Origin of the sequence: Burkholderia sp. KJ006 (assembly GCF_000262695.1) — a bacterium.
Lineage (GTDB): Bacteria > Pseudomonadota > Gammaproteobacteria > Burkholderiales > Burkholderiaceae > Burkholderia > Burkholderia vietnamiensis.
The window spans coordinates 172338-286817 of sequence record NC_017920.1; the positions used below are offsets into that span (position 1 = coordinate 172338).

Below are 114480 nucleotides of genomic sequence, written 5' to 3' on the forward strand. Positions count from 1 at the left end.
GTCGGTCTCGTAGATCACCGGCTTCTCATGCTTGAAGATCGTGTACAGGTCGTTGCCGGTCAGTATGCCGGGCGTCAGCCGGTGCAGCAGGATGGCGTCGGCCGTTGCTAGCGCGCTGCTGTCGATCTGGCCGTCCCGGATGCCCGGGACGAGTTCCCATTCGTCGCTCAGCAGACCGAACGGCAGCGTGAGGCGAATTCGCGACGACGCGCATGCGTCCGGATCGATCGAATACACGATCAGGCGCTTGCGGCGCGGTGCGGCGTCCGCGGTCGCGGCGACCGGCGCCAGCGTCCGGTTCTCCGCCAGCAGTCGCGCGTACAGCGCACCGTGGCGCGAGGCGTTGCGGCCGATGTCGTGCTGCGCGCGGATCTCATCCTGCGCGGCCGCGGCGAGTTGCGCGCGGGTTTGCGGATGCTCGATCAGGTGCGCGATCGCGTCGACCCACGCGTCGGCGGTGTCGGCGACGAGCCAGCCCGTGCGGCCGTGGACGACCGAGCAGCCTTCCGCCGGCGTGGCGACGAGCACCGTGGCCGCGCCGACCGCCGAGCATTCGAGCCATGCGCGCGGCGGCGCATCGCCGCGCAACGTGACCGGCGCCGCGACCAGCGCGATGTCGAGGTCCGCGCGCTTCAGCGCGTCGGCGTAGCTCTCGTAAGCGGCAGGCTCTGCGATCAGCGTGACGTCCGGTTCGCGGTCCCAGCCGGCCGGCAGCGCCGCGCCGACGAACGACACCCGGAGCTTCCCCGGAAACCGGCGGCGGAGCTCGGCCAGCGCGAGGCGGACCTGCTCGAGACGCGCGCCGTCGAGACCGGTGCCGGAAACCGCGAGGTTCACGTGGTCGCGCACGCCGGGCGCCGCGCGGTGCAGACGCTCGAGATCGACGCCGGTCGGCAGCACGTGGACCGATGCGTTGACATGACGGTACTGCCGCACCAGCGCTTCCGACGGCGCGACGAGCGCATGCGCGCGCTGCACGGCGCTGCGGATGCCCGCCTTGCGGCGCGCGTTGTCGGCCGCGCCGGGGATGTCGGCGAGCAGCGTGTCGAGCGGCGCGTCGATCTCGAGGACGACCGGCTTGCCGAGCGAGAACAGGTGTTCCAGCGTGGCGGGGGACAGCAGGCCGGGCGTGTCGCCCTGCAGCACGATCAGGTCCGCGCGCTGCAGCGCGTCGGGATCGATGCCGGCTGGCGTGACGGGGAAAGTCAGCGCCCATTCGCGGTCCAGCCGCGCGAACGGCTGCGCGAAGCGCAGGCTGGTGTGCGCGTGGTCGGCCGGTTCGGCGGTGACGACCGCGATGCACGAGCGCGGCGCGGACGCCGGCTGTCCCTGGGCGGCGGCGCCCGTCGCGACGGCCTGCGCATCCAGCTTGTCCGCGTGGGCCTGGGTCCGTTCGACGAAGTTCTGCAACTGCTGCCAGAAGGTCTCCTCTTCCTTCAGGTAGACGCTGCGCGCTTCATGAACGGTGGCCTTCGCGTGAGCGATCTCGTGTTCGTCGAGCCCCCACGCGATGCCCTTGCCGTCCATCACCCACCGGGTCGGCTCCGACAGCGACGCGTCATTCATGATGCACACGACCGGGCAGCCGCACAGCAGCGCCTCGAACACGGCGGTCGACCATTCGTACATGTACACGCACTCGACCTGTCGGAACAGCGCCGCGAGTTCGTGCGCCGACCGTTCCGGCACGCGGGTCGAGATTTCGATCGACTCGGCGGTGACCGGATGCAGCGTGCCGCCGCGCCGCAGGTGGCGATTGATGAAGACGGCCGTGCCGTTGCGGCGGGCGTCGTCGACACCGTCGCTGTTGAAGATGCGCGTGTCGACCAGCGGCATGCGCAGCAGGTCCGCCTTCCATCCGTCGGGCACCAGCGACGGCCCGAACGTGAAGATGAGGTCGTCCGGCTGCAGGGCGATCGGTTCACCGTTGATGCGGCCGGGCTCGGCCAGCAGGTAGCGCACGACGCAGCGCGCGTTGAACGGATTGCCGGTGACGACGTCCGGGTAGACGACGATCGGGCTGCGATTCGCGCGGGCGTGCGCCTGCACGATGTCGTTGGTCAGCGGCGGCGTGCGCAGGTCGGGATGCACGACCGGCGTGCAGACGTACGCTTCGTGGCCGAGCAGGTTCAGCGTGTGGCACAGGTAGTGCATTGCGCGGATCCCGCCGGAGGTTTGCCGGAAATTCGGCGCGAGTATGTAGTACGGGCGGTCGAGTCGCGTAAAGATGCGCGAACCGCTGTGCGCCAAGCCAGGTTTGTGAGTCGTCATCGTTATCGGGTGCGGTAGAAATCGAAGACCACGTCGAGAATGCGATCCTGTTCGGCTTCGGTCATGTCGTGGTACAGCGGCAGCCGGACGAGCCGGTCGGCGACGAGGTCCGTCACCGCCATGCCGGACCCGCAGCGCCCGTAGCGCTGGCCGGCCGGCGAACTGTGCAGCGGCACGTAGTGGAACACCGCGTTCACGCCCACCGTGCGGATCTGCTCCAGCAGCTCGGTGCGTTCGGCGAGGTCGCGTGCGAGGAAATAGAACATGTGGCCGTTGCCGCGCTCGGCGAGCGAAATCGCGGGCAGCTCGATCAGCCCGTCCGCATGCAGCGGCTGCAGCGCGTCCTGGTAGCGCTGCACGGTCGCGCGCCGCTGCGCGGTGATCACGTCCGCGTGCTCGAACTGTGCGTACAGGAACGCCGCGATCAGCTCGCCCGGCAGGAACGACGAGCCGACGTCGACCCATGTGTACTTGTCCACCTGCCCGCGGAAGAACTGACTGCGGTTGGTGCCCTTCTCGCGGATGATCTCCGCGCGCTCGACGAGGCGCGGGTCGTTGACCAGCAGCGCGCCGCCTTCGCCCGAGATCACATTCTTGGTTTCGTGGAAGCTGAGGCACGCGAGGTGGCCGAGGCTGCCGAGCGGCTTGCCGTTCCAGGTCGACTGCAGCGCCTGAGCGGCGTCCTCGATCACCCACAGGTCGTGGTCCGCCGCGAGCTGCCCGATCACGTCCATGTCGCATGCGACGCCCGCGTAGTGCACCGGCACGATCGCGCGCGTGCGCTTGGTGATCGCGGCGGCGATCTGCGTCTCGTCAAGGTTCAGCGTGTCGCGGCGGATGTCGACGAACACCGGCGTCGCGCCGCGCAGCACGAACGCATTGGCGGTCGACACGAACGTGTAGGACGGCATGATCACTTCGTCGCCGGGCTGCACGTCGGCGAGAATCGCGGCCATCTCGAGCGCGGCCGTGCACGAGTGCGTGAGCAGCGCGCGCTGGCAGCCGATGCGCGCTTCCAGCCAGCGGTGGCAGAGCTTCGTGAACGCCTGGTCGCCGGCGAGGCCGCCCTGCTCGACCGCTTTCGCGATGTAGTAGAGCTCCTTGCCGACCACGAACGGACGGCCGAACGGAATGCTGTCGAGATTGGGTGGGCCGAACATGGTCAGGCTCCGCGGTAAGGTGGGGACGTTCGGCCGCGCGGCTCGCGCGCGGCGCCGCTCAGATGTCCTTGCGGACGAGAATCGTGAATTCGTACAGGCCGTAGTCGTGCAGCAGCGCGACGTGGCGCGAATAGCGGCGCTTGCAGCGATCGAACAGCGCACACGGATCTGCGTAGTACAGGAGATCCGGGCGCATGAACGGCGGATCGGAATACGACGTCAGGCAGTTGAACGCGAAGCCCAAGCGGCTCGTCGCGTGCAGCGTGTCGAGCGTCGCGTGGATGTAGTCGAGCCACGCGTCGTCGCCGTGACCGCGCCTGACGTTGAAGATGCCGGATGCGATCCCGTAGTCCGACGCAGCCTGCGGCACCGCGCCGACATGAAACGCGACGTTCGCGTCGTCGCGGTAGCGCTGCCGCGCGGCGTCGACCATGTCGGACGAGATGTCGTAGCCCGCATACGCGAAGCCGTCCGGCAGCGCGCGCGCCTTCAGGAAATCGACCAGCGCGCCGTAGCCGCAACCGATGTCGTTCACCGAGTGGCCGCCGGACGCGGGCAGGATCTTCGTCAGTTGTTCGAAGCGCAGGAACTGGCCGGCTTCGCCGTTCCAGTCGACGCCGCGCGCGGTCGCGCCGTGCTCCGCCAGCCGCGCGCTGTAGTACGCGGCCACTTCTTCCAGCAGGCTCGCATGCGGGGATTCGCTCATGGACATCGCTTCAGTCTTTCGAGGTCAGCGCGTACCGGCGCGCTTCGGGACCGCAGTTGAACAGCACGTCTAGCACCGTCACGCCGTGGACGAAGTCGCCCCACTGCTGCGGATACTTGGGGTAGGTCGGATAGTCGAACCAGCGCACCGCGACGCCGGCATCGGCGAACAGGTTCTCGTCGAGGTAGCTGCGCGCGGCCGGGCCGGACAGGTACTCGGTCGCGCCCGCCTGCACGCACAGGTTCAGCAGCTTCTCGGTGCGGTCGCCGTGCAGCGCATAGTCCGACGTCGACGACACGCGCGTGCCGATCTCCAGTTGCCGGAGGACCCACGTCAGCATCGCGACATTCAGCTCGCTCAGCATCCCGTAGGTGCGACCGGTGTAGAGCGCTTCGAGCTCGTCCGCATAGCGCGCGAAGTGCGGCGCGCGCGCGTAGTTCTGCTGCAGGGCCTTCCAGTGCAGCGGCGCCCAGTCGGCGCCGTCGATCTCGGTTTCGCGGATCGATTGGTGATACTTGCCCTTCACCTTCACCGGCACGCTCAGCCATTGCACGCCCTGCGGCGTCTTGATCTGGTTGCGGTTGCGCCAGTCGCGGCGCGTGTACTGCGCGTCATCGTAGAGGATGAACTCGTCGCTGGCGGCGATCAGGTCGAAGTAGCCCTTCCACGGAATGTAGTTGGACTGGACGATCGCCACCCGCTTCGCGTCGCGGTTCATGGTCGCGCCGCTCATGCCGGAATGTGGCCGTACCGGTACATGTCGACGAGCTCGGGCGGAATGCCCCAGTCCGTTGCGCCCAGCTTGTCGTGCAGCGCCTCCAGGTCCGCGCGCATCGCGTTCTGAAGCTGTTCGACCATGCGGTTGCGCGCCGGCACGAAGTCGTGCTGGTACGCGGCATTGATCTGATGGCGTACCGTCTTCGCGATCGCGGCCTCGCGCGTCATGTTGCGGATCAGCGGGCGTTCGGGCGCGAGTTCCGCGTAGCGCGGATCGACCGGCTCGCCGCGCATCGCCGCGACGAGATCGCGGCACAGCACCGGCGACAGGTGGAAGCCGTCGCGCTTGGTGCCGCCGAGAATCCACAGTCCGCGCACGCTGGTTTCGCCGAACAGCGGATACAGGTCGGACGTCGTCGGTCGCCAGCCGACGTTGACGTTGACCAGGTTCGCGCGCGAGAAGCGGGTGTTGATCTGGTCCATCGCGGACTTGAGCAGCGTGTACGCGCTGCCGGCGTGGCCGTGCTCGTGCGGCACCGGACTGATGTAGTTGCTGGCGCCGACGAGGGTCCGGTCAGGCCCGTGCGGCGCCGAATACACACCGCACGCGAGGCCGCGGTTGGTCGTGCGCACGCAGTGCGTGTGCACGTTCTCCGCGCTCTGCAGTTCGACCGACATGCCGATGCCGTAGAACATCCGCTGCACCGGCAGCTCGGGCAGGCTCGCCTGCAGCACGCGCGTCACGTTGGCGCCGTTGCAGAGGATGAAGCGGTCCGCGCCGAGCACGCTGCCATCGGACATATGCGCCGCGGTGACGCGTCCGGCCGCGGTGTCGAGCCGCTCGACCTCGGCGTCGATGAAGCGCACGTTGCCGGCTTGCGCGACCGACGCGGTCAGCGCGTCGAGAAACTGTTTCGGATTGACCCAGCCTTCGCGCTTCAGGAAGACCGCCTTCAGCGCACGATAGCGCGGGTCCGGATGATAGTTCTGGATGCCTGACGGATCGACCGCCTCGCAGGGCTCCTCGAATTCGCGGCAGAACCGCTGCATGGCCGCGAAGTTCTCGTCGTCGAGCGCGTCGGTCGCCGCGTTGTTCAGCACGAAGGTGCCGAAGCCGTGCGCGACCGCGCGCTCCGGCGTGCAGATTTCGGCGAATACGGCGGGCCAGGCCGCCGTCGCGCCGCGGCTCAGCTCGAACTTGAAGCGGTCGATCGGCGTGCCGAGCGAATCGCCTTCCAGCTCGGTGAACGAATTGAGCATGGCCGCCGCAGCGCGCGTGGCCGAGCCTGGCCGATGCGCGTGGCCGACGATCACGAGCTCGACGCCCGGGTCGGCCTGCTGCCATGCGCGGGCCGTCATCAGGCCGAGAATGCCGTTGCCAAGGATTGCGATTTTCATTTGCGTGTGCCCCCACCTTCGGGGAATGACAGGTAGCAGAGCGACGGATATGCCGCCGCCTTGTGGATCTGGTGCGGACGGTTGCCGAGCAGGTCGCGCAGGTAATGGACGCCTTCCGCGGGCAGCTGGCCGCCGCGGGTGAGCTGCCAGAACGCGACGACGCCGCCGGGCACCAGCCGCTCCATCACCGCGTCGAACGCATGCCGGGTCGGCTCGATCACGTTCAGGTCGAACCATGCGAGCGCGACCATCTCGCCGGGATGCGCTTCGTCGAACGCCGCCAGCGTGTCGCGGCAGTCGCCTTCCCACACGTGGTGCTTGTCATGCACGTGCCCCATCGCGTTGCTGCGCTCGTGCAGGTTCAGCAGCTTGCGCAGCAGGTCGGCGTACTCGCCGGACAGCGAGTACGTGCCGTCGGAGAACAGCTTGCGGTCGCGCGTGTCGTGCTCGGCGAAGCCCGTGTAGCCCGTGAACGTATCGAATGCGTGGATGCGGCGCTGGAAGTTCAGCGGCTCGAGAATCGCGCGGAAGTTCTCGCACAGCACGGCGGTCTGCCCGCGCCACGTGCCGAGATCGAGGATCGCGCCGGGCAGCGGCACGATTTTTTGATAAATCTCAAAGGTCGCGAGAATGCGTGCGAGGAGCGAGCCGCGCACGAACAGGCCGAGCGACCGTTCCAGTTCCTCGCGCGTCGCGGGGTAGGTCTGCATCAGGTCGAACAATTCGCGGCGCGCCGCGAGCTGATCGCCATCTGCGTTGGTGATGATCGCTGATTCGTGCATACACAGGGCTCCAGGCACAAAGGGTGTGACCGGACGAGCACGCGTCGGCGCGGCGGCATCGGAATGCACAGCCGTCCGAGCGTCGCAGGTCGGACATCTTTCTGCGATCAAGTCTAGCGAGCGCCGCCGGGATCGAATGTCGGATTAGCGGGTGGTTTCACCCCGCATTTCGATGGATTCGCGGGTGTCCGGCGCGAATTCGGGGCGCCCGCCGGTGCGGCTTGCAGTCGCGGGAATAGCGACCAATTCCAGCACCTGCTCGCCAAATTGGAACGCGGCGTGCGCGAGGAGAATTCGGACACGTCGGAGACCGTCGGTGTGTGCGTCCGCGGGCGAAGGCGTGCGCCGACGCAGCGTCGCCGGCCGCGATTCGAATCCCGTATTGGCTACCAGGACGACATAGCTCATGATGCCCACCTCCCCCGCCGCCGCCACGATCGAACAGGCGCTGGCGCACCATCAGGCCGACCGGCTGGAAGAGGCCGAGACGCTGTACCGGCAGATCCTCGACACCGATCCCCGGCACGCGGACGCGCTTCACCTCCTCGGCCTGATCGGCCATCAGTACGGGCGTTATCGGCAGGCATCCGACCTGATCATGGCGGCGATCGAGATCAGGCCGGACGCGATGTACTACTACAACCTCGGCAACGTGATGCAGGCGGACAACCGTCACGCCGCCGCCGCCGAGTGCTTCCGCCTCGCAATCGAACTGCGGCCCGATTACGTCGACGCGTACAACAACCTCGGCAACGCGCTGCGGCTCGCAGGCAACGCGCGCGGCGCCGTCGATGCGTTTTGCCAGGCCCTCGCGTTGAAGCCCGACAACGGCCAGGCCTACAACAATCTTGCGAACGCGCTGTTCGACCTGAACGAGATTCCGGCCGCGCTCGAGGCATACCAGCATGCGGTCGCGCTGCGCCCCGACCTGCCGGAACCGCGCAGCAACCTGCTGTTCGCGAGCCACTACGGCGAAACGTTCGACCACGCCGCGTATCTTGCCGAGGCCGCGCGCTACGACGAGCTCGTCACGCGGCACGCGAAGCCGTGGACGGACTGGCTCGTCGACCTGTCGCCGCGGGTCGGTCGGCCGCTGAAGGTCGGCATCGTGTCGGGCGACCTGAAGTCGCACCCGGTCGGCTATTTCATCGAGAGCATGCTCAAGCATCTCGACCCGAACCGGATCGAGATGCATGCGTACCCGACGCGCGACGTCGAAGACGACCTGACCGCCCGCATCAAGCCGGCTTTCTCGACGTGGACCCGCATCGCCGGCCTGAGCGACGAAGCGGCGGCCGCACGGATCCGCGCGGACCACATCGACGTGCTGCTCGACGCGGCCGGTCACACGATCTACAACCGCCTGCCGCTGTTCGCGTGGAAGCCGGCGCCGCTGCAAGCCAGCTGGCCGGGTTATTTCGCGAGCACCGGCGTGCGCGCGATCGATTACGTGATCGGCGACCGCCACGTGCTGCCGCCTGCCGAGGCCGCGCATTTCACCGAGCGGCCGTGGCATCTGCCGGACAGCTACCTGTGCTTCACGCCGCCGGCCGAGCCGATCGATGTCGGCGCGCTGCCGATGCTCGCGAACGGCCATCCGACCTTCGGCTATTTCGGCAAGCTCGCGAAGATCACCGATCGCGTCGTCGCGGTCTGGTCGCGCGTGCTGCAATCGGTCGCGGGCGCGAAGCTGTTCGTTAAGGCGGAGCATCTCGATGATCCCCAAGAGCAGCAAGCGCTTGCCGCGCGCTTCGCGGCGCACGGCATCGACGCTCGGCGCCTGATCCTCGAAGGCCGCGCGCCGCGCGCCGAGTATCTGGCCGCATATCGACGCGTCGACCTGATGCTGAGCCCGTTCCCGTATCCGGGCGGCACGACGACCGCCGAGGCGCTGTGGATGGGCGTGCCCGTGCTGTGCCGCCGCGGTGACCGCTTCCTGTCGCACATCACCGAAAGCCTGCTGCATGCGGCAGGGCTGCCCGACTGGATCGCGGACGACGACGACGCGTATGTTGCGCAGGCCGTCGCGCGGGTCGGCAAGCCCGCCGAGCTGGCGGTGCTGCGCACGACGTTGCGTGCGCGCTTGCTCGCGTCGCCGCTGTGCGATGCGCCGCGCTTCGCGCGCCACTTCGAGGACGCGCTGCACGGCATGTGGGCGCAGCACGTCGAAGCCGCGCCGGTCGAGTCCGCGTGAAGTCGGTCACGGCGTGACGTGCGCCGACGATGCCGCGTCGGCGGCAAGCGGAACACGGCGGACGTCGCGCCGAGCAGCGCGCCGGCCGACCTGACGTTCACCCGACCTGGCGGCGCGCGGCATCGTCGCCGCGATAGGCCGCGATAGGTCGCGATAGGTCGCGATAGGTCGCGATAGGTCGCGATAGGTCGCGAAGGGATCGCGGCATCGCCCGTCACGATCGGACATCTGACGGTCGCCGATCGACTGCGTATGCGACTCATCCCTATTGAGCAGGACACACGAGATGGACGGAACAGGACAGGCATTGCAGACCGCGCTCGCGCACCATCAGTCCGGCCGTCTGGCCGAAGCGAAGACGCTGTACGACGCGATCCTCACCGCCCAGCCGGGCCAGCCGGATGCGCTGCATTTCCTGGGGCTGCTGGCGTGTCAGCTGAAGCAGTACGACGCGGGCCTCGCGCTGATGAAGCAGTCGCTGGTCGAGCGGCCGGACGCGTCGTACTTCAACAACCTGGGCAACATGCTGCGCGAAAGCGGCCGGCTCGACGACGCGATCGCGCACTACCGGCGCGCGGTGACGCTGCGGCCCGACTACCCTGAAGCACACAACAACCTCGGCAACGCGTTGCGCGACGCGGGCGATCCGACGGCGGCGATGGCGAGCTGCGCGCGCGCGATCGAGCTGCGCGCCCATTACGCGCAGGCCTACAACAATCTCGGCAACGCGCTGCAGGACCTGGGCGACCTCGATGGCGCCGCTACGCACTACGAACGCGCGATCGAGCTGGACGCGTCGATGGCGATGGCCCACGCGAACCTGAGCGCCGTGCGTCACAAGCAGTTGCGCTGCGCGGAAGCGCTCACCCATGCGCTGGACGCGATCCGCCTCGCGCCGAACCTGGGCGAGGCGCACAACCACGCGGGCAACGCGTATCACGGGCTGAACCGGCTCGACGACGCGCTGGCGTGCCATCGCACCGCCGTCACGCTGAATCCCGCCAACGCCGGCGCGTGCCACAACCTGTCCGTCGTGCTGCTGAAGCTGCAGCGGCTCGACGAAGCGCTCGTGTATTGCCGGCAGGCGCTGCAGGCCGGCGCGCCCGCCGTGCTGATGCACGTGAATCTCGGCGACATCCTGCGCGCGCAGGGCAACGTCGATGCCGCGGTCCACGCGTATCGCGACGCGCTGGCGCTGGTGCGCGACGACGCCGACGACGTGGCGGCGACGGTGCTGAGCCGCTTGCTGTTCAGCGCGGCGGCATCCGCTTGCGTGAGCCCTGACGATTACCTGGCCGATGCGCTACGCTACGGCCGCCATCTGGCGGCGCGTTCGACGCGCTATGCGCACGATCCGCGCGAGCGGGCCGCGCGCGCGCAGGGGCGGCCGCTGCGCGTCGGCTTCGTGTCCGGCGATCTGCGCCTGCATCCGGTCGGCATCTTCCTGGAGAGCGTGCTCGCCCACCTCGACCGCACGCGCATCGACCTGCGCGTGTACGTGACCACGGACGAGGAAGACGCGATCACCGCGAAACTGAAGCCGCACGCGAGCGGCTGGCGCTCGATCGCCGCGCTGCCGCCGGAGGCCGCCGCGCGAATGATTCATGACGACGGGATCGACGTCCTCGTCGACCTCGCGGGCCATACGCAGTCGAGCGGGCTGGCCGCATTCGGCTGGAAACCCTCGCCGGTGCAGGCGAGCTGGCTCGGCTTTTTCGCGACGACCGGCTGCGACGCGATCGACTACTTCATCGGCGACCGCTACACGCTGCCGGACGCCGACGCGCATCACTTCGTCGAAGCGCCGTGGCGGCTGCCGGACAGCTTCCTGTGCTTCACGCCGCCGGCCGACGAGGTCGAGGTCGGTCCGCTGCCGATGGCGGCGCACGGCCATCCGACCTTCGGCTGCTTCGGCCAGCTCGTGAAGATCGGCGACGACGTCGTGCACGCGTGGTCGCGCATCCTGCACGCGGTGCCGGACGCGCGGCTGCTGCTCAAGGCGCACGAGCTCGGCCGCGAGGGCGTGCGCGACGCGACCGTCGCGCGCTTCGCGCGGCATGGCATCGGCGCCGACCGGCTGATCCTCGAGGCCGGTTCGCCGCGCACGGAATACCTGAACGCATATAACCGCATCGACGTCGCGCTGAGCCCGTTCCCGTACCCGGGCGGCACGACCACCGCCGAAGCAATGTGGATGGGCGTGCCGGTGCTCGGCATGAAGGGCAGCCGGTTCGTCACGCACATCTGCGAAAGCCTGCTGCACGCGGCGGGCATGGGCGACTGGATCGCGGACGGCGAGGACGCCTACGTCGCGAAGGCGATCGCGGCGGTGCGCGACCGCGAGCGGCTCGCGACGCTGCGCGCCGGGCTGCGCGCGCAACTGCTCGCATCGCCGCTGTGCGACGCGCGCCGGTTCGCGACGCATCTCGAAGCGGCGTTCCTCGCCATGTGGCAACGCTATACGAACTCGGAACAGGAAGCATGAACGATATCCACGACACGCTGCAATCCGCGCTGGCGCATCACCAGTCGGGGCGTCTCGCGGAAGCGAAGACGCTGTACGACGCGATCCTCACCGCCCAGCCGGGCCAGCCGGATGCGCTGCATTTCCTCGGGCTGCTGGCGTGTCAGCTGAAGCAGTACGACGCGGGCCTCGCGCTGATGAAGCAATCGCTGGTCGAGCGGCCGGACGCGTCGTACTTCAACAACCTGGGCAACATGCTGCGCGAAAGCGGCCGGCTCGACGACGCGATCGCGCACTACCGTCGCGCGGTCGCGCTGCGTCCGGATTATGCGGAAGCGCACAACAACCTCGGCAACGCGCTGCGCGACGCGCGCGATCCGACGGCGGCGATGGCGAGCTGCGCGCGCGCGATCGAGCTGCGCCCCGACTACGCGCAGGCCTACAACAATCTGGGCAACGCGCTGCAGGATCTGGGCGAGCACGAGGCGGCGGCGGCGAGCTACGCCAAGGCGGTCGCGCACCAGCCGCAATACGCCGACGCGTACAGCAACCTCGGCAACGCACTGCGCGCGCAGGAGAAATTCGACGAGGCTGCGGATGCCTATCGCCGCGCCATCGCGCTGCAACCGGGTTTGCGCGTTGCTCATCAAGGGCTGAGCGAGACGCTGCGCGCGGCAGGCGATCTGCGGGGTGCGGTCGACCATGCGCGCGAAGGGCTCGATCCGGGCGACGCGGACGCGCACTGCGTACTGGCAAGACTGCTGCAGCGCATGAGCGAATTCGACAAGGCGGTCGCGCTGCTCGAACGGGCGATCGAGATCGATCCCGCGCGTGCGCGGGCATGGGCCTGGCTCGGCGACCTGCGCAACCAGCAGGGCGAATACGGGCAGGCAGTGCAGGCGTGCCGGCACGCGATCGAGCTCGATCCCGAACTGGCCGATGCGTACAACTTCCTCGGCTTCGCGTATCACAACCTCAACGCGCTGGCCGCCGCGGAGTTGAGCTACCGACACGCGATCGACCTGAACCCCGACGATGCCGACGCGCATCACAACCTCGCCGCCGTGCTGTTGCGGCTCGAGAAGCTGGACGAAGCGATGGAGCACATCGAGATCGCTCGGGAGCTCGGCATCGATCCCCTCAAGACGCAGATGACGCTCGGCGACATCCGCTGGGCGAGAGGCGATTTCACCGGCGCGCTGGACGCGTACCGCTCGGCGATCCGATACGACCTGCATCGCGCGTACTCGCGGATGCTGTTCAACATGTCGAGTTCGCCGGCGTTCGAGCCGCAGGAGTGGGTCGTCGAAGCGGTCCGCTACGGCGAACATCTCGAGCGCGATGCGGATCCGTTCGAGCACGATCGCGCGAAGCGCGTCGCGCAGGCGCATGCACGGCCGCTGCGCGTCGGCTTCGTGTCGGGCGACCTGCGCCAGCATCCGGTCGGGATTTTCCTGGAGAGCGTGCTCGGGCGGATCGACCGGTCGCGTATCGAGCCGCATGCCTATGTGACCTTCGTCGGCGAGGACGGCGTGACCGCGCGGCTCAAGCCGAACTTCGCGAGCTGGAAGAAGGTGGTCGGCCTGGGCCGCGAAGAGGCCGCGCAACTGATTCGCGACGACGGGATGGACATCCTGATCGATATGGCCGGTCACACCGATTGGAGCGGCCTGCCGATCTTCGCGCACAAGCCCGCGCCGGTGCAGGCGAGCTGGCTCGGTTTCTTCGCGACGACCGGCTGCCGCGCGATCGACTATTTCATCGGCGATGCGCACACGCTGCCCGCCGACGAGGAGCATCACTTCACCGAGCGCCCGTGGCGGCTGCCGGACAGCTACCTGTGCTTCACGCCGCCTGCGTACGACGTCGCGGTCGGCCCGCTGCCGATGGCGACCAATGGCGGCGTCACGTTCGGCTGCTTCGGCAAGCTGGTCAAGATCAGCGACGGGGTCGTCGCGCTGTGGTCGCGGATCCTGCACGCGCTGCCGGGCGCGCGCCTGCTGCTGAAGGCGTATGAACTCGGTGCCGACGACGTGAACCGGGCGACGCTCGAGCGCTTCGCGCGGCATGGCATCGGCGCGGACCGGCTGATTCTCGAGGGCGGGTCGCCGCGCGCGGAATACTTCGCCGCGTACAACCGCATCGACATCGCGTTGAGCCCGTTCCCGTATCCGGGCGGCACGACGACCGCCGAAGCGCTGTGGATGGGCGTGCCGGTGCTCGGCATGAAGGGCGGCCGGTTCGTCACGCACATCTGCGAGAGCCTGTTGCACGCGGCGGGCATGGGCGAATGGATCGCCGACGACGAGGCGGCGTACCTCGCGAAGGCAGTCGCGTTCGCGAGCGACCGCGACCGGCTGGCGACGCTGCGCGCCACGCTGCGCGAGCGCGTGCTGGCGTCGCCGCTGTGCGACGCATCGCGCTTTGCGCACAACCTGGAGGACGCGCTGCACGGCATGTGGGCCAGCTACGCGGCTGGCGAGACGGCGCCCGCGGACGCGTGACGCGCGAGCGGGGCGGGCCGCGGCTGGGCGCGATGTTTGAACCAACGTTCGAGCCAATGCTGTGCGCGCCGGCCGAGTGAGCGCAGCGGGATGACCGGCGCGATCCCGCTCGCGCCCCGCGTGCCGGCGAAAAAAAAGCCGCATTGAAGCGGCTCGACGTTACGGCGACTACGGTCCGCTCGACTGGCGGCGTCTTCTAGTTCGACATCAGTACAGACCAGACGGCCTGCCGGTTACAGCATGCCCGTCTTCTGGTACAAGCTCGCGGCCTTGATGCGTTCCTGCGACTGCGCAAATTCCGCAGTCAGACGGTGATGGTCCGCCTGCGCGTGCGCCGTGATCGACGCGTCGATGGCCATGATTTGCCGCACCCGGTCCAGCGCATCCTGCGTCTGCTCGCCGGACAGGCTCATCAGCAGCGGCGAGCGTTCGCCGACGAGGGCCGCGACGCGCACCCAGTCGCGTGCGTCGGCCGCCGACTGCATGGCGCGGGTCAGGTCGAAGGCGCGGGACAGGGTGTCGGTCGTCATGGTCAGGTCCGGTTCGTAGTGGCTTACTTGTTGGTGGCCAACGCGCCGGCGCTACTCTGGCCGCCGAACAATTGAGTCAGATACCGCGTGTTGTTCGCCATCTGCGCCATCAGCGAGTTCAGCGCGGTGAACTGCGCGGTGTATTGCGTGGTCAGCTGGTTCGAGTAGGTCTGCAGTTGCGTGGCCTGACTCTGCACGTTCGTCAGATCGGCGTTGATCGCGCTGGTGCGCTGGTCGATCAGGCCGGACGTCTGCGTGTACGAGTTGATCTGCGAGTTGAGCGCCTGCGCCACGCCGTTCGTCTGGTTGAAGATCGCCGCCACCGTCGAGCTGTTCGACTTGAGTGCGGTGGTCAGTGCGGCGGTGTCGACCGTCATCGTGCCGGTCGACGTCACGTTGATGCCGATGCTGCCGAGCGCATACGTCGTGCCGCCGGTCGTGACGCCGCTGCTGAGCGTCGTCGCGAGCGCGTTCGTGATCGTGTTCAGCATCGCATCGCCGAGCAGCGGGCCGGCGCTCTTCGCCGTCGAGTCGTAGGACGACAGCGATTTCGCCGTGGTCACGAAGCTGGTGTACGCGTTCGCGAAATTGGTGATCGCATTCGTCGCCGCGGCCGTGTCCTGCGACAGCGTGATGGTTTGCGTCGTGCCGACCGCGGCTTGCGACAGCGCCAGCGAGACGCCCGTCAGCGCGCCCGTGACGGTGTTCGATGCGCTCGATACCGGCGTGCCGTCGATCGTCAGCTTCGCATCGGCCGCCGGGGTGACCGTCGTGTAGCCCGACGTCAGTTTCGAGTTGACGCCCGTGCCCGTGATCGAGATCGTGTTGGCCGCGCCGGTGGCGTTCGACTGCATCACGAGATGCTGTCCGTCCGAACCGGTGATGACCGATGCGGTAACGCCGGCATTGCCGGATGCGGAATTGATCGACGACGCGATGTCGGACAGCGATGCGCCGGCCGCCACGTTGACGTTGAACGCGGCATTGCTGCCGAAGGTGATGCTCAGCGAGCCTGCCGAGATCGTGTCCGCGGACGTCACGCCGGCCGACGACAGCTTGTTGGCGGTCGCGAGTTGCGTGACGTTGACCGAATACGAACCGGCCACCGCGCTGCTGCTGCTCGTCACCGTCGTCGCGATACCGGTGCCGCTCGCCGTCGCCGCCAGGCCGCTGAGCGTGCTGCCGTCCGAGAGGCCGGTAAGCGCGCTCTGCAGCGCCGACAGCGCACTCTTCAACTGGCCGATCGCGGACAGTTGCGTATTGTCGTTCGTCTGCCGGGTCTGCAGCGTCTGCAATTGCCCGGCCGTCTTCGCGTTCACCAGCGTCGTCACGAGCGTATTGACGTCGAGCGACGAATTGGTCGCGCCGCTGATGATCGACTGTCCGGCCTGCGACAGGAGGGTGCTGATGTCGGTGCTGCTGACGGGGGTGGTGGTGGCCATGCCGTTACTCCGGTCGTCCGCGCAATCAACGAGCGCGATGCGGCGGTGGCGCCGCGGTTCAATGCAAAGAGGGAGGCGTGCCTCCCTTGAGAATTCCGGTCAGGGCGGCGGCGTCGCATCGAGTGCCGATGGCGACGCCGCGGTGCCCGTAGGCGGGCGGGCATGTGGCCCGCCGCGCGTGCTTCTCTATTAACCGAGGAGCTTCAGGACTTGCTGCGGCAGCGAGTTCGCTTGCGCCAGAACCGAGATGCCTGCTTGCTGCAGCACTTGCGCCTTGCTCAGGTTCGCCGTTTCCGTCGCGAAGTCCGCGTCGGTGATCTGCGCGCGAGCAGCGCTCATGTTGGTTGCCTGGGTTTGCGTCGTCGAGATCGCAGCCTGGAACGTGTTCTGTGCCGCACCCAGCGTTGCTTGGAACGTGTTGACTTGCTTCAGTGCCGCGTCGATCGCCGTGATCGCCGATTGCGCACCCGATTGCGTGCTGACGCTCAGGGCGTTCACGCTCATGCCCGTGCTGTTCCAGTTCTGCGTGCCGAAGTCGACGGTAACGACTTGGTTCGCTGCTGCGCCGATCTGGAACGTGACGCTGCCCGTGCCGCCCAGGATGGTCTGGCTGTTGAACGTCGTTTGCGATGCGACACGGTCGATTTCGCCGAGACGCGTCGAGACTTCAGCTTGCAGGTTTGCACGAGCGGCCGAATCCAGCGAGCCGTCACCCGACTGCACTGCCAGCGTACGGATACGTTGCAGGTTGTCGATCGTCGATTGCAGCGCGCCGTTGGCGGTCTGGATCATCGAGATGCCGTTGTTCGCGTTTGCAACACCCTGCGTCAGCGCGTTGATTGCTGCGGTTTGCGTCGTTGCGATCGCCAGGCCTGCTGCGTCGTCAGCTGCGGTGTTGATGCGCTTGCCCGACGAGAGGCGGTTGATCGCTTGCGACAGTGCGCTTTGCGAGCCCGACAGGTTCGTCTGCGTCGTCAGCGAAAGGATGTTGGTGTTGATGTTCAGCATTTGCTTCCTCGTTTTGGAAAATGCCTGAGTACAGACAGGGGTCGTTTTCGGCGTCGCGCTTTATCGCGAGTGGCGCTGCCCGCCTTTCCTGGTTGACGGCGGCACCCGGCGAAAACTTTAGAAACTCCGTCGAGGAAATTCGGGACGGAAGTGGGATGGGGGCGCGAAGCCCAAGCCTGGCTTGGGTCGCAGCGATTTTGTGGGCGCGTGCGGCAGCCGTTCGGGACGGCATTTCGGCAGCCTTCACGCGCTCCAGCACCCCGCGAACGACAAAAGGATGGTTTTGTCTGTGATTTCCTGCTATGATGGCGGGCTGAATTGAGATTTTCTGTCACGCCTTTGCCGTTGCGGCATTCCTGCTGGCAGTCAAACGCGGCGCTGCACGCGGCTTGTGAAGCGTACTCGCGGTGCTTTCCGCCTCTCATTTCCGGCCTCCGAGGCCGTATTTCCGCTCGTTTCGCCTGTTGTGGGGACGCCCGGATGGCCGGTGCGTGGCGCTTGGCCGCTACGTTTTTGACCGTTTAAGCACTTTAGGAACGACATGACGACGATTCTTCTGAAAGAAAACGAGCCGTTCGAAGTGGCGATTCGCCGCTTTCGCCGTGCTATCGAAAAAAATGGCCTGATCGCTGAACTGCGCGAACGCCAGTCCTACGAAAAGCCGACCGCAGTCCGCAAGCGCAAGAAGGCAGCAGCCGTCAAGCGCCTGCACAAGCGTCTGCGTAGCCAGATGCTGCCGAAGAAGCTCCACTAAGAGCGTCTGACGGTTCGCCGCGAAACGGCGGAGCGTGCTTCGAAAGAAGCCGCTCCGCCGTTTTGCTTTTTTGGCTGGCTGTTCCGGGCGGGAAAGGCTTCGGGGGCGCTGCCGACAGGCGCGGTCTGCGGCTATCCCCCCAGCCGGCGCCGCTGCCGCTGCCGCTGCCGCGGTCGTGCCGCCGGGCCAGCCCGCTTCGTGGCGGGCCTGTCGTCGGCCCGTCCAGCTCCGCTGCCCGCCGCCTCGCCGTCAGCCCGCGTTGCGGCGCCGTGCCGGCCGCTTGCCGGCCAGCGCCGCACATTGCGCATGGCAAGGGCAGCCGAGTTCGTGATCGTTCACCATCCCGGTGGCCTGCATCAACGCATAGCAGATCGTCGAGCCGACGAACTTGCAGCCGTACGCCTTCAACGCCTTGCTGAGCGCGTCGGACTCGGAGGTCGACGCGGGCGCGTCGCGATACGACCGCCACGCGTTCTGGATCGGCGTATCACCGACGAACGACCACAGGAACTTCGCCAGCGACCCGTGCTCCTCGCGAATCTGCTGCACGGCCCGCGCATTGATCACCGCTGATTGGACCTTCGCGCGATTGCGCACGATGCCGGGATTCGCGAGCAGCTCGTCGACGCGTTGCGGTGTGAAGCGCGCGACCGCGTCGACGTCGAAATCGGCGAACGCCTCCCGATAGTCGGCGCGTTTGTTCAGGATCGTCGACCACGACAGCCCGGCCTGCGCGCCTTCCAGGATCAGCATCTCGAACAGGTGGCGATCGTCATGCGACGGCACGCCCCATTCAGTATCGTGATAGTGGGCGTCCGCTTCCGTCTTTACCCAGTTGCACCGCTGCGACATCGTCGGCCTCGTTCCAGTGTCGATTCGATCGCGTCAGCATAGCGGAAGCCCCATGCGCGGCATAGCTGGCCGAACGGCAGATGGGCGCGCGGGGCCGATGCGGTTAAGCTTGGCGACTGGTCGAATCAGCAGGATCCACGCATGACGGCATTACTTTTTGCAATCGGCATCGACGGCGGCGGCACCGGCACCCGCGCGGTGCTCGCCGACCGCCACGGGCGCGAGCTCGCACAGGGGCGCGGCGGCCCGTCGGGGCTCGGCCTCGGCATCGAGCGCGCCTGGGCGTCGATCGGCACGGCCTGTGCCGACGCGTTCACGCAAGCCGGACTCGCGCTGAACTGGTCGCAATGCGCGCTTGGCTGCGGGCTGGCGGGCGTCAACAACGCTGCCTGGCTGGCCGCTTTCCGTGCGCACGCGCCGCTCGACGCGCTCGCGGTCGAAAGCGACGCATACACGACGCTGGTCGGTGCGCACGGCGGCGCGCCGGGGCTGATCGTCGCGCTGGGCACCGGCAGCATCGCGGCGGCGCTCGATGCGGCGGGCGATTGCCGCATCGCGGGCGGCTTCGGCTTTCCGTCCGGCGACGAGGCAAGCGGCGCGTGGCTCGGCATGCGTGTGCTTGCTTACGCGCAGCAGGCGCTCGATGGCCGTGCGCCGCGTGATGCGTTTGCCGAGGCGCTGCTCGGCGCAACGGGCGCGGACGATCGCGACGCGCTCGTCCAGTGGTCGTGCGACGCGAACCAGACCATCTACGCGCGGCTCGCGCCGATCGTGTTCGCGCATCGCGACCATCCGTATGCCGCCGCGCTCATCGCGCAGGCCGGCGAGGAAATCGGCAAGATGATCGACGCGCTCGACCCGCGGCACGCGCTGCCGGTCGCGCTGTGCGGCGGGCTGGCCGACGCGCTCGCGCCGGCCGTGCCCGAGCGCCACGCGGCGCGGTTGCGGGCGCCGCTCGACGATTCAGCGCACGGCGCGTTGCGGCTCGCGCTGAAGGCGCTTGCGGCCGCGGGCGCAGGATAGCGGGGCGCGCGTGGCGAGTCACCGGTGATCGGAGGCAGACGCCGGTCGTCCGGCGCGCGGGCCGGCCCGACGTTAAAATGGCGGCTCCGCACCGCCGTGCGCGTCCTTCACCGCCTCCCATGTACAAAGTCATCGCCACCGATCTCGACGGCACCCTGCTGAACAGCGATCACCAACTCGATCCGTACACGATCGAGACCATCCGCCGGCTCGAACGCGACGGCCTGCAGTTCGTGATCGCGACCGGGCGGCATTATGCGGACGTCGCCGGCATCCGCGACGTGCTGGGGATCCGGCCATACCTGATCACGTCGAACGGGGCGCGCGTGCATGCGCCGGACGACACGGCGATCCACGCGCAGGACATCGCCCCGGCAATCGTCCGCGAGCTCGTGCAGCCCGCCGTGGCCGGCGCGCACGGGCGCGTGATCGTCAATCTGTTTACCGATCGCGGCTGGCTGATCGACCGCGAGGCCCCGCACCTGCTCGAATTCCATCAGGACTCCGGTTTCCGCTACGACGTGATCGACATGGCCGCGCACGACGGCACGGATATCGCGAAGGTGCTCTACATCGGCGAGCCGGCCGACCTCGCGGTGGTCGCCGAGCAGATGCGCGTGCAGTTCGGCGACGCGCTGTACGTCACCTACTCGCTGCCCGATTGCCTGGAAGTGATGACTGCCAACGTCTCGAAAGGCCGCGCGCTGCGGGCGGTGCTCGAGCGGCTCGGCGTCGACGCCGGGCACTGCATCGCGTTCGGCGACAACATGAACGACATCGATCTGCTCGAAACCGCCGGGCACGCGTTCATGATGAACAACGCGAATCCCGACCTGATCGCGCGCTTGCCGCACATTCCGCGGATCGGCAACAACTTCGACGCCGGCGTGGCGCGTCACCTGCGCACGCTGTTCGCGCTGACGGATGCCGTCGACGGCGTCGCGGCGTCCTGAACGAAAAGGAAAAACGGGCGCCAGCGGCGCCCGTTCAAATTACCTGCCTCGTGTTGTTCGACAGCGTGAGGCTCGCTGCGCTGCTCGCGTGACCCCGTAGCGTTGTTATTCGACGGTGCGAGCGGATGCGGGCAGCAGGACGGCAGCGTCGCGCCCTGCGATCAACGGATAGACGACCCCTGCGATGGCTGCGCCGATGATCGGCGCAATCCAGAACAGCCACAGCTGGCCGATCGCTTCGCCGCCCACGAACAGCGCGGGGCCGGTCGAGCGGGCCGGGTTCACCGACGTGTTCGTGACCGGGATCGAGATCAGGTGGATCAACGTCAGGCACAGGCCGATCGCGATCGGTGCGAAGCCGGCCGGCGCGCGCTTGTCGGTCGCGCCGAGAATCACGAACAGGAAGAAGCCCGTCATCACGACTTCGCAGGTGAACGCCGCGCCGAGCGAGTAGTGGCCGGGCGAGCGCTCGCCGAAGCCGTTGGTCGCAAAGCCGCTGCCCACCACGTCGAAGCCCGGCTTGCCGGTTGCGATCAGATACAGCACGAACGCGCCGAGCGTGGCGCCGACCACCTGCGCGACGATGTACGGGACGAGATCGCGTGCCGGAAAGCGGCCGGCGACCGTCAAGCCCACGCTCACAGCCGGATTCAAATGGCAACCCGAAATATGGCCGATCGCGAATGCCATCGTCAGCACGGTCAGGCCGAAAGCAAGTGCGACGCCGGCAAAGCCGATGCCGAGGCCCGGAAAGGCGGCCGCCAGCACGGCGCTTCCGCACCCGCCGAGCACCAGCCAAAACGTGCCGAATGATTCTGCGGCCAGCCGCTGTGAAAGATTCATGAAGGGACCTCGTCCAAGTAGGGTGAACACCAATGAGCGGCCGGCTGATTTACTTCGTCGCCCGAATTGGTCTGGATTATAGGAAATGAATCGGACCGACGAGGGTCAACGATTGTTAAATTTGAATGCCGACGGCTCGCTTTATTAGAATAAATCCGCATTCTCCATATAGACGAATCGGTTAAAGATGGCAGAATTAATTGGCAAGAGCAGGGCGGCAGTGCGATGACGTAACGGGTGTCGGCGTTCCGGCCGGAGTCGGCGGAGCCGCATCATGCAAAAAAAGGGAGTCGATATGTCTCAATACGCGAAACTCAAGGCGCAGATCGCCGATCTGCAGGCCCAGGCGGACGAAGTGCGCCGTCAGGAAGTGGCGGCAGTGATCACCGAAGTCCAGCGGGTGATTGCCGAATACGGGCTGACGGCCCAGGATCTGGGATTCGCCGAGCGGGCGCGGCGCGGCCGGCCGCCGAAAAAGGCGCCGTTGCCGCCGAAATACCGCGATCCGAAGTCGGGTGCAACCTGGAGTGGTCGCGGCAAGCCGCCGAATTGGATCGTCGGCAAAAACCGCGATCGTTTCCTGATCGAATGATCCACCAATCGCCGGCACCAATCAGCGCGCCGCGCAAAAAGAAAGAGCCGCATCGACGATGCGGCTCTTTGTTCGATGCCGGCAGCTTTTACGCGCGGATTTCCACGCAATTTTTCCGGCGTATTTCGTGACGAATTTACGCGTCAGGCTCCGGCGACCCTGCGCAACGCCGGGCGTTTCGCCGCCGCGCAAAGCGATTCGTAGGTTTCGACATAGCGGCGCGCCATCGCCGTGGCGCTGAAGCGCGTATCGAAGCGGGCGCGGATCGCGTCGCGCGACAGGCTGTCGATCCGGTGCAGTGCGCCGACCGCGCCCTGGACGTCCTCGACGATGAAGCCGGTCACGCCGTCCTCGATCACCTCCGGCACCGAGCCGCGGTTGAACGCCACGACCGGCGTACCGCACGCCATCGCCTCGATCATTACCAGCCCGAACGGTTCCGGCCAGTCGATCGGGAACAGCAGCGCCTTGGCGCCCGACAGGAACGCCGGCTTCTGCGCCTCGTTGATCTCGCCGATGAATTCGACGTGCGCCTCGCCCAGCAGCGGCTCGATCACTTCCTTGAAGTAGTCGGCGTCGGCCTTGTCGACCTTCGCGGCGATCTTCAGCGGCAGCCCGCTTTGCGCGGCGATCCGGATCGCCGTGTCCACGCGCTTTTCCGGGCAGATGCGGCCGAGGAACGCGAGGTACTCGGGCTTCACGTCCGGCTGGGGCGTGAGCAGCGTGTCGGGCAGCCCGTGATACACGGTGCCGGCCCACGCGGCCTGCGGCAGCGGCTTGCGCTGCGAATTCGAGATCGATACGACGGGCGCGTCCGGGAACGCGTCGAACACCGGCTGCAGCTCGGGCAGGTCGAGGCGGCCATGCAGCGTCGTCACATAAGGCGTGTCGAGCCGCGACATCAGCGGGAACGGCAGATAGTCCAGATGGAAGTGCAGCACGTCGAATTCGTGCGCGACCCGCGCCACCTGCTCGATCAGGCGCATATGGGGCGCCATCGAGTCGCGGATCGACGGGTCGAGCCGCAGCGCGCGCGGCCACGCGGCCTCGAGCCGCGCGGACGTGACGGAGTCGCCGCTCGCGAACAGCGTCACGTCGTGGCCGAGCTCGACGAGCGCCTCGGTCAGGTAGGACACGACACGCTCGGTGCCGCCGTAAAGTTTCGGCGGGACGGCTTCGTAAAGCGGCGCGATCTGGGCAATACGCATGGGCGTTCTCCAGTGTCGACCAGCGGGTTCCGGTGCGGATGCTGGTCCGATACAAGGTTGCGGAACTCGCCGACGCACGCGTTGAGCGGTACGTGACCGGCCCGCGAGGGGAGATGCGGGACGCCGGGCGGCAAGCTGCGGGGCGGGCCGGCGCGGTTCACGCCGCCGCCCATTGGAGTCCATTATGGATATCGCCTTCAGGGGTTCGAGTGTTTTTTCAAAGACTTAAGGCTTGTTACACGATGAAATACGCGAAAACCCCGAGAAAAAGGGCACGCGAATCGAAATCGAGACAGTGGCCATAATTGTTGCGATATCGTGAAAAACCACTATAATTTTTACCGATTGACTCACTCGCGCCCCGCCGTTCCAGCTTCCCCCGTCTACGCGCTCTGCAGCGCCTCTCCTCCGACAGATCCGGGTTTCACCCGTCCCCACCGGGCATTTTTTCTGTCGGAAAAATTCCTACACGGTTTACAGACAAATCCTGCACGGCATACGCCACTTCGCTGATACCGGCATAAAGGCCGTTTAGCCAGAATTCGGCCTGTAAGACTATAAACGTGCCGGCAGCTGCGCCAGTAGGCGCCTGATAGAGCAAACGTTTTCATAACACGAAAGGCCAAAGCAAAGTTTTCTAACGGGGGAATGATGAGCGCCACCAGCGAAATGCTCAGTGAGATCAAAGAGGTCAACCTGTCGTACCTCCTTCTCGCGCAGCGCCTGCTGCGGGAAGACAAAGCGATGGGCATGTTCCGCATGGGTGTTTCCGAGGAACTCGCCGATGTGCTCGCGAACCTCACGCTCGCGCAGACCGTGAAGCTCGCCGCATCGAACCAGATGCTGTGCCGCTTCCGCTTCGACGACCACGCGTTGCTGTCGTCGCTCGCCGACAAAGGCCGCAGCGACGTCGTCACGCACGCACACTCGGCCATCCTGATGGCCGGCCAGCCGGTCGAAAGCGTCCGCTGATCACCACCGCCTCCACGTTCGCCCCGGCGCGCCGCGCCGGCGGGCGGCGTATCGGCGACACATCCGAACAACGTCAAGCGTACGGTTATTGACCATGGCTAGCAAAAGCGTCGTGAACGAGGTGAAGGAAATCACCCTCGCGATCGAACTCATCGAACTGGGCGCCCGGCTGCAGCTGCTGGAGGCGGAGACGAGCCTGTCGCGCGACCGCCTGATCAAGCTGTACAAGGAACTGAAGGGCGTGTCGCCGCCGAAGGGGATGCTGCCGTTCTCGACCGACTGGTTCATGACGTGGCAGCCGAACATCCATTCGTCGCTGTTCTACAACATCTACCGGTTCATGCAGGACCACGGCCGCTGCGACCCGATCCAGTCGATCGTCAAGGCGTACCGGCTCTATCAGGAGCACGTCGATCTGTCGGGCGACGAGGCCGCGCTGAGCCTCACGCGCGCATGGACGCTGGTGCGCTTCTTCGATTCCGGGATGCTGCAGATGACGCCCTGCACGCGCTGCGGCGGCCACTTCGTCGCCCATGCGCATGATCCGCATCAAGGTTTCGTGTGCGGCCTGTGCCAACCGCCGTCGCGCGCGGGCAAGACCCGCAAGGCTGCCGCCGCGCGCGCCGAACTGGCCGCCGCGACGGCCTGAGCCGCGCCGGACGGCGCGCGGGCGAGCGTCCGGCAGCGGCTGCACCGCATGCGAACCGATTCCGGCCTGCTGGTAAACACCGCCGCAGCGCAGCGCAGGCGCCGCGAAAGTTTTCCTGCCGACTGCCGTAAACCTGATTAACGGCGGTCTCCCCGCCGGTCTTTCGTGAGGGACAGGCAGTGCTGATTATCGTGGGAACACTCGTGACGCTGTTGTCCGTCTTCGGCGGTTATGCGCTGGCAGGCGGGCATTTGGGCGCATTGGTCCAGCCGCTCGAGATCCTGATGATCGTCGGTGCGGGTGTCGGCGCGTTCATCCTCGGCAACGGCATCAAGACGATCAAGGCGACCCTGCGCGTGCTGCCGACGCTCTTCAAGGGCTCGAAGTACAACAAGGACGTCTACATGGAGCTGATGGGGCTCCTGTACGTGCTGCTCGCGAAAGCGCGCAAGGAAGGCACGCTGACGCTCGAAGCCGACATCGACGATCCGGAGAAGAGCCCGATCTTCACGCAGTACCCGAAGATCCTCGCCGATCACCACATCGTCGAATTCCTGACCGACTACCTGCGCCTGATGGTGGGCGGCAACATGAACGCGTTCGAGATCGAGAGCCTGATGGACGAGGAGATCGAGACGCACCACACCGAAGGTGAAGCCCCGGCGCACGCGCTGATGCGTGTCGGCGACGCGATGCCGGCATTCGGTATCGTCGCGGCCGTGATGGGCGTGGTGCACACGATGGCGTCGGCCGACAAGCCGCCCGCGGTGCTCGGCGCGATGATCGCGCAGGCGCTGGTCGGTACGTTCCTGGGCATTCTGCTGTCGTACGGGCTGATCGGGCCGCTGTCGAGCCTCGCGGAGCAGCGCGTGGCCGAGGCGACCAAGATGTTCCAGTGCATCAAGGTGACGATCCTCGCGAGCCTGAACGGCTACGCGCCCGCAATCGCGGTCGAATTCGGCCGCAAGGTGCTGTTCTCGACCGAGCGTCCGTCGTTCAACGAGCTCGAAGAGCACGTGCGCCGCGTGAAGGCGAAGTGACGCGGAGCGTTCGATGAGCAAGAGCAAGGATCGCGCAATCGTCGTGAAACGGGTGGCCCCGCAGAAGAAGGGCCACCACGGCGGCGCATGGAAGCTCGCATACGCGGACTTCATGACCGCGATGATGGCGTTCTTCCTGCTGATGTGGCTGCTGAGCTCGGCCACGCCGGTGCAGCTGAAGGGGATCGCCGAGTACTTCAACACGCCGCTGCAGGCCGCGCTGTTCGGCAGCGGCGACCGCAGCTCGCAGGACTCGAGCATCATCAACGGCGGCGGCCGCGACCTGTCGAGCGTCGACGCCGGCACGACGCGCCGCACCGACGGCTCGACGAGCCTCGCGGACCGCGTCGCGAAGAAGGGCGAAGACACCGCGCAGGCGCAGGCGCAAGGCGCGATCGAGCGGCGCGAGCAGGCGCGCCTGCACGACCTGCAGATCAAGCTGATGGCGGCGATCGAGGCGAACCCGACGCTGCGTCAGTTCCGCCAGCAGATCCGCATCGATTCGACGCTGATGGGCCTGCGCATCGAGATCGTCGATTCGCAGAAGCGGCCGATGTTCGCGATGTCGAGCAACAACGTCGAGCCGTACATGCGCGACATCCTGCGCGAGATCGGCAAGACGCTGAACGACGTGCCGAACCGGATCATCGTGCAGGGTCACACCGACGCGGTGCCGTATGCGGGCGGCGAAGGCGGCTACAGCAACTGGGAGCTGTCGGCCGATCGTGCGAACGCGTCGCGCCGCGAGCTGATCGCAGGCGGCATGGACGAGGCGAAGGTGCTGCGCGTGCTCGGCCTCGCCTCGACGCAGAACCTGAACAAGGCCGATCCGCTCGATCCGGAAAACCGCCGGATCAGCGTGATCGTGTTGAACCGAAAATCCGAAGAGGCGCTGATGCGCGACGACGCGACGACCACCACGCTGTCGGCCGATGCGGCCGGCTCGAAGCTGCTCGGGCAGCAGCTGGGCGCCGCCTCGGCCGCCCGGCCGGTGCTCGCGAGCGCCGTGGCCGTCGCGCCGAAACCCTGACGTTTCCAGCTTCCGAGACAGACATGATCCGAACCATTCTCGCCATCGACGACTCCGCGACCATGCGTGCGCTGCTGCAGGCGACGCTTGCGCAGGCCGGCTACGACGTGACGGTGGCGCCGGACGGCGAAGCCGGCTTCGACATGGCGGCCACGATGCCGTACGACCTGGTGCTGACCGACCAGAACATGCCGCGCAGGAGCGGGCTCGAGGTGATCTCCGCGCTGCGCAGGCTCAGCGCGTATACGGCCACGCCGATCCTCGTGCTGACGACCGAAGGCAGCGATGCCTTCAAGGACGCCGCACGCGACGCGGGCGCGACCGGCTGGATCGAAAAACCGATCGACCCGGCCGTGCTGATCGACCTGGTCGCGACGCTCTCCGAGCAGACGGCCTCCTGACATGAACGCGACGAATCCAACCGGTGACCGGGCATGACTCTCGACATCACGCAGTTCTACCAGACCTTTTTCGACGAAGCGGACGAGTTGCTCGCGCAGATGGAGCAGCTGCTGCTGAACCTCGACGTCGATTCACCCGACCCCGAGGATCTCGCGGCGATCTTCCGCGCCGCGCATTCGATCAAGGGCGGCGCGGCGACGTTCGGCTTTACCGCGCTGACGCAAACGACCCACATCCTCGAATCGCTGCTCGACCGCGCGCGCAACCATGAGCTGACGCTGACCAAGGAAATGGTCGACGCGTTCCTCGAGACCAAGGACGTGCTGTCCGACCAGCTCGCCGACTATCGTGCGAGCGCGGAGCCGGACGCGGCGGCCGCCGCGGAAATCTGCGCGAAGCTCGAACAGCTGAAGGCCGCGAGCGGCACGGCCGCGGCAGCACCGGCGCCCGCGCCGGCTGCGGCCGCCGCACCCGCGCCCGCTGCGCCGGCTGCGGCTGCGCCGGAGCCCGCCGCCGCCGGCGATAGCGCGCCGGACCACGTGATCGAACAGGCCGTCGCGGCCGCCCATCCGGCGGCAGGCGGGGCCGATGCCGGCGCCGAAGGCCCGCATCTGAAGATCACGCTGGTCGGCGTCGACGCGAAGGACCAGGCGCTCCTCACCGAGGAGCTGAGCAATCTCGGCCGGATCGCCGGCCGCGAGCAGTCGGGCGGCGACCTGACGCTGTGGCTCGAATCGGACGTGCCGTCCGACGACATCATCGCCGTGTGCTGCTTCGTGATCGACGAAAGCCAGATCCGCATCTCGCGCGGCACCGCGCCGGCCGCAGCGGCGGCGCCGGGCGCACCGGCAGCAGAGGCCGCAGCGCCCGCACCGGCGCCGGCCGCCGCGGCCGCGCCGCAGGCGCCGGCACAGCCCGCCGCAGCCCAGCCGCAGCAAGCGCCGCACGCCGAACCGGCCAACGCGCATGCCGCCCACCATCACCACGACGACAAGCGTCCGCGCGGCGCGGCCGGCGCGGCAGGCGGCGCCGAAGGCAGCTCGATTCGCGTCGGCGTCGAGAAGGTCGACCAGCTGATCAACCTCGTCGGCGAACTCGTGATCACGCAGGCGATGCTCGCGGAAACCGCGACCGCCTTCGATCCCGCGCTGCACGACCGCCTGTTCAACGGGATGGCGCAGCTCGAGCGCAACGCGCGCGACCTGCAGGAAGCGGTGATGTCGATCCGGATGATGCCGATGGATTACGTGTTCAGCCGTTTCCCGCGGCTGGTGCGCGATCTCGCCGGCAAGCTCGGCAAGCAGGTCGAGCTCGTCACGTTCGGTCAGGCCACCGAGCTGGACAAGAGCCTGATCGAGCGCATCATCGACCCGCTCACGCACCTGGTGCGCAACAGCCTCGACCACGGCATCGAAACCGTCGACAAGCGCGTCGCGGCCGGCAAGGACGCAGTCGGCCAGCTCGTGCTGTCGGCCGCGCATCACGGCGGCAACATCGTGATCGAGGTGAGCGACGACGGCGCGGGCCTGAACCGCGAGCGGATCCTCGCGAAGGCCGCGAAGCAGGGCATGCAGATTTCCGAGAACGTCAGCGACGACGAAGTGTGGCAGCTGATCTTCGCGCCGGGCTTCTCGACCGCCGAGACGGTGACCGACGTGTCGGGCCGCGGCGTCGGGATGGACGTCGTGAAGCGCAACATCCAGTCGATGGGCGGCCACGTCGAGATTTCGTCGCAGGCCGGCCGCGGCACCACCACGCGGATCGTGCTGCCGCTCACGCTCGCGATCCTCGACGGGATGTCGGTGAAGGTGGGCAGCGAGATCTTCATCCTGCCGCTGAACTTCGTGATGGAGTCGCTGCAGCCGTCGATGGACGACATCTACACGGTCGGCAACGGCGAGCGCGTGGTGCGCGTGCGCGGCGAATACCTGCCGCTCGTCGCGCTGCACGAGGTGTTCTCGGTCGACGACGCGCGCACCGATCCGACCCAGGGCATCGTGACGATCATGGAAACCGAAGGGCGCCGCTTCGCGATGCTCATCGACGAGCTGGTCGGCCAGCAGCAGGTGGTCGTGAAGAACCTCGAGACCAATTACCGCAAGGTACACGGCATCTCGGCAGCGACGATCCTGGGCGACGGCAGCGTCGCACTGATCGTCGACGTCGCGGCGCTGAACCGCGAAACCCGTGCGACGCACGGCGCCCGGGTGGGCGCTGAACTCGCGATCTTCTAACTCTCGCCATTCAACCGATTGGGGGCACACGTGTCTGCTGAAGTCCAAATGATCAATCCGGCCGCGGCGAACGCGGTCGCAAGCCGCCGCGACGCCGAACAGGGCGATGCGACCGGGCAGGAATTCCTCGTCTTCACGCTCGGCGACGAGGAATACGGGATCGACATCCTGAAGGTGCAGGAAATCCGCGGTTACGACAGCGTCACGCGCATCGCCAACGCGCCGGACTTCATCAAGGGCGTGATCAATCTGCGCGGCATCATCGTGCCGATCGTCGACATGCGGATCAAGTTCCATCTGGGCCGCGTCGAGTACGACCATCAGACCGTCGTGATCATCCTCAACGTGTCGAACCGCGTGGTCGGGATGGTGGTCGACGGCGTGTCGGACGTGCTGACCCTGCAGACCGACCAGATCATGCCGGCGCCGGAATTCGGCGCGACGCTGACGACCGAGTACCTGACGGGCCTCGGCACGGTGGACGGCCGGATGCTGATCCTGATGGACATCGAGAAGCTGATGTCGAGCCGGGAAATGGCGCTGATCGAGATGCTCGGCGCATAAGCGCCACGCGCGCGCAGTAATTTCGGGAGATTCTGCAATGTTGCACAACTGGTCGATCCGCTCGACGCTGACGGCGGTCGGACTCATCCTCGTTTGCCTGGCCGCCGCGGTCGGCGGGCTCGGCCTCTACGCGCTCGATCGCGCGAGCAGCGCGCTCGACGAGATCGCGCACGCCGATCTGCCGGCGATCCATACGCTCGACGACACGTCGGCGCATCTGCTGCGCTCGCGCGTCGCGCTCGACCGCTTCCGCACGCTGACCGAAGGCGGCAACACGGCCGAGGCGGCGAAGGTGCTCGAACGCGCGCAGGAGCTGTACGCGAAGTCGAACCAGAACTGGCAGGCGTTCCAGGCGACGGCCAAGCTCGGCGTCGACCAGTCGCTGCTCGACGACCTCGGTGCGCGCTACACGGCCATCATCAAGGACGGCGTCGAGCCCGAATTCGCCGCGGCGCGTGCGGGCGACATGGCCGCGTACCACGCGATCGCCGACACCAAGATCAGCCCGATGTTCGTCGCGTTCGACCAGACCGCGTCCGCCGTGATCGCGGCGCTGCAAAAGCGCGCGGAAGACCGCCAGGCCGCGACGCAGTCGCGCATCTCGCTGATGATCGTCCTGATCTCCGCGGGCATCGCGATCGCGTTCGTCGTCGTGATCGCGATCCGCTTCATGCTGCGCGGGCTGATCGTGAAGCCGCTCGAGGACGCGATCGCGCACTTCGAGCGCATCGCCGGCGGCGACCTCACGCAGCCGGTGACCGTATTCAGCAACAACGAGATCGGCCGCCTGTTCGGCGGCATCAAGCGGATGCAGGACGCCGTGACGGGGATGGTGCAGGCCGTCCACCGCGGCACCGAGTCGATCGACGTCGGCGCGCGCGAGATCGCGACCGGCAACACCGACCTGTCGCAGCGCACCGAGCAGCAGGCCGCGTCGCTGCAGGAAACGGCGTCGAGCATGGAGCAGCTGACCGGCACCGTGCGCCAGAACGCGGAGAACGCGCGTCAGGCCAGCCAGCTCGCCGTGAACGCATCGGACATCGCGACGCAAGGCGGCGACGTGGTCGGCCAAGTGGTGTCGACGATGCAGGACATCGCGACGAGCTCGGGCAAGATCGTCGACATCATCGGCACGATCGAAGGCATCGCGTTCCAGACCAACATCCTCGCGCTGAACGCGGCGGTCGAAGCCGCACGCGCAGGCGAGCAGGGCCGCGGCTTCGCCGTGGTCGCGGGCGAAGTGCGCTCGCTGGCGCAGCGCAGCGCGAGCGCCGCGAAGGAAATCAAGCAGCTGATCGGCGATTCGGCCGAGAAGGTCGAAAGCGGGTCGGCGCTGGTCGCGCGCGCCGGCACGACGATGGACGAAATCGTGCAGGCCGTGCGCCGCGTGACCGACATCATGGGCGAGATCAGCGCCGCGTCGGAGGAGCAGTCGACCGGCATCGAGCAGGTCAACCGCGCGGTCGGCCAGATGGATTCGGTCACGCAGCAGAACGCGGCGCTGGTCGAGCAGGCGGCGGCCGCTGCTGCGTCGCTCGAAGAGCAGACGCGCCAGATGAAGGCGATCGTCGCCGAATGGCGCGTCGCGGGCGGCATCGCGCTCGCGCCGGCGCGCAGCGTCGCACGGGCGACCGCGCCGACGCCAACGCCGGCTGCCGCGTCGTCGGAAAGCCGTCACGACGCCGCACCGAGCGCATCGTCTGCATCGCCGGCGCCGCAAGCAGCCGCGCAGCCGGCCGCACGGCGCGCCGCAGCGGCATCGGCTGCATCGGCATCGAGCCACGAACCGAAGCGCGCGGCCGATGCCGGCGCACGTCCGTCCAAGGAAGCGCCGGCTGCCGGCGGCTACGGCCCGCGTCTCGCGAAGGCGCCCGCCGCGCCGGCTGCGAAGACCGCCGAGAAACCCGCACTGGTGCGCCCCGCGCTGCACGGCGAGAAGCCGGCGCTGGCCGCGGCCGGTACGTCCGATGACGACTGGGAGACCTTCTAAGCCATGCTGCCCGCGCGCGCACCGTTTCGATCCGATGCACCGGAAGCCTCGCCCCGAGCGGGCGAGCCGGGGCGCGACTTCGCATTCACCGGCGCGGATTTCGCGCGCATACGCGAGCTGATCCATCAACGCGCCGGGATCTCGCTGTCCGAGCACAAGCGCGACATGGCGTACAGCCGGCTCGCACGCCGGCTGCGCGCACGCGGCCTCGACACGTTCCGCGAATACCTCGACCTGCTCGAGCGGGAAGACGATCCGCTCGAGTGGGAGGCGTTCACCAACGCGCTGACCACCAACCTCACCGCGTTCTTTCGCGAGGCGCACCACTTCCCGATCCTGGCCGAGTTCGTGAAAGGGCGGCCGGCGCCGGTGTCGGTGTGGTGCTCGGCCGCGTCGACCGGCGAGGAGCCGTATTCGATCGCGATCACGCTGGTCGAGGCGCTCGGCGAATCGGCCGCGCGCAGCGCGTCGATTCTCGCGACCGACCTCGACACGCAGGTGCTCGCGAAGGCCGAGGCCGGCATCTATACGTACGACCAGGTCAAGCACCTGAGCCCGGAGCGGCTCAAGCGCTTCTTCCTGAAGGGCACGGGCGCGCAGGCCGGCCGCGTGAAGGTGCGCCCGGAGTTGCGCGCGATGATCCGCTTCGAGCAGCTGAACCTGACCGATGCCGACTACGGGATCGCGAAGCCGTTCGACGCGATCTTCTGCCGCAACGTGATGATCTATTTCGACAAGCCGACGCAAGGGCAGGTGCTGTCGCGCTTCGAGCCGCTCGTGAAGCCGGGCGGGCTGCTGTTCGCCGGGCATTCGGAGAATTTCACGTACGTGACGCAGGCGTTCCGGCTGCGCGGGCAGACGGTGTACGAGCTCACGCGCGACGCCGTGCAGAGCGCGCGCGCGCGCGGCGCGGCGGGTTCCGCGGCAGCGCCGTCGGGCGCGCAACGCGCCGCGGGCGCGACGCCCGCTTACGGAGAACGCTGATGAGCGCTCTCCCGATCGCGACCAACCACTACTTCGACACCCACTTCGACCGCCCCGGCGTGAAGCTGCTGCCGAACGAGTTCTACACGACGTCCGAAGACATCGTGCTGATGACCGTGCTCGGCTCGTGCGTCGCGGCCTGCCTGCACGACCCGGTCTCCGGCATCGGCGGAATGAATCACTTCATGCTGCCCGACGACGGCGCCGATGCCGGCGCGGCCGCGTCGGAGTCGATGCGCTACGGCGCCTACGCGATGGAAGTGCTGATCAACGAACTGATCAAGGCCGGCGGGCGCCGCGAGCGCTTCGAGGCGAAGGTGTTCGGCGGCGCCGCGGTGCTGGCCGGCATGACGACGATCAACATCGGCGACCGCAACGCCGATTTCGTGCGCCGCTATCTCGCGCTCGAACGCATTCGCATCACCGCGGAAGATTTGCAGGGTGTGCATCCGCGCAAGGTCGCGTTCATGCCGCGCACCGGCCGCGCGATGGTGAAGAAGCTGCGGCTGCAGGTGCCGGGCGTGGCCGAGCGCGAAGCCGCGCTCGCACGCGAGGCCGTCCGCGCAAGCGCGGCGCGCGCGCGTGCGAAAGTGGAACTGTTCGCCGCGCCGCGGCCGAGTGCGCCGCCGCCGGCGCGGCCGCGCATCGAACTGTTCGGCGCCCGCAGCGGCGGCGCGGGCGTGCAGCCGGCGGTTCAAAAGGCCGCCAGCCCGTACGCGGCCAACCTTTCGAGAAAGTAGGAGGCATGACCGCAGTGCAGAAGATCAAAGTGTTGTGCGTCGACGACTCGGCGCTGATCCGCAGTCTGATGACCGAGATCATCAACAGCCAGCCCGACATGATGGTGTGCGCGACCGCGCCCGATCCGCTCGTCGCGCGCGAGCTCATCAAGCAGCACAACCCCGACGTGTTGACGCTCGACGTCGAAATGCCGCGCATGGACGGGCTCGACTTCCTCGAGAAGCTGATGCGCCTGCGGCCGATGCCGGTCGTGATGGTGTCGTCGCTGACCGAGCGCGGCTCCGAAATCACGCTGCGCGCGCTCGAACTCGGCGCGGTGGATTTCGTCACGAAGCCGCGCGTCGGGATTCGCGACGGCATGCTCGACTACGCGGAGAAGCTCGCGGACAAGATCCGCGCGGCCGCGCGCGCGCGCGTGCGCCAGACGCCGCAGCCGCACGCCGCCGCACGCGCGGCGAACGGCCAGCCGGCCGCGCCGATGTTCAACAACCCGCTCGTCAGTACCGAGAAGCTGATCATCATCGGCGCGTCGACGGGCGGCACCGAGGCGATCCGCGAGGTGCTGACGCCGCTGCCGCCCGACGCGCCCGCCGTGCTGATCGCGCAGCACATGCCGCCGGGCTTCACGAAGTCGTTCGCGCAGCGGCTGAACGGCCTGTGCCGGATCGCGGTGAAGGAAGCCGAGCATGGCGAGCGCGTGCTGCCCGGCCATGCGTACATCGCGCCCGGCCACGCGCACTTGCTGCTCGCGCGCAGCGGCGCGAACTACATCGCGCAGCTGTCCGACGATCCGCCGGTGAACCGCCACCGGCCGTCGGTCGACGTGCTGTTCCGCTCGGCGGCGCAGCACGCGGGCAAGAACGCGATCGGCGTGATCCTGACCGGCATGGGCCGCGACGGCGCGGCCGGGCTGCTGGACATGAAGCGCGCGGGCGCCCACACGTTCGCGCAGGACGAGGCGAGCTGCATCGTGTTCGGCATGCCGCGCGAGGCGATCGCGCTCGGCGGCGCGGACGAAGTCGCGCCGCTCGCCGAAATGAGCCGGCGCGTGATGGCGCGACTCGCTACGATGGGCGATCGCGTGCAGCGCGTCTGAACGAAATGTCTCCGGGCATGTACGATGCTGCATGCCCTGACGGTAACGAATCTGCAAAGGAACGACGATGGACAAGAGCATGAAAATCCTGGTGGTGGACGATTTCCCGACGATGCGCCGGATCGTCCGCAACCTGCTCAAGGAGCTCGGCTACACGAACGTCGACGAAGCCGAAGACGGCGCGGCCGGCCTCGCGCGGCTGCGCGGCGGCGGCTTCGACTTCGTGATCTCGGACTGGAACATGCCGAACCTCGACGGCCTCGCGATGCTGAAGGAAATCCGCGCGGACGCGACGCTCACGCACCTGCCGGTGCTGATGGTCACGGCCGAGTCGAAGAAGGAGAACATCATCGCGGCGGCGCAGGCCGGCGCGAGCGGTTACGTCGTGAAGCCGTTCACAGCCGCGACGCTCGACGAGAAGCTGAACAAGATCATCGACAAGATGGCCAAGGCCGGGAGCTGACGTGAACGAGCCGATCCATGCGGCGCTCGCCGGCGCGGCGATCAACGCCGACGGCCATGCCGAAGGCGCCGATTTCGCGAGCGACAGGATCCTCGCGCGCATCGGCCAGGTCACGCGCGCCTTGCGCGATTCGATGCGTGAGCTCGGGCTCGACAAGCACGTCGAGCGCGCGGCGGAAGCCGTGCCCGACGCCCGCGACCGGCTGCGCTACGTCGCGACGATGACCGAGCAGGCGGCCGAGCGCGTGCTGAACGCGATCGAGATCGCGAAGCCGGTGCAGGAGCGCATCCAGAACGAAGCCGAGGCACTCGACGCGCGCTGGGCGCAGTGGTACGCGGCGCCGATCGAGCACGCGGAAGTGCGCGAGCTGATGGACGACACGCGCACGTTCCTGCACACGCTGCCCGAGGCCGCCTCGGCGACGAGCGCGCAATTGCTCGAGATCATGCTCGCGCAGGACTTCCAGGATCTGACCGGGCAGGTGATCAAGAAGATCATGGACATGGTCTATCTGATCGAGCAGCAACTGCTGACCGTGCTCGTCGAGAACATCGCCCCGGAGCGGCGCGAGCAGTTCGCGGCCACCGCCGCCGCGCTCGCCGCCGAGCAGGTCAGCTCGACCGGCAGCCCCGCGTCGTTGCTGAACGGCCCGCAGATCGCGCCGGAAGGCAAGTCCGACGTCGTGCAGGATCAGGCGCAGGTCGACGACCTGCTCGCCAGCCTCGGTTTCTGACCGGGCACACCCGTCGCGCCCGCGGCCCCTCCGTTGCATGGAGCGGCCCGGTGCGGCGCGCATGCGCAGTATTCACATCGCCCGGATCGCCGCGCGGCATCGCTTCGCCTTGCCCTGCCTCGCGCGACATGCTGCGACGCATCATGCGGCACCCATTTGACATTCCGACATACTCCGCAGGCATACTACGCGTCAGCAGCAATGAAGCGTCATTGTGAAGACTCCAATTCGTAGCCGGCGGTGCCGGACGGTTCGGTATCGCGGCGACGAAGCCAGTCCCTTGGGGGGGAATGTGAAACTGAAACGCTTGGGCTGGGCCGTCGCGCATGCGGCGGCTGCAACGGGTGTGCTGTGGTCGATCCACGCACATGCCGAACTGGGCGGCGCACCGATGTCGCCGCCGGCGGACGATCATGCCGCCACCGTGCGCGCGCTGCAGCGCGCGATGCGCTCCGCCGACGGCGTCGTGCAGCCGAGCGCGGCCGCATACACCGTGCGCGAGATCACGCTCGGGTCGGGCACCGTCATCCACGAATACACCAGCGCGGCCGGCAGCGTGTTCGGGCTCGCATGGCGCGGGCCGAGCATGCCGGACCTCGAATCGCTGCTCGGCAGCTATTTCCCGCAGTACACGGCGGGCGTGCAGGCGGCGCACGCGGCGCACGGCTGGCGCGCGCCCGTGTCGGTCGCGACCAGCGGCCTCGTGATCCGCACCGGCGGCCACATGGGCTCGTTCGCGGGCCAGGCATGGCTGCCCGCGGCATTGCCGGCCGGGCTGACCGGCAACGACATCCAGTGACGGCGGGAGAGCGACCTTGAACATTTCTCGTACCTTCAAGCGCTGGCTCGGCGTGCTGGGCCTGGCCGCCGCGACGGCGATGCTCGTCACCGCATGCGGCGGCGGCGGCGACAGTGGCGGCAGCACCAGCGGCGGCGGTAGCGGCGGCAGCAGTGGCGGCGCCTCCAACGTGTCCGACGGCAATACCGCGAACACGGCCGTGATCACGGTCGGCCCGGGCGCCGCGCGGGTGATCAACATCCCGACGGTCAATGTGAAGATCTGCGTGCCCGGCACGTCGACCTGCCAGGTGGTCAACAACGTGCTCGTCGACACCGCGTCGTACGGGCTGCGACTCGTCAGCAGCGCGCTGACGTCGGGCGTGTTGAACGGCCTGCCGCAAATCACCAGCGGGGGCGCGCCGGTGGCCGAGTGCGGCAAGTTCGTGTCGAGCTACACGTGGGGCTCGCTGCGCACCGTCGATCTGTCGATCGGCACCGAGCAGGCGCCTGCGCTGCCGGTGCAGATCATCGGCGACCTCGGCACGGCCAACGTGCCGGCCTCGTGCTCGAACAACGGCGCGCGGACCTCGGCGAACACGACCGGCGATCTCGGCGCGAACGGCATCCTCGGCATCGGGCCGGCGCCGCTCGACTGCGGCGCGACCTGTGCGACGTCGACGTCGCCGACCTACAACAACTACTACGCGTGCCCGAACGGCAACGCGAGCTGCACGGTCGCGCTCGTGCCGACGTCGCAACAGGTCGCGAACCCGGTCCATCACTTCGCGACCGACAACAACGGCGTGATCGTGCAGATGCCGACCGTGTCGAACAGCGGGCAGGGCAGCGCGACGGGCCTGCTGACGTTCGGGATCGGCACGCAGAGCAACAACGCGCTCGGCGCATCGACGCAGCTGACGTCGACGAGCGCCGGCGACGTCGATGCGACCTTCCTCGGCAGCAGCGTGACCGCGTTCTTCGACACCGGCTCGAACGCGTACTTCTTCAACGATGCGGCGCAGACGACGTGCTCGACCAACACGCAGTTCTACTGCCCGTCGTCGACGGTCACCTATTCGGCGACGCTGACCGGCAAGAACGGCGCGAGCGGTGGCGTGTCGATGCCGGTGGGGAATGCGGATGCGCTGTTCGCGGCGCCGTCGACGTTCGTCTACAACGACATCGCCGGCCCGTTCGGTCCGAGCGGCTGGCTCGACCTCGGCATGCCGCACTTCTACGGCAAGACCATCTACTTCGGGATGGACAAGACGGCCAGCGGCGGCGCGCAGCCTTACGTCGCGTTCTGAACGCGCGCGGCTGGCGACACCGGAAAGGGGGCGAGCGATCGCCCCCTTTCTCATTGCGCGGGCACCGGGCGTGCTACGGAGCGCGGCGCCGCGCCGCCGCCGCGCAGCGCCTACGATATAAGACCGGCGCCGGTGCCGGGACGACATCGAGGAGGCACTGCCATGACCCAGCGTATCCAGCGCATCACGCCGTTCCTGTGGTTCGACCGCGACGCCGAGGCGGCCGCCCGCTTTTACGTGTCGGTGTTCGACAACGCGCGCATCGTCGACGTCGCGCGCTACGGCAAAGCGGGTGCGCAGGCGGCCGGGCAGGCCGAGGGCGCGGTGATGACCGTCTCGTTCGAGCTGGACGGCCAGGCGTTCCTCGCGCTGAACGGCGGCCCCGCCTTTCCGCTGACGCCGGCCGTGTCGTTCGTCGTCAACTGCCGCGACCAGCGCGAGATCGACCGCTACTGGGCCGCGCTCGCCGAGGGCGGCGACGAGCGCGCGCAGCAGTGTGGCTGGCTGCGCGACCGCTTCGGCGTGTCGTGGCAGGTGGTGCCCGTGCAGATGCCCGAGCTGATGGCCGGCGACCCGGCGCGCGCCGAGCGCGTGATGGCGCAGGTGCTGCGGATGAAGAAGCTCGATCTGAGCGTGCTGGAGCAGGCGGCGGCCGGTTAGCGGCGGCACGGCGATTTGCTGCGCCGTTTCAGGCCCGTGCGCGATGCTGGTGGCATGCCTGTTGCGAATGGGCGGTAAATCCGTCGCGGCATCGGCGAGCCGATTATCGGCTGTGCAGCGTTTCATGCCGCCGTAATCGAATTGTGGATTATCTTTTGGTTATTCGTCGCGCGGCGCGGCGATTATAAGCGCCGCGGGGCACGCGGCTGGCGGTTCTCCCGGAGCGCCGGCGCGGACGGTGCGGCAAGCATTGAGCGATGCGCGAAAAGAGATGCAATACCCGGAACTTGATATTTATAATGCCTTCGTTGTTTCCGCGGTCGACGATATAAAACGAGAGGGCAATAAAATGAATTTCGGTGAAGCCGTGCGTTCCGCACTCAATCAATACGCAAAATTCGACGGCCGGGCGCGCCGCGCGGAATACTGGTATTTCGCGTTGCTCACGGGCATCGTGTCGATCGTCTGTCAGGTGGTCGCCGCGGCCGCCGAGGACCCGAGCGCGATCGCGATGCTGCTGATGGTCGTCGTCGCGCTCGCGTCGCTTGCGCTGGTATTGCCCAGCCTCGCGGTCACCGTGCGCCGCCTGCACGATACGGACCGCTCCGGCTGGTTTGTGCTGATCACGCTCATCCCGCTCGTCGGCGCGATCGTGCTGCTCGTGTGGATGTGCGCGCGCGGCACCGAGGGCCCGAACCGCTACGGTCCGGATCCGATCCCGGCTGTCTGAGCGGGGCCGGGGGCGGCCTGGCGGCCGGTTCCGGGCGGGTTGGGCTCCGGCTCGCGCCGGGGCCAACACGCAGACCAACGCTGGGGCGGTGATTCGGTCGCTGGCTCAGGCTTAAATACTCCGGCCCGCCCGCCGTCCGCTCCCACCGCCCACCGCCGCCTCAGCCTCAGCCTCAGCCTCAGCCGGCCCGCCAACCCTCGGCTCCCTCCATCCCCACCGCATTTCCCCCGCATCGCCCACCCGCGAACGCGTTTCCCGCCGCCGCAGCATCCCCCCATCCATCGCCGAACCCCCGCCGCCCACCGCCTGCCGCACGCCCTCACCCGATTCCCCGAAATACCCCCCTTTCACGGCTTTGCTCGACCGATCGGCGTTTGACGCGCGCATGAATAATCGGTGTCACTGGAAAACGGCATTTCGCCGTACCCGACTGGAGGCCCCGTGGCAGACGAGAGCGATCTCGACAGAACCGAAGCCGCCACTCCGAGACGCCGCGAGAAGGCGCGCGAGGAGGGGCAGGTCGCGCGTTCGCGCGAGCTGGCTTCGTTCGCGCTGCTCGCGGCCGGGTTCTACGGCACGTGGCTCGTGTCGGGGCCGTCGGGCGCCCATCTGCAGACGATGCTGCGCAGTGCGTTCACCTTCGACCGCGCGACCGCGTTCGACACGCACCGGATGCTGTCGGCCGCCGGCACGGCGAGCGCCGAAGGCCTCGCCGCGGTGCTGCCGATCCTCGCCCTCACGGGCCTCGCCGCCCTGCTCGCGCCGATGGCGCTCGGCGGCTGGCTGATCTCGCAGAAGACGTTCGAGCTGAAGTTCGACCGCCTCGACCCGATCGCGGGCCTCGGCCGCATGTTCTCGATCCAGGGGCCGATCCAGCTGGCGATGTCGGTGGCCAAGACGATGGTCGTCGGCGGCATCGGCGGAGTCGCGATCTGGCGCAGCAAGGACGAGCTGCTCGGCCTCGCGACCCAGCCGCTCGGCGCGGCGCTCGCCGATGCGCTGCATCTGGTCGCCGTGTGCTGCGGCACGACGGTCGCCGGGATGCTGGTGCTGGCCGGTCTCGACGTGCCTTACCAACTCTGGCAGTACAACAAGAAGTTGCGCATGACGAAGGAAGAAGTGAAGCGCGAGCATCGCGAGAACGAAGGCGATCCGCACGTGAAGGGCCGCATCCGCCAGCAGCAGCGCGCGATCGCGCGGCGCCGGATGATGGCCGCCGTGCCGAAGGCCGACGTGGTCGTCACCAACCCGACGCACTTCGCGGTCGCGCTGCAATACACCGACGGCGAGATGCGTGCGCCGAAGGTCGTCGCGAAGGGCGTGAACCTCGTCGCCGCGCGCATCCGCGAGCTCGCGGCCGAGCACAACGTGCCGCTGCTCGAGGCGCCGCCGCTCGCGCGTGCGCTGTATCACAACGTCGAACTCGAACGCGAGATTCCCGGCTCGCTCTACTCGGCCGTCGCCGAGGTGCTCGCGTGGGTCTATCAGCTGAAGCGCTTCCGCTCGGAAGGCGGCGCGTTCCCCGCCGCGCCCGTCGACATCGACGTGCCGGCCGAGCTGGACAAGGGCGCGTCGGTATCGGCCGACGACGCGCGTGAAGAAGCCGAGGACGCGCTCGGCAAGCAAGGAAACGCGGCATGAGCACTCCGACCACCGGCCTGTTCGCGAAGCGCCCGAACCCGTTCGCCGGCGCGAACCTGCGCGGCCTCGCGGGCCCGGTCCTCATCTGCATGATTTTGGGGATGATGATCCTGCCGCTGCCGCCGCTGCTGCTGGATCTGCTGTTCACCTTCAACATCGCGCTGTCGGTGATGGTGCTGCTCGTCAGCATGTACACGATGAAGCCGCTCGACTTCGCCGCGTTCCCGAGCGTGCTGCTGTTCTCGACGCTGCTGCGCCTGTCGCTGAACGTCGCATCCACCCGCGTCGTGCTGCTCGAAGGCCACACCGGCCCCGACGCGGCCGGCCAGGTGATCGAGGCGTTCGGGCACTTCCTCGTCGGCGGCAACTTCGCGGTCGGCATCGTCGTGTTCGTGATTCTGATGATCATCAACTTCATGGTGATCACGAAGGGCGCGGGGCGGATCGCCGAAGTGTCCGCGCGCTTCACGCTCGACGCGATGCCCGGCAAGCAGATGGCGATCGACGCCGACCTCAACGCGGGCCTCGTCAACGAAGAGCAGGCGCGCAAGCGCCGCCAGGCCGTCGCGCAGGAAGCCGAGTTCTACGGGTCGATGGACGGCGCGTCGAAGTTCGTGCGCGGCGACGCGATCGCCGGCCTGATCATCATGGCGATCAACGTGATCGGCGGGCTGATCGTCGGGATGGTCCAGCACGACATGAGCTTCGCGGCGGCCGGCACCAACTACACGCTGCTGACGATCGGCGACGGCCTCGTCGCGCAGATCCCGTCGCTCGTGATTTCGACGGCGGCTGGCGTGATCGTGTCGCGCGTCGCGACCGACGAGGACATCGGCACGCAGATCACCGGCCAGCTGTTCACCAACCCGCGCGTGCTGACCATCACCGGCGCGATCATCGTGCTGATGGGCCTGATCCCCGGCATGCCGCACTTCGCGTTCCTCGCCCTCGGCGGCGGCGCGATCTGGCTGGCGCGCACGCAGGTGCGCCGCGCGGCGGCCCGCAAGGCGGCCGGCGACGTGACCGAGATCGCGCCGCCCGCCGCGCTGCCGAGCGACAGCCACGAGGCGACCTGGGACGACGTGCAGCTGATCGACCCGCTCGGCCTCGAAGTCGGCTACCGGCTGATTCCGCTGGTCGACAAGAACAGCGACGGCGAGCTGCTCAAGCGCATCAAGAGCATCCGCAAGAAGTTCGCGCAGGAGATCGGCTTCCTGCCGCCGGTGATCCACATTCGCGACAACCTCGAACTGCGGCCGAACGCATACCGGATCGCGCTGAAGGGCGTCGAGATCGGCGCGGGCGAGGTGTTCCCGGGCCAGTGGCTCGCGATCAACCCCGGCCAGGTGACGGCCGCGCTGCCCGGCGCGGTGACGCAGGACCCGGCGTTCGGGCTGCCGGCCGTGTGGATCGACGTCGCGATGCGCGAACAGGCGCAGGTGTACGGCTACACCGTGGTCGACGCGAGCACGGTGGTCGCGACGCACCTGAACCATCTGGTGGTGCAGCACGCGGCCGAGCTGCTCGGCCGTCAGGAAGTGCAGTCGCTCGTCGAGCGCACCGGCAAGGACGCGCCGTCGCTCGTCGAGGACCTGATCCCGAAGACGATCTCGCTCACCACGCTGCAGAAAGTGCTGCAGAACCTGCTCGAGGAAGGCGTGCCGATCCGCGACATGCGCACGATCCTCGAGTCCGTGTCCGAGCACGCGGGCCGCGGCGACGCGTACGAGATCACCGCCGCGGTGCGCCTGTCGCTCGGCCGTGCGATCACGCAGCAGTGGTATCCGGGCGCGGGCGAGATGCAGGTGATGGGCCTCGACTCGAATCTCGAGCGCGTGCTGTCGCAGGCGCTCGCGACCGGCGCGAACCCGGGCCTCGAGCCCGGCCTCGCGCACAACCTTCTGACCGGCACGCAACAGGCGATGCTGCGTCAACAGAATCTCGGGCTGCCGCCGGTGCTGCTGGTGCAGCACGCGCTGCGCGCGATGCTCGCGCGCTTCCTGCGCCGCAGCCTGCCGCAACTGAAAGTGCTGTCGTACGCCGAAGTGCCGGACACACGCACGATCAAAGTCGTTAACGTCATCGGGGGTTCCGCTTGAACATTCGCAAATTCACCGGCGCGACGAGCCGCGACGCGCTGCGTCTCGTGCGCGAGGCACTCGGCGCCGATGCCGTCGTGCTGTCGAACCGCACGCTCGATGACGGCAGCGTCGAAATCGTCGCACTCGCCGACTCGGATCTCGCCGCGGTCGCGCCGCAGGCCGCCGCACGCGTGCGCGCCGCCGCGCCGCGCATGCCGGAATCGGTGCCGGCCGCCGCCGTGCCGGGCATCGTGACGCGCCCCGGCGCGACGTTCCCGCGCCCGGTCGTCAATCCGGCCGTCAATCCCTACGCAGCCGGCGACGGCGGGCTGCCCGACGTGTTCTCGTCGGTGTTCGGCGCGAGCGCCGACACGATCCAGACGTCCGAAGCGGCCGCCTTCGATGCCGCCCACCACGCCGAGGCGCAGTCGAGCGCCGCGGCAGCGTCGTCGGCCGAGCCGGCGTCGGCGCCGGCCGCCGGCGCGCCCGCCGCAGCGCCGGCCGAACCGGCCGCATGGCTCGTCGAGCATGCGAAGCGCCTCACGCAGCAGCGCGAAGCGCTCAACGCCCGCCTGCAGGGCGCGCCCGCCGCGCCCACGCGTGCACGCCACGACGCGGCACCCGCGGCGCCGGCCGGCTGGGCGCGCGACATCGTGCGCGATGCCGAGCGCCGGATGGCGCCGCCTGCGCGTGCGAACGACGCCCGCGCCGAGAAGCCGGCCGAGCGCACGCGCCTGCCCGCCGATGCGGCCGCCGCGGTGGCCGATGCGGTGAAGGTGCGGATCGAAAGCATCGTCAACGACACGGTGATGAACGAGCTCGGCGCGATGCGCGGGATGATGGAGGAGCAGTTCGACAGCCTGATGTGGCATGACCGCCAGCGCCGCAGCCCGGTGCACGGCGCGCTGACCAAGCATCTGTTCTCGGCCGGTTTTTCCGCGCAGCTGGTGCGGATGCTGGTCGACAACCTGCCGTCCGGCGACGGCGCGCAGAGCTTCGAACAGGCGGCCGAATGGGCGCAATCGGTACTCGCCGCCAACCTGCCGGTGCTCGAAAGCGAAGACGCGCTGATGGAGCGCGGCGGCGTGTTCGCGCTGATGGGGCCGACGGGCGTCGGCAAGACCACCACCACCGCGAAGCTCGCCGCGCGCTGCGTGATGCGCTTCGGCGCGAGCAAGGTCGCGCTGCTGACCACCGACAGCTACCGGATCGGCGGCCACGAGCAATTGCGCATCTTCGGCAAGATCCTCGGCGTGCCGGTGCATGCGGTGAAGGACGCGGGCGACCTCGCGCTCGCGCTGTCCGAGCTGCGCAACAAGCACATCGTGCTGATCGACACGATCGGCATGAGCCAGCGCGATCGCGCGCTGTCCGACCAGATCGCGATGCTGCACGGCGCGAACGCACCGGTGCAGCGCCTGTTGCTGCTGAACGCGACGAGCCACGGCGACACGCTCAACGAAGTCGTTCAGGCATACCGCAGCGCGGGCGAGCATCCGCACGGGCCGACGCCCGATCTGGCCGGCTGCATCCTGACGAAGCTCGACGAGGCGACCCATCTCGGCGGCGTGCTCGACACGGTGATCCGCTACAAGCTGCCGGTCCACTACGTGTCGACCGGCCAGAAGGTGCCGGAAAACCTGTACGTCGCGTCGACCCGGTTCCTGCTGAAGAGCGCGTTCTGCGTGCCGCGCGACGGCTCGCCGTTCGTGCCGCAGGACGAGGACATGCCGACGCTGCTGTCCGCGCTGACCGCGCGGTCCACCGCCGAACTGCACGAGGTGCGATTTGGATAAACGGATCATCGACCAGGCCGAAGGACTCCGGCGCCTGCTGGCCGGGCGGGCGTCGCGCATCGTCGCGGTGACGGGCGGCCCGCTGGGCGTCGGCTGCACGGCGGCCGTCGTGAATCTGGCAGCGGCGCTGAGCGCGCTGGGCAAGGACGTGCTCGTCGTCGACGAGCGCACCGACGTGCATTCGGCCACGGCGACGCTCGCGGGCGCATGGCTGCGCGACGGCGACCGCACGCGCACGCCGGCCGGCTTCGCGCTGTGCGCGGCCGCGGGCTTCGCACGCGACGGCTACAGCGACGAGCAGCTGAGCGACTTCGTCGACGGCCAGGCCGACATCGTGCTGGTCGATGCGCAGCTCGGCGCGGACGGCGCGTTCTCCGCGCTCGCGCGCGAGGCGCACGACGTGCTGATCGTCACGCGCGTGGCCGCGCAGGCGATCACCGAGGCATACGCGTGCATGAAGCGCCTGCATTTCGCGCACGCGGTCGCGCAGTTCCGCGTGCTGACCAATCACGTCGGCAGCCACGCGGACGCGAAGACCGCCTTCGACAACCTCGCGGGCGTCGCGAGCCGCTACCTGACGGTGTCGATCGCCGATGCCGGCTGCGTGAGCGCCGATCCGCTCGTCGAGCACGCGCGCGAGCTGATGCATACCGCGGTCGATGCGTTCCCGTCGTCGGTCGCCGCGCGCGACTACCGGCAGATCGCCGGCGACCTGCTGTACTGGCCGATGCGCCCGCGCCCCGGCTCCGGCCGCGCCGTGCACGGGGGCGGCAAGCCGTCTTACGAGGCCGGTGCGGCGCACGCCGCGTGAGCGCCACCGCAAGGAGAGAGCCATGATGTACAACGCTCAAGGAAAGATGACCCAGGCCGACGTGCTCGCGCAATACGCGCCGCTCGTGCGGCGCCTGGGCCTGCAGCTCGTCGCGAAGATGCCGGCGAGCGTGGACCTCGACGACCTGATCCAGGCCGGCATGATCGGCCTGATGGACGCGGCCGGCCGCTACAAGGAAGACCAGGGCGCGCAGTTCGAAACCTACGCGACCCAGCGCATCCGCGGCGCGATGCTCGACGAGCTGCGCAGCAACGACTGGCTGCCGCGCAGCCTGCGCAAGACGTCGCGCGAGGTCGAACACGCGGTGCACCAGGTCGAGCAGCAGCTCGGCCGTTCGGCGAGCGAGGCCGAGATCGCGCAGCACCTGAAGATGCCGCTCGACGAATATCAGGAGATGCTGCAGGACCTGCACGGCAGCCAGCTGATCTACTACGAGGATTTCGACCGCGCGGCCGACGACGAGCCGTTCCTCGACCGCTATCGCGTCGATCACGCCGATCCGCTGTCGGCGCTGCTCGACGACCATCTGCGCGGCGCGCTGGTCGATGCGATCGACCGGCTGCCCGAGCGCGAGAAGCTGCTGATGTCGCTGTACTACGAGCGCGGGCTGAATCTGCGCGAGATCGGCGCGGTGCTCGAAGTGAGCGAGTCGCGCGTGTGCCAGCTGCACAGCCAGGCGGTCGCGCGCCTGCGCGCGCGGCTGCGCGAGCAGGCGTGGGTCGGCGCGGAGAACTGAGCGGCAGCGGCGGGCGTCGCGCGCGCCGACGCCGCGCGTGCGGCCGCCCGCCCAACCCCCCATTTCTCGCCACGATTTGCTACAATCCTTCCCGTTTTCCGAGGAGCGTTGCGACGGACCGCCTGTGTCCGCCAGGCTCGGAAAGCTTCACCAAGCAGCCGTGCGGCGAAATTCGCGCCGGCTCCGCTTCCTGAACGGCGCTCACGTCACCAATTTCTAGAACTTTTTTAGAAAGGAGGGCGTGATGAACGCCATTATCGATTCGCAAGTTTCCAACGATTACGTCGTCGCCGACATGGCGCTTGCCGGCTGGGGCCGCAAGGAGCTGAACATCGCCGAGACCGAAATGCCGGGCCTCGTGCAGATTCGCGACGAATACAAGGCGCAGCAGCCGCTGAAGGGCGCGCGCATCGCCGGTTCGCTGCACATGACGATCCAGACCGGCGTGCTGATCGAGACGCTGAAGGCGCTCGGCGCCGAAGTCCGCTGGGCCTCGTGCAACATCTTCTCGACGCAGGACCACGCGGCCGCCGCGATCGTCGAGACCGGCACGCCGGTGTTCGCGTTCAAGGGCGAATCGCTCGACGAATACTGGGAGTTCTCGCACCGCATCTTCGAATGGCCGAACGGCGAATTCGCGAACATGATCCTGGACGACGGCGGCGATGCGACGCTGCTGCTGATCCTCGGCTCGAAGGCCGAGCAGGACCGTTCGGTGATCGCGAAGCCGACCAACGAGGAAGAAGTCGCGCTGTACAAGTCGATCGCGAAGCACCTCGACATCGACGCGAACTGGTACTCGAAGCGCCTCGCGCACATCAAGGGCGTGACCGAAGAGACGACGACGGGCGTGCACCGCCTGTACCAGATGGAAAAGGACGGCCGCCTGCCGTTCCCGGCGTTCAACGTGAACGACTCGGTCACCAAGTCGAAGTTCGACAACCTGTACGGCTGCCGCGAATCGCTCGTCGACGGCATCAAGCGCGCCACCGACGTGATGATCGCGGGCAAGGTCGCGGTCGTCGCGGGCTACGGCGACGTGGGCAAGGGCTGCGCGCAGTCGCTGCGCGGCCTGGGCGCGACCGTGTGGGTCACCGAAATCGATCCGATCTGCGCGCTGCAGGCGGCGATGGAAGGCTACCGCGTCGTGACGATGGAATACGCGGCCGACAAGGCCGACATCTTCGTGACGGCGACCGGCAACTACCACGTGATCAACCACGATCACATGAAGGCGATGCGTCACAACGCGATCGTCTGCAACATCGGCCACTTCGACTCGGAAATCGACGTCGCGTCGACCCGCCAGTACCAGTGGGAAAACATCAAGCCGCAGGTCGACCACATCATCTTCCCGGACGGCAAGCGCGTGATCCTGCTGGCCGAAGGCCGCCTGGTGAACCTCGGCTGCGCGACCGGCCACCCGTCGTTCGTGATGTCGAACTCGTTCGCGAACCAGACGCTCGCGCAGATCGAGCTGTTCACGCGCGGCGAACAGTACGAGAACAAGGTCTACGTGCTGCCGAAGCATCTCGACGAGAAGGTTGCGCGCCTGCACCTCGCGCGCATCGGCGCGAACCTGTCCGTGCTGTCCGACGAGCAGGCCGCGTACATCGGCGTGGAGAAGGACGGCCCGTTCAAGCCGAACCACTACCGCTACTGATGCACCGCCGCCGCGGCGCCGGAGCGCCGCTCGTCACGCCGCGTGCGCTCGCGCGCGGCGCGGCCGGCGGCGCCGACCCGATGCACTGACCGTCCAGATCGACAACCGAACCGGAGCCCTCCATGAGCGTCATCCTCACCTGGGTCATCAACGCCCTTGCGCTGCTGATCATCACGTACCTCGTGCCGTCGATCCACATCAAGAGCTTCGGCACCGCGCTGATCGTCGCGGTCGTGCTCGGCCTGATCAACACGGTGATCCGTCCGGTGCTGATCCTGCTGACGCTGCCGGTCACGATCGTCACGCTCGGGGTCTTCATCCTCGTCGTGAACGCGCTGTGCTTCTGGTTCGCGTCGTCGCTGCTGAAGGGGTTCGAGGTGTCGGGGTTCTGGTCGGCGTTCTTCGGTTCGATCCTGTACAGCATCGTGTCGTGGCTGCTGTCGGCGCTGATCTTCGGGCAGCGCGACATCGGCTGACGGCCGCGCCCACTCTTGCGAATCATGAAACCGATCGAACTCTCGTTTGAATTCTTCCCGCCGAAGACGGCGGACGGCGTCGAGAAGCTGCGCGCGACGCGTGCGCAGCTGCTGCCGCTGAAGCCGAAATTCGTCTCCGTGACGTTCGGCGCCGGCGGCTCGACGCAGCAGGGCACGCTCGACACCGTGCTCGACATGCAGAAGGACGGCCTCGAGGCCGCGCCGCACCTGTCGTGCATCGGCTCGTCGCGCGACAGCCTGCGCGCGATCCTCGACCAGTACCGCTCGCACGGCATCCGGCACATCGTCGCGCTGCGCGGCGACCTGCCGTCGGGGATGGGCGAGGTCGGCGAGCTGCGCTATGCGTCCGAGCTCGTCAGCTTCATCCGCGCCGAGCACGGCGACTGGTTCCACATCGAAGTCGCCGGCTATCCGGAATATCACCCGCAATCGCGCTCGCCCGCGGCCGATCTGCAGAACTTCGCGCGCAAGGTGAAGGCCGGCGCGAATTCGGCGATCACGCAGTACTTCTTCAACGCCGACGCGTACTTCCGCTTCGTCGACGATGCGCGCAAGCTCGGCGTCGACGTGCCGATCGTGCCGGGCATCATGCCGATCACGAACTTCTCGCAACTGATGCGCTTCTCGGAAATGTGCGGCGCGGAAGTGCCGCGCTGGGTCGCGCGCCGGCTCGAGAGCTTCGGCGACGATCGCGACGCGATCCGCGCGTTCGGCGCCGACGTCGTCACGGGCCTGTGCCAGCGCCTGATCGATGCGGGCGTGCCGGGGCTGCACTTCTACACGCTGAACGCGGCGGCCGCGACGCGCACCATCTGCGAACGCCTGACGATGTGAGCGCAGCCAGACGCGCGCACGCGACAGCCCCGTCGGTCAAGCCGGCGGGGCTTTTTTATCGCCGCGCGCCGGTGCGCCGGTGCGGGCCGGGCGCGCTCAGCGCTGCGCCTGCATCAGCGGCGGCCGACGGTCGAACCACGGCCGCGCCTGTTCGAGCTGGCGCGCGAGCTTCAGCAGCAAGGCTTCGTCGGTGTGGCGCGCGGCGAACTGCACGCCGATCGGCAGACCGCGCGCGTTCCAGTAGAGCGGCACCGACATCGCCGGCTGTCCGGTCAGGTTGAACAGCTCGGTGCAGCCGGCCCATGCGAACGCCTTCTGCGACGCCCGCGCGAGCATCTCGCGCAACAGCGGCTTCACCGGCAGCGCGCCGAGCAGCTTCATCTGCGCGGTTTCGAGGGCGCTCGGCTGCAGCTCGCCGATCCGCACCGGCGGCCCCGCGAGCGTCGCGCACAGGATCACGTCGTAGCGCGACACGAGGCCGGCCACCTGCACGGTCAGCTGGCGCTGCCATTCGAGCACGTCGTGCAGCCGCGCGCGGGCGACGCGCCGGCCGACCACGGCCATCGCCCACGTCGCCGGCTCGAATTCCGAGCGGTGCGGCGTGCGCCCGGTGAGCGTGCGCGCGCCGAGCACGAGCTCGTCGGCGATCGTCGCCCACAGCGTCAGAAAGGTTTCGGCCACGCGTGCATGGTCGAGGTGCAGCGTCGCGGGTTCCACGTGATGGCCGAGCGATTCGAGCAGCGCGGCCGCATCGGCGAGCGCCGCGCGCGTGTCGTCGGCGAGCGCCGGCGCGAGCATCGGATCGACCACCAGCCCGACGCGCAGCGGGCCGGGCGGCGTGTCGAGTTCGCCGAGAAAGGTGCCGGGCGCGCCGGGCGGCAGCGTCTGTCCGGTCGTCACGTCGAGCAGCAGCGCGCTGTCGCGCACGCTGCGCGACACCGCGTGCTGCACCACCAGTTCGCCGTTCGACGGCTGGTCGACCAGCAGCGGATTGCGGCTCGGCTTCAGCCCGAACAGCCCGCAGCACGACGCGGGGATGCGGATCGAGCCGCCGCCGTCGGATGCATGCGCGAGCGGCACGATGCCGGCCGCGACGGCCGCGGCCGCGCCGCCGCTCGAGCCGCCCGGCGTGTGATCGAGGTTCCACGGATTGCGGCACGCGCCGAACAGCGCGGGCTCGGTGTACGGCATCTGGCCGAGTTCCGACGTGTTGGTCTTGCCGAACACGTTGAGGCCGGCGGCGCGGCTGCGCGCGATCAGCGGCGAATCGTCGGCGGGCACGAAGTAGCGGTAGTGCCGGCTGCCCATCGACATCGGCAACCCGGCCACCGCCGCGGACAGATCCTTGACGAGATACGGCACGCCGGCGAACGGCGCATCGGCGTCGGCGCGGGCGGCCGCTTCGGCGCGCTGGCGCGCGGCGTCGTAGTCCTGCAGCACGATCGCGTTGATCGCGCCGTTGACGGCTTCGGCCTGCGCGATCGCGGCGTCGAGCAGTTCGCGCGGGCTCGCGGCGCGCTCGCGCACCAGCGCGGCGAGGCCGATCGCGTCATATCCGAGATAGTCCGACTGCATCGCGCTCACCCCCGTTGTGACGCGTGACGATCGAGCGAGGATAACGCGGCCGCGGCGTGCCGGGGCCGCCGGCTGCGACTACAGCTGTTCGGCGAGGAACGTCAGCGTGCGGCCGTGCGCGAGCGCCGACGCGCGCTGATGGTACGACGCGCGATCCGGGCAGTTGAAGCCGTGGCTCGCGTCGGGGTACACGTGGAACGAGGCGTTGCCGCGGCCCGCGAACGCGCCTTTCACCTGCTCGACCGCGTCGAGCGGGATCGCGTGGTCGTTCTCCGCGTAGTGGAACAGGATCGGCTGCGTGACTTTATCCGCGAGGTCGAGCGCATTCTGGATGCCGCCGCCGTAATAGGCGACCGCCGCGTCGACCGTGCCGGCCGCCGCCGCGCGGTAGGCGAGCTGGCCGCCGAAGCAGTAGCCGATCGCCGCGACCTTGCCGGCGACGTCCGCGCGTGCGCGCAATGCGTCGGCGGCCGCGCCGATGTCCGCTACCGCGAGGCCGATGTCGGTCTTCTTCATCAGCTCGATGCCCTTGTCGCGATCGGCGCCGTCGTAGGTCAGCTCGACGCGCGGCTGCGTGCGCCAGAACACGTCGGGCGCGAGCGCGACGAAGCCGTCGGCGGCGTACTGGTCGGCGACCGCGCGGATGTGCGCGTTCACGCCGAAGATCTCCTGGATGATGACGACGGCGGGGCCGGTGCCGCGCTTGGGGAGTGCGAGGTAGCCGCCGAAGCTGTCGCTACCGGTCGGAATGTCGATCCATTGGGCTGTCACGTGTGAACTCCTGGCGAGCGGGCGCGCGGTGCGCGCCGCGGGTAAGAGAGGGCGGCCTAGTGTGCCATCAATCGGGTGGTGGCGCAGGGCGCCGCAGCAGCTTCTCCCGCAGCGATCGTTTCGATCTCGATTATTCATTTTTCGGTGCAGCGCGGCTTCGATAAAGTCGACGCATATCCCATTACAAAGCGCTTTCTCGCATCGTCATCGAAGGATTCCGCCATGCCCGCCCGTATCTTTTCCACTCCGTTCGCCGAGCGTTTCGGCCTGCGTCTGCCGCTCGTGCAGGCACCGATGGTCGGCGCAAGCACCGCCGCGATGGTCGCGGCCGCATCCAATGCGGGCGCGCTCGGCAGCCTCGCGTGCGGCGCGTTCGAGCCCGAGCGGCTCGTCGCCGAAGTCGCGGCGATTCGCGCGGCGACCGCGCGCGCGTTCGCCGTGAACCTGTTCGTGTTGCAGCCCGCGTCGCCCGACGCGGCGACGGTTGCGCGCGCACTCGCCGCGATCGATCCGCTGAACGCGGCGCTCGGTTTGCCGCCCGGCGCGGCGCCCGCGCGCTACGCGCCCGACTTCCGCGCGCAACTCGATGCGCTCGTCGCGTTGCGCGTGCCGGTCGCGAGCTTCACGTTCGGCGTGCTCGACGCCGCCGACGTCGCGCGCCTGAAGGCGGCCGGCACCTACGTGATCGGCACCGCGACGCACGTGGCCGAGGGCCTCGCATGGCAGGCGGCCGGCGCCGACGCGCTGGCCGCGCAGGGCGCCGAGGCCGGCGGCCATCGCGGCACCTTCATCGGCTCGGCCGACGACGCGCTGATCGGCACGTTCGCGCTGGTGCCGCAACTCGTCGATGCGACCGGCCTGCCGGTGCTTGCGGCCGGCGGCATCATGGACGGCCGCGGCATCGCCGCGGCGCTCGCACTCGGCGCGCAGGCCGCGCAGCTCGGCACCGCGTTCCTCACCTGTGCGGAAAGCGCGATCGCGGCGGACTGGAAGGCGCGGGTGCGCGCGAGCGCCGATACCTCGACGCAGGTCACGCGCGCGATCACCGGGCGCCATGCGCGCGGCTTGCGCAACACGCTGATGGCGCGACTCGGCGAGCATGTGGCCGAGGTGCCGCCGTATCCGGTGCAGAACGCGCTGACCCAGCCGCTGCGCCAGGCGGCTGCCCGCGCCAACGACGGCGACTATCTGTCGCTGTGGGCCGGGCAGGGCGCGCCGCTCACGCGACGACGCGACGCGGCGCTGAGCGCTGCGCAACTCGTCGACGCGCTCGACGCCGAATGGCGCGCGATGGCCGCATGAAGCGGTGCGCGGGCCGCGCGCAGCGAACCGTCACGGCCCGCGCGGTGCGGCTGCACATCGAGGATGCGGCGCAACCGTTGCTCGAGCATTGTGCAGACGCGCGTATCGTCACGCGCGTTTCATTCAATGATCCAGCGCAAAAAATACAGAATCGAAACGCGCGACGACGCACTGAAATGCCGTCGCAACGGCGCGGGCGAAACTATCGGAAACCCTTATCCGGCTTGGCTTGCAGCGATATTCGAGGAAGCGCTCGAAAGCGCCCGTATCGGTAGTGTTACCACTACCTCAAAAAAGTCCCACAAATTAATTTGATCACCTACACTTGCGCGCAAGTACGGGCGGGCGGCGGCTAAAAGCGGCTGTTTTCACGTGCTTGAGGCCAAGTGCATGAACGATGCACCCGGCGAATCGTCCAGTGATGCAAACACAGGGATGGCAGCGGGGCACCGGGCGATGGCGTTTTATGGGACCGAAACTGGAGACTTACATGAATATCAAGATGCAAAAGCTGTTGCCGATCACCGCAGCTGCGATGCTGTGTGCTGCAGCTGCAAGCAACGCGGCCGCCGATCAAGTCGTCAAGATCGGCCACGTCGCGCCGTTGACGGGCGGCATTGCACACCTGGGCAAGGACAACGAAAACGGCGCGCGTCTCGCTGTCGAAGAGATCAACGCCAAGGGTCTCACGATCGGCGGCCAGAAGATCACGCTGCAACTCGACGCGCAGGACGACGCGGCCGACCCGCGCCAGGCCACGCAGGTTGCGCAGAAGCTGGTCGACGACAAGGTCGTCGCGGTGGTCGGCCACCTGAATTCGGGCACGACGATCCCGGCATCGAAGATCTACAGCGACGCGGGCATCGTGCAGATCTCGCCGTCGGCGACCAACCCGGCCTACACGCAGCAAGGCTTCAAGACCACCTACCGCGTGGTCGCGACCGACGCGCAGCAGGGCCCGGCACTCGCGAACTACGCGCACTCGAAGGGCATCAAGAGCGTAGCGGTGGTCGACGATTCGACCGCATACGGCCAGGGTCTCGCGAACGAGTTCGAGAAGAAGGCCAAGGCGCTCGGCCTGAAGGTGCTGTCGCACGACGCGACCAACGACAAGGCGGTCGACTTCCGCGCGATTCTGACCAAGATCAAGGGTGAGAATCCGGATGCGATCATGTACGGCGGCATGGACGCCACCGGCGGTCCGTTCGCGAAGCAGGCGAAGCAGCTCGGCCTGCGCGCGAAGATCTTCGCGGGCGACGGCGTCTGCACGGAAAAGCTGGCCGATCTGGCCGGCGAAGCGACCGACAACATCGTGTGCTCGGAAGCCGGTGCATCGCTCGAGAAGATGCCGGGCGGCGCCGCGTTCAAGGCGAAGTACGAGAAGCGTTTCGGCCAGCCGATCCAGATCTACGCGCCGTTCACGTATGACGCCGTGTACATCATCGCCGACGCGATGAAGCGCGCGAACTCGACGGATCCGGCGAAGATCCTCGCGGCAATGCCGGCGACGAAGTACACCGGCGTGATCGGCACGACGACCTTCGACTCGAAGGGCGACCTGCAGCACGGCGTGATCTCGCTGTACAACTACAAGAGCGGCAAGAAGACGCTGCTCGACGAAGTGAAGATGTAAGCCGACAAGCGGCCGACGGAGGGGTGAAAGCGCGCCTGCGGAAACGCAGGCGCGCTTTCTTTTTGGGCGGTGCGCGGCGGGCGCTCAGATCTTCAGATGCGCGAGCACCTTCGGCGCGACCGCCGCGACGAGCGCCGCACAGATCGCGACGACCGACAGCGCGGCCGTCAGGTTCGCTGCCTGCGCGACCGCACCGATCACGACCGGGCCGAACAGCAAGCCGAAATACGCGAGCCCGGCGACGTGCGCGAGCCCTTCGGCCGCGTGAATGCCTTCGACGCGCGCCGCGGCCGCGAACAGCACCGGCATCAGGTTGGCGAGGCCGAGGCCCATCAGCGTGAAGCCGGTCAGCACCGCGATCGGATTCGGCAGCAACAGCGCGCCGACCATGCCCGCGCAGCCGAGCGACGCGCTCGCGAACACGAGCTGCGGCGCGCCGAAGCGGGCGCGCACCGCGTCGCCGGCGAAGCGCGCGAGCGCCATCCCGCCGGAGAACGCCGCATACGCGGCGCTCGCGAGCGCGGGGCTCGCCGCGACGACGTCGCGCATATAAACGGTCGCCCAGTCGTACATCGCGCCTTCGGCGATCAACGCAACCAGTGCAATGCCGCCGAGCATCCACAGCGCGGGCGAGCGCCAGCGGTTGCCGCCGCCGTGTGCCGCTTCGTGATGCGGGATGTGCGGCAGCACCGCGGGGCTCGCGGCCAGCAGCACCGCCGCACAGACGGCTGCCGCGAGCGCGAGGTGCACGGCCGGCGCCATGCCGGCCGACAGCAGCGCGCCGCCGGCCGCCGCCCCGGCCATCCCGCCGAGGCTGAACATTCCGTGCAGCGCCGACATGATCGGCCTGCCGAGCGCGATCTCGACGGCGCTCGCCTCGGCGTTCATCGCGACGTCGAGCGTGGCCATCGAAAAGCCGAACAGCGCGAGCGCGGCGACGAGCATCCAGTAGTCGGGCACGACGAGGATCAGCGCCGCGCACGCCGACATCACGAGCCCGCCGGTCAGGCACGCGGTGCGCGAGCCGACGCGCGCGATCCAGCGCGCGATCGTCAGCATCGCGGCGATCGAGCCGCCCGCGACCGCGAACAACGCGACCGACAGCAGTCCGGGGCTGAGCTCGAACTTGTCGCGCACGGTCGGGACATGCACGCCCCACGACGCGTACATCATGCCCGCCACGAAGAACAGCGCCATCGTGGCCGTGCGGGCGCGCCGGCGAACCGGCAACGCGAGCGCGCGATGCGCGTCGGGCGGCGCGGCGAAGTCGGACGGGGATCGGGACGAAGATTCGGACACGGGACGCTCTCGGGTGGGGCGATGGATGGGCGCGCGGCGCTGGCTGGATTCGTCCGATTTTATCGAAGCGCTTACGATCTTGCCGGCGTTGTGGGCTGGTGCTCCAGGCGTTCGGAGTGTGTCGGGCGAGCGAGATGTCGTCTGCCGTTTCCGGCTTGGCGGGCGTGCCGGCGCGCGCCTCATCTGCCTTTCGGCCAATGGTCGGCCGGCGACCGCCGCGAGTAACATCGATGCAGCAAGCTGCGTGCGCGTGGCATATCGGCGTCGCGCGCTGCTGACATTTCCATTCCATGCCTTTCGACCGCAGGAGCCACCGTGAACATCGACCCCGCCCTGCCACTGCATTTACTGCATCGCTGCGCGCTCGGTACGCTCGCGACCCACGCGCGCGAGCCGCAGGGTTTTCCGTATCCGACGATCGTGCCGTTCGCGCCCGATGCGGCGCATCGGCCCGTGATTCTCGTGAGCGGCCTCGCGGAGCACACGCGCAATCTCGTCGCCGATCCGCGCGCGGGCTTTCTCGTCGTCGACGCGCGCGACGGGGACGTGCTGAATGCCGAGCGCGCGACACTCGTCGGGCGTTTCGTGCCGCTCGGCGACGATCCGCATGTCGCCGCGCGTTACACGCGTTACGAACCGGGCGCCGCACGTTATCTCGCGCTCGGCGATTTCACGTTCTGGGCGCTCGACATCGAGCGGCTGCGCTATATCGCCGGGTTCGGGCGGATGGGGTGGGTCGACGGCGCGGCGCTCGACGCGTTGCCACCGCTCGGATTCGACGACGAGCGCGCCTTATGGGATGCGTACGAGTCGAGCGACGTGCGCCGCGACGGGCTCGATCTGCTCGGTGTCGATCGCCACGGCGCCGACTGGCGCCTCGACGGCCGACGGCTGCGCACGCCGTTCGCGCCGCTGCCGGCCGACGCTGGCCCGGCTGCGCTGCGCGAGCAATTGAGCGAGCAATTGATTGCGAGTGCGCACGCTGCGGCGTGACGTCGCACCGCCGCGCATAGCATTGCTTTATTGCATACTTTTTCGCAAACCTGTCGTCCGATGAAAGGTTTGATTTTCCGTATGCAGGGTAATTGCGTATGTTGAAAGTCCAATTAGTGGATCGGTAATGTCCTAATCTCTATGCAACCGCGTAAAAATTTGAGATAAGGCCGCGGCAGGTCAAAATGACACGGCCGAATTGAAAACGATCTGTGTATTTTCGTGAAACGCGCTCTATCAAATCTGTTTTGTGCTAATCTCTGCCTTCGAAAATCCGAGGCACAAATATTCCATGAATGGTGAACCGGCCCAAGACCGGCGCCATTGATCATATCGAAAGGAAAACTATGTCTTCTTACAAGGACCTGCTCGCCCAGCGGGAGAAGCTGGAGAAGCAAATCGAAGAAGCAAAGTCGCGTGAATACGCGGAAGTGCTGAATGACGTGAAGCAGAAAATTGCCGACTACGGCTTTTCGCTCGCCGAACTCGGTCTCAGCCGTGCGAAGGCGGGCAAGGTCGGCCGTCCGCGCGCCGGTGTGGCAGCAAAGTACCGTGACCCGGAATCGGGCGCGACGTGGTCGGGCCGCGGCAAGCCGCCGCGCTGGATCGCCGGCAAGAACCGCGATCAGTTCGCGATTTAAGCGACTGATTAAGTCGGTGCCGAAAGAAGGCCGCGTCTCCGTCGAGGAGTGCGGCCTTTTTTGCATCGTGATACGAAAATGTAAGGAAAGTGTCACGGAAACGTCACGCTCGGTGTGAATGAAAATGCAACCGGTTCGCATAAGCGTCTGATTTAACGGGAAAAATCCGTGTTAACGGAATGCCCGGCGAGATTGGTTTGATAGAATCACCTATCTCAACCGTTATCTCGTATTTCATGTCCTCGTTTTCAGGCGACGCGCAAAGCGCGGATAAGCACGCGGTCGCGCGCAAGAGCACCCTGGTCAGTATCGTGCTGAATGTCGTACTTGCGACATTCCAGATCGCGGTGGGCGCGGTCGCGCACTCGCAGGCATTGATTGCCGACGGGATTCATTCGATTTCCGATTTGATCTCCGATTTTGTGGTGCTGATCGCGAATCGCCATAGCGGTGCGTCGCCGGATGAGGATCACAATTACGGGCACAGCCGCTACGAGACCGTCGCGTCATTGTTTCTCGGCGCGATCCTGATCGCGGTCGGTATCGGCATGTTGTGGCGCGCCGGCAATCGCCTGGTCAATCTCGAGAACATTCCGGCCGTGCATTTTTCCGCGCTGATCGTCGCGCTGACCGTGCTCGTGTCGAAAGAAGGATTGTTCCGCTACATGCTGCGCGAGGCGCGGCGCGTGCGCTCGGCGATGCTCGTCGCGAACGCATGGCATGCGCGTTCGGATGCTGCGTCGTCGCTGGTCGTCGCGATCGGCATCGTCGGCAGCCTCGCCGGCGTGCGGTTGCTCGACCCGATCGCCGCGGCGATCGTCGGCTTCATGGTCGCGCGCATGGGCTGGACCTTCGGCTACGACGCGTTGCAGGACCTGTCGGACCGTGCGCTCGACACCACCGCCACGGCCGAGATCCAGGCGCTGCTCGCGGCGACGCCCGGCGTGCGCGACGTGCACGAGCTGCGCACGCGCAAGATGGGCGACGCGGCGCTGGTCGACGCCCACATTCTGGTCGACCCGATGATTTCCGTATCGGAAGGTCACTACATCGCGGAGAACGCGCGGGCGCGCGTGCTGTCCGACCCGCGCGTGCTCGACGCGCTGATCCACGTCGACCCGGAGAACGACACCGCGCGCCGTCCGGCGCTCGCGCTGCCGCCGCGCGCCGAGATCACCGCGCGGCTCGAGGCCGCGCTCGCGCAGCGCGGGCTGCATGCGGCCACCATCAACCTGCACTATCTGAGCACGGGGCTCGAGGTCGACGTGACGCTCGACGCGGGTGCCGGCGATACCGACGCGGCGGTCGCCGAGCGGCTCGATCTGGATGCGTTGAAGCGCCAATTCGGCGCGCGCCGGATCGGCTTCACGCGCGCCTTGCCGATGAAAGCGTGAGCGGCGCCGACGTGCGTGGGCGGCGTGTTACAGCGGCAGTTGCGTGTCGAATTTGATTTCGCGCAGCACGACGCTCGTGCGCACCTGCGACACGGCCGGGATCTTGAAGATCCGTTCGTGCAGGAACACGTCGTAGGCCTTGATGTCGGGCGCGACGATCTTGAGGATGTAATCGGCTTCGCCGGTCGTGCTGTAGCACTCGGTCACTTCCGGGCAGGTCGAGATCTCGCGCTCGAACTGCTCGACGCCGCCCTCGTTGTGGCGGGTCAGGTGCACATGCGCGAGCGCGCATACGTGCAGGCCGAGCTTCTCGCGATCGAGCAGCGCGGTGTAGCGCTGGATCACGCCGGACTGTTCCATGTCCTTGATGCGACGCCAGCACGGCGTGCTCGACAGGCCGACCTGGTCCGAGATTTCCTGAACCGAACGGCGCGCGTCGAGCTGCAACAGGCGAAGGATTTTTTGCGAAAAGGAATCGAGCGTCACCTGCGCCTCCATGCGGCAGCTACAACACGCTCAATGTTAGAGGGCCGGGAAAGGAAAGGCAATCTGGCGGCGCGTGGTTGAGCGAGATTCGCTAATTTGCGCGCGGATCCGTAGGATTTTGTCCCGCGCCTGCCTGCTCCGAACGGTCCGTGTCGGCGACCGCGAGGCCGGCGAGCGCCGCCTGCTGACGACGCAGGTCGGCGAGCATGTTGCAGAACAGCGCGCCTTGCTCGATCGCGTCGTCGAGCGCGACGTGCGTGTGCGGATGATCGTCGAACCAGTGTTTCGGAAAGCGCGGCTTGATCGCCTTGCGGTACGGCAGCCCAGTCATCGCGAACGCGAGCGTCTTGATGTCGAGCGCCGACCACGAGAACGGACAACGTCCCGCGTAGCGCATCATGTACCAGAACATGAACGTGAAATCGAAGCCGGCCGGCATCGCGACGAACACCGGTTTGCCGGGCAGCGCCTCGACCCACTCGACGTACGCGACGAGCGCCTTCTCGGGCGCCTGCAGGTCGGTCCGACACGCGGCCCATGCCTCGGGCTCGGTTTTCCACCACGCTTCCTGCACCGGATGCGCGTGTGCGCCCGGCAGCGTCTCGAGGTTCGCCGAGAACGTCGCGATCAGCTGCTTGTCCTCGGTATAGGCGGCCGATGCGAAGCTCAGCATCGAGTGCGGGCCGGGGATCGGGCCGTCGGCTTCGACGTCGGTGCTGACGTAGATTTCGGGAATGGCGGTCTGGTTCATCCGAATACCTTGTCGGACACGAACGGGTTCGTGCGGCGCTCGTCGCCGAAGGTCGACACCGGACCGTGGCCCGGCACGAAGGTGACGTCGTCGCCGAGCGGCCACAGCTTTTCCTTGATCGAACGCACGAGGTCGGCGTGATTGCCGCGCGGGAAATCGGTGCGGCCGATCGAGCCGGCGAACAGCACGTCGCCGACGATCGCGACGCGATGCGCGCGGCTGAAGAACACCACGTGGCCGGGCGTGTGGCCGGGGCAGTGGTAGACCTCGAGCGTCTCGTCGCCGAACCGGACGGTGTCGCCGTCGTGCAGCCACTGGTCGGGCTCGAACGCTTCGGCGGCCGGGAAGCCGAAGCGCTGACTCTGCGTCGGCAACTGCTCGATCCAGAAGCGCTCGTCTTCCTGCGGGCCGACGATCGGCACGCCGTAGTGCGTCGCGAGCGCCTTCGCGCCCGCGCAGTGATCGACGTGGCCGTGCGTGAGCAGCACTTTCTCGAGCTGCACGTTCTGCCGCGCGATCTCCTGTTCGATGCGTTCGAGATCGCCGCCGGGATCGACGACGGCGGCGCGGCCGGTCTTTTCGCAGACGAGCAGAGAGCAGTTCTGCTGGAACGGCGTGACCGGAATGAGCGTGACTTTCATGGAGGCACCGGCGGCTAAAAGGAGCGATTGTACCGGTCGCACGCGCCGCATGTGGGCGTGGCGCCGCGCCGCGCGGCGCGCTTCTACGGGCATTCCCCGAGCATCCCGATTGTTACGGCCATAGAGAGAATCAATGGTCCGGCGGGGGCGCTTTTCGAGACAGCGTTTTGATTTATGTATAATGCGGCCCACTGTGCGTGAATTTCACGCAGTTCGCTGGTGTTTCGGCCCCGTTAAACGGGGCGTCGGATTCACCGTCAAGCATCGACCGCCGGGGAGTCCGGCGGTGTATCCAGCACCGACGTTCGGTGCTCACGTCTTGTCCGGCCGGGTGCTGCGCGCCCGTCTTGCGGCCTAGCTGCTGCGCCGTCGGATGAGGCCTGTGCCGCCGTTCCTGTGCGTTGGCTGTAAGCGACGCACGCGAACGTGAGAGCCATGTTCGATGGCGGCATGTGGGGTCTGGTCAGGCTGCCGGGGACAGGTTGCGCCAGACGTGAAAACTAATCAGGACGGTTGCGGCAGAGACGAAAGCCGCGCCCATGCTAGCCGCCTGCTCGCATCCGAGCGGGGCGTGCCCGCATTTGCCGTCCGGGCCGCGTATCTGCGTTGTTCAGCAGCGTTGTATCGATGCGGCCCGAACCAGAAGGCGACACGTCGATGAATTTTCGATTTCCGACTCGATTCGGGACCATTGCTTTATTTTTTGCGCTGACGGGCTGTGCCGTGCCGTCCAGCCAGACCACCGGCAGCGCCAACCAGAAGGGTGCGGTCAACAAGACCGCTGCCGCCGCGAAGGCGGACGACGACAAGCAGCAACTGAATTTCGATTCCGCGCTGGCGTCGATGCCGGCCGCGGACAGCAAGGACGCGAAGAAGGCATCGCTCGCCGATGCCGAGCCGATCGACGGCGCCGACGTGTCCGAATTCCGTCAGACCGGCCGCGCGTCGTGGTATGGCCGCGATTTCCACGGCCGCCGCACCGCGAACGGCGAGCGCTTCAACATGAACGCGCTGACCGCCGCGCACCGGACGCTGCCGCTGTCTTCGTACATCAAGGTGACCAACGCGTCGACCGGCAAGTGGGTCGTCGTGAAGGTCAACGATCGCGGGCCGTTCAAGCGCGGCCGCGTGCTCGACCTGTCGTATGCCGCCGCGAAGATGATCGGCCTCGTGCATGCCGGCACGGGCCGCGTGAAGATCGAAGGGCTGTCGCCGCAGGAAGCGCGTGAGGCGCGCGACGAGATGTTCGCGTCGCTGTCGTCGAAGTAACGGGTCGCGCGGCATTTCGTCCGTGCGTCCAGCAGGTAGAAAGGGCTGCTTCCCCGCAGCCCTTTTTCGTTTCCGCGAGCCGGCCGGTCATGGCTTCCGGCCGTGCCCGCCGCCCGCCCCGTCAGCCTTCCTTCAACGCCAGCGCGCGTGCGTACAGCGTGTTGCGCGACGCGCCCGTCAGCGCGGCCGCCAGCTTCGCCGCGCTCTTGACCGGCACTTCTTCCAGCAACAGCTTGAGCAGCGCGTCGTGCGCGGTGTCGTCGGCTGCGCCGGCGTCGGACGGCGCGCCTTCGACGACCAGCACGAACTCGCCGCGCTGCCGGTTCGCATCGCCGTCGAGCCAGCTCTGTCCTTCGGCCAGGGTGCCCTCGAACAACTGTTCATGTAGCTTGGTGAGCTCGCGCGCGATCAGCAACCGGCGTGCGGGGCCGAACGCGTCGGCGAGCGCCGCGACGGTTTCGGCGATCCGGTGCGGCGCTTCGTAGAACACCAGCGCGTACGGGTGCTGCACGAGCGCCTGCAGTGCGCTCGCGCGCTGCTTCGCCTTCGGCGGCAGGAAGCCCGCGAACGTGAACGCGCCGGCCCAGGCGCCGGCCACGCTCACCGCGGTCACGGCCGCGCTCGCGCCCGGCAGCGGAATCACCGCGAAGCCGGCCGCGCGCACCGCGTCGACGAGCCGCGCGCCGGGGTCCGAGATGCCCGGCGTGCCGGCGTCGGACACGTAGGCCACGCGCTCGCCGGCGCGCAGCAGCTCGACCACGCGCAGCGCGGCTTCGCGTTCGTTGTGCTCGTGCACGGCCAGGAGCGGCTTCGAGATGCCGTAGCGCGCGAGCAGCTGGCCGGTGTTGCGGGTGTCTTCGGCAGCGATGCGGTCGGCGAGGCCGAGCACGTGCAGCGCGCGCAGCGTGATGTCGGCGGCGTTGCCGATCGGCGTTGCGACCACGTAGAGCGCGGCGCTCGGATAGTGCTGGGTTTGCGCGAGTTCGAGGAGGGCAGTCATGGCAGGCAATGCGCGCAATCGCGGCGCAGGCGGAACAAGGTCGGCATTGTGCCACGCGGCGCCTGCCGCGCCTGCGGGTGGGCGCGATGCGCCGCGCGGCGGCGGCGAATTTTCGGGCGCGGTGCGATCCCGAGCCGTGGGCGCCAACTTCGAGCAACGTGCGCGGCAGTTCCTCGAGCGCCGCGGCCTCGCGTTCGTCGCGGCCAACGTGACGATCCGCGGCGGCGAGCTCGATCTCGTGATGCGCGCGTCCGACGGCATGCTGGTGTTCGTCGAAGTGCGCGCGCGGCGCAGTGCGCGGCATGGCGGCGCCGCGGCGAGCGTCGGCTGGCGCAAGCGCCGGCGCGTGATCGCCGCAGCGCTCGATTTCTGGGCGCGGCACGGCGCGGGCGCCGCGTGCCGATTCGACGTCGTCGCGTTCGAAGCCGGCCGCCTCGACTGGCTGCGCGACGCGTTTCGTGCCGACGATGCGTAACGCGAGCTGTGACGAGATGTAAAGAGTTCTTGCCGGACCCCCGGAGCCGGTGCCGGAGTGCGGTAAACTCGCCGCACCCATGACGTTGCGCGTGGCGTACCCTCGCGCTCAGTTCACCAGAAATCGATGTCAGTCGAACGTATTCAGCAACATTTCCGCGACAGCGCCGCGCTTCATGCCGAAGCCGCCGACGCGCTGTCGCTGCCGATCGCAGCGGCGGTCGACGCGATGTTCGCCGCGCTGGCGAACGGCAACAAGATCGTCGCGTGCGGCGACGGCCTGTCCGCGGCGGCCGCGCACTACCTCGCCGTGTCGCTCGTCGGCGGCTTCGAGCGCGAGCGGCCGGGCCTGCCCGCGATTGCGCTGGCCACCGATGCGTCGCAGGGCGGCCTGATGGCGGCAACGGCCGCCGACCAGCTGTTCGCGCAGCAGGTGCGTGTGCTCGGGCAGACCGGCGACATCCTGCTCGTGCTCGATGCCAGCGGCGCGTCGCCGCGCGTGCTGGCCGCGATCGACGAAGCGCACGAGCGCGAGATGACCGTCGTCGCGCTGACCGGCGGCAGCGGCCATGCGGTCGCGGCCGCATTGTCCGACACCGATATTGCGATCAGTGTGCCCGCCTCGCGTGCGGCGCGCGTCCACGAAGTCCATCTGCTGACCATCCACTGCCTGTGCGACGGCATCGACGCGATGCTGCTGGGTGAGGATTGAACGAAGGAGAGCCGTCGATGAATCAAAGTCGCGTCAAACAGACGCTCGTCAGAACCACGTTGCTCGCCGCGCTGACGGCGGGCCTCGCGATGTCGCTGCAGGGTTGCGTGCTCGGCGTGCTCGGTGCGGCGGCCGGCGGCGGCGCGCTGATCGCGACCGATCGTCGTACGCTCGGCGCGCAGACGGAAGATCGCGAGATCCAGGTCAAGGCGCTCACGCAGATCAACAACGGGCTGCCGGACCAGTCGCACGTGAACGTGACGGTGTTCAACCGCCGCGTGCTGCTGACGGGCGAGGTGCCGAACGACGCGTCGAAGCGGCGTGCCGAGGAAATCGTGCGCGGCATCAACAACGTGAGCGCGATCGTCAACGAGCTGTCGGTCGAGCCGGCGTCGTCGCTGTCGTCGCGTGCGAACGACTCGTACCTCGAAGGGCGCGTGAAGTCGGAGCTGATCGCGACGAAGGGTCTGTCGGCGAATTACTACAAGGTCGTCAGCGAGCGCGGCAACGTCTATCTGATGGGGCTCGTGACGGTCGACGAAGGCAACCGCGGCGCCGATGCGGCAAGCCAGGTGCCGGGCGTCGAGAAGGTCGTGAAGGTGTTCCAGTACATCCAGCCGCAGGACGCGCAGGCGCTGCAGGCCGCGTCGCCGAGCGGCGCGTCCGCCGCGCCGGCTGCCGCTGCGCCGGCCGATGCCGCGACGGTCGGGGCGGTGCCCGACGCGTCGGTCCAGTCCACGCCGCTGCAACCGCCGGCGCCGATCTCGAATTCGACGAGCGTGCATCCGGGCAACCCGAAGGCGGCGCCGCAATGAAACGGACGCGGATCAGAATGAAGCAATGGGTGCGGCATGGCGCCGCGGTGGTGGCGCTGGCGGGTGCGTTCGGCACCGCGCATGCGGATGTCGGCGACGGGCTGAGGGTCGCGCGCAGCAACGCGTGCATGGGCTGCCACGCGGTGGATCGCAAGCTCGTCGGGCCGTCGTTCAAGGACATCGCGGCGCGCTACAAGGCCGACCCGCAAGCCGTTGCGAAGCTGTCGAAGAAGGTGAAGGACGGCGGCTCCGGCGCGTGGGGGGCGATCCCGATGCCCGCGCATCCGCGCATGAGCGATGCCGACCTGCGGTCGGTGGTCGACTGGGTGCTGGCGGGCGCGCCGTCGAAGTGACGCGTCGGGAGAATACAACCCCTATTGCCAAGCGCAGAAATGCGTGTGTATGATAGTCAGCTGTTGGGGCGGTAGCTCAGCTGGGAGAGCGTCGCGTTCGCAATGCGAAGGTCGGGAGTTCGATCCTCCTCCGCTCCACCAACAGATTTGAAAAGGGTTCGGTCGCAAGACCGAACCCTTTTTGCTTTCCCGCCTATCGTTTCCCGCCCGATCCCTCACCGCCCATAACTCGGCCGCTTCGGATCATACGTCCACCCCGGCACCAGATACCGCATCGCCATCGCGTCGTCGCGCGCGGTGCCGCCCACCTGCCGATACAACGCATGCGCGGCCTCCACCTGCGCCATGTCGAGCTCGATCCCGAGCCCCGGCCGCTCCGGCACGGCCACCTGGCCGCCGACGATCTCGAGCGGCTCGCGCGTGAGCCGCGCGTCGCCTTCCTGCCAGATCCAGTGCGTGTCGATCGCCGTGATCGTGCCCGGCGCCGCCGCGGCCGCATGCGTGAACATCGCGAGCGACACGTCGAAGTGGTTGTTCGAATGCGAACCCCACGTGAGCCCCCAGTCGCGACACAGCTGCGCGAGCCGCACCGAGCCCTGCATCGTCCAGAAGTGCGGGTCGGCGAGCGGAATGTCGACCGCCTGCAGCCGCACCGCATGATCCATCTGCCGCCAGTCGGTCGCGATCATGTTCGTCGCGGTCGGAATGCCGGTCGCGCGCCGGAATTCGGCCATCACCTCGCGCCCCGAGTAGCCGGCCTCCGGCCCGCACGGGTCCTCCGCATAAGCGAGCAGATCGCCTTGCCCGCGGCACAGCGCGACGGCCTCGTCGAGCGACCACGCACCGTTCGGATCGAGCGTCGCCCGCGCGTCGGGAAAGCGCGCCTTGATCGCCGCGATCGCCGCCATTTCGTCCGCACCGGCCATCACGCCGCCTTTCAGCTTGAAGTCGGCGAAGCCGTAGCGCGCGACCGCGGCTTCGGCCTGCTCCGCGATCGCGGCCGGCGTCAGCGCCGCTTCGTTGCGCAGCCGGAACCACGGGTCGGCGGCATGCGCCTCGTCGCGATACGGCAGGTCGGTGCGCCGCCGCTCGCCGATGTAGAACAGGTACGCGAGCATCGGCACCGCGTCGCGCTGCTGCCCCTCGCCGAGCAGCGCGGCCACCGGCACGTCGAGATGCTGGCCCAGCAGGTCGAGCAGCGCCGCCTCAATCGCGGTGATCACGTTGTCGAGCCGCAGATTGATTTCGTGCGGCTGGCGCAGCACCGCCGCTTCGCTCGCCGACGTCACCTCGTGCCGGATCGTGCGCCCGGCCGCCGCACCCGCGCCGGACAGCGCCGCGCGCACCGCGTTGAGCGTCGCCTGGTAACGGCCGATCGACTGGCCGACCACCACGTCGGTCATCCGTTCGAGCGCTTGACGGATGCCTTCGCCGCCGGGCACTTCGCCGACGCCCGTGTGGCCGCTGCTGTCGTCGAGGATCACGAGATTGCGCGTGAAGTACGGCGCGTGCGCGCCGCACAGGTTCAGCAGCATGCTGTCGCGGCCGGCGACGGGAATCACCCGCATGCGCGTGACGCGCGGCGTGCCGGTGTGGCGGGCTTCGGACATCGGTTTGCTCCTGGTTCCGGTCATGCGCGAGCCGCCGGACGCACCGGCGCCGCCCGCGCCGTTCAGTTCATTTGAGCTCGACGCGGCGAATCTCGCCGACGACGAACAGATAGCAGATCACGGCGACGAGCGCGTGCGCGACGACATACACGAGCGCGCCGTTGAACGAGCCGCTGCGGTCGACGATATAGCCGATCGCGATCGGCGTCGTGATGCTGGAGAGATTGCCGCACGTGTTGAGCAGCGCGCCGCTCAGGCCGGCGATCTGGCGCGGCGCGGTGTCGGCGTTGACGGCCCAGCCGAGCGCGCCGAGCCCCTTGCCGAAGAACGACAGCGCCATGAACAGCACGACCAGCACGTGCGAGTCGGTGTAGTTGCAGACGATCATCGACATCGACAGCAGCATGCCGATCACGATCGGCACCTTGCGCGCGACCGACAGCGAGCGTCCCTGCTTGAGCAGCGCGTCGGACACGATGCCGCCCAGGATCCCGCCGAGGAACCCGCACACGGCCGGGATCGACGCGACGAGCCCCGCATTGAGGATCGACATCCCGCGCGCCTGCACGAGGTAGACGGGAAACCACGTGATGAAGAAATAGGTGAGCGCGTTGATGCAGTACTGCGCGACGTACACGCCGACGAGCATCCGGCTCCTCAGCAGCGCCTTCACGTGGTGCATCGACGGGCCGCCGTCGCGTGCGCCGGCCGCGCGGTCGATGTTGACGAGCGCGCCGCCTTCGGCGAGGTAGTCGAACTCCGCGCGGTTGATGCGCGGGTGCGCGCTCGGGTCGTACATCGTGCGGTTCCACACCAGCACGAACGCGAAGCCGAGCACGCCCATCACCGCGAACACCCACTGCCAGCCGAACGCGTGCACCAGCCAGCCCATCAGCGGCGCGAACACGACGGTCGCCGCGTACTGCGCGGCGTTGAAGATCGCCGATGCGGTGCCGCGTTCGGCGGCGGGGAACCACGTGGAGACGATCCGGCTGTTGGCCGGAAACGACGGCGCCTCGGCCGCGCCGACCAGGAAGCGCAGCGCGAACAGCAGCCCGAACGCGACCGCGCCGCCGATGAAGCCGATACCGCCCTGCAGCAGCGTGAACAGCGACCAGAAGAAGATGCTGAACGCATAGACGATGCGCGAGCCGAAGCGGTCGAGCAGCCAGCCGCCCGGCAACTGCGCGATCACGTACGACCAGCCGAACGCCGAGAAGATGAAGCCCATCTGCACGTGGCTCAGGTGCATCGCACGCGCGATGGCGGGGCCGGCGATCGCGATCGCCGCGCGGTCCGCGTAGTTGATTGTCGTGACCGCGAACAGCACGGCCAGCACGAGCCAGCGCACACGCGTGCGCTGGGCCGTTGCCGACGCGGACGCCGGCAATGCGTGAAGCGGATTCATATCTGTCTCCTCCGAGAGGCGGAACGTGCCGGGGCTACTGCGCGTCGAATGCGCGCTTCGTCATATGACGTCTGGCCATTCTGGCACGGGGGAATTCACGTTTTCATGCCAATTGCTGACTTGATTGATTCAGAAGTTGAATCAATCGACAGAACCACGCGCATTCTTTTTTACCCGGATGATATTGACAGTCTGTTTATACCCGGATAAAAATAGCGGCATTCCAATTTCCACTGCAAGGCGGCCACGATGACGCTTTCCCTGTTCGTTCCTTCCTACACCGCGTTCGACGGTCATCGGCGCCTCGCGTCCGGGGCGCTGGAGACGGTCGCGCTGGCGGTCCGGCGCGCGGCCGACGACGCTGCGAGCGGCCCGATCGCGATCTTCGACGATGCGACCGGCCGCACGATCGATCTCGACCTGCGCGGCACGGCGGACGACGTCCGCGCGCGCTACGCAGCGGCGCCAGCCGAGGCGCGGGCAGCGTCCGAAGCCGGCGAGCCGGGCGCGGGCGAACAACGCGGCCGCGGCCGGCCGAAGCTCGGCGTGGTGTCGCGCGAGGTCACGCTGCTGCCGCGTCACTGGGACTGGCTGGCCGCGCAGCCGGGCGGCGCGTCGGTGGCGCTGCGCAAGCTGGTCGAGGACGCGCGGCGCACCCATGCGGCGGCCGATCGGCGGCGCGATGCGCAGGCGCGCGCGTACCACTTCATGTCGGCGCTCGCGGGCGATCTGCCGGGCTTCGAGGAGGCCGTGCGCGCGCTGTACGCGAACGATCTCGCGCGGATGGGCGAACTGATCGCCGGCTGGCCGGCCGATGTGAGCGCTCATGCGCTCGCGCTGGCGCGCGGCGATCTGCCGCCGTCGGCCGACGAAGGCTGAACCGGGGAGGCGACACGATGCCGACGTTCGACCTGAACCGCGGCGCGCTCGCGCCGGTGGCCGACGAAGCCGATCTCGTCGACCTGCGCGTGACCGGCGCGATCCCGCCCGAACTCGACGGCACGTTGCTGCGCAACGGCCCCAATCCGCCCGCAGGCCGTTTCGAAGGCAACGACGTGCTGTCGTGGTGGCCGGAAGCGGCGATGCTGCACGCGATCTCGTTCGAGCGCGGCCGTGCGACCGGCTACCGCAACCGCTGGCTGCGCACGCAGCGCTGGGCGCGCGTGCATGCGCCCGAGCAGGCGCCCGAGCAGGCGCCGCACCTGCCCGACGCCAATCCGAACGTCAGCGTGCTGCGTCATGCGGGCGAACTGCTCGCACTGGCCGAAGGCGGTGCGCCGCTCGCGATCACGGCCGCACTCGACACGTTGGGCGAGCCGGCCCGGCACGCGGGGTTGGGCGGCGCGATGACCGCGCATCCGAAGCTCGATCCGGTGACGGGCGAGCTGATCCTGTTCCGCGCGGACTGGCGCGAACCGTGGCTGCGTTACGGCGTCGCGGACGCGTACGGCGTGCAGCGCGTCGACATGGTCGTCGACGTGCGCGCGCCATCGATGATGCACGATCTCGCGATCACCGAAACCCGCAGCCTGCTGCTCGACCTGAACGTCGGCTACGACTTCGCGATGCTGAAGCAGGGCCACCGGATGCCGCTGCGCTGGCACGACGAGCGCGACGCGCGGATCGGCGTGCTGCCGCGCCACGGCGGCGACGTGCGCTGGTTCGGCATCGAGCCGTGCTTCATCCAGCACGTCGTGAACGCGTACGACTGCGATCCGTCGTGCATCGTGCTCGATGTGGTGCGCTATCCGTGGTTCCTGCGGCTCGACGCGCGCACCGGCCGCTTTGCGGACAATCCGGTCGGCGAGCTGTGGCGCTACGTGATCGATACCGCGAACGGGCTGATCGACGAAGGGCCGCTCGCCGACGGCGGCATCGAGCTGCCGCGCATCGACGAAAGCCGCACGGGGCGCAGCTACCGCTATCTGTATGCGGCCGAGCAGCCCGACAGCGCCGAGATGCGCGGCGTCGTGCGCTACGACCACGTGCGCGGCACGAGCACGCGTTACGCGCTGCCGGTGGGCGACCAGAACGGCGAGCCGGTGTTCGTGCCGCGTCCGGGCCGCAGCGCCGAGGACGACGGCTGGCTGCTGGTCGTGGTCTACCGCGCGGCGACCGACACGAGCGACGTCGTGATTCTCGATGCGAGCGCGATCGACGCGCTGCCGGTCGCGACCGTCCACCTGCCGCGCCGCGTGCCGGCCGGATTCCACGGCGCATGGCTGCCGCGCGAGCGTTGAAGCGTGACGCCGCAGGCGCGCGCGTCACTGCGCGCGCAGCGCGTCGACGATGCTCATCCGCGCGGCGCGCAGCGCCGGCAGCAGCCCGCCGACGAGCCCCATCACCAGCGAGAACGACAGCGTTTTCACGACGATCGCGGGCGTCAGCACGAAGCGGAACGACAGGTCGGAGAAGGTCTGGAAGTTGGTGGTCGAGAACGACGCGAAGCCCATCAGCGACGCGCACGCGAGCCCCGCGACGCCGCCCGCGAAGCCCAGCAGCAGCGCCTCGAGCAGGAACGCGGCGAGCACGTTGACGCGCTTGAAGCCGAGCGCGCGCAGCGTGCCGATCTCGGCGGTGCGGTTCGCGACCGACGCGTACATCGTGATCATCGCGCCGATCATCGCGGCGATCGAGAAAATCGTCGACAGCGTGACGCCGAGGATGTTGATGAACGTCGACAGCGCCTTCGACTGGTCGCCGTAGAAGGTCTGCTCGCGCTTCGCTTCGTCGGTGAGGCGCGGGTCGACGTCGATGTCGGCCTTGAAGCGCGCGAAGCCGTCGGCGCTCGCGATGCGCAGCACCATCGACGAATAGCTGGTGCGCCGGAACGACTGCATCAGCTGATCGACGTCGCCCCAGATCTCTGAGTCGAAGCCGCTGCCGCCCGCGTCGAAGATGCCGACGACGGTCCAGTCGCGCTGCGCGAAATGCAGGCGGTCGCCGAGCTGCGCGCCGCTGAAGCCGTTCGCGATCGCGCTGCCGACGACGATCTCCGACGAACCCGGCGCGAACGCGCGGCCGGCCACCAGCTTCACGCGCGGACGCAGCATGAGGCCGGCCGGCGACACCCCGCGAATCACGACGTTCGACGGCTTGCCGGTCGACGCCTTCACGAGCGAGATCAGCACGACCGCTTCCTTCGACACCAGCGGCCGTCCGTCGGGGCCGAGCGCGACGGCCGGATGCATTTCGAGCGCATTCGCCTGCTGGTGATCGATCGCGCTCTGGATCTCGGTCTCCGCGCCCTTGCGGATCACGACGACGTTGTCCGGTTCGCCGGTCGACACGAGCGTCTGCGTGAGCCCCGCGTCGAGCATCTGCACCGTCGCGAACACGAAGATCACGAGCGCCATCCCGCCGGCCGTCAGCGCGGTGGTGAGGCGCCGGGTCCACAGGTTGCGCGCGATGTAGGTGAGCGGGATCGCCATGCGCCTACCCGATCGCCCGCAGGCCTTCGACCACGCGCACGCGCGCGGCCTGCCATGCCGGCACGAGCGCGGCCGCGACGCCGACCGCGACCGAGCACGCGGCCTGCAGCGCCATCGTCGCGGCCGACACCTTGAACACCGGGAAGATGCCGCCGGCGGCGTGCTTGAACAGGGTCGCGGCCGGCGGCGTCGCCAGCATGCCGAGCGCGCCGCCTGCCGTGGCGATCACGACCGATTCGCCGAACACGAGCGCCGCGATGAAGCCCGGGCCGAAGCCGAGCGCCTTCAACGTCGCGTATTCGGCGGTGCGCTCGCGCGCGCTCATCGCCATCGCGTTCGCCATCACGGCCATGATGATCAGGATCACGACGAACGACACGATGCGGATCGCTGCGATGATCTGGTTCGACATCGCGACGAAGCCGAGCTGGAACGCCTGCTCGGTCTCGGTCAGCGTCTCGGCGAGCGAGTTCCTGAACACTGCGTCGACGTCGCGCGCGATCGCCGCACCGGCGTCCGGGCGCGCGACGCCGAGCACGAACACGCCGACCTGGTCGGCCTGTTTGGGCGTGCGCTTGCGCACCGTCTCGTTCAGGTAGTCCCAGTGGAACACCAGCTGGCGCGTGATCGTCGAATCGTCGCGGCCGTCGAGAATGCCGCGCACGACGAAATCCCACGTGCCGGGGTAGATGGTGCCCTTCAGCGGAATCACGTCGCCGACCTTGAAGCCGAACTGCGTCGCGAGCTGCCGGCCGACCAGGCAGCCGCGCCGGTCGCGGTCGTAATCGGCGCGCTGCTGCGCCGGCAGCAGGTACTCCGGGTACAGGTCGAGATAGTTGTCCGACACCGCGAAGCTCGCGAAGAAGTTCTTCGGGTCGCGATACACGCCGCCGAACCAGTTCGAGCGCACCACGGCGGTCACGCCGTCGACGCCGCGTATCCGGTTCTCGTAGCTGACCGGCAGCGGGAACACGAGCGAGATCGCGTTGCGCGTGACGAGCCGTCCGCTCGACGCGGCGGCCGCGCCGGCGTACCACGCGTCGACGACGGTGTGCAGCAGCCCGAACGCGAGCACGGCGATGGTCAGCCCGAGCACGGTCAGCAGCGTGCGCAGCCGGTGCCGCAGCGCGTTGCGCGCGATCAGTTTGAATACGAACATGTCGCGCGCTCGCGTGGGTCAGGCCGCGTGCCCATCGATCAGCTCCCCTTTTTCCAGATGCACGAGCGCGCGCGCGGCGCGGGCCGCCTGCGCGTCGTGGGTCACCATGATGATGGTCTTGCCGAGCTCGGCGTTCATCCGCTGCAGCATCGCGAGCACGTCGGTGGCCGAGGCGCGGTCGAGGTCGCCGGTCGGCTCGTCGGCGACGATCAGCACCGGATCGGTGATCAGCGCGCGGGCGATCGCGACGCGCTGCTGCTGGCCGCCCGACAGTTCGGACGGGTAGTGGCTCATCCGGTCGCCGAGATTGACCATGTCGAGCACCAGCTCGACGCGCTCGCGCCGTTCGCGGCGCGACAGGGTGGTGAGCATCAGCGGCAGCTCGACGTTCTCGAACGCGGTGAGCACCGGCATCAGGTTGTAGAACTGGAAGATGAAGCCGACGTTCGCCGCGCGCCATTCGGCCAGTTGCGCTTCTTCCAGGCGCGTGATGTCGAGGCCGCCCACGCGCAGCTCGCCGCTGTCGGGCCGGTCGATGCCGGCGACGAGATTGAGCAGCGTGCTCTTGCCGGAGCCGGACGGCCCCATCAGCGCGACGAAGTCGCCTGCGGCGATGTCGAGCGTGATGTCGGTCAACACCGGCACGACCTGATTGCCGCGCCGGTACGACTTCGCGACGTGGCGGATCTCGACGAGCGGCGGCGATGCGTCGTTCACGTGCGCCACGCTATTTCTTCGCGACGGTCACGTGCGCGCCGTCCTTCAGTTGCGCCTCCGGCGCGAGCACGACGGTGTCGCCGGGCTTCACGCCGCCGATCGCGACGAGCTCGCCGATCCGCGCGCCGCGCGTCACCGCGCGCGCATGCACGGCGTCGTCCTGCACGACGAACACGACCGGCCGGCCGTCACGCTCGACCACGGCGCTCGCCTGCACGGCCGTCACCGGCTGGCGGTCCTGCGGCGTCGCGGGCTTCGACAGGAACGCGATCTTCGCGCTCATGTCGGGCAGCACGCGCGCGTCGCGGTCGACGAAGCGCACTTTCACGAGCACGGTCGCCTTCGAGCGGTCGACGGTCGGCACGATGCGCGACACGCGGCCCGCGAAGCGCATGTCGGGCAGCGCGTCGAGCTGGATCTCGCACGGCTGCTCCGAGCGGATCTTCGCGATGTTCGACTCGGCGACGTCGGCCTCGACTTCGAGCGTGTCCATGTCGGCGATCGTCACGACCGCGCCCTTGCTGTCCGACGCGGACGAGAACGGCGTGATGTTGTCGCCGACGTTCGCGTGCTTCGCGAGGACGATCCCGTCGAACGGGGCGCGGATCACCGTCTGGTCGACGGCCACCTGGGCGGCCTGCGCGTTCGCTTCGGCCGACGCGATCGCAGCCTGATCGCTGCCGAGCGTCGCGCGTGCCTTGTTCACGCGCGCCGTGTCGATGTCGAGCTGCGCGGCCGGCACGGCGCCCTTCGGCGCAAGCACGGCGGTGCGCCGCAGCGCGATTTCGGCGTCCTTCAACTCGGCCTGCGCGACGCCGAGATTGGCGCGCGACACCAGCACCTGCGCGCGCGCCTGCGCGAGCGAGGCTTCGACGTCGCGGCTCTCGAGGCGCGCGATGATGTCGCCCTTCTTCACCCGCGTGCCTTCGAGCACGCCGAGCCATTCGACGCGGCCCTGGCCCTTCGACGCGACCGCGGCCTTGCGCTGCGGCACGACGTAGCCGGTCGCGTTGAGCTGCGTGTCGTTCTGGTACGGGTAGGCGGTCGTGACGGACGTCGTGTCGACCGTGGGCCGGCTGGTCAGCACGAGCGCCGCCGCAATCGCCGCGGCAACGAGCGCGGCGGCCGCCGCGTAGCGGACCCAGCGGCGCCGGCGCGGCGCGGGTGCGAGCGGACGCCGGTCGATTTTCAGTTTGTCCAGATTGTGTTCGGGCAATTGGGTCGCCTCGCGACGGCGGCGGTCTCCGGTCTCGCGACGGGCCGCGCGCCGTTCAGTCGGAAGGAGGCCAGTATAGCGTCGCCGCGACGGGCGGAAGCGGCGGTTCGGCGCGTGCGGGGGCGGCGGCGCCGCGGCCCTGCGTCGCAGTGCTCGGTGGAAACCCGGAGGATGCAAGCTGCGTGTCAACTGGCCGCGCCGGCGGTGCGTTATGGAGCCAGTGCGTCAGTATTTGCCGTGACGGAAAGGCCAACGCCGCTCCGCCCGGCCGTGACCGGCAACCCCGGCGCGACTGATGTTCCGATGCGGATGCCTCGCATCTCTTACCGGTACGTTTGACTTTTTCTCCGCTAAAGGAAGAACAATGAAGAAGACGCTCGCTTCGATCATGACCGCAGCATTCGCTCTCGCATCGGTTTCGGCATTCGCACAGGCGTCGGCGCCGGCCGCCGACACGTCGGCTGCCGCATCGGCACCGGCCAAGAAGGATCACAGCAAGCCGAAGCACCAGCTGAAGCACCACGGTTCGAAGAAGGGCCAGGCGAAGGCCGCTGCAGCATCGGCCGCCGGCACGAACGACGCAGGCTCGCAGAACTAAGCACGCTTCGCCGCGGCCGGCGCGACCGGCCGCCCCGTCGCAAGACCCCGCACGCTTTCCGGCATGCGGGGTTTTGTTTTTTCGGGCGTTCGACGCCTCCGAGCCTCGGAACCCGATGCGCCCGCCGAGTCGATGCGGTCGGCATCGCACCGCGCATGGCCGGCCGCAGGCGCTGCAGACTGCCGGCATCTGTGTTTAACTCGCCGCTTCACGGGTCGAAGGAGCGGGAAATGGATCTTGGATTTATCGGGCTGGGCGAAATGGGGCAGGCGATCGCGACGAACCTGCTGAAGGCCGGGCATACCGTGCGCGTGTGGAACCGTTCGCGCGAGCGCGCGGAGCCGCTGGCGGCGCTCGGCGCGCAGATCGTCGCGACCCCGGCCGACGCGTTTCGCGGCGACGCGGTGTTCTCGATGCTCGCCGACGATGCCGCCGCGCGCGACGTGTTCGACGACGCGCTGCTTGCGCAGGCGCCGCGCGGCCTGATCCACGTGAACATGGCGACGGTGTCGGTCGCGCTCGCCGAGTCGCTCGCGCACGCGCATGCGTCGCGCGGCCTCGACTACGTCGCCGCGCCGGTGATGGGGCGCCCGGACGTCGCGGCCGCCGCGCGGCTGACGATCATGGCCGGCGGCCCGGCCGAGGCGATCGACCGCGTGCAGCCGCTGTTCGACGCGATCGGCCAGAAGACCTGGCGGTTCGGCTCGCTGCCGCAGCACGCGAACATCGCGAAGATCGCGGCGAACTTCACGCTCGCGTCGGCGATCGAGACGCTCGGCGAGGCGTCCGCGCTGCTGGGCGCGCATGGCGTCGCGATGCGCGATTTCCTCGACGTGATCACGAGCAGCGTGTTTCCAGGGCCGGTCTATGCGGGCTACGGCGGGATGATCGCCGAGCGCAGCTACGAACCGGCGCGCTTCAAGGCGCGGCTCGGGCTGAAGGACGTCCGGCTCGCGCTGCAGGCCGGCGACGCGGCGTCGGTGCCGCTGCCGGTGGCGAGCGTCGTGCGCGACAGCCTGCTCGATGCGCTCGCGCACGGCGGCGGCGACCAGGACTTCGCGGTGCTCGGCGAAGTCGCACTGCGCCGCGCGGGCCGCTGAGCCGGCGCGGGACAGAAGCGCCGCGCACGCGGCATAATCGTCGTTTCGTTGCTCTATCGCTGAGGCGCGCATGAACCTGCATACGTGGTGGCTTTTCGTGGCGACGGTGTTCGTCGTGTCGGCGATTCCCGGTCCGAACATGCTGCTCGTGATGACCCACGGCGCACGCCACGGGCTGCGCCGCTCGGCGGCGACGATGGCCGGCTGTCTCAGTGCGCTGGTGCTGATGCTGGCCGTCTCCGCGGCCGGGCTCGGCGCGGTGCTGCAGGCGTGGCCGGCGATGTTCAATACACTGCGCTTCGCGGGCGCCGCCTATCTGATCTATCTGGGCGTGAAGGCCTGGCGCGCACGGGTCGACGACGCGCCGGCCGCCGACCTCGCCGCGTCTGCGCCGGGCGCATCGGCGTCGTCGTGGGCGCTGTTTCGCAACGGCTTCCTGGTCGCGGGCAGCAACCCGAAGGCGATCCTGTTCGCCGCCGCGCTGCTGCCGCAGTTCATCAACGCGGCCGAGCCGACGCTGCCGCAATTCGGCATCCTCGTCGTCACGTTCGCGGCGATCGAGGTCAGCTGGTATCTGGTCTACGCGTCGTTCGGCACGCGCATCGGCGCGACGCTGAAGAGCCAGAGCGTCGCGCGCGTCTTCAACCGGTTGACCGGCGGGCTGTTCGTCGGCTTCGGCGCGATGATGGCGCTGGTCCGTCACTGAACGCCGCCGGCGCGGCCGGCCGCACGCCCCGCACCTCGTCCGAGGGCGGGGCGTTTTCACGTTGGGCGTGGGCACCCGCTGTCACGCGTGCGGTGTCGCCGCGGTATCGGCACGGCCGCACGCTTCGCACCTTGTCGTAGGGCGGGGCGTTTTCACGTCAGGGCATGGGGCATGTGCTGTCGCGCGTGTGGCGTCGCGGTGGCATCGGTCGGCCTTACACCCCGCATCTTGTCGTAGGGCGGGGCGCTTCCACGTCGGCGCGTGCGCATGCGCCGTCACGCGCCCGGCGTCGCCGCGGTATCGGCACGGCGCCCGGCCGACAAGCCGAATACGGTGGCTGCGCCCGCGAACCCGAACCCCACGCCGCACACGGCGCTCCACCCGCCCCACGCCCACGCGCTGCCCGCAAGTGCGGCCCCCAGCGCGCCGCCGACGAAGAACAGTCCGACGAACAGGCCGTTCAGCCGCCCGCGTGCGGCCGGGTTCAACAGGTTGATCTCGCGCCGGCCGATCGTCTGGTCGACGATCACGCCCGCATCGAGCAGCGCCGCGCCGCCGGCCAGCAGCGCCAGCGCGATGCCGCGGTGCGCGGGCGCGTCGAAGCCGAACCAGCCGGCGCCGGCGATGCCCAGCACGGTCAGCGCGGCGAGCATCGTCAGGTGCGCGGCGCGCTGCGCGCCCGGACCGTGGCCGCGATCGCCGACGCGACCTGCCAGCGGCGTGACGATCGCGCCGCTCGCGCCCGCGAACGCGAACAGTGCGATCCCGTGCAGATCGAGGCCGAACGGCGCTTGCGCGAGCCGCAGCCCGACGGCCGTCCAGAACGCGCTGAACGCGGCCATCGCCAGCGCCGCCGACAGCGCATGGCGGCGCAGTACCGGCTCGGCGGCGAGGAGGCGGCCCATCGACGCGAGCAGCGCCCGATAGCCGGTCGTGACCGACGGCACGCGCGACGGCAGCCGCAGCGCGAGCACCGCGGCGATCGCCGCGTCGGCGAGCGCGGCCAGCACGTAGAACGCGCGCCAGCCAGCCGTGCCGGCGATCAGGCTCGCGAGCGGCCGCGACAGCAGGATGCCGAGCATCAGCCCGCTCATCACGTTGCCGACCGCGCGCCCCCGCTGCGCTTCGGGCGCCATCGCCGCCGCCATCGGCACCAGCATCTGGATCACGCTGGAAGCCGCGCCGGCGACGAGCGCCGCCGCCAGGAACACGGCGCCCGAGCGCGTGAACGCGGGCAGCGCGAGCGCGGCCGCGCAGACCACGAGCGTCGCGACGATCAGCCGACGGTTCTCGAGCAGGTCGACGAGCGGCACCAGCAGCACGAGGCCGGCCGCGTAGCCGAGCTGCGGCAGCATCGCGACCAGGCCGGTGAGGCCCGCCGGCAGGCGCAGGTCCGCGCTGATCGCGCCGGTCAGAGGCTGCGCGGCGAACAGGTCCATCACGATCACGCCGACCGTCGCGGCGAAGAACAGCGTCATGCCGGCGCTGAGCGCAGGCTGGGCGTGCGCCGCGCGGCGAACGGCGGCGGGGCAGGCGTCGGCAGGGCAGTTCATCGGAGCTCCGCGCAAGTGAGGAAGAAGTCCTCATCGTAGGTATCGCATCGTTATGCGACAATTGAAATATGTCTAACATGATTATGCGAGTTTGCTTTGAATACGCGTGATCTCCAGGCGTTCGTCGCCGTGGTCGACAGCGGCTCGATGGTCGCCGCCGCCGCGAAGCTCCATCTGACGCAACCGGGCCTGACGCGCCGCGTGCAGAACCTCGAGGCGCTATTGGGCCTGCCGCTGCTCGAGCGGCAGAGCAAGCCGCTGAAGCCGACCGCCGCCGGGCGCGACGTCTATGCGCTGGCGCGCAACGTGCTCGGTGCGATCGACGAGCTGATGGCGGCCGGCTCGCCCGACAGCGAGCCGTCGGGCGAGCTGCGCATCGGCGTGCCGCCGTTTCTGTCCGAACTCGCGCTGGAGCAGCCGATCGACCGGCTGCGCGATGCGTTTCCGCGGCTCACGTTGCGCGTGACGGCCGGCTGGTCGCCGGCGCTGGTGCAGGGCATCGAGCGCGGCACGGTCGATGTCGCGACCGTGATGGTGCCGGCCAGCGCGGCGCTGCCCGACACGCTGACGGCCACGCTGCTCGGCACGCAGCCGACGGTGCTGGTCGCCGCGCGCGATTTCCCGCTGCCGGACGGGCCGCTGTCGCTCGACGTGCTGTCGGGTTTTCCGTGGGTGCTGAGTCAGGACGGCTGCGGCATGCGTTCGGCGCTGAGCCGCGCGCTCGGCGCGGCCGGCCTGCCGTTCGACGTCGCGGTCGAGGCGTTCGGCTCGGAATTGCAGCTGTCGCTGGTCGCGCGCGGCGCGGGCATCGGCATCGCCTCGCCGAATGCGCTCGCGCGCAGCGCACATCGCGACGCGCTGCGCGTGGTGCAAACCACGGGGCTCGAGACGCGAATCAACGTATGGATGGTGCACGGCGCGCTGCCGGGCCGCCTGACGCGGCCGGTCGCGCTGCTGCGCGACACGCTCGGCGCCGTGCTGGAGCGGGAGAACGGGGAGGGGTCGGATGACGACTAAACGGCTAGAGTGCGCGTTCGAGGGAAAATCCTGATTTTCTCTACGGAAATGTTGCAATGCCGCATTCGATTCGCTATAGTTACACCTGTCTCCTCCATGTCTCCTCTGATATGGATTCAGCCCGCCTCTTAGGCGGGCTTTTTTTTGCCCGCGTTTTTTGACGCGGGCTGTCGCTTCCTGCAGCTTCGGCCGGTTTCATCCGGCTTCGTCAGCATCAGAACTTGTACGTCATCCCGACGTAACTGATGATCGGATCCGCCTTCAGCTCCGATTTCGACTCCGCGAGCACCGTGCCGTCGGCGGCCTTGATCGTCACCGTCGACGTCGTCTTCAGCGGGATGTAGGTCACCGACGCGATCAGCCCGAAGTGCTCGGTCAAGTTGTACTGCAAGCCCGCGTTGAACACCGGCTGCCACGACGACGAAGCCTTCGCCTCCACCGACGTCGTCCCCGGCTTGCCCGCGCCCGCCGCGAGAATCGCGCCCAGATTGTCCTGCGTCTGCTTGATGAAGTTCGTATTGAGCTGCAGGTCGCTGAACCAGTTGTACGACACGCCCAGCCCGAGGAACGGCCGGAACTTCGCGGTCGCCGCGCCGAAGTAGTACTGCAGCAACACCGCGGGGCTCCACTGCCGCACGCTCTTGACGATCGGGTTCACCGACGCGAGCCCGATGTTCTGCGTGCCGAGCGCGCCGGCCGGTCCCGGCGGCCTGATGGTCCCCTGGCCCGACACCTTGAACACCGGCGGCACGCCGGCCACCGACGTCACCGCGATGTGGTCGGTCAGGAAATGGCTGACCGTCAGCCCGACCGTGTCGGCGCCGCTCGTGCGCAGGCCGGTGCCGGGCGACGTGAACGTCGGCGGCAGCCGCAGCGGCGTGTTGATCGGCGTCGGGGCGACGTTGGTCGTCATCGGCGTGCTGCTTTGCTGCGGCATCACGTGGAACCAGCCCAGCGTGACGACGTTGCTGCCGGCGCTCTGCGCCTGCGCGGCGAGCGGCGCCAGGGCAAGCGCCCCGGCTGCCGCGCAGAGAAGGGTCTTGTTCATCACGGCTTGCCTCCGCTTACTGGACGAACGCGCCGATCGTGAAATACGGCGTCGTCCCAGCGTTGTCGAGGAAGCCGAACACGCCGCCCGTGAAGATGAACTTGCCGGTCGGCGACGTGCTGCCCGAGCCCGTGTGGATCGTCGTGACCGTGCCCGGCACCTTCTGCGTGTAGTCGAGGTCGAGCGCGGTCGCGAGCGAAGCCTGCGACGGCTGGAACGGATCGAGCAGCGTGGCCTGGTTGTTGATCAGCGCGGTGGTGCGGTAGTCGAACTGGCTGTCGACGCCGATGTATTCGCCGTTCTGCGATCCGGCCGCGATCGCCGTCTGCGGCGACAGGATCGAGATGCTCGATTCGTCGTCGGCGGTGAGGCCCGGCACGCCGTTGCTGTCCGGCGTCGGGTTCGGGTTCGCGACGCCCGTGCGCACGAGCACCGGCACGAGCTGGTTGCGCAGCCTGCCGACGATCATGAAGCCCTTGCCCTGCGGCGTCGCCGACAGCGTCGGCTTCAGCTGGCTCTGGTAGTTGTTGCTCTGGAACGCGCCGCTGCCGTCGGCCGACTGCACGAAGTTCGTGCCCTGCTGCACGCACGCGCCGCCGGCGAACTGGCCGGTCGTGTCGCATTTGGTCCACGTGCCGTCGGCGTTGATCGTCACCTTCGCATCGATCGACGCTGGCGCGAATTTCTGCGACGGCACTTCGCCGAAGCCGATATGGCTGTACGTGCCGGCGACCTTCGTGATGTCGGTTTCGATCGACGAGAAACCGATGAACGGGTAGTACGGGAACTTCGTGTCGGGCACCGCGGCCTGGCCGAGCACGCCGTTGAACTGGATCTCCTTGCCCGGAATCGTGCCGCCGGCGACGCCGAAGCCGACGAAGATGCGCGCCGGCCGCGACGGATCGAGGCTCGCGCCGTTCAGGCGGAACGCGCACTGGTTGAGCTTGTTGGTCGGCAACATCGTTTCCTGCGTGAGCGTGCCGCTGTCCACGGTGCCGGCGCGCGTCGGCGTGACGGTACCGGTGGTTTGCGGAACCGCCGATTCGACGTAGGTGACCTGCCAGGTCATCTTGGTCGTGTCGAGCTGGACCTTGGCCAGTTCGCCGCTGCCCGCGCCGCCCGTGAAGACGGTGCTGTAGTCGAGCGACGCCGGGCAGAGCCGGTCTTCGACGAGCGGCGGCGGGTTGTCGCTGCCGCCGCCGCATGCGGAAAGAAGGGGGGCGGCAAGGGCCGCCGCCAGAACGAGGTTGCGCTTCATGTTGCTCCTCCAGATTTGTCTTGTTCGGCGGCCGGCTCCCTGTCGACCGCTTCTGTTTCGTTGCTCGTGCCGCGTGCGTAGCTGCGCCGTGCCGGGCGCCGACGTTTCGTGCCTTTCCTGCGATGCGTGCGGTGCGCGGCGGCGCGCCCGCCGCCGCGCACCGCTTATTTGCTGATCTGCGCGCCCACGCCGAAGTACGGCGTCGACGAGGTGCTCGCGTTCGCCGACGTCGACGTGACGCCGCCATTCACGGTGCCCTGCACGAGTGCCGCGTACAGGCCGCCCGTCGCGATCACCACGCCCGACGCGGACGGGTAGGTCGCGCCGCTGGCCGGCTTCGTGGTCGTGTTCAGCAGGCCCGGCGTCGACTGGCCGTAGTCGAGCGTGAAGCCGTCCTCTTCGGCCTGCGTGCTCGGATTGATGAACGACGCGTTGCTGCCGCGGATCAGCGCGGCGGTGTACTTGAAGTTCGAGTCCGCGCCCGCGTAGCCGCCGTCGATCGCGCCCGACCGGAGCGCCGTCGCGCCGGCGAGCACCGCGATCCCCGATTCGTCGTCGACCTTGGCGTCCGTATGCAGCGGCGGCGTGCCGAGGTTCACGTCGCCGGTACGCACGATCACCGGCACCGTCGCGCCGTTGAGCTGCCCGATCACCATGTGCGCGGTCGCCGACTTGCCGGTCGCGCCGATCAGCGGCAGCGACGTCTGCGGCAGGATCTGCGGCGCCTGCGTGCTGTCGAAGTAGCCGCCGCTCGCATGCGGTGTCCACGGATTGCCGGTCGTCATGCAGCTGCCGGACGACGACGTGCACGCACCGTTCGCATCGAACGTCTCGCTCGAGTTGACGCCCTTCGTCGCGTAGTTGCCCGACGGCACGAGGTGATAGATCAGCGCGTTGTAGGTGCCCGGCAGCTTCGAGAGGTCGGTCGTCGTGCTCGCGAAGCCGAGGAACGGGTAGAAATCGAAATGGCGGTTCGGCACCTGGCCGACGTTCTGGATCACACCGGGGATGATCGTGAGCCCGTCGTACTGGACCGTCGCACCGGGGATGCCGCCGCCCGCGACGCCCATGCCGACCAGCAGCATCGGCGGGTTCGCCTGGTTGAAGTCGGCGGCCGTCGAGTAGGTCGAGCCGTTCGGGGCGGTGCCGGCGCCCGGCGTCAGCACGAACGCGCAGCGGGTCTGCTCGGCGGTGGGCAGCGTGCCGGTCGGCGGGTGCACGACCTTGCCGGTGATCGTGACGCCGGCGCGGCTCGGCGTGACGGTGCCGGTCGCGAGCGGAATCGGCGATTCGAGCCATTTGAGCGTGTAGGTCATCGCGACCGCGTCGATGTTGACGCTGACGACCTCGCCGCTGCCGGCGCCGCCGAGGTACGTGCTCTTCACGATGTCGGCATCGGCCGGACACAGCGCGCCGTTGATGGGCTGCGACGGCGGCTGGCCTTGCGTGCCGCAACTCGATCCGGAACATTGGGGCGCGTCGACCGGCGCGAGCGCGCCGCCGGAATCCCCCCCACCACAGGCAATCAGGAAAGGTGCGATGGCAAAGGCCGTTGCCACCCCCTTCGATAAGGCGTGCGACATGCCGCTGTCTCCAATCGTTTAATTGTGCGAGCTAATGTCGCCGTCTGGATATTCGCTGTCAATTGATGAACTCGTCTAAAAAAGGCGCTTGAAACAAAGCGTCCGCGACGAATCCTTGCGGGAAGCGGATTTCAGTAAGAATTAAAACGCGCGACGCGTCATAGAGTGGCGCCGCGGTGGGCGTCGGCCGCGCGGCTCGGGCGTCCGGAGCCTTCCCGCGTATAACGGCTGCGTTTAAATCGCGGGTATCCGGTTTATCCCTATTCGGGATTGACTGGATAAAAACCGTTGAATTAATTCAACGCCACTCGCGCAATGGAAAGCTTGTAAATATTTGTAAATCCGGCGACTGGATTTAATTCATTGCCCGATATGGGCAAATAAAAAGCCGGCCCGCGGCCGGCTTTGCATCGCGTGCAAGCGCGCTCAGCGTTTGAGGCCGGTGTCCTCGGCGGCGCCGATGTTGAGGTTCATGCACTGGATCGCGGCGCCCGATGCGCCCTTGCCGAGGTTGTCCAGGCGGGCGACCGTGACGAAGCGCTCTTCGTTGCCGAACACGAACAGGTCGACGCGGTTCGTGTCGTTGTTGGCCTGCACGTCGAAGAAGCCGCTGTCGAGATTTTCGTCGGCGTTGAACGGCGCGACGCGCACGAACGGCTCGTCCGCGTAGTACTCGGCGAACACGCGCTGCACGTCCTGCGGCGTCGCGCGCTTCGCGAGCTGCTCCGGCGAGAAGTAGGTCGTGACCGCGAGGCCCTTCAGGAACGGCCCGACGATCGGCGTGAAGATCGGCGCGTGCGCGAGGCCCGTGTGCGCGGCCATTTCCGGCAGGTGCTTGTGCGCGAGCGCGAGCGCATACGGGCGCGGGCTCGCGAGCTTGCCGCCCGGCGCCGCGTTTTCGTAGTCGGCGATCATCGACTTGCCGCCGCCGCTGTAGCCGGTGATCGAGTAGCTGTGCGCGGCGAAGCTCGGGGCGACGATGCCGGCATCGACGAGCGGGCGCATCGCCAGCACGAACGCCGACGCGTGGCAGCCCGGCACCGCGATGCGCTTCGCGTTGCGAATCTTGTCGCGCTGCGTGCGGGTCAGCTCGGGCAGGCCGTACGCCCAGTCGGCGCTGGTGCGGAACGCGGTGCTCGCGTCGATCAGCGTCGTGTTCGGGTTCTCGACGAGCGAGGCCGACTCGCGCGATGCGACGTCCGGCAGGCACAGGAACGTGACGTCCGATGCATTGATCAGGCGGCGGCGCTCGTCGACGTCCTTGCGCTTCGCTTCGTCGATGCGCAGGATTTCGATGTCGTTGCGCGCCGACAGGTATTCGAAGATCTTGAGGCCGGTGGTGCCTTCCTGGCCGTCGACAAAAACTTTGGTGCTCATTTCGTTCTCGCTGAATGAAACGGGAGCCGCGGCGCCCTGAAACCGCCATTTTAAGACGTCAGCCGGCGGGCCTGCCCGCCGGCGGCCAAAAAAAGACGGCCCGCGGGCCGCCTTGTGTCGCTTTGGCGCGTGGTGCGCGTGCCGCCGCGCTGCCCAGCGTCGGGCGTTCAGCGGCCGCCGGCCGTCCAGCGCACGGCGGCCTGCGCGACGCGCTGGCCGAACAGCTTGGCCGTCTCGAGGTCGCCGGGCAGCGGCGCCTCGTCGGGCGTCGCGTCGGCCGGCGACTGCGCCAGCAGGCCCGTGAAGCCGCCGACGTAATTGATGTCGTTGCGGGTCGCCGCCTTCGAGTTGGCCGGCATCATCCCCGTGCCGACCCATACCATCCCATGCTGCATCGCCAGCGTGACGAAATATTGAATCGTCGAGAACTTGTCGCCGTTCATCGTCGCCGAGTTCGTGAAGCCGGCGGCGAGCTTGTCCTTCCATTTCTGCGTGAACCACGGTTTCGACGTCGCATCTGCAAACTGTTTGAACTGTGCGGACGGCCCGCCCATGTAGGTCGGCGCGCCGAAGACGATCGCGTCCGCCGCGTCGAGCGCGGCCCAGCCCGCGTCGTCGAGCTCGCCGACTGCGATCAGCCGTGCGGTCGCGCCGGCGTCCTGCGCGCCGGCGTGGACGGCTTCGGCGAGTTTCTGCGTATGACCGTAGCCGCTGTGATAGACGATGACGATGTTCGACATGAGGCGTTCTCCGGAAGGGGACGACACGGCGGCCGCCGCGGCCTGCCGCGTCACGCGCCGCAGCGGGGCGGCGCGACGGGTGCGCGGCGGGATGCCGCGACCGCTGCGGTGGAGTCTAGCAAGCCGAAATGACGGGAGAACGGCGCGCGGTGCGTGCACGTTCGCGCGCCGAAGCGATCGCGACGCCCGCCTGCGCTCATCGCCCGTAGGTGACGGTGAGCTGCGCGGTGCCGATCGTCTGCGTGCCGATTTCGTGCTCGAACATCGGCGCGGGGCGCCCTTGGGCCACGCGCAGGTCCGTGCCCTTGAGCGCGTACACGGTGATCACGTAGCGGTGCGGTTTGCCCGGCGGCGGGCACGGGCCGCCGTAGCCGTCGGTTCCGAAGTCGTTGCGCGCCTCGCTCGCGCCGATGCGCCGCAGGAAGCCCGACGCGCTCGCATTGGCCGGCAGGCTCGTGACGGTCGCGGGAAGGTCGGCGACGGCCCAGTGCCACCAGCCGTGCCCCGGCGCATCGGGATCGAAGATCGTCACCGCGTAGCCGCGCGTGCCGGGCGGCGGATTGCGCCAGCTGAGCTGCGGCGAGCGGTTTTCGCCGTTGCATTCGCCGCGGTCGAACAGCTGCGCGGCGCCGACGCGCCCACCGGGCGCGAGGTCGGTGCTCGTGACGGTGAACGGGCCTTCCGCGCGCGCGGGCGCGGTGGCGAACGTGGCCAACGCGGCGGCGGCGCAGAGCAGGGTAGCGATGAACGGAGCCGTACGACCGGGTGGCGCAGGTGAGGTGATCCGGCGATCCACACGCATATGGCGCTGCTCCCGTCACGTGAGCCGGGCCGACGCTCCCGGCGTGATTGGCGTTGTAGGTGGTTGCGCGCGCAGCCGATGGCGGCGCTGGAGCAAGTCTAGCATTAGGGTTGGATGCGCGATGCATGCCGTGGCCGCGGACGCGGCCCGATGCTGATCTGGATCGACGGACGAAAAAAAACCGCCCGCGAGGTCGCGGGCGGCCGTTTCAGCCTGGGCGCCGGCAGCGTGGCCGGCGTCGCGTCATTCCTTCGGGGCCGTGGCGCCGCCGTGCGCCGCCGACCACTCGGCCGGCGCGTGCAGGAATTTCTCGACTTCGTCGAGCGTCTTGGTCTCGAAGTAGCCCGACGCCTTCGCGACGCGCAGCACGTCCCACCAGGTCGCGAGCGCGTGCAGGTCGACGTCGATGTCCTTCAGGACCGACACGCTTTCCTTGAAGATGTTGTAGTGGAACAGCACGAAGCAGTGGTTCACCGTCGCGCCCGCGGTGCGCAGCGCGTTGACGAAGTTGATCTTGCTGCGGCTGTCGGTCGTCAGGTCTTCCACCAGCAGCACGCGCGAGCCTTCTTCCAGATGACCCTCGATCTGCGCGTTGCGGCCGAAGCCCTTCGGCTTCTTGCGCACGTACTGCATCGGCACCATCATGCGGTCGGCGAGCCATGCCGCGAACGGGATGCCGGCCGTCTCGCCGCCCGCCACCGAGTCGATCTGCTCGAAGCCGACGTCGCGCATGATCGTCGTTTCCGCCATTTCCATCAGCGCACGGCGCACGCGCGGATACGAAATCAGCTTGCGGCAGTCGATGTAGACGGGGCTTGCCCACCCGGACGTGAAGATGAACGGTTTTTCGGCGTTGAAGTGCACCGCCTGCACTTCCAGCAGGATTTTGGCGGTCGTATCCGAGATCGACTGACGATCGTAGCCTGTCATGGGCATTCCTTGGGTGATGAGCGAAGAGCGGGCGCGCGCCCGATGGCGCAGCAAGGGGAACCTGCCCGAAGGGCCGGGGCACGACCGGAACACCGATCGTTTCGCTGCGCGCGTAGCCCGCTATTTTACCCGATTCAGGCCGGTTTTCGGCGGAATTCGCGGGTTCGGGCGGGCGGCCGACGCCGCCGGACCAACCGGGGACGGATCGCGCGTCCGTCGACGGCGCTTATGCGGCGGCGCACCAACACGGCGCATGCGCGGGTGTACACTAGTCGCCCCTTGGAAATCGTTCAGTACTTTGTACTTTCCCGTTGCCACCCGCCGAGGTTCGATGGCGCGCCGACCGGGCGTGCCGCGGGCCGTCTCGCAGTCGACTACCTCTTCGATTCACGCAGATGCGGCCGCTGGTGCTGTGTACTGAACCGTCAATATTTCGCATGTCTCTCGCAGGTCAATCATGGACGAACAACTGAAGCAGGCCGCTCTCGCTTATCACCTGAACCCGAAGCCCGGCAAGATTTCGGTCACGCCGACCAAGCCGCTGTCGAACCAGCTCGATCTGTCGCTCGCTTACTCGCCGGGCGTCGCCGCCGCGTGCGAGGCGATCCACGCCGATCCGCTCGACGCGCAGAAATACACGTCGCGCGGCAACCTGGTCGGCGTCGTGACGAACGGCACGGCCGTGCTCGGCCTCGGCAACATCGGCCCGCTGGCCGCCAAGCCGGTGATGGAGGGCAAGGGCTGCCTGTTCAAGAAGTTCGCGGGCATCGACGTGTTCGACATCGAACTGTCCGAATCGGACCCCGACAAGCTGGTCGAGGCGATCGCGATGCTCGAGCCGACGCTCGGCGGCATCAACCTCGAGGACATCAAGGCGCCCGAATGCTTCTACATCGAGCAGAAGCTGCGCGAGCGCATGAAGATTCCGGTCTTCCACGACGACCAGCACGGCACCGCGATCATCGCGTCGGCCGCGATCCTGAACGGCCTGAAGGTCGTCGGCAAGAAGCTCGCCGACGTGAAACTCGTGTGCTCGGGCGCCGGCGCGGCCGCGATCGCGTGTCTGGACCTGCTCGTGAAGCTCGGCCTGACGAAGACGAACATCCTGGTGGCCGACTCGAAGGGCGTGATCTACGAAGGGCGCGGCAATCTCGATCCGTCGAAGCAGCGCTATGCGGCGACCACCGACGCGCGCACGCTCGCCGATGCGATCGTCGGCGCGGACGTGTTCCTCGGCTGCTCGAGCGCGGGCGTGCTGAAGCAGGACATGGTCAAGACGATGGGCGACCGGCCGCTGATCCTCGCACTGGCGAACCCGGAGCCGGAAATCCGCCCGGAAGACGCGAAGGCCGTGCGCCCGGACGCGATCGTCGCGACCGGCCGTTCGGACTATCCGAACCAGGTCAACAACGTGCTGTGCTTCCCGTTCATCTTCCGCGGCGCGCTGGACGTCGGCGCGACGACGATCACCGAGGAAATGAAGCTCGCATGCGTGCGCGCGATCGCCGAGCTGGCCGAGGAAACCGACCAGAGCGAGGAAGTCGCGAAGGCATATGAAGGCCACTCGCTCGAGTTCGGGCCGGAATACCTGATTCCGAAGCCGTTCGACCCGCGCCTGATCATCAAGATCGCGCCGGCCGTCGCGCAGGCCGCGATGGATTCGGGCGTCGCGACCCGTCCGATCGAGGACATGGACGCCTACCGCGAGCAACTCGGCACGACCGTCTACCGCACCGGCATGGTGATGCGTCCGGTGTTCGCGACCGCGAAGAAGAAGGAAGCGCGCATCGTGTTCGCCGAGGGCGAGGACGAGCGCGTGCTGCGTGCCGCGCAATTCGTGCTGCTCGAGAAGATCGCGAAGCCGGTCATCATCGGCCGGCCGTCGGTCGTCGAGATGCGCCTCGAGAAGATCGGCTCGAAGCTGAAGGCCGGCGTCGATTTCGAGATCGTGAATCCGGAAGACGATACGCGCTACCAGCGCTACTGGCAGGCGTACCACGAGATCGGCGCGCGCGACGGCGTGACGCCGGAAGTCGCGAAGGCGGCGCTGCGCAAGTTCAACACGCTGATCGGCGCGATGCTCGTGCATCTGGGCGACGCGGACGGGATGATCTGCGGGATGATCGACACGTTCCACACGCACCTGAAGTTCATCGAGCAGGTGCTGGGCCGTGCGAAGGGCGCCGAGCATTTCGCGGCGATGAACCTGCTGATGCTGCCGGGCCGCAACCTGTTCATGTGCGACACCTACGTGAACGAGCTGCCGAGCGCCGAGCAGCTCGCCGACATGACGATCCAGGCGGCCGGCGAGATCGAGCGCTTCGGCATCACGCCGAAGGCCGCACTGCTGTCGAACTCGAACTTCGGCAGCGCGCCGTCGGCGTCGTCGCGCCGGATGGCCGAAGCCCGCCGGCTGATCAACGAGCGTGCGCCGAACCTCGAGGTCGATGGCGAAATGCATGGCGATGCGGCGCTGTCCGAAGCGGTCCGCAAGGCTGCGTTCCCGGGCACCACGCTGTCGGGCGAAGCGAACCTGCTGATCATGCCGAACGTCGAAGCGGCGAACATCGCGTACAACCTGCTGAAGATGGTCGGCGGGGACGGCGTGACGGTCGGCCCGTTCCTGCTCGGCGCCGCGAAGCCGGTTCACATCCTGACGCCGGCTGCGACCGTGCGCCGGATCATCAACATGACCGCCGTGGCCGCCGCGAACGCGAACACGAAGTAAGGTCGCCGGCGCGCTTATGCGCGCCGCGCAATGGAAAAAGCCACGGAACCTGCGTTCCGTGGCTTTTTTTCGCGCTTTTGCTGCGAACCGGCGCTATTGCAACGGCGGGCGGCGGCCGGCACGACCGCCGCCCGCCACCTGCCGTTACGCGACCTGCTGGTGCGACTGTCCGCCCGCCGGCGAGCGCCACTTCGCCAGCAGCGCATCCCACTTCTGGCGCACCGCGCGCAGGTTGTTCTCCTTCACGTGGCCGAACCCGCGGATGCCGTCCGGCAGCGCGGCCAGCTCGAGCGCGAGCGGGCGGTTGGCCGCGTTCAGCCGGCCCAGCACTTCGTCGATCAGCGCCTCGTACTCGCCGATCAGCGCACGCTCGGTGCGGCGCTCCTCGGTGCGTCCGAACGGATCGAGGCCGGTGCCGCGCAGGAACTTCGCCTTCGCGAGCAGGCGGAACGCCGACAGCATCCACGGGCCGTACGCCTTCTTCACGAGATGGCCGTGCGCGTCCTTCTTCGCGAACAGCGGCGGCGCGAGGTGGAATTTCAGCTTCCAGTCGCCTTCGAACTGCGACGACAGACGCGCGACGAACGCCGGATCGGACTGCAGGCGCGCGACCTCGTATTCGTCCTTGTACGCCATCAGCTTGAACAGGTTGCGCGCGACTGCTTCGGTCAGCGGCTCCTGCGCGGCGTCGCCGTCGGCAAGCGCCCGTTCGGCCGCGCGCACCTTGTCGACGAAGGCCGCATAGCGCGCCGCATATGCGGCGTTCTGGTAAGCGGTGAGGAACTCCACGCGCTTCGCGATCAGCGCATCGACCGCCTTCTTCGTGTGCAGCGCGATCACGGTGGCGCGTTGCGCGGCGCCCGCTGCGCCGGCGGCCGCCTGCTTCACGCTCGCCAGGTCGTGCGCCGCGCGGCGGCCCCAGTCGAATGCGGCGCGGTTCTTCTCGACCGACACCGCGTTCAGCTCGATCGCCCGTTCGAGCGACGCCAGCGTGAGCGGCAGCCAGCCCTTCTGCCACGCGTAGCCGAGCACGAACGGGTTCGTGTAGATCGCATCGCCGAGCAGCGCGACCGCGAAGCGGTTGGCGTCGATGAAGTCGACGGCTTCGCCGGCCGCCGCGCGAATGTCGTTCTCGGCCGACAAGCCCGGGAACGTCCAGTTCGGGTTCTTGATGAACTCGGCGGTCGGCGTTTGCGCGCTGTTCACGACGACGCGCGTCGCATCGCGCCGCATCCGCGACGTGCATTCGTCGCCGGCCGTGACGATCGCGTCGCAGCCGATCACGAGGTCGGCCTCGCCCATCGCGATCCGCGTCGCATGGATGTCGGTCGGCGCATGCGAGATCTGCACATGGCTCATCACCGCGCCGCCCTTCTGCGCGAGGCCGGTGACGTCGAGCACGGTCACGCCCTTGTTCTCCAGGTGCGCGGCCATCCCGAGCAGTGCGCCGATCGTGACGACGCCGGTGCCGCCCACGCCGGTCACGAGCACGCCGTAGGCGCGGTCGATCGCCGGCAGCGCCGGCTCCGGGATCGGCGGCAGCGCGCCGCCGTCGACGGCCACCGCCTTCGGCTTCTTCAGCTGGCCGCCTTCGACCGTGACGAAGCTCGGGCAGAACCCCTTCACACAGGAGAAATCCTTGTTGCAGCTCGACTGATTGATCTGGCGCTTCGTGCCGAATTCCGTTTCGAGCGGCTCGACCGACAGGCAGTTCGACTTCACCGAGCAGTCGCCGCAGCCTTCGCATACCGCATCGTTGATCACGACGCGCTTCGCCGGGTCGGGATACGTGCCGCGCTTGCGGCGACGGCGCTTCTCGGTCGCGCAGGTCTGGTCGTAGATCAGGATCGTCGTGCCTGCGATCTCGCGCAACTCGCGCTGCACGTCGTCGAGCTGGTCGCGGTGATGGACCGTCACGCCGGGCGCGAGCAGCGCCTTCTGGCTGTCGTACTTTTCCGGCTCGTCGGTGACGATCACGATCCGCTTCGCGCCTTCGGACGCGAGCTGGTGCGTGATCTGCGGCACCGTCAGCACGCCGTCGACCGGCTGGCCGCCCGTCATCGCGACCGCGTCGTTGTAGAGGATCTTGTAGGTGATGTTCGCCTTCGACGAGATCGCCGCGCGCACCGCCAGCAGGCCCGAGTGGAAGTAGGTGCCGTCGCCGAGGTTCGCGAACACGTGCTTCTCGTCGGTAAACGGCGCCTGGCCGATCCACGGCACGCCTTCGCCGCCCATCTGGCTGAAGGTGCTCGTGTTGCGGTCCATCCAGACCGTCATGTAATGGCAGCCGATCCCGGCGATCGCGCGCGAGCCTTCCGGCACGTTGGTCGACGTGTTGTGCGGGCAGCCCGAGCAGAACCACGGCTTGCGTTCGGTCTGCACGTGCGGCTTCGCGAGCGCCATTTCCTTCGCGTTGATCACCGCGAGCCGCGCGGCGATGCGCGCGCGCACGTCGGACGGCAGCTCGAACTTGTCGAGGCGCGTCGCGATCGCCTTCGCGATGATCGCGGGCGACAGCTCGTAATGCGCGGGCAGCAGCCAGTTGCCCATCGGCACCGACCATTCGCCGCCGGCGCCATCCTTTTCGTCGAACTTGCCGAACACGCGCGGGCGCTGCGCGTCGGGCCAGTTGTACAGCTCTTCCTTGATCGCGTATTCGAGGATCTGGCGCTTTTCCTCGACGACCAGGATTTCGTCGAGGCCGCGCGCGAACGCCTGCGCGCCCTGCGCTTCGAGCGGCCACACACAGCCGACCTTGTACAGGCGGATGCCGATCCGCGCGCAGGTGTCGTCGTCGAGGCCGAGGTCGGTCAGCGCCTGACGCACGTCGAGGTGGGCCTTGCCGGCCGTCATGATCCCGAAGCGGGCATTCGGCGAGTCGATCTCGATCCGATCGAGCTTGTTCGCGCGCACGTACGCGAGCGCCGCGTACCACTTGTAGTCGAGCAACCGCGCTTCCTGCACGAGCGGCGGGTCCGGCCAGCGGATGTTCAGGCCGCCTTCCGGCAGCACGAAGTCGGTCGGCAGCACGATGTCGGTGCGATGCGGGTCGATGTCGACCGATGCCGACGATTCGACGACGTCCGTCACGCACTTGAGCGCGACCCACAGCCCCGAGTAGCGGCTCATCGCCCAGCCGTGCAGGCCGAAGTCGAGATATTCCTGCACGTTGGACGGAAACAGCACCGGCAGCCCGCAGGCCTTGAAGATGTGTTCCGACTGATGCGCGAGCGTCGAGGATTTCGCGGCGTGATCGTCGCCGGCGAGCACGAGCACGCCGCCGTGCGCGGACGAGCCGGCCGAGTTCGCATGCTTGAACACGTCGCCGGTGCGGTCGACGCCCGGGCCTTTGCCGTACCACATGCCGAATACGCCGTCGTACTTCGCGCCGGGGTACAGGTTCACCTGCTGGGAGCCCCACACGGCGGTGGCGGCGAGATCTTCGTTCAGGCCGGGCTGGAACACGATCTGGTGCGCGGCGAGATGCTGCTTGGCCTTCCAGAGCGAGAGGTCGAGGCCGCCGAGCGGCGAGCCGCGGTAGCCGGAGATGAAGCCGGCCGTGTTCAGGCCGGCGGCGCGGTCGCGTTCCTGCTGTAGCATCGGCAGCCGGACGAGCGCCTGGATGCCGCTCATGTACGCGCGGCCGCGTTCGAGCGTGTATTTGTCGTCAAGCGTGACGGACTTCAGCGCGGCTTCAAGCGACGCGCGTTGGCCTGCGTCTAGCGGGGCATTCATTAACAGTCTCCTCCACCCAGTTTGGGATCACCAAAGCTTCGATTGCGTCGACGTCTTGTGAACGTGTCGGCAGTGGCCGGCATATTGGCCGGTTTTAAGTGATGGTAGCACTGGGATAAACCCGCCGCCCAGCGCCGGCCGTGCCGCCGCAAGGCAATGAAGTTGCACGCGGCCTTGCGTTACATCATGTAAAAGCATGTAAAGCCGTCCCCATCTTCGTGCAAACGCCGTTAATCTTGTCGGCCTGCCGGAGGTGCCCGGCCGCGTCGGTTTGCTCCGATGCAACCGGGGAGGCGCCGGCAGTTTTAAAGGAGGTGCAATGAACACACGCCATATCCAGAGTTTCCTGATCGTGTCCGCGGCCTTTTTCGCGATGACCGGCCCGGTGCGCGCGCAAGGCGCGAGCGCACTGGCGAGCGTCGGCGCGCAGCTGCGCCACGTCGCGCCGCAGCAGGACGCCGATGCGCAGCCGGCCGCGGCGCGCGCCGCACGTAAGGCGAACGCGCGTTGATCCGCTCGCGCGGCCGTCCGGCCGCGCCGCTGGAGCAAGACGACAAAAGGGCGGGAATCGCAAGATTCCCGCCCTTTTTCCTGTGCGGCCGCGGGGCAGGAGGCCGGTGCGTCAGGCTTTGTCCTGCACCACGCCGCGACGGATCTGATCGAGCTCGATCGATTCGAACAACGCCTTGAAGTTGCCTTCGCCGAAGCCCTGATTGCCCTTGCGCTGGATGATCTCGAAGAAGATCGGGCCGATCTGGTTCTCGGTGAAGATCTGCAGCAGCAGGTCGTCGCGCGCGCCGTCGATCAGGATCTTGCGCTTCTTCAGTTCGTCCAGCGATTCGCCGTGGTTCGGCACGCGACGATCGACCAGCTCGTAATACGTATCGATCGTGTCGAGCAGCTTCACGCCCTTGCCGCGCAGCCCGTCGACGGCGCCGTAGATGTCGTTCGTGCCGAGCGCGATGTGCTGGATGCCTTCGCCGTGGTACGCGTCCAAATATTCCTGGATCTGGCCGGCCGTGTCCGAGCCTTCCTCGTTGATCGGGATCCGGATCTTGCCGCACGGCGACGTCATCGCCTTCGACTTCACGCCGGTGACCTTGCCTTCGATGTCGAAGTAACGCACTTCGCGGAAGTTGAACAGGCGTTCGTAGAATTCCGCCCATTCCTGCATGCGGCCGCGATGCACGTTGTGCGTCAGGTGGTCGATATAAGTGAGGCCGTGGCCGACCGGGTTCGGGTTGGCACCGGGAATCGGCTCGAAGTCGACGTCATAGATGCTGATGTCGCCGATCGCGCCCGGCTGCGCGCCGTTCTTGCCGCGCCAGCGGTCGACGAAATAGATCAGCGAATCGCCGATGCCCTTGATTGCCGGAATGTTCAGCTCCATCGGACCCGTCTTGTTGTCGAAGCCCCACGCGCCGAGTTCGAGCGCGTGCCGGTACGCTTTCGCGGCGTCCTGCACGCGGAACGCGATCGCGCAGATCGACGGGCCGTGCAGGCGCGCGAAGCGCTGCGCGAACGAATCCGGCTCGGCGTTGATGATGAAGTTGATGTCGCCCTGACGGTAGACCGTCACGTCCTTGTGGCGATGGCGCGCGATCGCGGTGAAACCCATCCGCTCGAACAACTGTCCGAGCGCTTTCGGATCCGGCGCCGTGTATTCGATGAATTCGAAGCCGTCGGTGCCGACGGGGTTGTCCCAGTTGGGAATCTGCATGCCTTGTCTCCTGTCTGCTTGGCGATCGGCCGGGCGATGCGGGGCGCCGGCCCGGTTCACGTCGAACGCGGCGCGCGCGGCGGGCGCGCACAACGCGATCGATACCTGCGACAGAGTGTAGCGGGCAGCCACGAGCGAAAACTTGCGAACTTAATCGCAGGTGCCTACGATGGCGCAATTTCCAGCCTCAATATCACGAACGGAGGGCAGAAAATGGCGCTCGTCGAATTGGACGCCATCGATCGGCGGATTCTCGCGATCCTTCAGGAAAACGGCCGCCTGTCGAATCAGGAGCTCGCCGAGCGCGTGAACCTGTCGCCGAGCCCGTGCCTGCGGCGAATCCGGCGGCTCGAGGAGATCGGGGTGATCACCGGCTACGTCGCGCTGCTCGACCCGCAGAAGCTCGGGCTCGACCTGCTCGCGTACGTCAGCGTGCGGCTCGAGAAGCGCGGCGGCCTGGCGCCGGCCCGCGGCGACGAGACGTCGGCGCGCGCGGGCGCGACCCACGCGGAGCTGTTCCGCGCGGCGGTGCAGACCTGGCCGGAAGTGGTGGCGTGCCATGCGATGACCGGTGACATGGATTACCTGCTGCGTGTGCAGGTCGAGGACATGGCGCATTTCTCCCGCTTCGTGCAGGAGCATCTGCTGCACCATCCGTCGGTGATCGACGTGAAGACGAGCTTCTCGCTCGAATGCTTCAAGGAGACGACCGCGTTGCCGATCCGGTCGGTGCGCTAGCGCGCGGAGGAAGTGGGGAAGTGTGCCGGCCGCGCAGCCCCGCAGGGCGGCGCGACCGGCCGATGCGTTACGCCGTCAGCGCGGCGGGCATCATCGATTCGATGAACTTCGACGTGCGGTGCGCCTGGCGCTTCAGCGCATAGTCGAACACCGCGGCCTGCTCCTGCAGCATCTCGGCGAGGATCGTCGAGTGGTCGGCCGGCGGCAGCGACAGATATGCATCGGCTTCGCCGTAGGCATATTCGATCCGCATCCCGGATTTCTTCGCGATGTGCATCATCGTCGCGTTGCGCGACAGGCAATGCATGTACAGCATCGTCACGTGGGTATTGCGGCTGCGGATCGCCGCGCGCTCGAACAGCTTCGAGCCGACGCCGCAACCCCGCGCGCGTTCCAGCACCGACACGCCGAATTCGGCCGTGCGCTTGTCGCCGTCGGCCGGCAGGTACGCCAGATGGCCGACGCCGATCAGTTCGAGCGCATGGTCGAACACGCCGAATACGGTATCGCGACCGAAATCGATCGTACGGACATAGTTCTCGATCACGTGGTCGGGCACCATCTGGCCGAAGCGCAGCAGGCGGTCCTCTTCGTCGAGCGAGAGAAAGTGAGTGAGCATGCGCTCACGGTCTTTGGAAGCCAGTTCCCTGACGAGAACCGGCGCAGTCCCGGCGTTGCCGACAGCATCGGCACGGCGGTCGGATTGCGTGTTCATCGTGGGTTCCTCAGTGTGTAGCTGCACAAGCGACTTGTGCGACGCAGCAGCATTCTACCTGAGTGGGTTGGGGAAAACCCGTATTTCGCCGTGTTCGTGCCGAGGGGGAATTCTAAATCCGCTTAGCTAACCGCGTATCTATTTGATTTTTAAAGGATTGAAAATTCATCATATGAAACGCGCGGCCGCCTGTCGCAGTGTGACGGCCGCGCAACGCATGCTGCTGCGCGGCAATCATGCCGTGCCGGACAGCCCGCGCTCCATCAGGTCGATCACCTGTTCGGCGAAGTCGCGGTAGCCCAGGCGGCCGCCGGGCTTCAGCCACGTGAAGGTCCAGTTGATCATCCCGAACACCATCATCGTGACCGACGTCTGGTTTTCCTTCGAGATCCGGTCGGGATACGCGCGTGCGAGCTGGCGCGCGAACGCCGCGACGATATCGCGCTGGCGATCGAGCACGATTTCGCGCTGTGCGTCCTCCAGATACTTGACGTCGTTGAGCAGCGCCACGTGGCGGCTGTGCGACGTCTCATACTCGGCGAGGAACGCGCGCACGAGCTCGGCGAACGCGTCGCGCTCGCTGAGCCCGCGCCGCTGGCTCGCGCCTTCGACCTCGGCGATGATCAGCATCAGCCGCTTCGTGTAGCGGTCGAGCAGGTCGAACAGGATCGCTTCCTTGCTCTCGTAGTAGTGATAGAGGCGGGCCTTCGACGTGCCGCTCGCGGTCGCCAGATCGGACATCGACGTGCTCGGATAGCTCGTCTGCGCAAATTTCTCGGCGGCGAGATCGAGGATCTGTTCGCGCTGGGATTCGTGGTCGGGCGCTCGGGTACGGGCCATGGTGGAATGCGAAAGGGGACGAAAGAGGGAGATGCAGGACGTTAGCGGGCGGCGGCTGCCGCGCGCACCTGCGTGGAAGAGAGGGCGGCCGGCGCGTCGTCCTGCAGCTCGAGGCGGCCCGCTGCCGCCAGTTCGCGGCAGCGCCACCACGCGATCGAATCGCTGACGAACAGCCCGCCGCGGTCGGCGCCGGCCATGACGCTGCCGACGAGCCGCCGCGCGGGTTGCCAGCCGGCTTCGGCATGCGCGAGGATCAGCGCGTCGAGGTCGGTGTAGTGCCCGCTCTTGATCGTGTTGCTGACCCAGTAGCGCAATTCCGCGTTCAGGTGCTTCGCCTCCTGCCATTCGAGCGCGAGCCGGCCGATGCGCAGCACCGAGATCGGCGCGGCCACCGGGCGTTTGCGGGCGAACGCCGCCGGCGGGAACATCCCGGTCGCGCACGCCTGATCGGTGCGCGTCAGCGCCGCGCGGGCCGGTGCATCGAGATCGGCCGGTGACATCCGCACTTCGTTCAGCCGCTGCGGCACGTTGCGCAGATGATAGGCGACGCGGCGCAGCAGCAGCTTGTCGCCGACGCTCGGCGCATGCCAGACGACCACCTGGCCGGAGTCCGCCGCGAGCGCGTCGAGCCGGGCCAGCTCGGCTTCGATCTGCGCGTGCCAGTCGGGAATCTGGTCGCCTAGCACGTGCTGCCAGAACGCGGCGCGCGTGTCCGGCGTCTCGTCGACGCCCTGCAAGGGGCCGACCGCGAGATCGTCGAGCAATCCGACGACGAGCTCGTCGCGTCCCGCTTGCGCGAGCGCGTCGCGCAGCGACTCGGCGGCGCTGCCGCCTTGAATCACGTGAATGGTACTCATCGGCCTGTGGTCAACAAAAGAAAACCGCCGGCCGGCCGGACGTTGCGACGTCCGACCGGCCGGCGGCCCCTAGTGTAAGCGAGATGTGTGACGGCGAGAAACCGGCGCGGCGCGCCGGTGCGACGCCGCTCAACGCTCGTCGAAACTCACGACGACCTTGTCGCTGACCGGATGACACTGGCACGTCAGCACGAAGCCGTCCTTCACTTCGCGCTCGTCGAGCGTGTAGTTCTTGTCCATCCGCACCTCGCCTTCGACCACCTTCGCGCGGCACGTGCAGCACACGCCGCCCTTGCACGCGTACGGCAGCGCGAGGCCCGCGCGCAGCCCCACGTCGAGAAGGCTCACGCCTTCGTACGGCAAGCGCAGCTTGCGCTTCTTGCCGTCGAGGACGATTTCGAGGTCCGCGGCCGGCGTCTGCTCGGTGATCTCGACGACCGGCGCGCCGGCTTGCGGCAGCGGCGTGCCGAAGCGCTCGACGTGCACCTTCTCCGGCGACACGCCGGCGGCCTTCAGCGCGGCCTCGGCCGCATCCATCATCGGTGCGGGGCCGCAGATGAACGCTTCGTCGATCGCGTCGGCCGGCATCAGCGTCGCGAGGAATTGCGCGCATTTCGCCTGGTCGAGCACGCCGTTGAACAGCTCGACGTCCTGCTGATCGTCCGACAACACGTGATACAGCACGAAGCGGTTCATGAAGCGGTTCTTCAGGTCCTCCAGCTCTTCCGCGAACATGATCGCGTCGACGCTGCGGTTGCCGTAGATCAGCGTGAACGTGCTGCGCGGCTCGAGCTCGAGCGTGGTCTTCACGATGGCCAGCACCGGCGTGATGCCGGAGCCGCCCGAGAACGCGACGTACTGCTTGCCGTGGTCGGCGTTCAGGTGCGTGAAGAAGCGGCCGTCCGGCGTCATCACGTCGATCGTCTGGCCCGGCTTCAGCGTGTCGAACGCGAAGTTCGAGAAGCGGCCGCCGCGCACCCGCTTGATGCCGATGCGCAGTTCGCCGTCGCGGTCGTAGTCGGTCGTGCCGACGCAGATCGAATACGAACGGCGTGTTTCCTCGCCGTCGATGTGCGTCTTCAGCGTGACGAACTGGCCCTGCGTGAAGCGGTACGCGTCGCGCAGCTCGGGCGGCACGTCGAAGGAGACGGTGACGGCGTCGGCGGTTTCGGGGCGCACGTCGCGGATACGCAGCGGGTGGAATTGCGGGGTCGCCATGATCAGTAAGGTTTGAAGTAGTCGAAGGGTTCGCGGCAGTCGACGCAGCGATACAGCGCCTTGCAGGCCGTGGACGCAAATTGCGCGAGTCGTTCGGTGCGCGCGGAGCCGCAGCGCGGGCACACGGGCGCTGCGACGGGACGCGGCACGAAGCGCACGACCTGCTCGCGCGGCGCGGCGCTGCCGCACTGGCCGACGGGCGGCGCAATGCCGTACGCGCGCAGCTTGTCGCGCGCTTCCTGCGTGATCCAGTCGGTCGTCCAGGCGGGCGCGAGCACCGTCTCGATCCGGTGCGGCGGCAGGCCGGCCGCCTGCAGCGCGGCCGCGATGTCCTCGGCGATTTGCGACATCGCCGGGCAGCCCGAGTAGGTCGGCGTGATCACGACCTCGAGCAGGCCATCGTGCGCGCGGCGGACGTCGCGCAGGATGCCGAGCTCGCGAATCGATACGACCGGGATTTCGGGATCGGGCACGGCCTCGAGCACGTCCCACGCGCGTGCGAGCAACGGATCGTCGCGCTGCGCGGCGGGCGCGGCGTCGGCATGGGCGGGGGCGGCAGTCTGGGCGGACATCGTCGGGCTCCGTTCGGTGGGTCGCGGCGGCCGCTTACCAGCTCGCGCCGGGATGCTGGCGCGCGAGGCTCTGCATTTCGGCGAGCAGGTAGCCCATGTGCTCCGAGTGCTCGCCGTGCTTGCCGGTCGTCACGTGCTGCACGGGCGCGGGCGGCACGAGCGTCGCTTCGGCGAGCGTATCGTCCACGTCCGCGCGCCACGCGGTCTCGAGCGCGGCCGCGGCCGGGCCGAGGCCCTGGGCGACGGCGGCGGCGTCGATCGCGTCCGCGACGAAGAACTCGCGCGTGTACGGCAGCAGATAGTCGAGCGCGGCCTGGGCGCGGCGATGCGATTCGTCGGTGCCGTCGCCGAGGCGCACCAGCCATTCGCGCGCGTGCTGCACGTGATAGCGCGTCTCCTTCACCGATTTCGCGGCGATCGCCGCGAGTTGCGCGTCCGTCGAGGTTTCGAGCGCGGTCCACACGTGCAGCATCAGCGTCGTGTAGAGGAAGTTGCGCACGATCGTCACCGCGTAGTCCTTGTCGGCGTGCGCGGTGCCGGCGAGCGGGCCGTAGTGCGGCAGCTCGACGAGCGTGAAGTTCGCGAACTCGCGTTCGGTGCGGAAGTACGCGTAATCGTCCTCCGTCTTCGCCGCGCCGTTGAGCTGGCGCTCGAGCTCGGCTGCGTGCGTGTACAGCATGCGGGCCTGGCCGATCAGGTCGAGACTCATGTTGGTGAGCGCGATGTCTTCCTCGAGGATCGGGCCGTGGCCGCACCATTCGGCGTTGCGCTGACCGAGGATCAGCGCATTGTCCGCGAGGCGCAGCACGTAGGAGAGGTGTTCGGGCGTGATCGTCATGGCGCGGGCGTTACATGTGGTTGACTTCGTCGGGCAGCGTGTAGAACGTCGGATGGCGGTAGATCTTGTCGCCCGCCGGTTCGAACAGCTCGGCCTTTTCGGCCGGATCCGACGCGGTGATGGCCGACGACGGCACCACCCAGATGCTCACGCCTTCCTGGCGGCGCGTGTAGACGTCGCGCGCCATGCGCAGCGCCATCGACGCGTCTGCCGCGTGCAGGCTGCCGCAATGCTTGTGGTCGAGCCCCTGCTTGCTGCGCACGAACACTTCCCAGATCGGCCATTCCTTGTTCATCACTCTCTCCTGAATCCTGTATTCGATGGTGCCGCTCAGGCGGCGTGCTGTTCGGCGCGGGCGCGGCGCTTCGCTTCGTGCGCGAGCGCGGCTTCGCGCACCCATGCGCCGTCCGCGTGCGCCTTCACGCGGGTCGCGAGGCGTTCCTTGTTGCACGGGCCGTCGCCGTTGACGACGCGCCAGAATTCATCCCAGTCGATCGCGCCGTAGTCGTAGTGGCCGCGCGCGTCGTTCCACTTGAGGTCGGGGTCGGGCAGCGTGACGCCGAGCACCTTGGCCTGCTCGACGGTCGCGTCGACGAACTTCTGCCGCAGGTCGTCGTTCGAGATCCGCTTGATGCCCCACTTCGCGGACTGGTTGCTGTGGACCGAATCGGCATCGCTCGGGCCGAACATCATCAGCACCGGCCACCACCAGCGGTCCACCGCCTGCTGAACCATCGCGCGCTGCGCGTCGGTGCCCTTCATCATCGACAGCAGGGCATCGAAGCCCTGCCGCTGATGGAACGATTCCTCCTTGCACACGCGGATCATGGCGCGCGCATACGGGCCGTAGGTGCAGCGGCACAGCGGAATCTGGTTCATGATCGCGGCGCCGTCGACGAGCCAGCCGATCACGCCGACGTCGGCCCAGGTCGGCGTCGGGTAGTTGAAGATGCTCGAATATTTCGCCTTGCCGGCGTGCAGCGCGTCGATCAGCGATTCGCGCGACACGCCGAGCGTTTCGACCGCGCTATATAGATAAAGGCCGTGGCCGGCTTCGTCCTGTACTTTCGCGAGCAGGATCGCCTTGCGCTTCAGGCTCGGCGCGCGCGAGATCCAGTTGCCTTCCGGCAGCATGCCGACGACTTCCGAGTGCGCATGCTGCGAGATTTGCCGGATCAGCGTCTTGCGATAGGCGTCGGGCATCCAGTCCTGCGGTTCGACCTTGCCGTCCGCGGCCATGACCGCGTCGAACCGCGCTTGCTCGGGTGACTCGGCTGCGGCGTCGAGCGGCGCGACGTTGCCGGGGATGTCGAGGGATTGCGTGTACATGGCGGAGATTCTCGTCCGGTTGATTGTGCGCAAAGTATAAACCAACCGACCGGTCGGTTAATATATTTTGCATGGATTCACGGCGAGATGCGGGTAAACGACAGGTGTCGCGGCGAGAGGGGATTGCGTCCGATTTATGGTGCGCTGCGTGACGGGAGCCGGTTCTGCGGCACAATTCCCGCTTTCCGAAGAGGATTTCGCCGATGTCATTTCGAAGTGGTTTCGTCGCGGCGCTGGTGGGCGCGTCCGTATTCCTGTCGCCGGTTGCGGCGTCCGCCGCACCGGGCGGATGGGTTGCCGCGTGGGCGACCGCGTTGCAGCCGATCCCCGACCTCGCTGCGCCGCCGCCGCTCTACCGCGCGCCGGACGTGGCCGGTCGTACGGTCCGGCAGATCGTCTACCCGACGGTATCGGGGCGGGCCGCGCGAATCCGCGTGAGCAACGCGTACGGGCATGCGCCGCTCCAGATCGACGCGGCGAGCCTGGCGCCGGCGGGCGACGGTGCGGCGCTTGCGGGTGGTGCAGCCGCGGTGCGCTTCGGCGGACGGGCGGCGGTGACGCTCGCGCCGGGCCAGGAACTCGAAAGCGATCCGGTGACTATCGACGTGACGTCCGGGCGACCGTATGCGATCAGTTTGCAGATGGGCGCGCGCCAGCGGATGACGGTGTGGCACCGGGTGTCGAACCAGGTCAACTACGTGTCGTCGCCCGGCGACTACGTAACCGACGCCGACGCTCGCGCGTTCCGAACCCGCTTCACGCAGTACGCGTGGGTGACGGAACTGGCCGTCGAGGACGGCTCCGCACGGGCCAGCGTCGCGGCGATCGGCGATTCGATTACCGACGGGCTGCGCTCGAGCCTGAACCGCAACCACCGCTGGCCGGATGCGCTCGCGCGCAGGCTGGCGGCTGCGGGCTCGGATTCGGTCGGCGTCGTGAATCTCGGCATCAGCGGCAACCGGTTGCTGAGCGATTCCGCGTGCTACGGCACGTCGCTGGCGGCACGGTACGAGCGCGATGCGCTGTCGCGCTCGGGCGTGAAGGCAGCGATCGTGCTGATCGGCATCAACGACATCAACTTCGCGGCGATGCCGGCGCGTGCGGGGCTCGACTGTGACAGCCCGCACACGCAGGTTACGGCCGCGTCGTTGATCGACGGATATCGGCGGTTGATCGACGCCGCGCATCGCCGGGGCGTGAAGGTTTTCGGCGCGACGCTGACGCCGGCCGCGCTGCCGGCCGCGCGCGAGGCGACCCGGCTGGAGGTGAACCGGTGGATCCGCAGCGGCGGCGGGTTCGACGGCGTGGTGGACTTCGATGCGGCGCTGCGCGACCCGGCGCGCCCGAGCGTGCTGCAGCGCCGCTATGACAGCGGCGACGGGATTCATCCGAGCGACGCCGGCTACACGGCGATGGCCGACGCCGTGCCGTTGGAGCAACTGCGGGTGGCGGTGCGCGGTAACTGAGTTGCCTGCACTTACTCTATCTATATATAGAGAACGACGCGGCGCGGAGGTATTGCCGGTCTAGCCTGAGCCCCGCACGCGGCAGCGTGCGGGGCTTTTTCAAAATATTTTCACAAAAGGGGTTGCATTGCGAGGGGCGGGTGCATAGAATCACGCCTCTTTCGCGCTACCGGAAACGCGGCGCGGGAGAAGAAGGGAAGCGGTGCGGTTGGGGTGGTTGTAGTGACCCGAAGGCACACGAAGCTGAACCCCTCACCGTCACAACGAAGCAGTTCAAAAAGTTGTTGACGAGTGAAGAAGGGCGGTTCATAATCTCGTTTCTCTGCTGCTGAAAACGCAGCGCTGCTGAGAAACACGAAGTTCCTCGCAGAAATGCTCTTTAAAAATTAACAGCCGATAAGTGTGGGCGCTTGATGGAAGCGAGCTGATCTTCGGGTCAGAAAGCGAAAGTATCAAGAGTCTCACACTAAAGTAAGTCAGGTTTATGAAGAGATTCATATACCTGTCAGCTTTGAGTGAGCGACCGGTTCTTAACGGAACCGAAAACAGTAACAGGTTTAAACTGAAGAGTTTGATCCTGGCTCAGATTGAACGCTGGCGGCATGCCTTACACATGCAAGTCGAACGGCAGCACGGGTGCTTGCACCTGGTGGCGAGTGGCGAACGGGTGAGTAATACATCGGAACATGTCCTGTAGTGGGGGATAGCCCGGCGAAAGCCGGATTAATACCGCATACGATCTATGGATGAAAGCGGGGGACCTTCGGGCCTCGCGCTATAGGGTTGGCCGATGGCTGATTAGCTAGTTGGTGGGGTAAAGGCCTACCAAGGCGACGATCAGTAGCTGGTCTGAGAGGACGACCAGCCACACTGGGACTGAGACACGGCCCAGACTCCTACGGGAGGCAGCAGTGGGGAATTTTGGACAATGGGCGAAAGCCTGATCCAGCAATGCCGCGTGTGTGAAGAAGGCCTTCGGGTTGTAAAGCACTTTTGTCCGGAAAGAAATCCTTGGCTCTAATACAGTCGGGGGATGACGGTACCGGAAGAATAAGCACCGGCTAACTACGTGCCAGCAGCCGCGGTAATACGTAGGGTGCAAGCGTTAATCGGAATTACTGGGCGTAAAGCGTGCGCAGGCGGTTTGCTAAGACCGATGTGAAATCCCCGGGCTCAACCTGGGAACTGCATTGGTGACTGGCAGGCTAGAGTATGGCAGAGGGGGGTAGAATTCCACGTGTAGCAGTGAAATGCGTAGAGATGTGGAGGAATACCGATGGCGAAGGCAGCCCCCTGGGCCAATACTGACGCTCATGCACGAAAGCGTGGGGAGCAAACAGGATTAGATACCCTGGTAGTCCACGCCCTAAACGATGTCAACTAGTTGTTGGGGATTCATTTCCTTAGTAACGTAGCTAACGCGTGAAGTTGACCGCCTGGGGAGTACGGTCGCAAGATTAAAACTCAAAGGAATTGACGGGGACCCGCACAAGCGGTGGATGATGTGGATTAATTCGATGCAACGCGAAAAACCTTACCTACCCTTGACATGGTCGGAATCCTGAAGAGATTCGGGAGTGCTCGAAAGAGAACCGGCGCACAGGTGCTGCATGGCTGTCGTCAGCTCGTGTCGTGAGATGTTGGGTTAAGTCCCGCAACGAGCGCAACCCTTGTCCTTAGTTGCTACGCAAGAGCACTCTAAGGAGACTGCCGGTGACAAACCGGAGGAAGGTGGGGATGACGTCAAGTCCTCATGGCCCTTATGGGTAGGGCTTCACACGTCATACAATGGTCGGAACAGAGGGTTGCCAACCCGCGAGGGGGAGCTAATCCCAGAAAACCGATCGTAGTCCGGATTGCACTCTGCAACTCGAGTGCATGAAGCTGGAATCGCTAGTAATCGCGGATCAGCATGCCGCGGTGAATACGTTCCCGGGTCTTGTACACACCGCCCGTCACACCATGGGAGTGGGTTTTACCAGAAGTGGCTAGTCTAACCGCAAGGAGGACGGTCACCACGGTAGGATTCATGACTGGGGTGAAGTCGTAACAAGGTAGCCGTATCGGAAGGTGCGGCTGGATCACCTCCTTTCCAGAGCTATCTCGCAAAATTGAGCGCTCACGCTTATCGGCTGTAAATTTAAAGACAGACTCAGGGGTCTGTAGCTCAGTCGGTTAGAGCACCGTCTTGATAAGGCGGGGGTCGTTGGTTCGAATCCAACCAGACCCACCATTTGTCTGGCGGTAACACCCTGAGGCATCTGTACTCATGGGGGCATAGCTCAGCTGGGAGAGCACCTGCTTTGCAAGCAGGGGGTCGTCGGTTCGATCCCGTCTGCCTCCACCAATCCTCAATGACAAGCGTTCGACGCGTCGAGCTTTTGTCATTGGCGATTGAGCCAGTCAGAGTGATATGAGTAACACCATATCGGCTGTCGTTCTTTAACAATCTGGAAGAAGTAAGTAATTTGGATAGCGGAAGCGTCTTGAGATGGACGTGAAAACTATCCGGGTTGTGATTGTATCGATGTATCTCAAGATGATTCGAACTTCATGTTCGGCTCAATTGGAATACGGCACAACGCGAGAACTCAACCTGTAGCGACTGTCGATGAGACAGACTCGTTATAGGGTCAAGCGAACAAGTGCATGTGGTGGATGCCTTGGCGATCACAGGCGATGAAGGACGCGGTAGCCTGCGAAAAGCTACGGGGAGCTGGCAAACGAGCTTTGATCCGTAGATGTCCGAATGGGGAAACCCGGCCCTTTTGGGTCATCCTGGACTGAATACATAGGTCCAGAGAAGCGAACGCGGTGAACTGAAACATCTAAGTAACCGCAGGAAAAGAAATCAACCGAGATTCCCAAAGTAGTGGCGAGCGAAATGGGATGAGCCTTGCACTCTTTATTTGTATTGTTAGCCGAACGCTCTGGAAAGTGCGGCCATAGCAGGTGATAGCCCTGTAGGCGAAAACAGTATGAAAGAACTAGGTGTGCGACAAGTAGGGCGGGACACGTGAAATCCTGTCTGAAGATGGGGGGACCATCCTCCAAGGCTAAATACTCGTGATCGACCGATAGTGAACCAGTACCGTGAGGGAAAGGCGAAAAGAACCCCGGGAGGGGAGTGAAATAGATCCTGAAACCGCATGCATACAAACAGTCGGAGCCTCGCAAGGGGTGACGGCGTACCTTTTGTATAATGGGTCAGCGACTTACGTTCAGTAGCAAGCTTAACCGTATAGGGCAGGCGTAGCGAAAGCGAGTCCGAATAGGGCGTTCAGTTGCTGGGCGTAGACCCGAAACCAGGTGATCTATCCATGGCCAGGATGAAGGTGCGGTAACACGTACTGGAGGTCCGAACCCACTAACGTTGAAAAGTTAGGGGATGAGCTGTGGATAGGGGTGAAAGGCTAAACAAACCTGGAAATAGCTGGTTCTCTCCGAAAACTATTTAGGTAGTGCCTCGTGTCTCACCTTCGGGGGTAGAGCACTGTCATGGTTGGGGGGTCTATTGCAGATTACCCCGCCATAGCAAACTCCGAATACCGAAGAGTGCAATCACGGGAGACAGACATCGGGTGCTAACGTCCGGTGTCAAGAGGGAAACAACCCAGACCGCCAGCTAAGGTCCCCAAATATAGCTAAGTGGGAAACGAAGTGGGAAGGCTAAAACAGTCAGGAGGTTGGCTTAGAAGCAGCCACCCTTTAAAGAAAGCGTAATAGCTCACTGATCGAGTCGTCCTGCGCGGAAGATGTAACGGGGCTAAGCTATATACCGAAGCTGCGGATGCGAGCTTTGCTCGCATGGTAGGAGAGCGTTCCGTAAGCCTGCGAAGGTGCCTTGTAAAGGGTGCTGGAGGTATCGGAAGTGCGAATGCTGACATGAGTAGCGATAAAGGGGGTGAAAGGCCCCCTCGCCGTAAGCCCAAGGTTTCCTACGCAACGTTCATCGGCGTAGGGTGAGTCGGCCCCTAAGGCGAGGCAGAAATGCGTAGCTGATGGGAAGCAGGTCAATATTCCTGCACCATTGTTAGATGCGATGGGGGGACGGATCGCGGAAGGTTGTCCGGGTGTTGGAAGTCCCGGTCGCTGCATTGGAGAAGGCACTTAGGCAAATCCGGGTGCGTAATTCAAGGGTGTGGCGCGAGCTCCTTCGGGAGCGAAGCAATTGGAAGTGGTTCCAAGAAAAGCCTCTAAGCTTCAGTCTAACGATGACCGTACCGCAAACCGACACAGGTGGGCGAGATGAGTATTCTAAGGCGCTTGAGAGAACTCGGGAGAAGGAACTCGGCAAATTGGTACCGTAACTTCGGGATAAGGTACGCCCTTGTAGCTTGACTGGCCTGCGCCAGGAGGGTGAAGGGGTTGCAATAAACTGGTGGCTGCGACTGTTTAATAAAAACACAGCACTCTGCAAACACGAAAGTGGACGTATAGGGTGTGACGCCTGCCCGGTGCCGGAAGATTAAATGATGGGGTGCAAGCTCTTGATTGAAGTCCCGGTAAACGGCGGCCGTAACTATAACGGTCCTAAGGTAGCGAAATTCCTTGTCGGGTAAGTTCCGACCTGCACGAATGGCGTAACGATGGCCACACTGTCTCCTCCCGAGACTCAGCGAAGTTGAAGTGTTTGTGATGATGCAATCTACCCGCGGCTAGACGGAAAGACCCCATGAACCTTTACTGTAGCTTTGCATTGGACTTTGAACCGATCTGTGTAGGATAGGTGGGAGGCTATGAAACCGGAACGCTAGTTTCGGTGGAGCCGTCCTTGAAATACCACCCTGGTTTGTTTGAGGTTCTAACCTTGGCCCGTGATCCGGGTCGGGGACAGTGCATGGTAGGCAGTTTGACTGGGGCGGTCTCCTCCCAAAGCGTAACGGAGGAGTACGAAGGTACGCTAGGTACGGTCGGAAATCGTGCTGATAGTGCAATGGCATAAGCGTGCTTAACTGCGAGACCGACAAGTCGAGCAGGTGCGAAAGCAGGTCATAGTGATCCGGTGGTTCTGTATGGAAGGGCCATCGCTCAACGGATAAAAGGTACTCTGGGGATAACAGGCTGATACCGCCCAAGAGTTCATATCGACGGCGGTGTTTGGCACCTCGATGTCGGCTCATCTCATCCTGGGGCTGTAGCCGGTCCCAAGGGTATGGCTGTTCGCCATTTAAAGAGGTACGTGAGCTGGGTTTAAAACGTCGTGAGACAGTTTGGTCCCTATCTGCCGTGGGCGTTGGATATTTGAAGGGGGCTGCTCCTAGTACGAGAGGACCGGAGTGGACGAACCTCTGGTGTACCGGTTGTCACGCCAGTGGCATCGCCGGGTAGCTATGTTCGGAAGAGATAACCGCTGAAAGCATCTAAGCGGGAAACTCGCCTTAAGATGAGATATCCCTGGGGACTAGATCCCCTTGAAGGGTCGTTCGAGACCAGGACGTTGATAGGTCAGGTGTGTAAGCGCAGTAATGCGTTCAGCTAACTGATACTAATTGCCCGTAAGGCTTGATCCTATAACAAGTCTGCCTTGTAGATCGGCGCCGTGCGAAAGCACTGGCCGCGATCCAGAGCGACATGTTGGATTCTCGTGTGTGATACACACAACCTAAATTACTGCTTCTTCCCAGATTGGTTCTGTTGGCCGCGCCAGCAGAACAACCCTCTTTGCCTGATGACCATAGCGAGTCGGTCCCACCCCTTCCCATCCCGAACAGGACCGTGAAACGACTCTACGCCGATGATAGTGCGGATTCCCGTGTGAAAGTAGGTAATCGTCAGGCTCCCCTAAGCCAAGAACCCCCGCCCGAAAGGCGGGGGTTTTTGCATTTGTGCGACGGAAAAGTCTTATGCCTTCGTGACTTGGTAGTAAGCTCTGCTGCCAGCGTGTCGCCCGAGGTCCCCTGCCTACATATATCGATCAGCCGCCCCAGCGGACGACGCATCGACAGGCCGAGAACGGATGCCTGTAGGCACAGCGCTAAGCAGTACACCCTCCCGGGTACCTGCTCCCTATAGTCACTTCGGCAGTCCGAACTGCGGGTTAATCTTGTGCTGCCCGCCAGAGCATGGTGCCGCTTGAGTGCGTCCCTCGGGCGGTCGGTAGCTCCTCGGAAATCGAACGGGTTATCGGCCCGCTGGACATCTATCGCTTCCAGCGATGGTGCACCACACCCCGCGATATCCGGACGCGTACTGCAATGAACTGCGGCCGATTTCCGATATCTCCCTCCGGCGACGAGCCGCAGCTGCGGTCCGTTCCGTCAAGATTTAGGGCTTGGCCGGCCGCGACCTGGTGGTCTCAGTCCGTGCAGCACGGGCGGCCCGGTGGCGTGTCCACGACATCGTCACTTGAGGGCGGCCAGGGTGGCGCGTAAGAGCGTGCACGGTGGGCACGTGTAGGTCGGGGCGAAGTTGTGCTGCCGATGTTTTGTGCCTTGGGCGCCTGCTATTACTCGATTGCGCCGACCGGGAGTGGTCTAGCCGGAGGCATTTTCAGCTCGATCGGCGTATGGCGACCGTCCTAACGGTCGCCATACAGCGAACTATGGCTGCACGGGCACTGGGGGGCTGCTTATAACGCGCCCCAGCCATCGCCGACGAAGAGCGCGTCCGCCGTCGTGCGGAGATCACGCGCTTCGTAGCGTGCGCGAGCAACAGCGGATCTGTGATCCCAGCTCCAGCACAACGAAGAGCATTATGTCGAGCCCGTCTCCACGACATCCGAACCGCCGCCAAACACTCCAACCGACGCCGTTCCAATTGCCCGGCATGGAAATTGCGAAATTTTTTCGTCTACCTGCTTGGCATTCCGGGCAGGAGGTCGTATGATGGCGGTCTTTCGTTTTCAGCAAAGATGCAAATCGCTGCTGAAGACGGGGTCTGACGAAGATGTGGACGCCGATGGCGATCCTCTCGAATTTGCCTTTAGCCGGGCGAGTGCGGGTGTCGGGTGTGTCGGTCTGGTGCCTTGGAAGAAAATGAAAATAATCTTCCGGATGTGCTTGACAAGAGTGTGATGCACCCCCATAATCGTCAGTTCTCTGCGGAGGGGTGCCCGAGTGGCTAAAGGGGGCAGACTGTAAATCTGTTGGCTTACGCCTACGTTGGTTCGAATCCAACCTCCTCCACCAGAACATCAGCGCAGAGAGCGGTAGGGAATCGTTAGTGGCCCGTGCGGGTGTAGCTCAATGGTAGAGCAGAAGCCTTCCAAGCTTACGACGAGGGTTCGATTCCCTTCACCCGCTCCAGTCCGCGAAGTTGAAGCGTTACATGCCCATGTGGCTCAGTGGTAGAGCACTCCCTTGGTAAGGGAGAGGTCGGCAGTTCGATCCTGCCCATGGGCACCAGCAGTAAAAAGTCAGTGTCTGTTTGCGCGCGGCGCAACATGTGAAATTCCTTTCGGGAGTTGAAAATGGCCAAGGAAAAGTTTGAGCGGACCAAGCCGCACGTCAACGTTGGTACGATCGGTCACGTTGACCACGGCAAGACGACGCTGACGGCAGCGATCACGACGGTGCTGACGAAGAAGTTCGGCGGCGAAGCGAAGGCCTACGACCAGATCGACGCGGCACCGGAAGAAAAGGCGCGCGGCATCACGATCAACACGGCACACGTTGAGTACGAAACGGCGAACCGCCACTACGCACACGTCGACTGCCCGGGCCACGCCGACTACGTGAAGAACATGATCACGGGCGCAGCGCAGATGGACGGCGCGATCCTGGTTTGCTCGGCAGCAGACGGCCCGATGCCGCAAACGCGCGAGCACATCCTGCTGGCACGTCAGGTTGGCGTTCCGTACATCATCGTGTTCCTGAACAAGTGCGACATGGTGGACGACGCTGAACTGCTCGAGCTGGTCGAGATGGAAGTTCGCGAACTCCTGTCGAAGTACGACTTCCCGGGCGACGACACGCCGATCGTGAAGGGTTCGGCCAAGCTGGCGCTGGAAGGCGACACGGGCGAGCTGGGCGAAGTGGCGATCATGAACCTGGCAGACGCACTGGACACGTACATCCCGACGCCGGAGCGTGCGGTTGACGGCGCGTTCCTGATGCCGGTGGAAGACGTGTTCTCGATCTCGGGTCGCGGCACGGTGGTGACGGGTCGCGTCGAGCGCGGCATCGTGAAGGTCGGCGAGGAAATCGAAATCGTCGGTATCAAGCCGACGGTGAAGACGACCTGCACGGGCGTTGAAATGTTCCGCAAGCTGCTGGACCAAGGTCAGGCAGGCGACAACGTCGGTATCCTGCTGCGCGGCACGAAGCGTGAAGACGTGGAGCGCGGCCAGGTTCTGGCGAAGCCGGGTTCGATCACGCCGCACACGCACTTCACGGCTGAAGTGTACGTGCTGAGCAAGGACGAAGGCGGCCGTCATACGCCGTTCTTCAACAACTACCGTCCGCAGTTCTACTTCCGTACGACGGACGTGACGGGCTCGATCGAGCTGCCGAAGGACAAGGAAATGGTGATGCCGGGCGACAACGTGTCGATCACGGTGAAGCTGATTGCGCCGATCGCGATGGAAGAAGGTCTGCGCTTCGCAATCCGCGAAGGCGGCCGTACCGTCGGCGCTGGCGTCGTCGCCAAGATCATCGAGTAAGCCAGTTATTCGTTGATCGACAGTTTTGGGGCTGGCAGCAGCCGGCCCCAACATGGTTTAGGGGTATAGCTCAACTGGCAGAGCGTCGGTCTCCAAAACCGAAGGTTGGGGGTTCGATTCCCTCTGCCCCTGCCAAAAATCGCCACGTGTCACACGTGGCATTTGTTTTAAGGTGTTATGGCGAATCCATCCGTCGAAACTGTAAATACCTCCGGCGATAAGCTGATGCTGGCCCTGGGCGTATTGCTGGTCTTGGCCGGATTCGTGGGCTTCTTCTGGCTGGCCAACCAGCAGTGGTATGTCCGCGGTGCCGCATTGGCGGTAGGTATCATCGCCGGCGTGGCCGTCGGTCTGATGTCCGCACCTGGCAAGAGCCTCATCGCCTTTGCTAAGGATTCGTACAAGGAAGTCCGCAAGGTCGTTTGGCCCACCCGCAAGGAAGCAACGCAAACCACACTCGTCGTGTTCGGTTTCGTGCTCGTGATGGCGATTTTCCTCTGGTTGAGTGATAAATCGATCGAATGGGTGATTTTCTCGGCGATTCTGGGTTGGAAATGATATGAGCGATACTCCGGCATCCCCGAGCGGAAAGCGTTGGTACGTCGTGCACGCCTACTCCGGCATGGAGAAGAGCGTGCAGCGTGCGCTTCAAGAGCGCATCGAACGTGCCGGCATGCAGGACAAGTTCGGTCAGATACTCGTTCCGACCGAAGAAGTGGTCGAAGTCAAAGGCGGTCACAAGGCAGTGACCGAACGTCGTTTTTTTCCCGGCTACGTGCTGGTGGAAATGGAAATGACGGACGAAACGTGGCACCTCGTGAAGAACACCGCGAAGGTCACCGGTTTCGTCGGCGGTGCGCGCAACCGCCCGACCCCGATTTCCCCGAAGGAAGTCGAAAAGATC

General features: G+C 67.0%; 100 protein-coding genes, 7 tRNA genes, 3 rRNA genes and 1 riboswitch (2 of these 111 running past the window's edge). Of the genes, 66 read left to right on the plus strand and 44 right to left on the minus strand.

What is annotated here, in order from left to right:
* The 7 genes from MYA_RS00730 to MYA_RS00760 form a co-directional block, all read right to left on the minus strand.
* Positions 1-2271, minus strand: partial view of a glycosyltransferase gene (locus MYA_RS00730; protein ID WP_041493725.1) — the 5' portion only. The gene continues 1098 nt to the left of window position 1, outside the view; only the first 2271 of its 3369 coding nucleotides appear in the window; it begins with the start codon at positions 2269-2271; the stop codon falls past the left edge of the window.
* 2 nt (positions 2272-2273) lie between these two features.
* On the minus strand, positions 2274-3431 hold the full coding sequence (gene rffA / locus MYA_RS00735) for a dTDP-4-amino-4,6-dideoxygalactose transaminase (protein WP_014722212.1): 1158 nt from the start codon (positions 3429-3431) through the stop codon (positions 2274-2276).
* Positions 3432-3489: 58 nt separating this feature from the next.
* Complete coding sequence (locus tag MYA_RS00740) at positions 3490-4137, minus strand: class I SAM-dependent methyltransferase (RefSeq protein ID WP_014722213.1); 648 nt, start codon at positions 4135-4137, stop codon at positions 3490-3492.
* A 10-nt stretch (positions 4138-4147) separates the two neighbouring features.
* A complete protein-coding gene (locus tag MYA_RS00745) occupies positions 4148-4870 on the minus strand; it encodes a WbqC family protein (RefSeq protein ID WP_014722214.1) in 723 nt (240 codons plus the stop codon).
* The gene (locus tag MYA_RS00750) at positions 4867-6252 is read right to left on the minus strand and encodes an NAD(P)/FAD-dependent oxidoreductase (RefSeq protein ID WP_014722215.1); all 1386 of its coding nucleotides are present in this window, start codon (positions 6250-6252) and stop codon (positions 4867-4869) included. The genes MYA_RS00745 and MYA_RS00750 overlap by 4 nt, the downstream gene beginning before the upstream one ends.
* Positions 6249-7034 (minus strand): class I SAM-dependent methyltransferase, encoded by a 786-nt coding sequence (locus tag MYA_RS00755; protein WP_014722216.1) that lies wholly within the window; start codon positions 7032-7034, stop codon positions 6249-6251. The genes MYA_RS00750 and MYA_RS00755 overlap by 4 nt, the downstream gene beginning before the upstream one ends.
* Positions 7035-7178: 144 nt before the next feature.
* Entirely contained in the window at positions 7179-7442 is a 264-nt protein-coding gene (locus MYA_RS00760) for a hypothetical protein (RefSeq protein WP_041493726.1), read from the minus strand.
* On the opposite strand from MYA_RS00760, the gene MYA_RS00765 reads away from it, so the two are divergent.
* The 3 genes from MYA_RS00765 (at position 7441) to MYA_RS00775 (ending at position 14196) form a co-directional block, all read left to right on the plus strand.
* A complete protein-coding gene (locus MYA_RS00765) occupies positions 7441-9228 on the plus strand; it encodes an O-linked N-acetylglucosamine transferase, SPINDLY family protein (protein WP_041493727.1) in 1788 nt (595 codons plus the stop codon). The two genes, MYA_RS00760 and MYA_RS00765, sit on opposite strands and share 2 nt — an antisense overlap.
* A gap of 286 nt (positions 9229-9514) precedes the next feature.
* Positions 9515-11713, plus strand: coding sequence for a tetratricopeptide repeat protein (locus MYA_RS00770; protein ID WP_041493728.1), 2199 nt, complete (start codon positions 9515-9517; stop codon positions 11711-11713).
* On the plus strand, positions 11710-14196 hold the full coding sequence (locus tag MYA_RS00775) for a tetratricopeptide repeat protein (protein ID WP_014722221.1): 2487 nt from the start codon (positions 11710-11712) through the stop codon (positions 14194-14196). Before MYA_RS00770 ends, MYA_RS00775 begins: the two co-directional genes overlap by 4 nt.
* A 233-nt stretch (positions 14197-14429) precedes the next feature.
* Here the strand turns inward: MYA_RS00775 and MYA_RS00780 are convergent, their stop codons facing one another.
* The 3 genes from MYA_RS00780 to MYA_RS00790 form a co-directional block, all read right to left on the minus strand.
* Positions 14430-14726: a flagellar protein FliT gene (locus tag MYA_RS00780; RefSeq protein ID WP_014722222.1), complete on the minus strand. Its 297-nt coding sequence runs from the start codon at positions 14724-14726 to the stop codon at positions 14430-14432.
* A gap of 23 nt (positions 14727-14749) precedes the next feature.
* Entirely contained in the window at positions 14750-16168 is a 1419-nt protein-coding gene (gene fliD / locus MYA_RS00785) for a flagellar filament capping protein FliD (RefSeq protein ID WP_014722223.1), read from the minus strand.
* Positions 16169-16357: 189 nt separating this feature from the next.
* On the minus strand, positions 16358-17176 hold the full coding sequence (locus tag MYA_RS00790) for a flagellin domain-containing protein (protein ID WP_014722224.1): 819 nt from the start codon (positions 17174-17176) through the stop codon (positions 16358-16360).
* Between the two features lie 541 nt (positions 17177-17717).
* Here MYA_RS00790 and rpsU point away from each other — a divergent pair.
* Positions 17718-17930, plus strand: coding sequence for a 30S ribosomal protein S21 (gene rpsU / locus MYA_RS00795; protein WP_006401410.1), 213 nt, complete (start codon positions 17718-17720; stop codon positions 17928-17930).
* Between the two features lie 249 nt (positions 17931-18179).
* On the opposite strand, the gene MYA_RS00800 is transcribed toward rpsU, so the two are convergent.
* Entirely contained in the window at positions 18180-18782 is a 603-nt protein-coding gene (locus MYA_RS00800; RefSeq protein ID WP_014722225.1) for a DNA-3-methyladenine glycosylase I, read from the minus strand.
* Positions 18783-18923: 141 nt separating this feature from the next.
* Here MYA_RS00800 and MYA_RS00805 point away from each other — a divergent pair, with 141 nt between their 5' ends.
* Entirely contained in the window at positions 18924-19805 is an 882-nt protein-coding gene (locus tag MYA_RS00805; RefSeq protein WP_014722226.1) for a BadF/BadG/BcrA/BcrD ATPase family protein, read from the plus strand.
* Positions 19806-19924: 119 nt separating this feature from the next.
* Positions 19925-20758 carry a Cof-type HAD-IIB family hydrolase gene (locus MYA_RS00810; protein ID WP_014722227.1) on the plus strand — a complete coding sequence of 278 codons (834 nt, stop codon included), beginning with the start codon at positions 19925-19927 and terminating at the stop codon, positions 20756-20758.
* 105 nt (positions 20759-20863) lie between these two features.
* Here the strand turns inward: MYA_RS00810 and aqpZ are convergent, their stop codons facing one another.
* Positions 20864-21601: an aquaporin Z gene (gene aqpZ / locus MYA_RS00815; protein WP_014722228.1), complete on the minus strand. Its 738-nt coding sequence runs from the start codon at positions 21599-21601 to the stop codon at positions 20864-20866.
* Positions 21602-21896: 295 nt separating this feature from the next.
* Between aqpZ and MYA_RS00820 the strand changes: the two genes are divergently transcribed.
* A complete protein-coding gene (locus tag MYA_RS00820) occupies positions 21897-22193 on the plus strand; it encodes an H-NS histone family protein (RefSeq protein ID WP_011882898.1) in 297 nt (98 codons plus the stop codon).
* Positions 22194-22336: 143 nt separating this feature from the next.
* On the opposite strand, the gene MYA_RS00825 is transcribed toward MYA_RS00820, so the two are convergent.
* Positions 22337-23401 carry a glycosyltransferase family 4 protein gene (locus MYA_RS00825; RefSeq protein WP_014722229.1) on the minus strand — a complete coding sequence of 355 codons (1065 nt, stop codon included), beginning with the start codon at positions 23399-23401 and terminating at the stop codon, positions 22337-22339.
* 651 nt (positions 23402-24052) lie between these two features.
* Between MYA_RS00825 and flhD the strand changes: the two genes are divergently transcribed.
* From flhD to metF, 25 genes are all read left to right on the plus strand, one after another.
* Positions 24053-24373 carry a flagellar transcriptional regulator FlhD gene (flhD, locus tag MYA_RS00830; protein WP_034193026.1) on the plus strand — a complete coding sequence of 107 codons (321 nt, stop codon included), beginning with the start codon at positions 24053-24055 and terminating at the stop codon, positions 24371-24373.
* A gap of 94 nt (positions 24374-24467) precedes the next feature.
* Positions 24468-25022, plus strand: a complete 555-nt coding sequence (flhC, locus tag MYA_RS00835; protein ID WP_011882902.1) for a flagellar transcriptional regulator FlhC — start codon at positions 24468-24470, stop codon at positions 25020-25022.
* Positions 25023-25201: 179 nt separating this feature from the next.
* Entirely contained in the window at positions 25202-26062 is an 861-nt protein-coding gene (motA, locus tag MYA_RS00840) for a flagellar motor stator protein MotA (RefSeq protein WP_011882903.1), read from the plus strand.
* Between the two features lie 13 nt (positions 26063-26075).
* On the plus strand, positions 26076-27092 hold the full coding sequence (gene motB / locus MYA_RS00845) for a flagellar motor protein MotB (protein WP_011882904.1): 1017 nt from the start codon (positions 26076-26078) through the stop codon (positions 27090-27092).
* A 23-nt stretch (positions 27093-27115) separates the two neighbouring features.
* Positions 27116-27493: a response regulator gene (locus MYA_RS00850; protein ID WP_011882905.1), complete on the plus strand. Its 378-nt coding sequence runs from the start codon at positions 27116-27118 to the stop codon at positions 27491-27493.
* A gap of 33 nt (positions 27494-27526) precedes the next feature.
* Entirely contained in the window at positions 27527-29728 is a 2202-nt protein-coding gene (gene cheA / locus MYA_RS00855) for a chemotaxis protein CheA (protein WP_014722233.1), read from the plus strand.
* 48 nt (positions 29729-29776) lie between these two features.
* Positions 29777-30292 carry a chemotaxis protein CheW gene (gene cheW, locus MYA_RS00860; protein WP_011882907.1) on the plus strand — a complete coding sequence of 172 codons (516 nt, stop codon included), beginning with the start codon at positions 29777-29779 and terminating at the stop codon, positions 30290-30292.
* Between the two features lie 37 nt (positions 30293-30329).
* Positions 30330-32282 carry a methyl-accepting chemotaxis protein gene (locus MYA_RS00865; protein ID WP_014722234.1) on the plus strand — a complete coding sequence of 651 codons (1953 nt, stop codon included), beginning with the start codon at positions 30330-30332 and terminating at the stop codon, positions 32280-32282.
* 3 nt (positions 32283-32285) lie between these two features.
* Positions 32286-33266 (plus strand): CheR family methyltransferase, encoded by a 981-nt coding sequence (locus MYA_RS00870; protein WP_014722235.1) that lies wholly within the window; start codon positions 32286-32288, stop codon positions 33264-33266.
* The gene (cheD, locus tag MYA_RS00875) at positions 33266-34006 is read left to right on the plus strand and encodes a chemoreceptor glutamine deamidase CheD (RefSeq protein WP_011882910.1); all 741 of its coding nucleotides are present in this window, start codon (positions 33266-33268) and stop codon (positions 34004-34006) included. Before MYA_RS00870 ends, cheD begins: the two co-directional genes overlap by 1 nt.
* A 5-nt stretch (positions 34007-34011) precedes the next feature.
* A complete protein-coding gene (locus MYA_RS00880; protein WP_011882911.1) occupies positions 34012-35103 on the plus strand; it encodes a protein-glutamate methylesterase/protein-glutamine glutaminase in 1092 nt (363 codons plus the stop codon).
* A 67-nt stretch (positions 35104-35170) separates the two neighbouring features.
* Entirely contained in the window at positions 35171-35566 is a 396-nt protein-coding gene (gene cheY / locus MYA_RS00885) for a chemotaxis response regulator CheY (protein WP_006754880.1), read from the plus strand.
* A 1-nt stretch (position 35567) separates the two neighbouring features.
* Entirely contained in the window at positions 35568-36299 is a 732-nt protein-coding gene (gene cheZ, locus MYA_RS00890) for a protein phosphatase CheZ (RefSeq protein WP_011882912.1), read from the plus strand.
* Positions 36300-36591: 292 nt separating this feature from the next.
* Complete coding sequence (locus MYA_RS00895; protein ID WP_011882913.1) at positions 36592-37098, plus strand: DUF2844 domain-containing protein; 507 nt, start codon at positions 36592-36594, stop codon at positions 37096-37098.
* 16 nt (positions 37099-37114) lie between these two features.
* Positions 37115-38386: a DUF3443 domain-containing protein gene (locus tag MYA_RS00900; RefSeq protein ID WP_014722238.1), complete on the plus strand. Its 1272-nt coding sequence runs from the start codon at positions 37115-37117 to the stop codon at positions 38384-38386.
* 162 nt (positions 38387-38548) lie between these two features.
* Positions 38549-39046, plus strand: coding sequence for a VOC family protein (locus MYA_RS00905; RefSeq protein ID WP_011882915.1), 498 nt, complete (start codon positions 38549-38551; stop codon positions 39044-39046).
* 349 nt (positions 39047-39395) lie between these two features.
* Positions 39396-39776, plus strand: coding sequence for a DUF805 domain-containing protein (locus MYA_RS00910; RefSeq protein WP_011882916.1), 381 nt, complete (start codon positions 39396-39398; stop codon positions 39774-39776).
* Positions 39777-40217: 441 nt separating this feature from the next.
* Entirely contained in the window at positions 40218-41417 is a 1200-nt protein-coding gene (gene flhB, locus MYA_RS00920; protein WP_011882917.1) for a flagellar biosynthesis protein FlhB, read from the plus strand.
* A complete protein-coding gene (gene flhA / locus MYA_RS00925) occupies positions 41414-43516 on the plus strand; it encodes a flagellar biosynthesis protein FlhA (RefSeq protein ID WP_011882918.1) in 2103 nt (700 codons plus the stop codon). Before flhB ends, flhA begins: the two co-directional genes overlap by 4 nt.
* Positions 43513-45294, plus strand: coding sequence for a flagellar biosynthesis protein FlhF (gene flhF, locus MYA_RS00930; RefSeq protein WP_014722239.1), 1782 nt, complete (start codon positions 43513-43515; stop codon positions 45292-45294). The genes flhA and flhF overlap by 4 nt, the downstream gene beginning before the upstream one ends.
* Positions 45287-46105 carry a MinD/ParA family ATP-binding protein gene (locus MYA_RS00935; RefSeq protein ID WP_011882920.1) on the plus strand — a complete coding sequence of 273 codons (819 nt, stop codon included), beginning with the start codon at positions 45287-45289 and terminating at the stop codon, positions 46103-46105. Before flhF ends, MYA_RS00935 begins: the two co-directional genes overlap by 8 nt.
* A 22-nt stretch (positions 46106-46127) precedes the next feature.
* On the plus strand, positions 46128-46862 hold the full coding sequence (locus MYA_RS00940) for an RNA polymerase sigma factor FliA (protein ID WP_011882921.1): 735 nt from the start codon (positions 46128-46130) through the stop codon (positions 46860-46862).
* 94 nt (positions 46863-46956) lie between these two features.
* Positions 46957-47072: riboswitch (S-adenosyl-L-homocysteine riboswitch) on the plus strand.
* A 34-nt stretch (positions 47073-47106) separates the two neighbouring features.
* Positions 47107-48525: an adenosylhomocysteinase gene (gene ahcY, locus MYA_RS00945; RefSeq protein WP_011882922.1), complete on the plus strand. Its 1419-nt coding sequence runs from the start codon at positions 47107-47109 to the stop codon at positions 48523-48525.
* Between the two features lie 122 nt (positions 48526-48647).
* The gene (locus MYA_RS00950) at positions 48648-49001 is read left to right on the plus strand and encodes a phage holin family protein (RefSeq protein WP_011882923.1); all 354 of its coding nucleotides are present in this window, start codon (positions 48648-48650) and stop codon (positions 48999-49001) included.
* A gap of 24 nt (positions 49002-49025) precedes the next feature.
* Complete coding sequence (gene metF, locus MYA_RS00955) at positions 49026-49856, plus strand: methylenetetrahydrofolate reductase [NAD(P)H] (protein WP_011882924.1); 831 nt, start codon at positions 49026-49028, stop codon at positions 49854-49856.
* Positions 49857-49952: 96 nt separating this feature from the next.
* Here metF and MYA_RS00960 read toward each other — a convergent pair whose 3' ends face one another.
* Both MYA_RS00960 and MYA_RS00965 read right to left on the minus strand, forming a co-directional pair.
* The gene (locus MYA_RS00960) at positions 49953-51431 is read right to left on the minus strand and encodes an amidase (RefSeq protein WP_041493730.1); all 1479 of its coding nucleotides are present in this window, start codon (positions 51429-51431) and stop codon (positions 49953-49955) included.
* 78 nt (positions 51432-51509) lie between these two features.
* On the minus strand, positions 51510-52202 hold the full coding sequence (locus tag MYA_RS00965; protein WP_011882926.1) for a dienelactone hydrolase family protein: 693 nt from the start codon (positions 52200-52202) through the stop codon (positions 51510-51512).
* A 222-nt stretch (positions 52203-52424) separates the two neighbouring features.
* Here MYA_RS00965 and MYA_RS00970 point away from each other — a divergent pair, with 222 nt between their 5' ends.
* Entirely contained in the window at positions 52425-53504 is a 1080-nt protein-coding gene (locus tag MYA_RS00970; RefSeq protein ID WP_041493932.1) for an NAD(P)H-dependent flavin oxidoreductase, read from the plus strand.
* 490 nt (positions 53505-53994) lie between these two features.
* Complete coding sequence (locus MYA_RS00975) at positions 53995-55137, plus strand: branched-chain amino acid ABC transporter substrate-binding protein (protein ID WP_011882928.1); 1143 nt, start codon at positions 53995-53997, stop codon at positions 55135-55137.
* Between the two features lie 84 nt (positions 55138-55221).
* On the opposite strand, the gene MYA_RS00980 is transcribed toward MYA_RS00975, so the two are convergent.
* A complete protein-coding gene (locus tag MYA_RS00980; RefSeq protein WP_014722245.1) occupies positions 55222-56436 on the minus strand; it encodes an MFS transporter in 1215 nt (404 codons plus the stop codon).
* 315 nt (positions 56437-56751) lie between these two features.
* On the opposite strand from MYA_RS00980, the gene MYA_RS00985 reads away from it, so the two are divergent.
* From MYA_RS00985 to MYA_RS00995, 3 genes are all read left to right on the plus strand, one after another.
* A complete protein-coding gene (locus MYA_RS00985) occupies positions 56752-57429 on the plus strand; it encodes a HugZ family pyridoxamine 5'-phosphate oxidase (protein ID WP_014722247.1) in 678 nt (225 codons plus the stop codon).
* A 347-nt stretch (positions 57430-57776) separates the two neighbouring features.
* Positions 57777-58070: an H-NS histone family protein gene (locus MYA_RS00990; protein ID WP_011882931.1), complete on the plus strand. Its 294-nt coding sequence runs from the start codon at positions 57777-57779 to the stop codon at positions 58068-58070.
* A gap of 236 nt (positions 58071-58306) precedes the next feature.
* Positions 58307-59464, plus strand: a complete 1158-nt coding sequence (locus tag MYA_RS00995) for a cation diffusion facilitator family transporter (protein WP_014722248.1) — start codon at positions 58307-58309, stop codon at positions 59462-59464.
* Between the two features lie 27 nt (positions 59465-59491).
* Here the strand turns inward: MYA_RS00995 and MYA_RS01000 are convergent, their stop codons facing one another.
* The 3 genes from MYA_RS01000 to MYA_RS01010 all read right to left on the minus strand — a co-directional run bounded on the left by MYA_RS01000 (position 59492) and on the right by MYA_RS01010 (position 61342).
* Positions 59492-59962 carry an Lrp/AsnC family transcriptional regulator gene (locus MYA_RS01000; protein WP_011882933.1) on the minus strand — a complete coding sequence of 157 codons (471 nt, stop codon included), beginning with the start codon at positions 59960-59962 and terminating at the stop codon, positions 59492-59494.
* 79 nt (positions 59963-60041) lie between these two features.
* A complete protein-coding gene (locus tag MYA_RS01005) occupies positions 60042-60701 on the minus strand; it encodes an exonuclease (protein ID WP_011882934.1) in 660 nt (219 codons plus the stop codon).
* Complete coding sequence (locus tag MYA_RS01010; RefSeq protein WP_011882935.1) at positions 60698-61342, minus strand: MBL fold metallo-hydrolase; 645 nt, start codon at positions 61340-61342, stop codon at positions 60698-60700. Before MYA_RS01010 ends, MYA_RS01005 begins: the two co-directional genes overlap by 4 nt.
* 657 nt (positions 61343-61999) lie before the next feature.
* On the opposite strand from MYA_RS01010, the gene MYA_RS01015 reads away from it, so the two are divergent.
* Positions 62000-62611: a septal ring lytic transglycosylase RlpA family protein gene (locus tag MYA_RS01015; protein ID WP_014722250.1), complete on the plus strand. Its 612-nt coding sequence runs from the start codon at positions 62000-62002 to the stop codon at positions 62609-62611.
* Positions 62612-62732: 121 nt separating this feature from the next.
* Here the strand turns inward: MYA_RS01015 and rsmI are convergent, their stop codons facing one another.
* Positions 62733-63611, minus strand: a complete 879-nt coding sequence (gene rsmI, locus MYA_RS01020) for a 16S rRNA (cytidine(1402)-2'-O)-methyltransferase (RefSeq protein WP_011882937.1) — start codon at positions 63609-63611, stop codon at positions 62733-62735.
* A 46-nt stretch (positions 63612-63657) separates the two neighbouring features.
* Between rsmI and MYA_RS01025 the strand changes: the two genes are divergently transcribed.
* From MYA_RS01025 to MYA_RS01045, 5 genes are all read left to right on the plus strand, one after another.
* Positions 63658-64086: a YraN family protein gene (locus MYA_RS01025; RefSeq protein ID WP_011882938.1), complete on the plus strand. Its 429-nt coding sequence runs from the start codon at positions 63658-63660 to the stop codon at positions 64084-64086.
* 126 nt (positions 64087-64212) lie between these two features.
* Complete coding sequence (locus tag MYA_RS01030) at positions 64213-64797, plus strand: SIS domain-containing protein (protein WP_011882939.1); 585 nt, start codon at positions 64213-64215, stop codon at positions 64795-64797.
* A 17-nt stretch (positions 64798-64814) separates the two neighbouring features.
* Positions 64815-65612, plus strand: a complete 798-nt coding sequence (locus tag MYA_RS01035; protein ID WP_014722252.1) for a BON domain-containing protein — start codon at positions 64815-64817, stop codon at positions 65610-65612.
* A complete protein-coding gene (locus MYA_RS01040; protein WP_011882941.1) occupies positions 65609-65965 on the plus strand; it encodes a c-type cytochrome in 357 nt (118 codons plus the stop codon). The genes MYA_RS01035 and MYA_RS01040 overlap by 4 nt, the downstream gene beginning before the upstream one ends.
* Before the next feature lie 65 nt (positions 65966-66030).
* Positions 66031-66106: transfer RNA gene (locus MYA_RS01045), tRNA-Ala, on the plus strand.
* 74 nt (positions 66107-66180) lie between these two features.
* On the opposite strand, the gene MYA_RS01050 is transcribed toward MYA_RS01045, so the two are convergent.
* Both MYA_RS01050 and MYA_RS01055 read right to left on the minus strand, forming a co-directional pair.
* Positions 66181-67575 (minus strand): enolase C-terminal domain-like protein, encoded by a 1395-nt coding sequence (locus MYA_RS01050; protein WP_011882963.1) that lies wholly within the window; start codon positions 67573-67575, stop codon positions 66181-66183.
* Positions 67576-67642: 67 nt separating this feature from the next.
* Positions 67643-68983, minus strand: a complete 1341-nt coding sequence (locus tag MYA_RS01055; protein WP_014722254.1) for an MFS transporter — start codon at positions 68981-68983, stop codon at positions 67643-67645.
* Between the two features lie 249 nt (positions 68984-69232).
* On the opposite strand from MYA_RS01055, the gene MYA_RS01060 reads away from it, so the two are divergent.
* Together MYA_RS01060 and MYA_RS01065 are read left to right on the plus strand one after the other, a co-directional pair.
* Positions 69233-69862 (plus strand): DUF2239 family protein, encoded by a 630-nt coding sequence (locus tag MYA_RS01060; protein WP_011882965.1) that lies wholly within the window; start codon positions 69233-69235, stop codon positions 69860-69862.
* Positions 69863-69879: 17 nt separating this feature from the next.
* Positions 69880-71223, plus strand: a complete 1344-nt coding sequence (locus MYA_RS01065; RefSeq protein ID WP_014722256.1) for a carotenoid oxygenase family protein — start codon at positions 69880-69882, stop codon at positions 71221-71223.
* Positions 71224-71247: 24 nt separating this feature from the next.
* Here MYA_RS01065 and MYA_RS01070 read toward each other — a convergent pair whose 3' ends face one another.
* Genes MYA_RS01070 through MYA_RS01085 form a run of 4 tightly spaced genes read right to left on the minus strand, consistent with a single transcriptional unit; the run spans position 71248 to position 75506 of the window.
* On the minus strand, positions 71248-72414 hold the full coding sequence (locus tag MYA_RS01070) for an ABC transporter permease (RefSeq protein WP_011882967.1): 1167 nt from the start codon (positions 72412-72414) through the stop codon (positions 71248-71250).
* 4 nt (positions 72415-72418) lie between these two features.
* Positions 72419-73573 (minus strand): ABC transporter permease, encoded by a 1155-nt coding sequence (locus tag MYA_RS01075; RefSeq protein WP_014722257.1) that lies wholly within the window; start codon positions 73571-73573, stop codon positions 72419-72421.
* A gap of 18 nt (positions 73574-73591) precedes the next feature.
* The gene (locus tag MYA_RS01080; protein ID WP_014722258.1) at positions 73592-74290 is read right to left on the minus strand and encodes an ABC transporter ATP-binding protein; all 699 of its coding nucleotides are present in this window, start codon (positions 74288-74290) and stop codon (positions 73592-73594) included.
* A gap of 10 nt (positions 74291-74300) precedes the next feature.
* The gene (locus MYA_RS01085; RefSeq protein WP_011882970.1) at positions 74301-75506 is read right to left on the minus strand and encodes an efflux RND transporter periplasmic adaptor subunit; all 1206 of its coding nucleotides are present in this window, start codon (positions 75504-75506) and stop codon (positions 74301-74303) included.
* Positions 75507-75870: 364 nt separating this feature from the next.
* On the opposite strand from MYA_RS01085, the gene MYA_RS01090 reads away from it, so the two are divergent.
* The 3 genes from MYA_RS01090 (at position 75871) to MYA_RS01100 (ending at position 77910) form a co-directional block, all read left to right on the plus strand.
* A complete protein-coding gene (locus MYA_RS01090) occupies positions 75871-76104 on the plus strand; it encodes a hypothetical protein (RefSeq protein ID WP_014722260.1) in 234 nt (77 codons plus the stop codon).
* Between the two features lie 155 nt (positions 76105-76259).
* Positions 76260-77204: an NAD(P)-dependent oxidoreductase gene (locus MYA_RS01095; RefSeq protein ID WP_224019990.1), complete on the plus strand. Its 945-nt coding sequence runs from the start codon at positions 76260-76262 to the stop codon at positions 77202-77204.
* A 70-nt stretch (positions 77205-77274) separates the two neighbouring features.
* Positions 77275-77910: a LysE family translocator gene (locus MYA_RS01100; protein ID WP_014722261.1), complete on the plus strand. Its 636-nt coding sequence runs from the start codon at positions 77275-77277 to the stop codon at positions 77908-77910.
* 275 nt (positions 77911-78185) lie between these two features.
* Here the strand turns inward: MYA_RS01100 and MYA_RS01105 are convergent, their stop codons facing one another.
* Positions 78186-79463, minus strand: a complete 1278-nt coding sequence (locus tag MYA_RS01105) for an MFS transporter (protein ID WP_041493731.1) — start codon at positions 79461-79463, stop codon at positions 78186-78188.
* Between the two features lie 96 nt (positions 79464-79559).
* Between MYA_RS01105 and MYA_RS01110 the strand changes: the two genes are divergently transcribed.
* Positions 79560-80480, plus strand: a complete 921-nt coding sequence (locus MYA_RS01110; protein WP_014722264.1) for a LysR family transcriptional regulator — start codon at positions 79560-79562, stop codon at positions 80478-80480.
* 214 nt (positions 80481-80694) lie between these two features.
* Here MYA_RS01110 and MYA_RS01115 read toward each other — a convergent pair whose 3' ends face one another.
* The 7 genes from MYA_RS01115 to MYA_RS01145 form a co-directional block, all read right to left on the minus strand.
* Positions 80695-81528 (minus strand): OmpW/AlkL family protein, encoded by an 834-nt coding sequence (locus MYA_RS01115; protein WP_011882976.1) that lies wholly within the window; start codon positions 81526-81528, stop codon positions 80695-80697.
* Between the two features lie 16 nt (positions 81529-81544).
* A complete protein-coding gene (locus MYA_RS01120) occupies positions 81545-82786 on the minus strand; it encodes a DUF2957 domain-containing protein (protein WP_011882977.1) in 1242 nt (413 codons plus the stop codon).
* Positions 82787-82950: 164 nt separating this feature from the next.
* Positions 82951-84369 carry a DUF2957 domain-containing protein gene (locus MYA_RS01125; RefSeq protein WP_041493732.1) on the minus strand — a complete coding sequence of 473 codons (1419 nt, stop codon included), beginning with the start codon at positions 84367-84369 and terminating at the stop codon, positions 82951-82953.
* Positions 84370-84795: 426 nt separating this feature from the next.
* Entirely contained in the window at positions 84796-85746 is a 951-nt protein-coding gene (argC, locus tag MYA_RS01130) for an N-acetyl-gamma-glutamyl-phosphate reductase (RefSeq protein WP_014722267.1), read from the minus strand.
* Positions 85747-85913: 167 nt separating this feature from the next.
* Positions 85914-86486, minus strand: a complete 573-nt coding sequence (locus tag MYA_RS01135; protein WP_014722268.1) for a flavodoxin family protein — start codon at positions 86484-86486, stop codon at positions 85914-85916.
* Positions 86487-86682: 196 nt separating this feature from the next.
* Positions 86683-87288 (minus strand): YbhB/YbcL family Raf kinase inhibitor-like protein, encoded by a 606-nt coding sequence (locus MYA_RS01140; protein WP_041493733.1) that lies wholly within the window; start codon positions 87286-87288, stop codon positions 86683-86685.
* Positions 87289-87531: 243 nt separating this feature from the next.
* Entirely contained in the window at positions 87532-88218 is a 687-nt protein-coding gene (locus tag MYA_RS01145; RefSeq protein ID WP_006752465.1) for an orotate phosphoribosyltransferase, read from the minus strand.
* A 457-nt stretch (positions 88219-88675) separates the two neighbouring features.
* Here MYA_RS01145 and MYA_RS01150 point away from each other — a divergent pair, with 457 nt between their 5' ends.
* Positions 88676-90946 (plus strand): NADP-dependent malic enzyme, encoded by a 2271-nt coding sequence (locus MYA_RS01150; protein WP_011882982.1) that lies wholly within the window; start codon positions 88676-88678, stop codon positions 90944-90946.
* Positions 90947-91090: 144 nt separating this feature from the next.
* On the opposite strand, the gene MYA_RS01155 is transcribed toward MYA_RS01150, so the two are convergent.
* Positions 91091-94681, minus strand: a complete 3591-nt coding sequence (locus tag MYA_RS01155) for an indolepyruvate ferredoxin oxidoreductase family protein (protein ID WP_014722270.1) — start codon at positions 94679-94681, stop codon at positions 91091-91093.
* A 319-nt stretch (positions 94682-95000) separates the two neighbouring features.
* Between MYA_RS01155 and MYA_RS01160 the strand changes: the two genes are divergently transcribed.
* Positions 95001-95192, plus strand: coding sequence for a hypothetical protein (locus tag MYA_RS01160; RefSeq protein ID WP_014722271.1), 192 nt, complete (start codon positions 95001-95003; stop codon positions 95190-95192).
* Between the two features lie 111 nt (positions 95193-95303).
* Here MYA_RS01160 and hppD read toward each other — a convergent pair whose 3' ends face one another.
* Positions 95304-96401, minus strand: a complete 1098-nt coding sequence (gene hppD / locus MYA_RS01165) for a 4-hydroxyphenylpyruvate dioxygenase (RefSeq protein ID WP_041493933.1) — start codon at positions 96399-96401, stop codon at positions 95304-95306.
* Positions 96402-96614: 213 nt separating this feature from the next.
* On the opposite strand from hppD, the gene MYA_RS01170 reads away from it, so the two are divergent.
* Positions 96615-97139 (plus strand): Lrp/AsnC family transcriptional regulator, encoded by a 525-nt coding sequence (locus MYA_RS01170; RefSeq protein ID WP_011882986.1) that lies wholly within the window; start codon positions 96615-96617, stop codon positions 97137-97139.
* A 67-nt stretch (positions 97140-97206) separates the two neighbouring features.
* On the opposite strand, the gene MYA_RS01175 is transcribed toward MYA_RS01170, so the two are convergent.
* The 8 genes from MYA_RS01175 to paaA form a co-directional block, all read right to left on the minus strand.
* Positions 97207-97854 carry a GNAT family N-acetyltransferase gene (locus MYA_RS01175; RefSeq protein ID WP_011882987.1) on the minus strand — a complete coding sequence of 216 codons (648 nt, stop codon included), beginning with the start codon at positions 97852-97854 and terminating at the stop codon, positions 97207-97209.
* 234 nt (positions 97855-98088) lie between these two features.
* Positions 98089-98694 carry a TetR/AcrR family transcriptional regulator gene (locus MYA_RS01180; protein ID WP_011882988.1) on the minus strand — a complete coding sequence of 202 codons (606 nt, stop codon included), beginning with the start codon at positions 98692-98694 and terminating at the stop codon, positions 98089-98091.
* Between the two features lie 41 nt (positions 98695-98735).
* Positions 98736-99551, minus strand: coding sequence for a DUF1835 domain-containing protein (locus MYA_RS01185; protein ID WP_041493734.1), 816 nt, complete (start codon positions 99549-99551; stop codon positions 98736-98738).
* A gap of 129 nt (positions 99552-99680) precedes the next feature.
* Positions 99681-100769, minus strand: coding sequence for a 1,2-phenylacetyl-CoA epoxidase subunit PaaE (gene paaE / locus MYA_RS01190; protein ID WP_014722277.1), 1089 nt, complete (start codon positions 100767-100769; stop codon positions 99681-99683).
* A 2-nt stretch (positions 100770-100771) separates the two neighbouring features.
* On the minus strand, positions 100772-101341 hold the full coding sequence (gene paaD / locus MYA_RS01195) for a 1,2-phenylacetyl-CoA epoxidase subunit PaaD (RefSeq protein ID WP_011882991.1): 570 nt from the start codon (positions 101339-101341) through the stop codon (positions 100772-100774).
* 34 nt (positions 101342-101375) lie between these two features.
* Positions 101376-102179 (minus strand): 1,2-phenylacetyl-CoA epoxidase subunit PaaC, encoded by an 804-nt coding sequence (paaC, locus tag MYA_RS01200; RefSeq protein WP_011882992.1) that lies wholly within the window; start codon positions 102177-102179, stop codon positions 101376-101378.
* A gap of 10 nt (positions 102180-102189) precedes the next feature.
* On the minus strand, positions 102190-102474 hold the full coding sequence (paaB, locus tag MYA_RS01205) for a 1,2-phenylacetyl-CoA epoxidase subunit PaaB (RefSeq protein WP_006752453.1): 285 nt from the start codon (positions 102472-102474) through the stop codon (positions 102190-102192).
* Positions 102475-102509: 35 nt separating this feature from the next.
* A complete protein-coding gene (paaA, locus tag MYA_RS01210) occupies positions 102510-103508 on the minus strand; it encodes a 1,2-phenylacetyl-CoA epoxidase subunit PaaA (protein ID WP_011882993.1) in 999 nt (332 codons plus the stop codon).
* 203 nt (positions 103509-103711) lie between these two features.
* Here paaA and MYA_RS01215 point away from each other — a divergent pair, with 203 nt between their 5' ends.
* From MYA_RS01215 to nusG, 14 genes are all read left to right on the plus strand, one after another.
* Complete coding sequence (locus MYA_RS01215) at positions 103712-104974, plus strand: SGNH/GDSL hydrolase family protein (RefSeq protein ID WP_014722278.1); 1263 nt, start codon at positions 103712-103714, stop codon at positions 104972-104974.
* A 559-nt stretch (positions 104975-105533) separates the two neighbouring features.
* A 16S ribosomal RNA gene (locus tag MYA_RS01220) occupies positions 105534-107066 on the plus strand.
* Between the two features lie 64 nt (positions 107067-107130).
* Positions 107131-107207 (plus strand) — tRNA-Ile (locus MYA_RS01225).
* A gap of 38 nt (positions 107208-107245) precedes the next feature.
* Positions 107246-107321: transfer RNA gene (locus MYA_RS01230), tRNA-Ala, on the plus strand.
* A 284-nt stretch (positions 107322-107605) separates the two neighbouring features.
* A 23S ribosomal RNA gene (locus MYA_RS01235) occupies positions 107606-110487 on the plus strand.
* A 154-nt stretch (positions 110488-110641) separates the two neighbouring features.
* A 5S ribosomal RNA gene (gene rrf / locus MYA_RS01240) occupies positions 110642-110754 on the plus strand.
* The 16S, 23S and 5S rRNA genes sit together here with 2 tRNA genes alongside, the layout of an rRNA operon.
* A gap of 1044 nt (positions 110755-111798) precedes the next feature.
* A complete protein-coding gene (locus tag MYA_RS01245; protein WP_041493735.1) occupies positions 111799-111990 on the plus strand; it encodes a hypothetical protein in 192 nt (63 codons plus the stop codon).
* A gap of 28 nt (positions 111991-112018) precedes the next feature.
* Positions 112019-112104, plus strand: a tRNA-Tyr gene (locus MYA_RS01250).
* A gap of 43 nt (positions 112105-112147) precedes the next feature.
* A tRNA-Gly gene (locus tag MYA_RS01255) sits at positions 112148-112221 on the plus strand.
* Between the two features lie 24 nt (positions 112222-112245).
* Positions 112246-112320 (plus strand) — tRNA-Thr (locus MYA_RS01260).
* Between the two features lie 65 nt (positions 112321-112385).
* Positions 112386-113576, plus strand: coding sequence for an elongation factor Tu (gene tuf, locus MYA_RS01265; RefSeq protein ID WP_011882996.1), 1191 nt, complete (start codon positions 112386-112388; stop codon positions 113574-113576).
* Positions 113577-113635: 59 nt separating this feature from the next.
* Positions 113636-113711, plus strand: a tRNA-Trp gene (locus MYA_RS01270).
* 42 nt (positions 113712-113753) lie between these two features.
* Entirely contained in the window at positions 113754-114134 is a 381-nt protein-coding gene (gene secE / locus MYA_RS01275) for a preprotein translocase subunit SecE (protein WP_006482892.1), read from the plus strand.
* A 1-nt stretch (position 114135) separates the two neighbouring features.
* Positions 114136-114480, plus strand: the 5' portion of a protein-coding gene (gene nusG, locus MYA_RS01280; RefSeq protein ID WP_006400672.1) for a transcription termination/antitermination protein NusG. The gene runs 213 nt beyond the window's last position; the window shows 345 of its 558 coding nt (coding positions 1-345); its start codon is at positions 114136-114138; its stop codon lies off the right edge, out of view.

Excerpts from the sequence above, each read along its gene's own strand:
- rffA (WP_014722212.1), bottom strand. The coding sequence starts at position 3,431 with ATGTTCGGCCCACCCAATCTCGACAGCATTCCGTTCGGCCGTCCGTTC.
- MYA_RS00740 (WP_014722213.1), bottom strand. The coding sequence starts at position 4,137 with ATGAGCGAATCCCCGCATGCGAGCCTGCTGGAAGAAGTGGCCGCGTAC.
- MYA_RS00745 (WP_014722214.1), bottom strand. The coding sequence starts at position 4,870 with ATGAGCGGCGCGACCATGAACCGCGACGCGAAGCGGGTGGCGATCGTC.
- MYA_RS00750 (WP_014722215.1), bottom strand. The coding sequence starts at position 6,252 with ATGAAAATCGCAATCCTTGGCAACGGCATTCTCGGCCTGATGACGGCC.
- MYA_RS00755 (WP_014722216.1), bottom strand. The coding sequence starts at position 7,034 with ATGCACGAATCAGCGATCATCACCAACGCAGATGGCGATCAGCTCGCG.
- MYA_RS00765 (WP_041493727.1), top strand. The coding sequence starts at position 7,441 with ATGATGCCCACCTCCCCCGCCGCCGCCACGATCGAACAGGCGCTGGCG.
- MYA_RS00760 (WP_041493726.1), bottom strand. The coding sequence starts at position 7,442 with ATGAGCTATGTCGTCCTGGTAGCCAATACGGGATTCGAATCGCGGCCG.
- MYA_RS00770 (WP_041493728.1), top strand. The coding sequence starts at position 9,515 with ATGGACGGAACAGGACAGGCATTGCAGACCGCGCTCGCGCACCATCAG.
- MYA_RS00775 (WP_014722221.1), top strand. The coding sequence starts at position 11,710 with ATGAACGATATCCACGACACGCTGCAATCCGCGCTGGCGCATCACCAG.
- MYA_RS00780 (WP_014722222.1), bottom strand. The coding sequence starts at position 14,726 with ATGACGACCGACACCCTGTCCCGCGCCTTCGACCTGACCCGCGCCATG.
- fliD (WP_014722223.1), bottom strand. The coding sequence starts at position 16,168 with ATGGCCACCACCACCCCCGTCAGCAGCACCGACATCAGCACCCTCCTG.
- MYA_RS00790 (WP_014722224.1), bottom strand. The coding sequence starts at position 17,176 with ATGCTGAACATCAACACCAACATCCTTTCGCTGACGACGCAGACGAAC.
- rpsU (WP_006401410.1), top strand. The coding sequence starts at position 17,718 with ATGACGACGATTCTTCTGAAAGAAAACGAGCCGTTCGAAGTGGCGATT.
- MYA_RS00800 (WP_014722225.1), bottom strand. The coding sequence starts at position 18,782 with ATGTCGCAGCGGTGCAACTGGGTAAAGACGGAAGCGGACGCCCACTAT.
- MYA_RS00805 (WP_014722226.1), top strand. The coding sequence starts at position 18,924 with ATGACGGCATTACTTTTTGCAATCGGCATCGACGGCGGCGGCACCGGC.
- MYA_RS00810 (WP_014722227.1), top strand. The coding sequence starts at position 19,925 with ATGTACAAAGTCATCGCCACCGATCTCGACGGCACCCTGCTGAACAGC.
- aqpZ (WP_014722228.1), bottom strand. The coding sequence starts at position 21,601 with ATGAATCTTTCACAGCGGCTGGCCGCAGAATCATTCGGCACGTTTTGG.
- MYA_RS00820 (WP_011882898.1), top strand. The coding sequence starts at position 21,897 with ATGTCTCAATACGCGAAACTCAAGGCGCAGATCGCCGATCTGCAGGCC.
- MYA_RS00825 (WP_014722229.1), bottom strand. The coding sequence starts at position 23,401 with ATGCGTATTGCCCAGATCGCGCCGCTTTACGAAGCCGTCCCGCCGAAA.
- flhD (WP_034193026.1), top strand. The coding sequence starts at position 24,053 with ATGAGCGCCACCAGCGAAATGCTCAGTGAGATCAAAGAGGTCAACCTG.
- flhC (WP_011882902.1), top strand. The coding sequence starts at position 24,468 with ATGGCTAGCAAAAGCGTCGTGAACGAGGTGAAGGAAATCACCCTCGCG.
- motB (WP_011882904.1), top strand. The coding sequence starts at position 26,076 with ATGAGCAAGAGCAAGGATCGCGCAATCGTCGTGAAACGGGTGGCCCCG.
- MYA_RS00850 (WP_011882905.1), top strand. The coding sequence starts at position 27,116 with ATGATCCGAACCATTCTCGCCATCGACGACTCCGCGACCATGCGTGCG.
- cheA (WP_014722233.1), top strand. The coding sequence starts at position 27,527 with ATGACTCTCGACATCACGCAGTTCTACCAGACCTTTTTCGACGAAGCG.
- cheW (WP_011882907.1), top strand. The coding sequence starts at position 29,777 with ATGATCAATCCGGCCGCGGCGAACGCGGTCGCAAGCCGCCGCGACGCC.
- MYA_RS00865 (WP_014722234.1), top strand. The coding sequence starts at position 30,330 with ATGTTGCACAACTGGTCGATCCGCTCGACGCTGACGGCGGTCGGACTC.
- MYA_RS00870 (WP_014722235.1), top strand. The coding sequence starts at position 32,286 with ATGCTGCCCGCGCGCGCACCGTTTCGATCCGATGCACCGGAAGCCTCG.
- cheD (WP_011882910.1), top strand. The coding sequence starts at position 33,266 with ATGAGCGCTCTCCCGATCGCGACCAACCACTACTTCGACACCCACTTC.
- MYA_RS00880 (WP_011882911.1), top strand. The coding sequence starts at position 34,012 with ATGACCGCAGTGCAGAAGATCAAAGTGTTGTGCGTCGACGACTCGGCG.
- cheY (WP_006754880.1), top strand. The coding sequence starts at position 35,171 with ATGGACAAGAGCATGAAAATCCTGGTGGTGGACGATTTCCCGACGATG.
- MYA_RS00905 (WP_011882915.1), top strand. The coding sequence starts at position 38,549 with ATGACCCAGCGTATCCAGCGCATCACGCCGTTCCTGTGGTTCGACCGC.
- MYA_RS00910 (WP_011882916.1), top strand. The coding sequence starts at position 39,396 with ATGAATTTCGGTGAAGCCGTGCGTTCCGCACTCAATCAATACGCAAAA.
- flhA (WP_011882918.1), top strand. The coding sequence starts at position 41,414 with ATGAGCACTCCGACCACCGGCCTGTTCGCGAAGCGCCCGAACCCGTTC.
- MYA_RS00940 (WP_011882921.1), top strand. The coding sequence starts at position 46,128 with ATGATGTACAACGCTCAAGGAAAGATGACCCAGGCCGACGTGCTCGCG.
- ahcY (WP_011882922.1), top strand. The coding sequence starts at position 47,107 with ATGAACGCCATTATCGATTCGCAAGTTTCCAACGATTACGTCGTCGCC.
- MYA_RS00950 (WP_011882923.1), top strand. The coding sequence starts at position 48,648 with ATGAGCGTCATCCTCACCTGGGTCATCAACGCCCTTGCGCTGCTGATC.
- metF (WP_011882924.1), top strand. The coding sequence starts at position 49,026 with ATGAAACCGATCGAACTCTCGTTTGAATTCTTCCCGCCGAAGACGGCG.
- MYA_RS00960 (WP_041493730.1), bottom strand. The coding sequence starts at position 51,431 with ATGCAGTCGGACTATCTCGGATATGACGCGATCGGCCTCGCCGCGCTG.
- MYA_RS00970 (WP_041493932.1), top strand. The coding sequence starts at position 52,425 with ATGCCCGCCCGTATCTTTTCCACTCCGTTCGCCGAGCGTTTCGGCCTG.
- MYA_RS00975 (WP_011882928.1), top strand. The coding sequence starts at position 53,995 with ATGAATATCAAGATGCAAAAGCTGTTGCCGATCACCGCAGCTGCGATG.
- MYA_RS00990 (WP_011882931.1), top strand. The coding sequence starts at position 57,777 with ATGTCTTCTTACAAGGACCTGCTCGCCCAGCGGGAGAAGCTGGAGAAG.
- MYA_RS00995 (WP_014722248.1), top strand. The coding sequence starts at position 58,307 with ATGTCCTCGTTTTCAGGCGACGCGCAAAGCGCGGATAAGCACGCGGTC.
- MYA_RS01000 (WP_011882933.1), bottom strand. The coding sequence starts at position 59,962 with ATGGAGGCGCAGGTGACGCTCGATTCCTTTTCGCAAAAAATCCTTCGC.
- MYA_RS01005 (WP_011882934.1), bottom strand. The coding sequence starts at position 60,701 with ATGAACCAGACCGCCATTCCCGAAATCTACGTCAGCACCGACGTCGAA.
- MYA_RS01010 (WP_011882935.1), bottom strand. The coding sequence starts at position 61,342 with ATGAAAGTCACGCTCATTCCGGTCACGCCGTTCCAGCAGAACTGCTCT.
- MYA_RS01015 (WP_014722250.1), top strand. The coding sequence starts at position 62,000 with ATGAATTTTCGATTTCCGACTCGATTCGGGACCATTGCTTTATTTTTT.
- rsmI (WP_011882937.1), bottom strand. The coding sequence starts at position 63,611 with ATGACTGCCCTCCTCGAACTCGCGCAAACCCAGCACTATCCGAGCGCC.
- MYA_RS01030 (WP_011882939.1), top strand. The coding sequence starts at position 64,213 with ATGTCAGTCGAACGTATTCAGCAACATTTCCGCGACAGCGCCGCGCTT.
- MYA_RS01035 (WP_014722252.1), top strand. The coding sequence starts at position 64,815 with ATGAATCAAAGTCGCGTCAAACAGACGCTCGTCAGAACCACGTTGCTC.
- MYA_RS01040 (WP_011882941.1), top strand. The coding sequence starts at position 65,609 with ATGAAACGGACGCGGATCAGAATGAAGCAATGGGTGCGGCATGGCGCC.
- MYA_RS01050 (WP_011882963.1), bottom strand. The coding sequence starts at position 67,575 with ATGTCCGAAGCCCGCCACACCGGCACGCCGCGCGTCACGCGCATGCGG.
- MYA_RS01055 (WP_014722254.1), bottom strand. The coding sequence starts at position 68,983 with ATGAATCCGCTTCACGCATTGCCGGCGTCCGCGTCGGCAACGGCCCAG.
- MYA_RS01060 (WP_011882965.1), top strand. The coding sequence starts at position 69,233 with ATGACGCTTTCCCTGTTCGTTCCTTCCTACACCGCGTTCGACGGTCAT.
- MYA_RS01065 (WP_014722256.1), top strand. The coding sequence starts at position 69,880 with ATGCCGACGTTCGACCTGAACCGCGGCGCGCTCGCGCCGGTGGCCGAC.
- MYA_RS01070 (WP_011882967.1), bottom strand. The coding sequence starts at position 72,414 with ATGGCGATCCCGCTCACCTACATCGCGCGCAACCTGTGGACCCGGCGC.
- MYA_RS01075 (WP_014722257.1), bottom strand. The coding sequence starts at position 73,573 with ATGTTCGTATTCAAACTGATCGCGCGCAACGCGCTGCGGCACCGGCTG.
- MYA_RS01090 (WP_014722260.1), top strand. The coding sequence starts at position 75,871 with ATGAAGAAGACGCTCGCTTCGATCATGACCGCAGCATTCGCTCTCGCA.
- MYA_RS01095 (WP_224019990.1), top strand. The coding sequence starts at position 76,260 with ATGGCCGGCCGCAGGCGCTGCAGACTGCCGGCATCTGTGTTTAACTCG.
- MYA_RS01100 (WP_014722261.1), top strand. The coding sequence starts at position 77,275 with ATGAACCTGCATACGTGGTGGCTTTTCGTGGCGACGGTGTTCGTCGTG.
- MYA_RS01105 (WP_041493731.1), bottom strand. The coding sequence starts at position 79,463 with ATGAACTGCCCTGCCGACGCCTGCCCCGCCGCCGTTCGCCGCGCGGCG.
- MYA_RS01115 (WP_011882976.1), bottom strand. The coding sequence starts at position 81,528 with ATGAACAAGACCCTTCTCTGCGCGGCAGCCGGGGCGCTTGCCCTGGCG.
- MYA_RS01120 (WP_011882977.1), bottom strand. The coding sequence starts at position 82,786 with ATGAAGCGCAACCTCGTTCTGGCGGCGGCCCTTGCCGCCCCCCTTCTT.
- MYA_RS01125 (WP_041493732.1), bottom strand. The coding sequence starts at position 84,369 with ATGTCGCACGCCTTATCGAAGGGGGTGGCAACGGCCTTTGCCATCGCA.
- argC (WP_014722267.1), bottom strand. The coding sequence starts at position 85,746 with ATGAGCACCAAAGTTTTTGTCGACGGCCAGGAAGGCACCACCGGCCTC.
- MYA_RS01135 (WP_014722268.1), bottom strand. The coding sequence starts at position 86,486 with ATGTCGAACATCGTCATCGTCTATCACAGCGGCTACGGTCATACGCAG.
- MYA_RS01140 (WP_041493733.1), bottom strand. The coding sequence starts at position 87,288 with ATGCGTGTGGATCGCCGGATCACCTCACCTGCGCCACCCGGTCGTACG.
- MYA_RS01145 (WP_006752465.1), bottom strand. The coding sequence starts at position 88,218 with ATGACAGGCTACGATCGTCAGTCGATCTCGGATACGACCGCCAAAATC.
- MYA_RS01150 (WP_011882982.1), top strand. The coding sequence starts at position 88,676 with ATGGACGAACAACTGAAGCAGGCCGCTCTCGCTTATCACCTGAACCCG.
- MYA_RS01155 (WP_014722270.1), bottom strand. The coding sequence starts at position 94,681 with ATGAATGCCCCGCTAGACGCAGGCCAACGCGCGTCGCTTGAAGCCGCG.
- MYA_RS01160 (WP_014722271.1), top strand. The coding sequence starts at position 95,001 with ATGAACACACGCCATATCCAGAGTTTCCTGATCGTGTCCGCGGCCTTT.
- hppD (WP_041493933.1), bottom strand. The coding sequence starts at position 96,401 with ATGCAGATTCCCAACTGGGACAACCCCGTCGGCACCGACGGCTTCGAA.
- MYA_RS01170 (WP_011882986.1), top strand. The coding sequence starts at position 96,615 with ATGGCGCTCGTCGAATTGGACGCCATCGATCGGCGGATTCTCGCGATC.
- MYA_RS01175 (WP_011882987.1), bottom strand. The coding sequence starts at position 97,854 with ATGAACACGCAATCCGACCGCCGTGCCGATGCTGTCGGCAACGCCGGG.
- MYA_RS01180 (WP_011882988.1), bottom strand. The coding sequence starts at position 98,694 with ATGGCCCGTACCCGAGCGCCCGACCACGAATCCCAGCGCGAACAGATC.
- MYA_RS01185 (WP_041493734.1), bottom strand. The coding sequence starts at position 99,551 with ATGAGTACCATTCACGTGATTCAAGGCGGCAGCGCCGCCGAGTCGCTG.
- paaE (WP_014722277.1), bottom strand. The coding sequence starts at position 100,769 with ATGGCGACCCCGCAATTCCACCCGCTGCGTATCCGCGACGTGCGCCCC.
- paaD (WP_011882991.1), bottom strand. The coding sequence starts at position 101,341 with ATGTCCGCCCAGACTGCCGCCCCCGCCCATGCCGACGCCGCGCCCGCC.
- paaC (WP_011882992.1), bottom strand. The coding sequence starts at position 102,179 with ATGACGATCACGCCCGAACACCTCTCCTACGTGCTGCGCCTCGCGGAC.
- paaB (WP_006752453.1), bottom strand. The coding sequence starts at position 102,474 with ATGAACAAGGAATGGCCGATCTGGGAAGTGTTCGTGCGCAGCAAGCAG.
- paaA (WP_011882993.1), bottom strand. The coding sequence starts at position 103,508 with ATGTACACGCAATCCCTCGACATCCCCGGCAACGTCGCGCCGCTCGAC.
- MYA_RS01215 (WP_014722278.1), top strand. The coding sequence starts at position 103,712 with ATGTCATTTCGAAGTGGTTTCGTCGCGGCGCTGGTGGGCGCGTCCGTA.
- MYA_RS01245 (WP_041493735.1), top strand. The coding sequence starts at position 111,799 with ATGATGGCGGTCTTTCGTTTTCAGCAAAGATGCAAATCGCTGCTGAAG.
- tuf (WP_011882996.1), top strand. The coding sequence starts at position 112,386 with ATGGCCAAGGAAAAGTTTGAGCGGACCAAGCCGCACGTCAACGTTGGT.
- secE (WP_006482892.1), top strand. The coding sequence starts at position 113,754 with ATGGCGAATCCATCCGTCGAAACTGTAAATACCTCCGGCGATAAGCTG.